The organism is Kitasatospora albolonga, from assembly GCA_002082585.1.
GTDB classification, from domain to species: Bacteria; Actinomycetota; Actinomycetes; order Streptomycetales; family Streptomycetaceae; genus Streptomyces; species Streptomyces stephensoniae.
In genome coordinates, this window is sequence record CP020563.1 from 2,238,394 (window position 1) to 2,353,736 (window position 115,343).

89 protein-coding genes and 3 tRNA genes (2 of these 92 only partly in view) are annotated in these 115,343 nt (G+C 72.3%); 48 read left to right on the forward strand and 44 right to left on the reverse strand.

Going from position 1 to position 115,343, the window contains the following annotated elements; translation table 11 throughout:
* From B7C62_09735 to B7C62_09755, 5 genes are all read right to left on the reverse strand, one after another.
* Nucleotides 1-692: the 5' portion of an ATP-dependent Clp protease ATP-binding subunit ClpX gene (locus B7C62_09735; protein ID ARF72521.1), read on the reverse strand. It extends 607 nt beyond the left edge of the window; the window shows 692 of its 1,299 coding nt (coding positions 1-692); its start codon is at nucleotides 690-692; its stop codon lies off the left edge, out of view.
* A 157-nt stretch (nucleotides 693-849) separates the two neighbouring features.
* Nucleotides 850-1,533 (reverse strand): ATP-dependent Clp protease proteolytic subunit, encoded by a 684-nt coding sequence (clpP, locus tag B7C62_09740; protein ID ARF72522.1) that lies wholly within the window; start codon nucleotides 1,531-1,533, stop codon nucleotides 850-852.
* A gap of 82 nt (nucleotides 1,534-1,615) precedes the next feature.
* On the reverse strand, nucleotides 1,616-2,233 hold the full coding sequence (locus B7C62_09745) for an ATP-dependent Clp protease proteolytic subunit (GenBank protein ARF72523.1): 618 nt from the start codon (nucleotides 2,231-2,233) through the stop codon (nucleotides 1,616-1,618).
* A 293-nt stretch (nucleotides 2,234-2,526) separates the two neighbouring features.
* A complete protein-coding gene (locus B7C62_09750; protein ARF72524.1) occupies nucleotides 2,527-3,921 on the reverse strand; it encodes a trigger factor in 1,395 nt (464 codons plus the stop codon).
* Nucleotides 3,922-4,071: 150 nt separating this feature from the next.
* Nucleotides 4,072-4,148: transfer RNA gene (locus tag B7C62_09755), tRNA-Pro, on the reverse strand.
* A 163-nt stretch (nucleotides 4,149-4,311) separates the two neighbouring features.
* Between B7C62_09755 and B7C62_09760 the strand changes: the two genes are divergently transcribed.
* A tRNA-Gly gene (locus B7C62_09760) sits at nucleotides 4,312-4,385 on the forward strand.
* Between the two features lie 107 nt (nucleotides 4,386-4,492).
* Here the strand turns inward: B7C62_09760 and B7C62_09765 are convergent.
* Nucleotides 4,493-4,687: a hypothetical protein gene (locus B7C62_09765; GenBank protein ID ARF72525.1), complete on the reverse strand. Its 195-nt coding sequence runs from the start codon at nucleotides 4,685-4,687 to the stop codon at nucleotides 4,493-4,495.
* A gap of 466 nt (nucleotides 4,688-5,153) precedes the next feature.
* Here B7C62_09765 and B7C62_09770 point away from each other — a divergent pair, with 466 nt between their 5' ends.
* Entirely contained in the window at nucleotides 5,154-6,302 is a 1,149-nt protein-coding gene (locus tag B7C62_09770; protein ID ARF72526.1) for a hypothetical protein, read from the forward strand.
* Between the two features lie 110 nt (nucleotides 6,303-6,412).
* On the opposite strand, the gene B7C62_09775 is transcribed toward B7C62_09770, so the two are convergent.
* A complete protein-coding gene (locus tag B7C62_09775; protein ARF72527.1) occupies nucleotides 6,413-6,877 on the reverse strand; it encodes a phosphohydrolase in 465 nt (154 codons plus the stop codon).
* 245 nt (nucleotides 6,878-7,122) lie between these two features.
* Between B7C62_09775 and B7C62_09780 the strand changes: the two genes are divergently transcribed.
* Nucleotides 7,123-8,325 (forward strand): cation/H(+) antiporter, encoded by a 1,203-nt coding sequence (locus B7C62_09780; GenBank protein ARF72528.1) that lies wholly within the window; start codon nucleotides 7,123-7,125, stop codon nucleotides 8,323-8,325.
* Between the two features lie 138 nt (nucleotides 8,326-8,463).
* Here B7C62_09780 and B7C62_09785 read toward each other — a convergent pair whose 3' ends face one another.
* Complete coding sequence (locus B7C62_09785; protein ID ARF72529.1) at nucleotides 8,464-9,609, reverse strand: hypothetical protein; 1,146 nt, start codon at nucleotides 9,607-9,609, stop codon at nucleotides 8,464-8,466.
* Between the two features lie 105 nt (nucleotides 9,610-9,714).
* Here B7C62_09785 and B7C62_09790 point away from each other — a divergent pair, with 105 nt between their 5' ends.
* Nucleotides 9,715-10,950, forward strand: a complete 1,236-nt coding sequence (locus tag B7C62_09790; GenBank protein ID ARF72530.1) for a GNAT family N-acetyltransferase — start codon at nucleotides 9,715-9,717, stop codon at nucleotides 10,948-10,950.
* A 27-nt stretch (nucleotides 10,951-10,977) separates the two neighbouring features.
* On the opposite strand, the gene B7C62_09795 is transcribed toward B7C62_09790, so the two are convergent.
* Together B7C62_09795 and B7C62_09800 are read right to left on the reverse strand one after the other, a co-directional pair.
* On the reverse strand, nucleotides 10,978-11,802 hold the full coding sequence (locus B7C62_09795) for a DNA glycosylase (protein ID ARF72531.1): 825 nt from the start codon (nucleotides 11,800-11,802) through the stop codon (nucleotides 10,978-10,980).
* A gap of 125 nt (nucleotides 11,803-11,927) precedes the next feature.
* Entirely contained in the window at nucleotides 11,928-12,416 is a 489-nt protein-coding gene (locus tag B7C62_09800) for a ribose-5-phosphate isomerase (protein ARF72532.1), read from the reverse strand.
* Nucleotides 12,417-12,660: 244 nt separating this feature from the next.
* On the opposite strand from B7C62_09800, the gene B7C62_09805 reads away from it, so the two are divergent.
* Complete coding sequence (locus B7C62_09805; GenBank protein ARF72533.1) at nucleotides 12,661-14,094, forward strand: amino acid transporter; 1,434 nt, start codon at nucleotides 12,661-12,663, stop codon at nucleotides 14,092-14,094.
* Nucleotides 14,095-14,312: 218 nt separating this feature from the next.
* Here B7C62_09805 and B7C62_09810 read toward each other — a convergent pair whose 3' ends face one another.
* Nucleotides 14,313-14,906 (reverse strand): biotin transporter BioY, encoded by a 594-nt coding sequence (locus tag B7C62_09810; GenBank protein ID ARF72534.1) that lies wholly within the window; start codon nucleotides 14,904-14,906, stop codon nucleotides 14,313-14,315.
* A 277-nt stretch (nucleotides 14,907-15,183) separates the two neighbouring features.
* On the opposite strand from B7C62_09810, the gene B7C62_09815 reads away from it, so the two are divergent.
* Together B7C62_09815 and B7C62_09820 are read left to right on the forward strand one after the other, a co-directional pair.
* Nucleotides 15,184-16,611: an amino acid transporter gene (locus tag B7C62_09815; protein ID ARF72535.1), complete on the forward strand. Its 1,428-nt coding sequence runs from the start codon at nucleotides 15,184-15,186 to the stop codon at nucleotides 16,609-16,611.
* 120 nt (nucleotides 16,612-16,731) lie between these two features.
* Nucleotides 16,732-18,180 carry an amino acid transporter gene (locus B7C62_09820; GenBank protein ARF72536.1) on the forward strand — a complete coding sequence of 483 codons (1,449 nt, stop codon included), beginning with the start codon at nucleotides 16,732-16,734 and terminating at the stop codon, nucleotides 18,178-18,180.
* An 85-nt stretch (nucleotides 18,181-18,265) separates the two neighbouring features.
* Here the strand turns inward: B7C62_09820 and B7C62_09825 are convergent, their stop codons facing one another.
* A complete protein-coding gene (locus tag B7C62_09825; GenBank protein ARF72537.1) occupies nucleotides 18,266-20,170 on the reverse strand; it encodes a hypothetical protein in 1,905 nt (634 codons plus the stop codon).
* A gap of 260 nt (nucleotides 20,171-20,430) precedes the next feature.
* Between B7C62_09825 and B7C62_09830 the strand changes: the two genes are divergently transcribed.
* Nucleotides 20,431-21,510 (forward strand): glycerophosphodiester phosphodiesterase, encoded by a 1,080-nt coding sequence (locus B7C62_09830; GenBank protein ID ARF72538.1) that lies wholly within the window; start codon nucleotides 20,431-20,433, stop codon nucleotides 21,508-21,510.
* A 7-nt stretch (nucleotides 21,511-21,517) separates the two neighbouring features.
* On the opposite strand, the gene B7C62_09835 is transcribed toward B7C62_09830, so the two are convergent.
* Both B7C62_09835 and B7C62_09840 read right to left on the reverse strand, forming a co-directional pair.
* Entirely contained in the window at nucleotides 21,518-22,189 is a 672-nt protein-coding gene (locus B7C62_09835) for a DNA starvation/stationary phase protection protein (GenBank protein ARF72539.1), read from the reverse strand.
* A gap of 50 nt (nucleotides 22,190-22,239) precedes the next feature.
* Complete coding sequence (locus tag B7C62_09840; protein ARF77074.1) at nucleotides 22,240-24,468, reverse strand: transketolase; 2,229 nt, start codon at nucleotides 24,466-24,468, stop codon at nucleotides 22,240-22,242.
* Between the two features lie 316 nt (nucleotides 24,469-24,784).
* Here B7C62_09840 and B7C62_09845 point away from each other — a divergent pair, with 316 nt between their 5' ends.
* From B7C62_09845 to B7C62_09855, 3 genes are all read left to right on the forward strand, one after another.
* Nucleotides 24,785-25,426, forward strand: coding sequence for a superoxide dismutase (locus tag B7C62_09845; protein ID ARF72540.1), 642 nt, complete (start codon nucleotides 24,785-24,787; stop codon nucleotides 25,424-25,426).
* A 169-nt stretch (nucleotides 25,427-25,595) separates the two neighbouring features.
* Complete coding sequence (locus B7C62_09850) at nucleotides 25,596-25,937, forward strand: transcriptional regulator (protein ARF72541.1); 342 nt, start codon at nucleotides 25,596-25,598, stop codon at nucleotides 25,935-25,937.
* Nucleotides 25,934-26,677, forward strand: a complete 744-nt coding sequence (locus tag B7C62_09855) for a hypothetical protein (GenBank protein ID ARF72542.1) — start codon at nucleotides 25,934-25,936, stop codon at nucleotides 26,675-26,677. The genes B7C62_09850 and B7C62_09855 overlap by 4 nt, the downstream gene beginning before the upstream one ends.
* 4 nt (nucleotides 26,678-26,681) lie before the next feature.
* On the opposite strand, the gene B7C62_09860 is transcribed toward B7C62_09855, so the two are convergent.
* Nucleotides 26,682-27,401: a hypothetical protein gene (locus tag B7C62_09860; GenBank protein ARF77075.1), complete on the reverse strand. Its 720-nt coding sequence runs from the start codon at nucleotides 27,399-27,401 to the stop codon at nucleotides 26,682-26,684.
* 233 nt (nucleotides 27,402-27,634) lie between these two features.
* Here B7C62_09860 and B7C62_09865 point away from each other — a divergent pair, with 233 nt between their 5' ends.
* The gene (locus B7C62_09865) at nucleotides 27,635-28,300 is read left to right on the forward strand and encodes an acetyltransferase (protein ID ARF72543.1); all 666 of its coding nucleotides are present in this window, start codon (nucleotides 27,635-27,637) and stop codon (nucleotides 28,298-28,300) included.
* A gap of 15 nt (nucleotides 28,301-28,315) precedes the next feature.
* Here the strand turns inward: B7C62_09865 and B7C62_09870 are convergent, their stop codons facing one another.
* Nucleotides 28,316-28,789 (reverse strand): hypothetical protein, encoded by a 474-nt coding sequence (locus B7C62_09870; protein ID ARF72544.1) that lies wholly within the window; start codon nucleotides 28,787-28,789, stop codon nucleotides 28,316-28,318.
* Between the two features lie 136 nt (nucleotides 28,790-28,925).
* Here B7C62_09870 and B7C62_09875 point away from each other — a divergent pair, with 136 nt between their 5' ends.
* Nucleotides 28,926-29,462: a mini-circle protein gene (locus tag B7C62_09875; protein ARF72545.1), complete on the forward strand. Its 537-nt coding sequence runs from the start codon at nucleotides 28,926-28,928 to the stop codon at nucleotides 29,460-29,462.
* Between the two features lie 55 nt (nucleotides 29,463-29,517).
* On the opposite strand, the gene B7C62_09880 is transcribed toward B7C62_09875, so the two are convergent.
* Both B7C62_09880 and B7C62_09885 read right to left on the reverse strand, forming a co-directional pair.
* On the reverse strand, nucleotides 29,518-29,724 hold the full coding sequence (locus B7C62_09880) for a DUF397 domain-containing protein (GenBank protein ID ARF72546.1): 207 nt from the start codon (nucleotides 29,722-29,724) through the stop codon (nucleotides 29,518-29,520).
* The gene (locus B7C62_09885) at nucleotides 29,721-30,599 is read right to left on the reverse strand and encodes a transcriptional regulator (GenBank protein ARF72547.1); all 879 of its coding nucleotides are present in this window, start codon (nucleotides 30,597-30,599) and stop codon (nucleotides 29,721-29,723) included. The genes B7C62_09880 and B7C62_09885 overlap by 4 nt, the downstream gene beginning before the upstream one ends.
* A 209-nt stretch (nucleotides 30,600-30,808) precedes the next feature.
* On the opposite strand from B7C62_09885, the gene B7C62_09890 reads away from it, so the two are divergent.
* From B7C62_09890 to B7C62_09900, 3 genes are all read left to right on the forward strand, one after another.
* Entirely contained in the window at nucleotides 30,809-31,210 is a 402-nt protein-coding gene (locus tag B7C62_09890; GenBank protein ID ARF72548.1) for a hypothetical protein, read from the forward strand.
* A gap of 223 nt (nucleotides 31,211-31,433) precedes the next feature.
* Entirely contained in the window at nucleotides 31,434-31,844 is a 411-nt protein-coding gene (locus tag B7C62_09895; protein ID ARF72549.1) for a hypothetical protein, read from the forward strand.
* 108 nt (nucleotides 31,845-31,952) lie between these two features.
* Nucleotides 31,953-32,480, forward strand: a complete 528-nt coding sequence (locus B7C62_09900; protein ARF72550.1) for an alanine acetyltransferase — start codon at nucleotides 31,953-31,955, stop codon at nucleotides 32,478-32,480.
* Between the two features lie 57 nt (nucleotides 32,481-32,537).
* On the opposite strand, the gene B7C62_09905 is transcribed toward B7C62_09900, so the two are convergent.
* Nucleotides 32,538-33,260, reverse strand: coding sequence for a hypothetical protein (locus B7C62_09905; GenBank protein ARF72551.1), 723 nt, complete (start codon nucleotides 33,258-33,260; stop codon nucleotides 32,538-32,540).
* Here B7C62_09905 and B7C62_09910 point away from each other — a divergent pair.
* From B7C62_09910 to B7C62_09920, 3 genes are all read left to right on the forward strand, one after another.
* On the forward strand, nucleotides 33,253-34,689 hold the full coding sequence (locus B7C62_09910) for an aldehyde dehydrogenase family protein (protein ID ARF72552.1): 1,437 nt from the start codon (nucleotides 33,253-33,255) through the stop codon (nucleotides 34,687-34,689). The two genes, B7C62_09905 and B7C62_09910, sit on opposite strands and share 8 nt — an antisense overlap.
* Nucleotides 34,690-34,771: 82 nt before the next feature.
* On the forward strand, nucleotides 34,772-36,160 hold the full coding sequence (locus B7C62_09915) for an amine oxidase (protein ARF77076.1): 1,389 nt from the start codon (nucleotides 34,772-34,774) through the stop codon (nucleotides 36,158-36,160).
* A 213-nt stretch (nucleotides 36,161-36,373) separates the two neighbouring features.
* Nucleotides 36,374-36,886 carry a GNAT family N-acetyltransferase gene (locus tag B7C62_09920; GenBank protein ID ARF77077.1) on the forward strand — a complete coding sequence of 171 codons (513 nt, stop codon included), beginning with the start codon at nucleotides 36,374-36,376 and terminating at the stop codon, nucleotides 36,884-36,886.
* Nucleotides 36,887-36,910: 24 nt separating this feature from the next.
* Here B7C62_09920 and B7C62_09925 read toward each other — a convergent pair whose 3' ends face one another.
* A complete protein-coding gene (locus B7C62_09925; GenBank protein ID ARF72553.1) occupies nucleotides 36,911-37,258 on the reverse strand; it encodes a glyoxalase in 348 nt (115 codons plus the stop codon).
* A gap of 82 nt (nucleotides 37,259-37,340) precedes the next feature.
* On the reverse strand, nucleotides 37,341-37,991 hold the full coding sequence (locus B7C62_09930) for a disulfide bond formation protein DsbA (protein ARF72554.1): 651 nt from the start codon (nucleotides 37,989-37,991) through the stop codon (nucleotides 37,341-37,343).
* A 203-nt stretch (nucleotides 37,992-38,194) separates the two neighbouring features.
* Between B7C62_09930 and B7C62_09935 the strand changes: the two genes are divergently transcribed.
* The 3 genes from B7C62_09935 (at nucleotide 38,195) to B7C62_09945 (ending at nucleotide 45,742) form a co-directional block, all read left to right on the forward strand.
* On the forward strand, nucleotides 38,195-40,828 hold the full coding sequence (locus B7C62_09935) for an aminopeptidase N (GenBank protein ARF72555.1): 2,634 nt from the start codon (nucleotides 38,195-38,197) through the stop codon (nucleotides 40,826-40,828).
* A gap of 278 nt (nucleotides 40,829-41,106) precedes the next feature.
* Nucleotides 41,107-42,192 carry a hypothetical protein gene (locus B7C62_09940; GenBank protein ARF72556.1) on the forward strand — a complete coding sequence of 362 codons (1,086 nt, stop codon included), beginning with the start codon at nucleotides 41,107-41,109 and terminating at the stop codon, nucleotides 42,190-42,192.
* A gap of 247 nt (nucleotides 42,193-42,439) precedes the next feature.
* Nucleotides 42,440-45,742, forward strand: coding sequence for a serine protease (locus B7C62_09945; GenBank protein ARF77078.1), 3,303 nt, complete (start codon nucleotides 42,440-42,442; stop codon nucleotides 45,740-45,742).
* A gap of 107 nt (nucleotides 45,743-45,849) precedes the next feature.
* On the opposite strand, the gene B7C62_09950 is transcribed toward B7C62_09945, so the two are convergent.
* The gene (locus B7C62_09950) at nucleotides 45,850-46,638 is read right to left on the reverse strand and encodes a hypothetical protein (GenBank protein ID ARF72557.1); all 789 of its coding nucleotides are present in this window, start codon (nucleotides 46,636-46,638) and stop codon (nucleotides 45,850-45,852) included.
* A gap of 2 nt (nucleotides 46,639-46,640) precedes the next feature.
* Nucleotides 46,641-47,168 (reverse strand): RNA polymerase subunit sigma-70, encoded by a 528-nt coding sequence (locus tag B7C62_09955; protein ID ARF72558.1) that lies wholly within the window; start codon nucleotides 47,166-47,168, stop codon nucleotides 46,641-46,643.
* 166 nt (nucleotides 47,169-47,334) lie between these two features.
* Here B7C62_09955 and B7C62_09960 point away from each other — a divergent pair, with 166 nt between their 5' ends.
* Nucleotides 47,335-48,363, forward strand: a complete 1,029-nt coding sequence (locus B7C62_09960; GenBank protein ID ARF72559.1) for an aspartate-semialdehyde dehydrogenase — start codon at nucleotides 47,335-47,337, stop codon at nucleotides 48,361-48,363.
* Between the two features lie 141 nt (nucleotides 48,364-48,504).
* On the opposite strand, the gene B7C62_09965 is transcribed toward B7C62_09960, so the two are convergent.
* Nucleotides 48,505-49,005 carry a hypothetical protein gene (locus B7C62_09965; GenBank protein ID ARF72560.1) on the reverse strand — a complete coding sequence of 167 codons (501 nt, stop codon included), beginning with the start codon at nucleotides 49,003-49,005 and terminating at the stop codon, nucleotides 48,505-48,507.
* 162 nt (nucleotides 49,006-49,167) lie between these two features.
* Here B7C62_09965 and B7C62_09970 point away from each other — a divergent pair, with 162 nt between their 5' ends.
* Together B7C62_09970 and B7C62_09975 are read left to right on the forward strand one after the other, a co-directional pair.
* Entirely contained in the window at nucleotides 49,168-51,744 is a 2,577-nt protein-coding gene (locus tag B7C62_09970; GenBank protein ARF72561.1) for an aminopeptidase N, read from the forward strand.
* Nucleotides 51,745-52,179: 435 nt separating this feature from the next.
* Nucleotides 52,180-52,713, forward strand: a complete 534-nt coding sequence (locus tag B7C62_09975) for a hypothetical protein (protein ID ARF72562.1) — start codon at nucleotides 52,180-52,182, stop codon at nucleotides 52,711-52,713.
* An 88-nt stretch (nucleotides 52,714-52,801) separates the two neighbouring features.
* Here the strand turns inward: B7C62_09975 and B7C62_09980 are convergent, their stop codons facing one another.
* The 4 genes from B7C62_09980 to B7C62_09995 form a co-directional block, all read right to left on the reverse strand.
* Nucleotides 52,802-53,980, reverse strand: coding sequence for an allantoicase (locus B7C62_09980; GenBank protein ARF72563.1), 1,179 nt, complete (start codon nucleotides 53,978-53,980; stop codon nucleotides 52,802-52,804).
* Nucleotides 53,981-54,044: 64 nt separating this feature from the next.
* Complete coding sequence (locus B7C62_09985) at nucleotides 54,045-54,956, reverse strand: LysR family transcriptional regulator (GenBank protein ARF72564.1); 912 nt, start codon at nucleotides 54,954-54,956, stop codon at nucleotides 54,045-54,047.
* A 357-nt stretch (nucleotides 54,957-55,313) separates the two neighbouring features.
* The gene (locus B7C62_09990; protein ARF77079.1) at nucleotides 55,314-57,449 is read right to left on the reverse strand and encodes a 4-alpha-glucanotransferase; all 2,136 of its coding nucleotides are present in this window, start codon (nucleotides 57,447-57,449) and stop codon (nucleotides 55,314-55,316) included.
* Nucleotides 57,450-57,644: 195 nt separating this feature from the next.
* The gene (locus B7C62_09995; GenBank protein ARF72565.1) at nucleotides 57,645-57,956 is read right to left on the reverse strand and encodes a hypothetical protein; all 312 of its coding nucleotides are present in this window, start codon (nucleotides 57,954-57,956) and stop codon (nucleotides 57,645-57,647) included.
* A gap of 348 nt (nucleotides 57,957-58,304) precedes the next feature.
* Here B7C62_09995 and B7C62_10000 point away from each other — a divergent pair, with 348 nt between their 5' ends.
* Nucleotides 58,305-61,304, forward strand: a complete 3,000-nt coding sequence (locus tag B7C62_10000) for a hyaluronidase (GenBank protein ID ARF72566.1) — start codon at nucleotides 58,305-58,307, stop codon at nucleotides 61,302-61,304.
* Nucleotides 61,305-61,443: 139 nt separating this feature from the next.
* Here the strand turns inward: B7C62_10000 and B7C62_10005 are convergent, their stop codons facing one another.
* Entirely contained in the window at nucleotides 61,444-61,980 is a 537-nt protein-coding gene (locus tag B7C62_10005) for an endonuclease (GenBank protein ID ARF72567.1), read from the reverse strand.
* A 314-nt stretch (nucleotides 61,981-62,294) separates the two neighbouring features.
* On the opposite strand from B7C62_10005, the gene B7C62_10010 reads away from it, so the two are divergent.
* From B7C62_10010 to B7C62_10075, 14 genes are all read left to right on the forward strand, one after another.
* On the forward strand, nucleotides 62,295-63,362 hold the full coding sequence (locus B7C62_10010) for a mechanosensitive ion channel protein MscS (protein ID ARF72568.1): 1,068 nt from the start codon (nucleotides 62,295-62,297) through the stop codon (nucleotides 63,360-63,362).
* 227 nt (nucleotides 63,363-63,589) lie between these two features.
* Nucleotides 63,590-64,795 carry a sugar kinase gene (locus B7C62_10015; GenBank protein ID ARF72569.1) on the forward strand — a complete coding sequence of 402 codons (1,206 nt, stop codon included), beginning with the start codon at nucleotides 63,590-63,592 and terminating at the stop codon, nucleotides 64,793-64,795.
* Nucleotides 64,796-64,855: 60 nt separating this feature from the next.
* Nucleotides 64,856-66,187 carry an ABC transporter substrate-binding protein gene (locus B7C62_10020; protein ARF72570.1) on the forward strand — a complete coding sequence of 444 codons (1,332 nt, stop codon included), beginning with the start codon at nucleotides 64,856-64,858 and terminating at the stop codon, nucleotides 66,185-66,187.
* Nucleotides 66,188-66,194: 7 nt separating this feature from the next.
* Nucleotides 66,195-67,136 (forward strand): sugar ABC transporter permease, encoded by a 942-nt coding sequence (locus B7C62_10025; GenBank protein ARF72571.1) that lies wholly within the window; start codon nucleotides 66,195-66,197, stop codon nucleotides 67,134-67,136.
* A 3-nt stretch (nucleotides 67,137-67,139) separates the two neighbouring features.
* Entirely contained in the window at nucleotides 67,140-68,042 is a 903-nt protein-coding gene (locus tag B7C62_10030; GenBank protein ID ARF72572.1) for a sugar ABC transporter permease, read from the forward strand.
* Nucleotides 68,043-68,044: 2 nt separating this feature from the next.
* Nucleotides 68,045-69,310, forward strand: coding sequence for a 6-phospho-beta-glucosidase (locus B7C62_10035; protein ID ARF72573.1), 1,266 nt, complete (start codon nucleotides 68,045-68,047; stop codon nucleotides 69,308-69,310).
* The gene (locus B7C62_10040; protein ID ARF72574.1) at nucleotides 69,301-70,305 is read left to right on the forward strand and encodes an ATPase; all 1,005 of its coding nucleotides are present in this window, start codon (nucleotides 69,301-69,303) and stop codon (nucleotides 70,303-70,305) included. The genes B7C62_10035 and B7C62_10040 overlap by 10 nt, the downstream gene beginning before the upstream one ends.
* 507 nt (nucleotides 70,306-70,812) lie before the next feature.
* Nucleotides 70,813-72,231 carry a hypothetical protein gene (locus B7C62_10045; GenBank protein ARF72575.1) on the forward strand — a complete coding sequence of 473 codons (1,419 nt, stop codon included), beginning with the start codon at nucleotides 70,813-70,815 and terminating at the stop codon, nucleotides 72,229-72,231.
* Between the two features lie 104 nt (nucleotides 72,232-72,335).
* Nucleotides 72,336-73,355, forward strand: a complete 1,020-nt coding sequence (locus B7C62_10050; GenBank protein ARF77080.1) for a sugar-binding protein — start codon at nucleotides 72,336-72,338, stop codon at nucleotides 73,353-73,355.
* A 343-nt stretch (nucleotides 73,356-73,698) separates the two neighbouring features.
* The gene (locus B7C62_10055; protein ID ARF72576.1) at nucleotides 73,699-75,087 is read left to right on the forward strand and encodes a hypothetical protein; all 1,389 of its coding nucleotides are present in this window, start codon (nucleotides 73,699-73,701) and stop codon (nucleotides 75,085-75,087) included.
* Complete coding sequence (locus tag B7C62_10060) at nucleotides 75,084-77,987, forward strand: serine/threonine protein kinase (protein ID ARF72577.1); 2,904 nt, start codon at nucleotides 75,084-75,086, stop codon at nucleotides 77,985-77,987. The genes B7C62_10055 and B7C62_10060 overlap by 4 nt, the downstream gene beginning before the upstream one ends.
* Before the next feature lie 2 nt (nucleotides 77,988-77,989).
* A complete protein-coding gene (locus tag B7C62_10065) occupies nucleotides 77,990-79,594 on the forward strand; it encodes a serine/threonine protein phosphatase (GenBank protein ID ARF77081.1) in 1,605 nt (534 codons plus the stop codon).
* 19 nt (nucleotides 79,595-79,613) lie between these two features.
* Entirely contained in the window at nucleotides 79,614-80,975 is a 1,362-nt protein-coding gene (locus B7C62_10070; protein ARF72578.1) for a hypothetical protein, read from the forward strand.
* A gap of 82 nt (nucleotides 80,976-81,057) precedes the next feature.
* Entirely contained in the window at nucleotides 81,058-82,545 is a 1,488-nt protein-coding gene (locus B7C62_10075; protein ID ARF72579.1) for a phosphopeptide-binding protein, read from the forward strand.
* Nucleotides 82,546-82,554: 9 nt separating this feature from the next.
* Here B7C62_10075 and B7C62_10080 read toward each other — a convergent pair whose 3' ends face one another.
* Nucleotides 82,555-83,541 carry a methyltransferase gene (locus B7C62_10080; GenBank protein ID ARF72580.1) on the reverse strand — a complete coding sequence of 329 codons (987 nt, stop codon included), beginning with the start codon at nucleotides 83,539-83,541 and terminating at the stop codon, nucleotides 82,555-82,557.
* A gap of 128 nt (nucleotides 83,542-83,669) precedes the next feature.
* Between B7C62_10080 and B7C62_10085 the strand changes: the two genes are divergently transcribed.
* From B7C62_10085 to B7C62_10100, 4 genes are all read left to right on the forward strand, one after another.
* Nucleotides 83,670-84,074 (forward strand): globin, encoded by a 405-nt coding sequence (locus B7C62_10085; protein ID ARF72581.1) that lies wholly within the window; start codon nucleotides 83,670-83,672, stop codon nucleotides 84,072-84,074.
* Nucleotides 84,075-84,323: 249 nt separating this feature from the next.
* Nucleotides 84,324-87,626: a peptide ABC transporter permease gene (locus B7C62_10090; protein ARF72582.1), complete on the forward strand. Its 3,303-nt coding sequence runs from the start codon at nucleotides 84,324-84,326 to the stop codon at nucleotides 87,624-87,626.
* 1 nt (nucleotide 87,627) lies between these two features.
* Complete coding sequence (locus B7C62_10095) at nucleotides 87,628-90,444, forward strand: hypothetical protein (protein ARF72583.1); 2,817 nt, start codon at nucleotides 87,628-87,630, stop codon at nucleotides 90,442-90,444.
* A complete protein-coding gene (locus B7C62_10100) occupies nucleotides 90,441-91,433 on the forward strand; it encodes an ABC transporter (protein ARF72584.1) in 993 nt (330 codons plus the stop codon). Before B7C62_10095 ends, B7C62_10100 begins: the two co-directional genes overlap by 4 nt.
* 92 nt (nucleotides 91,434-91,525) lie before the next feature.
* Here the strand turns inward: B7C62_10100 and B7C62_10105 are convergent, their stop codons facing one another.
* The 7 genes from B7C62_10105 to B7C62_10135 all read right to left on the reverse strand — a co-directional run bounded on the left by B7C62_10105 (nucleotide 91,526) and on the right by B7C62_10135 (nucleotide 100,801).
* Nucleotides 91,526-92,236, reverse strand: a complete 711-nt coding sequence (locus B7C62_10105; GenBank protein ARF72585.1) for a hypothetical protein — start codon at nucleotides 92,234-92,236, stop codon at nucleotides 91,526-91,528.
* Nucleotides 92,233-92,655: a thioesterase gene (locus tag B7C62_10110; protein ID ARF72586.1), complete on the reverse strand. Its 423-nt coding sequence runs from the start codon at nucleotides 92,653-92,655 to the stop codon at nucleotides 92,233-92,235. Before B7C62_10110 ends, B7C62_10105 begins: the two co-directional genes overlap by 4 nt.
* Nucleotides 92,656-92,660: 5 nt before the next feature.
* Entirely contained in the window at nucleotides 92,661-94,325 is a 1,665-nt protein-coding gene (locus B7C62_10115; GenBank protein ARF72587.1) for an energy-dependent translational throttle protein EttA, read from the reverse strand.
* A gap of 247 nt (nucleotides 94,326-94,572) precedes the next feature.
* Nucleotides 94,573-96,066 carry a peptidase gene (locus tag B7C62_10120; protein ID ARF72588.1) on the reverse strand — a complete coding sequence of 498 codons (1,494 nt, stop codon included), beginning with the start codon at nucleotides 96,064-96,066 and terminating at the stop codon, nucleotides 94,573-94,575.
* 368 nt (nucleotides 96,067-96,434) lie between these two features.
* Nucleotides 96,435-96,956 carry a single-stranded DNA-binding protein gene (locus B7C62_10125; GenBank protein ARF72589.1) on the reverse strand — a complete coding sequence of 174 codons (522 nt, stop codon included), beginning with the start codon at nucleotides 96,954-96,956 and terminating at the stop codon, nucleotides 96,435-96,437.
* 141 nt (nucleotides 96,957-97,097) lie between these two features.
* Entirely contained in the window at nucleotides 97,098-99,161 is a 2,064-nt protein-coding gene (locus B7C62_10130) for an ATP-binding protein (GenBank protein ID ARF72590.1), read from the reverse strand.
* Nucleotides 99,158-100,801, reverse strand: coding sequence for an ATP-binding protein (locus tag B7C62_10135; GenBank protein ARF72591.1), 1,644 nt, complete (start codon nucleotides 100,799-100,801; stop codon nucleotides 99,158-99,160). The genes B7C62_10130 and B7C62_10135 overlap by 4 nt, the downstream gene beginning before the upstream one ends.
* A 330-nt stretch (nucleotides 100,802-101,131) precedes the next feature.
* Between B7C62_10135 and B7C62_10140 the strand changes: the two genes are divergently transcribed.
* The 3 genes from B7C62_10140 to B7C62_10150 all read left to right on the forward strand — a co-directional run bounded on the left by B7C62_10140 (nucleotide 101,132) and on the right by B7C62_10150 (nucleotide 104,543).
* Nucleotides 101,132-101,204: transfer RNA gene (locus B7C62_10140), tRNA-Arg, on the forward strand.
* Nucleotides 101,205-101,410: 206 nt separating this feature from the next.
* Nucleotides 101,411-103,363 (forward strand): DNA polymerase III, encoded by a 1,953-nt coding sequence (locus B7C62_10145; protein ARF72592.1) that lies wholly within the window; start codon nucleotides 101,411-101,413, stop codon nucleotides 103,361-103,363.
* 304 nt (nucleotides 103,364-103,667) lie between these two features.
* On the forward strand, nucleotides 103,668-104,543 hold the full coding sequence (locus B7C62_10150) for an N-acetylmuramoyl-L-alanine amidase (GenBank protein ID ARF72593.1): 876 nt from the start codon (nucleotides 103,668-103,670) through the stop codon (nucleotides 104,541-104,543).
* A 22-nt stretch (nucleotides 104,544-104,565) separates the two neighbouring features.
* Here B7C62_10150 and B7C62_10155 read toward each other — a convergent pair whose 3' ends face one another.
* From B7C62_10155 to B7C62_10170, 4 genes are all read right to left on the reverse strand, one after another.
* Nucleotides 104,566-105,063, reverse strand: a complete 498-nt coding sequence (locus tag B7C62_10155; protein ARF72594.1) for a hypothetical protein — start codon at nucleotides 105,061-105,063, stop codon at nucleotides 104,566-104,568.
* An 81-nt stretch (nucleotides 105,064-105,144) separates the two neighbouring features.
* Nucleotides 105,145-106,803 (reverse strand): hypothetical protein, encoded by a 1,659-nt coding sequence (locus B7C62_10160; GenBank protein ID ARF72595.1) that lies wholly within the window; start codon nucleotides 106,801-106,803, stop codon nucleotides 105,145-105,147.
* Nucleotides 106,804-106,981: 178 nt separating this feature from the next.
* A complete protein-coding gene (locus B7C62_10165; GenBank protein ID ARF72596.1) occupies nucleotides 106,982-107,890 on the reverse strand; it encodes an ABC transporter permease in 909 nt (302 codons plus the stop codon).
* A complete protein-coding gene (locus B7C62_10170; GenBank protein ARF72597.1) occupies nucleotides 107,887-110,553 on the reverse strand; it encodes an ABC transporter ATP-binding protein in 2,667 nt (888 codons plus the stop codon). Before B7C62_10170 ends, B7C62_10165 begins: the two co-directional genes overlap by 4 nt.
* A 214-nt stretch (nucleotides 110,554-110,767) precedes the next feature.
* Between B7C62_10170 and B7C62_10175 the strand changes: the two genes are divergently transcribed.
* Nucleotides 110,768-111,196 carry a GNAT family N-acetyltransferase gene (locus tag B7C62_10175; protein ARF72598.1) on the forward strand — a complete coding sequence of 143 codons (429 nt, stop codon included), beginning with the start codon at nucleotides 110,768-110,770 and terminating at the stop codon, nucleotides 111,194-111,196.
* Nucleotides 111,197-111,206: 10 nt separating this feature from the next.
* Here the strand turns inward: B7C62_10175 and B7C62_10180 are convergent, their stop codons facing one another.
* From B7C62_10180 to B7C62_10190, 3 genes are all read right to left on the reverse strand, one after another.
* A complete protein-coding gene (locus B7C62_10180) occupies nucleotides 111,207-111,821 on the reverse strand; it encodes a hypothetical protein (protein ARF72599.1) in 615 nt (204 codons plus the stop codon).
* A 107-nt stretch (nucleotides 111,822-111,928) separates the two neighbouring features.
* On the reverse strand, nucleotides 111,929-113,431 hold the full coding sequence (locus B7C62_10185) for a methylmalonate-semialdehyde dehydrogenase (CoA acylating) (GenBank protein ARF72600.1): 1,503 nt from the start codon (nucleotides 113,429-113,431) through the stop codon (nucleotides 111,929-111,931).
* A gap of 34 nt (nucleotides 113,432-113,465) precedes the next feature.
* A protein-coding gene (locus B7C62_10190) for a 3D-(3,5/4)-trihydroxycyclohexane-1,2-dione acylhydrolase (decyclizing) (protein ARF77082.1) crosses the window boundary here: on the reverse strand, nucleotides 113,466-115,343 show its 3' portion. 99 nt of this gene lie beyond the right edge of the window; only the last 1,878 of its 1,977 coding nucleotides appear in the window; its start codon lies off the right edge, out of view; it ends in the stop codon at nucleotides 113,466-113,468.

Sequence of the window (115,343 nt, forward strand, 5' to 3'; positions counted from 1 at the left end):
CGTCCGCCCTGCGGCGGCACGGAGGCGGTGGTGCCCTCCAGGATCTTCAGCAGGGCCTGCTGGACGCCCTCGCCGGAGACATCGCGGGTGATCGACGGGTTCTCGCTCTTGCGGGCGACCTTGTCGATCTCGTCGATGTAGATGATCCCGGTCTCGGCCTTCTTGACGTCGTAGTCGGCCGCCTGGATCAGCTTGAGCAGGATGTTCTCGACGTCCTCGCCGACATAGCCGGCCTCCGTCAGCGCGGTGGCGTCCGCGATGGCGAACGGGACGTTGAGCATGCGGGCCAGCGTCTGCGCGAGCAGCGTCTTGCCGGAGCCCGTGGGGCCCAGCAGCAGGATGTTCGACTTGGCGAGCTCGATCGCGTCCTCACGACCGGCACCACCGCCGTTCTCCCCGGCCTGGACCCGCTTGTAGTGGTTGTACACCGCGACCGAGAGGGCCTTCTTCGCGGGCTCCTGCCCGACGACGTACCCCTCGAGGAACTCGTAGATCTCACGGGGCTTGGGAAGCTCTTCCCAACGGACCTCGCTCGTCTCCGCGAGCTCCTCCTCGATGATCTCGTTGCAGAGATCGATGCACTCGTCGCAGATGTACACACCGGGTCCCGCGATGAGCTTCTTCACCTGCTTCTGGCTCTTGCCGCAGAACGAGCACTTGAGCAGGTCGCCGCCATCACCGATGCGTGCCACGAGGTGCTTCCCCTTCGCCTGGGAGACCGCCTGGTTCAGCGGCTCCTGGTGCCTCTATCCGACGGTACCTTGCCTGGGCCCCCGTTCGGGCCCCCCTTGGCACGGTTCACACGGCCGGGACCGTGCGGACGGAATGTGCCAAGGGGAAAGACCGACGTCAGAGCGATGCGCCCGCGGTGGTCTTGCGGGTGGACACGATCTGGTCGACGAGCCCGTACGCCAGGGCGTCCTCGGCCGTGAGGATCTTGTCGCGCTCGATGTCCTCGCGGATCTTCTCCAGCGGGGTGGTCGAGTGCCGGGCCAGCATCTCCTCCAGCTGCGTGCGCATACGGAGGATCTCGTTGGCCGCGATCTCCAGGTCGGAGAGCTGCTCGCGGCCCGTCTGCGAGGACGGCTGGTGGATGAGGACGCGGGCGTGCGGGAGCGCCATGCGCTTGCCCGGGGTGCCTGCGGCCAGCAGGATGGCGGCGGCGGAGGCGGCCTGGCCCATGCAGACCGTCTGGATGTCCGGCTTCACGAACTGCATCGTGTCGTAGATCGCGGTGAGCGCGGTGAACGAGCCGCCGGGGCTGTTGATGTAGATCGAGATGTCGCGGTCCGGGTCCATCGACTCCAGGCAGAGCAGCTGCGCCATGACGTCGTTGGCCGAGGCGTCGTCGATCTGGACGCCGAGGAAGATCACGCGCTCCTCGAAGAGCTTCGCGTACGGGTCGTACTCGCGCACACCCTGCGAGGTGCGCTCCACGAAGCGCGGGACGACGTAGCGGTTGTCCACCTGCGGGCCGGTGTAGAGGCCGCTCGCGGAGGCGCCGGAGAAGTTGTTCATGTGGGTGTTCACCATCCTGGTGGCGTTCTGGGGCTGGAGGTCTCGGCGTACGAGAAGGGGGTGCGGGAGGAATGCCGACGGTCCGGTGGGGACCGGATCAGGCACCGGTGCCGCCGCCGCCCGGAATGCCCGACGCGACCGTGATGATCTCGTCGATGAGGCCGTAGTCCTTGGCCTCCTCCGCCGTGTACCAGCGGTCGCGGTCGCCGTCGCGGATGATCGTCTCGACGGTCTGGCCGGAGTGGTGGGCGGTGATCTCGGCCATGCGCGTCTTCGTACGGAGCAGGTACTGGGCCTGGATCTTGATGTCCGAGGCCGTTCCGCCGATACCGGCCGAACCCTGGTGCATGAGGATGTCGGTGTTGGGAAGCGCGAAGCGCTTGCCCGCGGCGCCGCCGGTCAGCAGGAACTGGCCCATCGAGGCCGCCATGCCCATGCCGATGGTGACCACGTCGTTCGGGATGTACTGCATGGTGTCGTAGACCGCCATGCCGGCCGTCACCGAACCGCCGGGGCTGTTGATGTAGAGGTAGATGTCCTTGTCCGGGTCGGCGGCAAGGAGCAGGAGCTGTGCGGTGATCTTGTTGGCGATGTCATCGTCGACCTGCTGGCCGAGGAAGATGATGCGCTCGCCGAGCAGCCGGCTGTAGACCTGGTCACCGAGTCCGCCACCGAGGGACGGCTCACCGGCGGCGTAGGGCATCAGATTCGTCACGTATCCACCTGCTCGTCTCTGACGGCTCCGGCCGTCTCAGCTTCTTCGTACCGGGCGGGAGAGTCACTCCCCCACCCTTCCTCTTCATGGACCCTAACGCGCAGGTGGGACAACGCCATCCCGGTTCCGCAACTGTTCGCTGGGAGCGCAAGGTCCGCCGGGGGCACAGGGGTTCCGGGGCCGTACGGCGATACGGCGGCACGCGGGGATACGGCGACGGGCCCCGGACGCGTGGTGCGTCCGGGGCCCGTCGCTGCCGGCCGGGGTGCGACCGGCGGGGATCGGCGCGGGGCTCAGCCCTCGTTCTTCTCCACGGCCTTGGCGTCGTCCGCCGTGGCCTCGGTGGCGGCCTCGGCCGTCTCGGCGGCCTCGTCCTCGTCGTCCTCCAGGTTGACGATCTCACCGTTGGTGTCGACGACCTTGGCGGCCTCGACGACGACGGCGAGCGCCTTGCCGCGGGCGACCTCGCCGACGAGCATCGGCACCTGGCCGCCCTCGACGACGGCCTGGGCGAACTGGTCGGGGCTCATGCCGGAGGAGGCGGCGCGGCGCATGAGGTGCTCGGTGAGCTCCTCCTGGTTGACGTTCAGCTTCTCCTTGTTGACGAGCTCGTCAAGGATGAACTGGGTCTTGATGCCCTTGATGGCCTGCTCGGAGGTCTCGTTCTCGAACTCCTCCAGGGTCTTGCCCTGGATCTGGAGGTACTTCTCCAGGTCGAGGCCCATCTGACCGAGCTGGTGGTGCTCCAGGTTGTGCTTGCGGGTCTGGACCTCGTCCGCGAGCAGCTTCTCCGGGATCGGGACCTCGGCGAGCTTCAGCAGCTCCTCGAGGACGCGCTCCTGGGCCTGGGTGGCCTGGTCGTACTGCTTGGTGGTCTCCAGGCGCTTGCGGCTGTCCGCCTTCAGCTCCTCCAGCGTGTCGAACTCGCTGGCCATCTGGGCGAAGTCGTCGTCCAGCTCGGGGAGCTCGCGGGCGGCGACGGCGGTGACCTTGACGGTGACCTCGGCGTCCTTGCCCTCGGCGGAGCCGCCCTTCAGCTGCGAGGTGAAGGTGGCCTCGCCACCGGCCTCCAGGCCGGTCACGGCCTCGTCGATGCCGTCGAGGAGCTCGCCGGAACCGATGGTGTACGAGACACCCGCGGCCACGCCGTCCTCCAGGACCTCGCCGTCGACCTTGGCCTCCAGGTCGATCGTGACGACGTCGCCGTCGGCGGCGGCGCGCTCGACCGGGTTGGTGGAGGCGAAGCGCTCGCGCAGCTGCTCCACGGCCTTCTCGACCTCTTCGTCGGTGACCTCGAGGGCGTCGACGGTGACCTCGATGCCGGAGTAGTCCGGGATCTCGATCTCGGGGCGTACGTCGACCTCGGCGGTGAAGGCCAGCAGCTCGCCGTCCTTCAGCTCGGTGATGTCGACCTCGGGCTGGCCGAGGACGTTCAGCTCACCCTCGTTGACCGCCTCGGTGTAGAACTTCGGAAGGGCGTCGTTGACGGCCTCCTCCAGCACAGCACCGCGGCCGAACCGCTGGTCGATGACCCGGGCGGGGATCTTGCCCTTGCGGAAGCCCTTCACCGTGACCTGCTGGTTGATCTTCTTGTACGCCGCGTCGAGGCTGTCCTTGAGCTCCTCGAAGGGCACCTCGATGCTGAGCCGAACCCGGGTCGGGTTCAGGGTCTCCACGGCGCTCTTCACGGTTCGGTCTCCTTGGTGGCTGACTTCTTGGGGTTCTGCTCGACCGCCGATCGGCGGCTTCGCGGACCGAGCCCGGTACATCAGACACACGGGCACGCAATTTGCATAGTAACGGCAAGGGGGAGGACTCCCACAATGCGATCTTGCCGGTGGTCGGGGTGGCCGGATTCGAACCGACGACCTTCCGCTCCCAAAGCGGACGCGCTACCAAGCTGCGCCACACCCCGTCGGTGCGACACGTAGGGTACATGGGCCGGAGCCGTGCGTCGGCCGCTTTGCGGGGGAGCCGGGCCGCGCCGGTCCGGGGCCGACGTCAACGGGTGTGCGGGCACCGCCGCCGACCCGCTACGATGCTGTTCGTGCCGCGGTCCTTCCGGACGTGCGGTGCTTGCGGGCGTAGCTCAATGGTAGAGCCCTAGTCTTCCAAACTAGCTACGCGGGTTCGATTCCCGTCGCCCGCTCCATGCCTGGGCCCGGTCCGACTCCTCCGTCGGACCGGGCCTCTTGCGTACGCGGACGGTGCGGACGGCCGCGGGGCCGGCGAAGGCCCCGGCGGCGGCCCGGCAGTCCGTCAGAAGCTGATCTTGTTGATCGTGTCCGCTATCGAGTTCATGAACCTGTTGATCGACGGCGCCATGCCGGTCGAGGCCAGGAAGAAGCCGAAGAGCACGGCGACGAGCGCCGGGCCGGGCTTGATGGAGCCCCCGCGGATCAGCACCACCAGGATGACCGCGAACAGCAGCACCATAGACAGTGAAATAGCCACGTCTGATCACACCCTCGGTCGGTCCGCCTTGCCGGCCCGGAAGCGTGCACCACCGCGCGCCCCGTCGCGTCCATCGTGCCACCAACTGCCCGGTGCCTGCTGCCGGGTGACGGATCGCACTGCCGGATTCCGCCATCATGCCCAGCCCGGCGGGGCTCCACGCCGACCGGACCGCGGCTCGGCCGCGAAATCAGCGCGTCGGCATATTCGCGTAACCCCGGCGCGGTGATCGTTTCCATATCCCCACAGGTCGTTCACAGGTAATTGGGGCGTTCGACTGCGACGTAATTCACTCTCTCCGCATCCCGTCGGCATCTCTCAACACCCAACCGATATGCCCCATTTAAGGGGGATCAAGGGTGTCATAGCGGGCGGTGTTCGACGGTTTCACATTCGAATAGAGGGGAACACGCGATATCTCGACGCGGTTTTACGCAAAGCAATCGACGGGTCTAAGGTGCCTTAGATGTTCCAAGCTCCGAGCGTATTCACCAGGGCCCCACTCCCCCCGGCGACCCGGGAGCCGGAGCCCAGACGCGAGCAGCCGCCCACCGCCCCGGCCGTCGCCCCGGCGGCCACCCCTGGCCCGCCCCCGGCCGCGGCGAAGAAGCGCGACCCCTACTTCGACAATGTGAAATATCTGGCCATCGTCCTGGTCGCGGTGGCGCACGCCTGGGAACCGGTGATGGACGGCAGCCGGGCCACCCGGGCGCTCTACATGGTCGTGTACGCGTTCCACATGCCGGCCTTCATCCTCATCTCCGGTTATTTCTCCCGCTCGTTCGACATGTCGGCACCGAAGGTGAAGCGGCTGATCACCGGAGTCGCCGTGCCCTACGTGCTGTTCGAGACGGCTTATTCGCTCTTCAAGCGGTACGTGGGCGATTCGCCCGGTGAGCCGATCAGCCTGGTCGACCCGCTGTTTCTGACCTGGTTCCTGATCGCCCTCTTCGTCTGGCGGGTCACCACACCGATCTGGCGGACGCTGCGCCATCCGCTGCCGGTGGCGCTCGCGATCGCCATGCTGGCCTCGGTCTCGCCCGACATCGGCGACGACCTCGATCTCCAGCGGGTCTTCCAGTTCCTGCCGTTCTTCGTCCTCGGCCTGCTGATGAGGCCCGAGCACTTCCAGCTGATCCGGCGCCGCGAGGTGCGGCTGCTCGCCCTGCCGCTGGCCGCGGGCGCCCTGCTGTTCGCGTACTGGATCGCCCCGCGCATGCAGCTCGGCTGGCTCTACCGCGCCAACAGCGCCCAGGAGATGGGCGCCCCGTGGTGGTCCGGCGCGGTGATGTCGCTCGCCCTGTTCGGCTGCGGACTGGCGCTGACCATCGCCTTCCTGGCCTGGGTGCCCCGCAGGACGACCTGGTTCACGGCGCTGGGCGCCGGGACGATCTGCGGCTATCTGCTCCACGGCTTCCTGATCAAGGGCGCCGTGTACACGGGCCTGTTCGACCGGTACACCTGGCTCTCCGACCCGGCCGGTCTGATCGTCGTCTCGGTCGTGGCCGCGCTCGCGGTGACGCTCATGTGCTCCCCGCCGGTGGGCCGGGCGCTGAAGTTCGCCACCGAGCCGGACATGAAGTGGGCGTTCCGGAAGGACCCCGCGAAGCGCTGAGACCCCTTCCTCCGCCGCCTCCCGGCCCGCTTCTCGCCCTCCCCTGATCCACCCGTGGGAACGACCACGGGTGGATCAGCGCGTCTCAGGGTTGGCCGAAACCTTTCGGTTCAGGGGGCCTCGCCGCCGGTCAGCCCCAACAGCCCCCGCACCTGGGCATACTTCGCCGTCAGCCGGGTACGGGTCGGCTCGTCCAGGGCCGCGAGGCGGGCCGGATTCGCGTTGTGGGCGAGATCCGCCTCCTTGATCAGCAGGGCGCCCGGAGTGGCCAGAATCCGCGCGGTGTACGCGGACAGCTCCTCCCCCGGCCGCTTGGTGACGGCCAGGACGAGGTCCTTGACCTCCTGGGGCAGGGCGGCCTCGGCCAGCCACCGCGCGGAGAGCGCGTCGTCCTCGATCGCGTCGTGCAGCCAGGCCGCCGCGATCTGCCGTTCGCTGCCGCCGCGCACCCGTACACCTTCGGCCACCGCCGCCAGATGTTCCGCGTACGGCCGTCCCGCCTTGTCGGTCTGGGTGGCGTGGGCCGCGCGGGCGATCGCCTCGACGTCGGCCAGGTTCAGGGGGTCGCCGGACATGGGCCGACTCTACGGCGGGCCCGCCCCGCACGGTCGGCGGGAACCGCCCCCGTGACCCGCAGGCACCCCCGCACCCTCCCCACTTCCGTACCAAGCGGACAAAAGCTCACAATTTCACGGTTTCATAGTTGCAGAGTCAATCGTTCGATAAACTAATTACTGATGGTTTGTTGACATCCTCTTGACGCCCTCTTGACCTATCCCGAAGGAACAGGCTCATCGGACACGCAGACACCCTCCTCGCCATGGGCGGCGCCTTCCTGGCCGCTGCCGTCCTCGCCCGCCTCGGCGGCCGTATCGGGCTGCCGACGATCCCCCTGTTCATCCTGGCCGGTATCCTGCTCGGCCCCCACACCCCCGGTTACACCCTTCTCTCCAACCCGCACGATCTGGAGATGCTCTCCGCGCTGGGACTCGTCCTCCTGCTCTTCTACCTGGGGCTCGAGTTCCACATGGACGATCTCAGGACGGGCGGCCGGAAGATGGCCATCGCGGGCGGGACCTATCTGGTCCTGAACGTGGGCGCCGGACTGGGCTTCGGTTTCGCGCTCGGCTGGGGTACGTCGGAGGCGCTGGTCCTCGCCGGTGTGCTCGGCATATCCTCGTCCGCCATCGTCACCAAGATCCTGGTGGACCTGGGGCGCATCGGTAACCCGGAGACGCGGCCGATCCTCGGCATCATCGTCGTCGAGGACGTCTTCCTCGCCCTCTACCTGGCCGCTCTCCAGCCGATCCTGTCCGGCGCGGACAGCCTCTCGGCGATGCTCGTCGACGGCGGCAAGGCGTTCGCCTTCCTGCTGCTGCTCGCCCTGGCCGCCCGGTTCGGGACGAAGATCGTCGGCAAGCTGATGAACACCAAGGACGACGAGCTCCTCGTCATCTCCTTCCTCGGCGCCGCGGTCTTCGTCGCCGGGGTCTCCGAGATGTTCGGCGTGGCCGACGCGATCGGTGCCTTCATGGTCGGTCTGATGCTCGGCTCGACCACGTCCGGCGAGCGCATCCTCAAGCTGGTCCACCCGCTGCGGGACGCGTTCGGCGCGATCTTCTTCTTCGCCTTCGGTCTCTCCATCGACCCGGGCGACCTGCCGAGCGTCTTCTGGCCGGTGCTGGCGGCCGTCGTCCTGACGCTCGCGATGAACGTGGCGGCGGGGCTCGCGGCGTCCAGGGTGTACGACTTCGGCTCGCAGGCCACGGCCAACATCGCCACCACCCTGGTGGCGCGGGGCGAGTTCGCGCTCATCCTGGCCACGATGGCGGCGGCGGCCGGGCTGGACAAGCGGCTCTCGCCGTTCATCGCCGGATATGTGCTGCTGCTCGCCGTCCTCGCCCCCCTGGCCGCCGGGCGCTCGCACTGGCTGGCCCGCGTCCTCCCCGGAGGGAAGGGCAAGGACAGCGGCGGCGACAAGGACGGCGACAAGGACCAGGAACAGATCCCCGTGTCGGTCTGAACGGAGATCCGAACGGAGAGCGGAGAGGCGCCCCCGTGCGGCACCCGGGAGTGATGATCACCACAGGGTGGCGGGCGCCTCTCCGTCGGCGTACGGGGTGCCGATCGCGTACGGCCCCGCCCCCGTCGGCCGGAGCTCTCAGGGCCTGCGCGAGAGCAGCAGCAGGGCCCGGTCGTCGTTGACGTCCTTGGCGCATGCCTCGATCAGGTGCCAGGCCGCGCCCTCGAAGCCGGTGGAGACATAGTGGTCGGCCTCGCCCGTCAGCCGGTCGATGCCCTCGCTGATGTCCCGGTCGGACGCCTCCACCAGGCCGTCCGTGAACAGCATCAGGACGTCCCCCGGCGCCAGTGAGCCCTTCACCGCGTCGAACTCGGCCCCGTCGTAGACGCCGAGCAGCGGGCCCTCGCCCGACTTCTCCTCCCACTGCCCGCTGCCCGAGTGCAGTTGCAGGGCGGGCGGATGACCGGCCGAGAAGATCTCGTAGTCGCCGGAGTCCAGGTCCAGCACCAGATGGATCGAGGTGGCGAACCCCTCGTCCCAGTCCTGCCGCAGCAGATACCCGTTGGCCGCGGGGAGGAAGCCGTGCGGCGGCAGCGAGCCGAGCAGCCCGCCGAAGGCGCCGGAGAGCAGCAGGGCCCGGGAGCCCGCGTCCATGCCCTTGCCGGAGACGTCGGTGAGGACGGCCTCCAGGGTCCGGCCGCCGTGGGTGCGGGCCGCGACGACGAAGTCCCCGGAGAAGGACTGGCCGCCGGCCGGGCGCAGGGCCATCTCGCGGTGCCAGCCCTGGGGCAGCCGGGGCAGGGAGCTCTGGACCCGGATGCGTTCGCGCAGGTCGAAGAGCATGGTGCCGCCGCGCCGCCAGGGCACGCCGACCCGGGCCCGGAACTGGGCGAGAAGCAGTCCGAAGAACCCGCAGGCGGCGACCACGAGGACGGTGCCCGGGGTGACCCGGGCCGGGCCGTCCGCGTACGGGCCCAGGGTGAGCGCCTCCACGATCAGGGCGGCGGCGGCCGCGGCGTACAGACCGAGCAGGCTGGCGGGGCGCAGCACGAGGCCGCCCGCGACGATGGGCAGGGCGAGCGCCGCCGGGTCGAACCAGACCGGGCTGACGACGGTGGCGAACGTGATGGCCGGAATCGTCAGCAGCAGTCCGGCCAGGGCGATCCAGTCGGAGCCGTCGCCCCGGAAGTAGTCCACCCCGGATTTGCGCAGCCCTGTGCGGGCCCGGTGCATCGATCTGCGCCACCGGGCCCCGTAGTCGTCCACTCCTCCGCGACGGGCCATTGCCGGGACCCTATCCACCCGGACGCCTCCGGTGCAGGGGGACCCCGGTGACGATCTGTGCGAAATGAAGTCGTCCGCTTCCGCGCGCCCTGGTAGGGATGGCCTATGACTTCAGAACTCCGTGTGCTGCGACCTGCTGATTGGGACCCCTGGTTCGCCTGTCTGGAGCGTGCGTTCGGGGGCGTGCGGAGTGCTCCGGAGTCGCGCGAGCTCTGGCGGGAGCTGACGGCGTACGAGCGGTCCGTCGGGCTCTGGGACGGGGAGGTGTGCGTCGGTACGGCGGGGGCGTATCCCTTCCGGCTGACCGTGCCCGGCGGGGCGGCGGTGCCCACGGCGGGGGTGACGGCGGTGAGCGTGGCCGGTACGCACCGGCGGCGCGGGCTGCTGCGGACAATGATGCGGCGCCAGCTGGACGACGTACGGTCCTGGGGTGAGCCGCTCGCCGTGCTGACGGCGTCGGAACCGGCCATCTACGGGCGCTTCGGCTACGGGACCGCGACCCGCGCCCTGAGCGTGAACGTCGACACCTCGCGCGTACGGCTCGATCTGCCGCCGGGCACGGAGGACGTACGGGTGCGGTACACGGACCCGGTGGCGGCCCTGCCTGCCTGCGAGGAGGTGTACGGGCGGCTCGCCGCGGAGCGTCCGGGTACGCCGGTGCGGCAGCCGGGGTGGGAGCGGGCGGCGGTGATCGACACGGAGAAGGACCGGGCGGGCGCCTCGCCGTTGCAGTGCGTGCTGGCCGAGCGGGACGGGGAGGTGCTGGGGTACGCCACGTTCCGGACGCGGCCCGACTGGGACCGGGTGGGGCCGAAGGGGACGGTGGTGCTGCGGGATCTGGGGGCGCTGGACGCGGCGTCGTACGCGGCGTTGTGGCGGTTCCTGTTCGGGATCGACCTGATGTCGGTGGTGGAGGCCGGGGCGCGGCCGGTGGACGAGCCGCTGGTGCATCTGGTCTCGGACGTGCGGCGGTGCGAACTGCGGGTGCAGGACGCGCTCCACCTGCGGCTGGTGGAGGTGGGGGCGGCTCTGGAGGCGCGTGCGTACCGGGCGCCGGTGGATGTGGTGCTGGAGGTGGCGGACGCCTTCTGCCCGTGGAACGCGGGGCGGTGGCATCTGGTGGCGGATGCGAAGGGGGGCGCCTCGTGCCGGCGTGCGCCGGATCGCGCGCCGGATCTGGAGCTGTCGGTGGCGGAGCTGGGCGCCGCGTATCTGGGCGGGGTCTCTTTCACCTCGCTCGCGGCGGCGGGGCGGGTGCGGGAGGTGCGGCCGGGTGCGGTGACGGAGGTCTCGTCGGCGTTCTCGTGGCACGTGGAGCCGTGGCTGCCGCACGGGTTCTGAGGAGACGGCGCGGGGGGCCGTCAGGGGTCAGCCGTCGGAGAGGCCCGGGGCCTGGCAGCGGGGGCACCAGAAGAGGTTGCGGGCGGCGAGGTCGGCCGTCCGGATCTCGGTGGAGCAGATGTGGCAGGGCAGGTTGGCCCGGCGGTAGACGTAGACCTCGCCGCCGTGGTCGTCCTTGCGGGGCGGGCGGCCCATCGCCTCGGGGAGGTGCTCGGGGCGGACGGTGTCGATCCGGTTGTTCCGTACGCCCTCGCGCATCAGCTCCACCAGGTCCGCCCAGATCGCGTCCCACTCGGCGCGGGTGAGGTCCTTGCCGGTGCGGTACGGGTCGATGCCGTGGCGGAAGAGGACCTCGGCCCGGTAGACGTTGCCGACGCCCGCGATGACCTTCTGGTCCATCAGGAGGGCGGCGACGGTGGTCCGGCTGCGGGAGATCCGCTGCCAGGCGCGCTCCCCGTCCTCGTCGCCGCGGAGCGGGTCGGGGCCGAGCCCCTCGTGTATCGCGCGCTTCTCGGGCCCGGTGATCAGGGCGCAGGTGGTGGGGCCGCGCAGATCGGCGTAGTGGTCCGCGTTGACCAGGCGGAGGCGGACCGTGTCGGTGGGCGGGGGCACCGGGGCCGTGCCGAAGCCGAGCTTGCCGAAGAGGCCGAGGTGGATGTGGACCCAGCCGGTTTCGCCGAAGCCGAGGAAGAGGTGCTTGCCGTGGGCGTCGGTGGTGGTGAGGGTGCGCCCGTCGAGCAGGGCCGCGCTGTCGGAGAACTTCCCCTGCGGGCTGCTCACCCGGACCGGGGCGCCCGCGAACCGCTCGGCGTGGTCCTGGGCGAGGCGGTGGATCGTGTGTCCCTCGGGCACGGCGGGCTGCTCCCTGTGGTTCCGGTGTGTTCCGGTGCTGCTGCTGTCCTGCGGAAGGGCGGGCGGTACGGGGTGACATGACCGTGCCGCCGGGTGCGGGCCCGGCGGCACAGGTGGTGCGGGGGTCAGCCCTGCTGGGGGTGGTGGGCCGGGATCGGGGGGAGCTCGCCGGTGGTCTCGTACGCCGAGAGCATCTCGATGCGGCGCGTGTGGCGCTCCTCGTTCGAGTACGGCGTGGCGAGGAAGATCTCGACGAACTTGGTCGACTCCTCCAGCGTGTGCATCCGCCCGCCGATCGCGACGACGTTGGCGTTGTTGTGCTCGCGGCCGAGGGCGGCGGTCTGCTCGCTCCAGGCCAGTGCGGCGCGGACGCCCTTGACCTTGTTGGCGGCGATCTGCTCGCCGTTGCCGGAGCCGCCGATCACGATGCCGAGGCTGTCCGGGTCGGCGGCCGTCTTCTCCGCGGCACGCAGGCAGAACGGCGGGTAGTCGTCCTGGGCGTCGTAGATGTGAGGACCGCAGTCGACGGCCTCGTGGCCGTGGGCCCCGAGCCACTCGACGAGGTGGTTCTTGAGTTCGTAACCGGCATGGTCAGATCCGAGGTACACGCGCATGGTGCGAAGTGTGGCACGAACTTCGCGGGGCAGCGGTCAGCGGGGTCGGAGCCCGTCGGCCACCGACCGTGTGGCGAACGCCACGTGGGTAATGATCAGGCAAATGATCCGGAGGAGAGGGTTCCGTTTCTGCCTTCTTCCGGGCTTGAATGCGTGGCCTTGCCCCCCGCGGCTTCCGCACCACCCCACGTGGAGCGCGGAGCGGGGCACACCCTCATGCACGGAAACGTTAGGACTTCCCCCCATGACGTCGCAGACGACGCTGGCGAGGCCGGGCCACGAGCCCGGTGAGCCGGACCGGCCGGACTCGTCGGGCGGGCTTCAGGCAGGACTGAAGAACCGCCACCTCTCGATGATCGCGATCGGCGGTGTGATCGGTGCCGGGCTCTTCGTGGGCTCCAGTGCGGGCATCGCGGCGGCCGGTCCGGCGATCCTCATCTCGTACGCGATGGTCGGCCTGCTGGTCGTCCTCGTGATGCGGATGCTCGGCGAGATGGCCGCCGCCCGCCCGAGTTCGGGCTCCTTCTCCGCCTACGCCGACCAGGCGCTGGGCCGTTGGGCCGGGTTCTCCATCGGCTGGCTCTACTGGTTCTTCTGGGTCGTGGTGCTCGCCGTGGAGGCCACGGCAGGCGCCAAAATCCTGGAGAGCTGGATTCCGGGCGTCCCGCAGTGGGCCTGGGCGCTGATCGTGATGGTCGTGCTGACCGCCACCAACCTGGTCTCGGTGGGCAGTTACGGTGAGTTCGAGTTCTGGTTCGCCGGGATCAAGGTCGTGGCGATCGCCGCGTTCGTGGTCGTCGGCCTGCTCGCCGTCTTCGGGCTGCTGCCCGGTTCGGACAACCCCGGTTCGGGTCTCGCGCATCTGACGGACTCCGGCGGGTTCTTCCCCGAGGGGCCGGGGGCCATCCTGACCGGGGTGCTGATGGTGGTCTTCTCGTTCATGGGCAGCGAGATCGTGACCCTGGCGGCCGGTGAGTCGGCGGACCCTCAGCGGGCCGTGTCGAAGGCGACCAACAGCGTGATCTGGCGGATCGCCGTCTTCTACCTCGGCTCGATCTTCGTCGTGCTGACGCTGCTGCCGTGGAACGACCCGTCGATCCTGGAGAAGGGCAGCTATGTGGCCGCCCTGGACTCGATCGGCATCCCGCACGCCGGTCAGGTGATGGACTTCATCGTGCTGACGGCCGTGCTGTCCTGTCTCAACTCCGGCCTGTACACGGCCTCCCGGATGGCGTTCTCCCTCGGTGAGCGGGGCGACGCGCCGAAGTCCTTCGCCAGGGTCAACCAGCGGGGCGTGCCGCAGGCGGCGATCCTGTCCTCGGTCGTCTTCGGCTTCGTGGCGGTGTTCTTCAACTACCAGTGGCCCGACACGGTGTTCCAGTTCCTGCTGAACTCCTCGGGCGCGGTGGCCCTGTTCGTCTGGCTGGTCATCTGCTTCACCCAGCTGCGGATGCGCGGGATCATCCTGCGCGAGACCCCCGGCAAGCTGGTCGTACGGATGTGGCTCTTCCCGTATCTGACCTGGGCGACGATCGCGATGATCTCCTTCGTCCTGGTCTACATGCTGACCGACGACACCGCCCGCGAACAGGTCGTGCTGTCGCTGCTGGTCGCGGCGCTGGTGGTGGGCGTCTCGCTGTTCCGCGAGGTGCGCGGGCGCAGGGCCGCCGCCGGGTGATCCGTACGTGGTGGGCGAGTGGTCCGTACGTGTTCCCCGTCCGGTGATCCACAAGCGCCACCGCCTGACGACTGCCCGATCGACGGAGCCCCGTCGCCGCCATGAGCGTCATGGCGGGGACGGGGCTCCGTCGTGGTCCCCGGCGGGTGCGGGAGGGATGAGCCTGCCGGACAGGGCGGGCGGGCCTTCCCAGCGGCCCGTACGGGGCCGGGGGATCGTCAGTCGCGGCGGCCGAGGAGCTTCCAGGCGGCGGGCAGGGCGCCCATCGCCAGGGCCGCCTTGAGCGCGTCGCCGATCAGGAACGGGACGAGCCCGGCCGCCACGGCGGCGCTGAGGGACATGCCGGTGGCGAGCGCCAGGTAGGGGACGCCGACGGCGTAGATGATCGCGGAGCCGATCACCATCGTGCCCGCCGTGCGCAGCACCGAGCGGTCGCCGCCGCGCCGGGCGAGGGCGCCGACGACGGTGGCGGCGAGCAGCATCCCGAGGATGTAGCCGAGGGACGGCATCGCGTAGCCCGAGGTGCCCTCCGCGAACCACGGCATCCCGGCCATGCCGACGACCGCGTACACCGCGAGGGAGAGGAAGCCGCGGCGGGCGCCGAGCGAGGTGCCGATGAGCAGGGCGGCGAAGGTCTGGCCGGTGACGGGGACCGGGGAGCCGGGGACCGGGACGGCGATCTGGGCCGCGATGCCGGTGAGGGCGGCGCCGCCCAGCACGAGGGCCGCGTCGACGGCGTAGCGGTGCCGGACTGCGGGCAGCAGGTCGGCGAGGACCGCTCCGGGGCGGACGGGGGCGGCAGCAGTGCTCATCGGGGACTCCGCGGGTGAGGGCAGGCAGTGGGGTGGGACAGGTGAGGTGGGACTGCTGCCGACGTTAGCTCAGAGGTCAACGCTCGTTCACCATCAGCCGCCCACAAAGCGGTGGTTGACGGGTTGGTGGGGTTCACACAAAGGCCGCCGCGCAATCGCCGTCAGGCGTGATGCTCGTCACGGAGGTGAGGCGGTGGGTGACCCGTTTTGCCGGGAAGGGTGTCACGGCCCCAGACTGTAGGTTCCCCATAAATGATCCGAGAGTGACCCGCACCCCATGCACGACGCTCCCCTCTCCCCCGCCGGGGCCCCCACGCCCCCCGCGGAGCCCCTCGAACACGGCCTGAAACAGCGCCACCTCACGATGCTCGGGCTCGGCGGGGTGATCGGGGCCGGGCTGTTCGTGGGGTCGGGTGCCGGGATCGCGGTGGCCGGGCCCGCCATCGTCGTCTCGTATCTGATCGCGGGCGCGCTCGCGATGCTGGTGATGCGGATGCTCGGCGAGATGTCCGCCGCGATGCCCGCCTCCGGCTCCTTCTCGGTGCACGCGGAACGGGCGCTGGGGCGGTGGGCCGGGTTCAGTGTCGGCTGGCTGTACTGGTTCCTGCTGGTGGTGGTCCTCGCCGTGGAGGCGACGGCCGCCGCGCAGATCGCCCACGGGTGGGTGCCGGCGGTCGAACCGTGGGCGTGGGTGCTGCTGTTCATGGTGGTGTTCACCGCGGCGAACCTGACGGCGGTGAAGAACTTCGGCGAGTTCGAGTTCTGGTTCGCCTCCCTGAAGGTCGTCGCGATCGTGGTCTTCCTGGGGCTGGGTGTGCTGGCCGTCCTGGGGTGGCTCCCGGACACCGATCCGGTGGGGATGGCCAACCTGACCGGGCAGGGAGGCTTCCTGCCGAACGGCTGGGGCGGGGTGGTCGCCGGGGTGCTGACCGTGGTCTTCGCCTTCGGCGGCCTGGAGGTCGTCACCATCGCCGCCGCCGAGACGGCCGACCCGGCCCGCGCGGTGGGGCGCGCGGTGCGCAGTGCGGTGGTGCGCATCCTCTTCTTCTACGTCGGTTCGATGCTGGTCATCGTGACCGTGCTGCCGTGGACCGCCCAGCAGGCCGGGCTGAGCCCGTATGTGAAGGTGCTGGACACGATCGGGGTGCCGTCGGCCGGGCAGATCATGAACATCGTGGTGTTCGTGGCGCTGCTCTCCGCGCTCAACGCCAATCTGTACGGCTCCTCGCGGATGGTGTTCTCGCTGGCCGAGCGCGGGGAGGCGCCGCGCGGGCTGCTGAAGGTGTCCCGTAAGCCCGGAACGGAGGGCGGGGTGCCCCGGCGGGCGGTGCTGGCGTCGGTGGCCTTCGGCTTCGTCTCCGTACTGCTCAATCTGCTCTGGCCGGACACCGTGTTCCTCTACATGCTCAACTCGGTCGGCGCGGTGCTCCTGTTCGTCTGGGCGCTGATCGCCGCCTCCCAGCTGCGGCTGCGCGCCCGGCTGGAGCAGGAGGCCCCGGGGGCGCTGGTACTGCGGATGTGGTGCTTCCCGTATCTGACCTGGCTGACGCTGGCCGGGCTGCTGGGGGTGCTGGTACTCATGCTGACCGACGCCGACGCGCGGCCGCAGGTGCTGTGGTCGGCGGGGGCGACGGCGCTGGTGCTGCTGGTGGCGGTGGGGCGTCAGTGGCGGGAGGGCAAAAGGTCGGCGCTCACCGACCGGTAGGCGCGTGTGCACCTTGTGTGAGGCTCGTGCCCGTATAGCGGACACCCGTTCCGTGTGAGCGGTACGGATGCTCAGACTGTGGGTTCTTCCCCTGTCTCAGCTACCGAACAGAGCTCGTCCATGTCTCGGACCTCCGTGTCTCCCCCCACCGCTGACTCCGCAGCCGCCGCCGGAGCCTCGACGGACTCCGCGCTCACCCACGGTCTCAAACAGCGGCACCTGTCGATGATCGCCCTCGGCGGGGTGATCGGCGCCGGACTCTTCGTCGGCTCCGGGGCCGGGATCGCCGCCGCCGGGCCCTCGATCGTCGTGGCGTACGCCCTCTCCGGGCTGCTCGTCATGATGGTGATGCGCATGCTCGGCGAGATGTCGGCCGCCAACCCGGCCTCCGGCTCCTTCTCCGTGCACGCCGAACGGGCGATCGGCCCCTGGGCCGGGTTCACCGCGGGCTGGTCCTTCTGGTTCCTGCTCTGCGTCGCCGTCGGCCTGGAGGGCATCGGCGCCGCCCAGATCGTCAGCGGCTGGCTGCCCGGGACGCCGGAGTGGGCGTGGGTCGCCCTGTTCATGGTGATCTTCCTGGGGACGAACCTGGCCGCCGTGAAGAACTTCGGCGAGTTCGAGTTCTGGTTCGCCGCGCTGAAGGTCATCGCGATCACCCTGTTCCTGGTGCTCGGCCTGCTGGCGATCCTCGGCGTGCTCCCGGACACGGACGCGCCCGGCCTGGCCAACCTCACCGGCGACGGCGGCTTCCTGCCCAAGGGCATGGACGGCTTCATCATCGGACTCCTCGCCTCCGTCTTCGCGTACGGCGGTCTGGAGACGGTCACCATCGCCGCCGCCGAGTCCGAGAACCCGGTGCAGGGCGTCGCGAAGGCGGTCCGTACGGCGATGTGGCGCATCGCGGTCTTCTACATCGGCTCGATGGCGGTCATCGTCACCCTGGTCCCCTGGGACAACCCGAAGGTCGCCGAGGTCGGCCCCTTCTACGCGATGCTCGACCACCTCGGCGTCGGCAGCGCCGCGCAGATCATGAACGTGGTCATCCTCATCGCCCTGCTCTCCGCGATGAACGCCAACATCTACGGCGCTTCGCGCATGGCCCGCTCCCTCGTCGCCCGGGGCCAGGGACCGGCCGTGCTCGGCCGGATCTCCTCCGGGGTACCGCGCAACGCGGTGCTGTTCTCCTCGGTGTTCGGCTTCCTGTGCGTGCTGCTCAGCTACTGGCGGCCGGACGACGTCTTCCCCTGGCTGCTGAACATGATCGGCGCCGTGATCCTGGTGGTGTGGATCTTCATCGCCGTCTCGCAGCTGATCCTGCGCCGCCGCACCGAGCGCGAGGCGCCGGAGAAGCTGGTCGTACGGATGTGGCTCTTCCCGGTCCTGACGATCGTGGCGCTCGCGGGCATGGCGGGCATCTTCCTGCTGATGCTGCGCCAGCCGGACACCCGTGACCAGCTGCTGGCCACGGGTGCGCTGACGGCGGTGCTGATCGGGATCGGTGCCGTACGCCAGCGGCGTCGCGGGAACGCCGGGCCCACGGAGGCGGAGATCCCCGCGCAGCGGAAGTAGGCGGTCCGAGCGGGCCCGGGGCGCGGCCGGTCACAGCAGAAGCCCGGGGCCCGGTGGTCACAGCAGGGACCCCGGGCCCGGGCGGTCACAGCAGGAGCAGCACCGCCGCGCCCCAGAGCACCGACAGGGCCACCAGCGGCGGCCCGACCGGCATGCCCTGCCGTGCCGTCGGAGCCTCCTCCAGCGGCCGCAGCTCCGGGCGGAGCAGGAGCGCCCCCAACTCCTCGGCGGCGCGCACGGCATGCGGTTCGCGGCCCAGGCGGCGCTCCAGCCACACCCAGCCGGTGGGCGAGACCTCGACGGTGGAGTCCTTGCCGAGGCGGAGGTGGATGCCGTTGTCGGAGTGGCGTACGGCCGTGATCTCGTCCCACCGGACCTGCCGCACCCGCCACGCCCCGGTCACCCACAGCCCGTCCCGGTCGGCGGTGATCCGCCAGGTGAGCGCCGTCGACACGGCCGTCACCAGCCACGGCACACCCACGATCAGCCACAGCCAGGTCCACGACAGCCCGTCGTCGAGCGCGGCCCAGATGCCGCCGCCCTGCACCACCAGCAGGCCGAGGCCGATCGCGCGCGAGAAGCCGTGCGCCTTCCACACCCGGGGGGCCGCCGTGGGCGTCAGCCCGGCGGCGATCTCGTCGACGGACCTCCGCGCGTTCTTCGCGCTCTTCGTGCCCCTCGCGCTCTCCAGCCGACGGGACCACGCACCGAGCTTCGGGCCCCCCTCCACGGCCGACTTCACGGCGGTGGTGCTGCACTGCACCGACACCTCGTCCGGGGCGTCCGGGTCGTCCGGGTCGTCGCGCGCGACGAAGGCGAGTTCGGCGCCGGTGCAGGGAGCGCCGTACAGGACGGCCTCCCGCAGCGGCGGGGGCGGGTCCTCGCCCCGGAAAATGTCCGCAACCCTGCTGAGGTCGACTTCGGAGGCGTCATCGATGTCTTCCTCCTCATCCTCCTCTTCGAAGGCGTACATCGAGTGGAAGTGCAGGATCGGCCGGAGGCCCTCTCTGTCGTCGGCCGCGAACACCCAGGTGCGGCTGTCGTCATGGTCCTCGCGCACCAGCACGCGCAGCACCGGCAGCGGCTCGCGCCGCAGCCGCCGGGCACGGGTCCGCCCGTCCACTCCGTTCGCGAAGAACGCCAGCCCCGCGACGGAGGCGAGCATCACCAGCATTTCCCAGCCGAAGGCGTCGAACGGCTCCGCGACCAGGGCCGCCCAGTCGCCGTCCACCACGACATCGACCCGGCTGTCCTCGGGGAAGTCCTCGGGAAAGTCCGTCTCGAAGCGATGGGTGCGCCCGTCGGCCTCCACCGTGAGGACGGCGATGTCGTCGCCGTCCTGCTGCACGGCCGTGACCACCCCGGACACCTGGGTGGCGCGTGCGGCCCGCTCCTCGTACGCGTCGGCGACCCGCTGGGTCTGCCATACGCCGAACACCGTGGCGGCCAGCATCAGCGCGGCCAGGAGGAAGGAGAACCGCCCCCGGCGGAACGTCCGCGCGGCGGCGGGCAACGGGTGGGTGACCGCCCCGGCCGCCTCCAGGGCCAGCTCCCGCTGCCGCCCCGCGAGGGCCAGCCGGTGGACGAGACCGACGGCGGTGAAGGCGGCGGCCAGGAGGAACACGAGCGCGGAGACCTCTTCGAACACCGCCGTGGAGCGGCCTTCCGTGAAGAACACCGCCAGCACGGCCCCGAGCGCCACGAGCGCGAGCCGGGGCTGCCGCACCACCCAGTACAGGGTCAGCAGCAGAAGGGCCATCAGCCCGATCCCCGGCCAGTCGGTGCCGCACGGGGCGGCGGTCGTACAGGCGTCGACGGGGGACGCCGCGATGTCCCAGACCAGCGAAGCGGCCAGCACCGGCACCGCCACCACGGGGCGCGCCCACCGGGCGGGCGCGGCGTCGAGCCAGCGCCGGGCGTCGGGGGTCCGCCAGGCGGCGGTGCCGGGCGGTATGTGGTCGGCGGGGAGGGGGACGGGGGGTCTCTTCACCAGCGCATTATGGCCGGGTGCGGTGTCCGGTCTGTCCGGGGCCCCCGGCGTTCGCCGCTGGGTCCGGTCTGTCCGGGCCCTCGGCGTTCGCCGCCCGGGTGCGCGTTCCCGGCCCGGCGGGAGAAGCCGGGAGGGGGCGGGTGGACCGGCCGGGGAACACGGCTACCCGTGGACTGCCGGTCATGGCAGGGACGTACGCCGTACGCCCGGCCGTCATCCGCCCTCGCTTCCGTGGAGGCTCCGCCACCCGAGGAGCTGTCATGTCCCCTGCACGCCCTGCCGACCGGGCACCGAGACGCCGTTCGGTCCTCCTGGCCACCGCCGCCGCCACGGTCGCGGCCACCACCCCCGCCGTCGCCTCCGCCCCCGCGGGCCGCCGTCCCCCGGGCCCGCTGGTCATCGGCCATCGCGGGGCGGCGGGGTGGCGCCCCGAGCACACCGCCGACGCGTACACCTACGCCGTACGGGCCGGGGCCGACTGGATCGAGCCGGACCTCGTGCCGACGAAGGACCACGTCCTGGTCGTCCGGCACGAGAACGAGATCGGCGGGACCACCGATGTCGCGGACCGGCCGGAGTTCGCGGACCGCCGCACCACGAAGACGGTGGACGGCAGGGCGGTGACCGGCTGGTTCACCGAGGACTTCACGCTGCGCGAGCTGAGGACGCTGCGTACGGTCGAGCGGCTGCCGCTGGTCCGCAACCGGAACACGGTCTTCGACGGGCGGGGGCGGGTGATGACCTTCCAGGAGGTGATCGACCTGGCCCGGCGGCTGTCGAGGGAGTCGGGCCGCCGGATCGCGGTCTTCCCGGAGACCAAGCACCCGACGTACTTCCGGTCGGTCGGACTGCCGCTGGAGGAGGAGCTGATCCGGGTGATCCGCCGCAACCGGCTGACCGCCCGGGAGTGTGTCGTCCAGTCCTTCGAACCGTCGAGCCTGCGCCGCATCGCCGCCGCCCGCCTCGGCCTCCCCCTCTGGCAGGCGCTGGGCACGAGCGGTGGCCCCTATGGTCACGCGGTCACCTACAAGGACATGATGACCCCGGCCGGGCTGCGGGAGATCGCCTCGTACGCGCAGTGGATCGGCCCGGACAAGTCCTCCCTCGTCCCGCCGCACACGCTCCTCGCGGACGCGCACGCGGCGGGGCTGAAGGTGGGGGCGTACACCTTCCGCGCGGAGAACCAGTACCTCCCGGCCGCCCACCGCCGGGGCACCGCGCCGAACGACTTCGGCGACGCGTTCGCCGAGTACGCCTTCCACTACGGGCAGGGCGTGGACGCGGTGGTGACGGACTTCCCGGACCTGGCGGTGCGGGCGCGGGAGGAGCTGCGCGGTTAGGGCCTTCTCAGCGGGTGGTGCGCTTGTTCGCCGTCGCCTTCTTGGCGGTCTTCCTGGCCGCCGTCTTCTTGGCGGGCGTCCTGGCGGGGGCGGGCAGGGCCGTCTTCTTGGCCGGGGTGCGCCGGGGGGACGCGGCGGCGGCCGCCTCCTTCTCGGTGTCGGCACCGGCGGTGGACAAGGTGCCGGAGCTGCTCTCCAGGTGGGCGCGGACGAACCACTGGAACTGCTCCAGTCCGCGCAGGTGCTCGATGAGCAGGTCCTCGGTGACGGGGTCGATCCCGCCGGCCTTCTCGACCGCCGCGCGGTGGTCCTCGATGATCCCCGTGTAGACCAGGTCCAGGGCGCCGAGGTGGGCGATGGCGTCGGCGCGGCCGACGCTGTAGTCGTCCCAGGTGCGCTCCTTGACCAGGACGCCCGGGGTGCCCTGCGGTTCGCCGCCGAGGGCGGAGATCCGCTCGGCCGCCGCGTCGGCCATGTCCCGTACGGCGGCGGTCTGCGGGTCGAGCATCTCGTGGACGGCGATGAAGTGCGGCCCGACCACGTTCCAGTGGATGTGCTTGAGGGTGAGCGCGAGGTCGTTCAGCGCGTGCAGACGCAGCGTCAGGAGGTCGATGACCTTCCGGCCCTCGTCGACGCCGAGGCCGGGGACGGTGTAGCGGGGGGTGCGTGCGGGGGACATGGGGCTCCTGTTCGTAGAGGGGTCGAGGGTGGTGGGGTGTGTGAGGGGGACTAACCGGCGTCGCCGGTGCCGCCCTCGGTCGGGGTGGCGCCGGGGCGTTCGCCGCCGGGCCGGACGGGTCCGGCGGCGGCGCGGATGCTCGCCAGGGCGGCGTCGGCCACCGCGCGGGGCGTGATGCCGAACTCCTCGTACAGCCGCTCGTAGTCGGCCGAGGCGCCGAAGTGCTCCAGGCTGACCATGCGGCCCGCGTCGCCCACGATGTCCCGCCAGCCCTGGGCCACGGCGGCCTCGACGCTGACCCTGGCCCGTACGGCGGGCGGCAGTACCTCGTCCTGGTACGCGTACGGCTGGTCGGCGAACCACTCGCGGCAGGGCAGGGAGACCACCCGGGCGTCGTGCCCCTCGGCGGCCAGCAACTCCCGTGCTTCCAGGGCGATATGGACCTCCGATCCGGTACCGACGAGGATGACGTCGGGGGTGGCGCCACGGCTGTCGGCGAGTACGTATCCGCCGCGCGCGGCTCCTTCGGCGGAGGCGTACCCGCTCTCCCCCCGCTCCAGGACGGGCAGCGGCTGCCGGGTCAGGGCGAGACCGGCGGGCCGGTCGTGGTGCTCCAAGACCGTGCGCCAGCAGACGGAGGTCTCGTTGGCGTCGGCGGGCCGTACGACGTCGAGGCCGGGGATCGCGCGGAGTGCGGCCAGTTGCTCGACGGGCTGGTGGGTGGGGCCGTCCTCGCCGAGGCCGATGGAGTCGTGGGTCCAGACGTAGGTGACCGGGAGCTTCATCAGGGCGGCGAGGCGGACGGCCGGGCGCATGTAGTCGCTGAAGATCAGGAACGTACCGCCGTAGGGCCGGGTGAGGCTCTGGAGCGCGATGCCGTTGAGGACCGCGCCCATGGCGTGCTCGCGGATGCCGAAGTGGAGCGTACGGCCGTAGGGGTCGCCGGGGAACTCACCGGTCTGCTTCCCCTCGGGCACGAAGGACGGCTCGCCCTCCATGGTGGTGTTGTTGCTGCCCGCGAGGTCGGCCGAGCCGCCCCACAGTTCGGGCAGCACGGGGGCCAGCGCGGTCAGTACATCGCCGGACGCCTTGCGGGTGGCGATGCCCTTGGGGTCGGCGTCGAAGACGGGGAGGCCGGCGGCCCAGCCGTCGGGGAGGCGCCGCTCGCGCAACCGGTCGAGGAGCGCGGCGCGTTGGGGGTGGGCAGCGCGCCACTCCTCGTAACGGGGCTGCCAGGAGCGGTGGGCCTCGGCGCCCCGCTCCCGTACCGCACGGGCGTGCTTCAGTACGTCGTCCTCGACGGTGAAGTCCGCGTCCGGGTCGAAGCCGAGCAGCTTCTTGGTGGCGGCCACTTCGTCGTCGCCGAGCGCGGAGCCGTGGGCCTTGCCGGTGTTCTGCTTGGTGGGCGCGGGCCAGCCGATGATCGTGCGGAGCAGGATCAGGGAGGGCCGGCCGCTCTCGTTCTTCGCGGCCTCGACGGCGGCGAGGAGGGCGTCGACGTCCTCCACGTAGTCGCCGGTGCGGGTGAAGTCGACCGTCTGGACGTGCCAGCCGTACGAGGAGTAGCGGGCGGTCACGTCCTCGCTGAACGCGATGTCGGTGTCGTCCTCGATGGAGATGTGGTTGGAGTCGTAGAAGACGACGAGGTTGCCGAGCTCCTGGTGTCCGGCGAGCGAACTGGCCTCGGACGTGACGCCTTCCATCAGGTCGCCGTCGGAGGCGACGACGTACACATGGTGGTCGAAGGGGCTGGTGCCGGGCGCCGCGTCGGGGTCGAGCAGGCCGCGCTCCCGGCGGGCCGCCATGGCCATGCCGACGGCGGAGGCGAGCCCCTGGCCGAGCGGTCCGGTGGTGATCTCGACGCCCCGGGTGTGGCGGTACTCCGGGTGGCCGGGGGTGCTGGAACCCCAGGTGCGCAGCGCCTTCAGGTCGTCCAGCTCCATCCCGTACCCGCTCAGGTACAGCTGGATGTAGAGGGTGAGGCTGGAGTGGCCGCAGGAGAGGACGAAGCGGTCGCGCCCGAGCCACTGGTCGTCGGCCGGATCATGGCGCATGACCTGCTGGAAGAGCAGGTACGCCAGCGGGGCCAGGCTCATCGCGGTGCCGGGGTGGCCGTGGCCCGCCTTCTGCACGGCGTCGGCGGCCAGCAGCCGGACGGTGTCGACGGCCCGGACGTCGAGCGGACCCCAGCCCGCCGCGTCCGCGACCGGCGGGGCGAGCTTCGGATCACGGCCGGGGCCGGGGCCGTCCGGCGCTTCGGGGGCGTCGGTGGGTGCCATCAAGTCCTCCTGGTCGGTGGGGCGGGCGGCGGCGAGCGGCACACCTGCGGTCCCCCGAACCCGAGCCGCCCGGCTGTCTGGCCGGGTCCCCCGGAACGGCGGGTCCAAACGTGCGGTGGCGTACACGGAACGACAGAAGGAGCAAATCACCTTTGCAGGACAAAAGGGAGGAGGGGCGGCGCCGCGGGAAGAACAGCACCGCAGGTCCTAGGCCGAAGGGCTGATCACTTCGGAACACTCCTGCTGTTAGCCTGCTCCTGCATATAGGTTGCAATAACAACTGGACGGCATTCCCAGCAGTCGGAGGGCTCGCATCATGGCCACGTACACGCTCCCGGAACTCCCGTACGACTACGCGGCGCTCGAACCGGTCATCAACCCGCAGATCATCGAGCTGCACCACGACAAGCACCACGCCGCGTACGTCAAGGGTGCGAACGACACCCTGGAGCAGCTGGAAGAGGCCCGCGACAAGGAAGCCTGGGGAGCGATCAACGGCCTCCAGAAGAACCTCGCGTTCCACCTCTCCGGCCACATCCTGCACTCGATCTACTGGCACAACATGACCGGTGACGGCGGCGGCGAGCCCCTCGCGGCGGACGGCGTGGGCGACCTCGCGGACGCGATCACCGAGTCCTTCGGCTCCTTCGCGGGCTTCAAGGCCCAGCTGACGAAGGCTTCGGCCACCACCCAGGGCTCCGGCTGGGGCGTGCTCGCGTACGAGCCCCTCAGCGGCAAGCTGATCGTCGAGCAGGTCTACGACCACCAGGGCAACGTGGGCCAGGGCTCGGTCCCGATCCTGGTGTTCGACGCCTGGGAGCACGCCTTCTACCTTCAGTACAAGAACCAGAAGGTGGACTTCATCGAGGCGATGTGGCAGGTCGTCAACTGGCAGGACGTGGCGAAGCGTTACGCCGCCGCCAAGGAGCGCGCGGACGTGCTGCTGCTCGCCCCCTGACTCCGCTCCGGCGGTTGATGCGTCCTGCCTCGTGATCGTCTTCTCAACCTTCACTTCGGCAGGCGGATGGACGGAGAGCCCCCGCGAGGACGTGACTCGCGGGGGCTTTCCCCTGCCCGGCACTCTTTTTGGCTGTTAGCTATTTAGCTCATGTGCTAAACATGCAGCTATGGAATCCCCCTCAGCTCCCGACGACGAGGCGAGCGCCTTCCGCGCCCTGGCCGACCCCACCAGGCGTCAGATCCTGGAGGATCTGCGCGGGGGCGAGCTGGCCGCCGGGGAGATCGCCAGCCGGTTCTCGATCAGCGCCCCGTCCATCTCGCGCCACCTCGGCGTCCTCAAGGGGGCCGGGCTCGTCACCGAGCGCCGCGACGCCAACCGCATCCTCTACTCGCTCGCCGAGGAGCGCCTCGCCATGTGCGTGGGGCGCTTCCTGAGCGCCGTATGCCCCGAACAGATCGTGCTCCGCCACACCAAGTGGCGCCCCGCCCCGGAAGGCGATGCCCAGTGATCCGGTCCCGGCTCTCCAGCGTCATAGAGCGGCGCCTCCTGGTGAACTACCGGGTGGACCCGTACATCGCGGCGGCCCTGCTGCCCGCGCCGCTCCGCCCCCAACTGGTGCGCGGCCAGGCGGTGGCGGGCATCTGCCTGCTCCGGATCGGCGGCGTCCGTCCCGGCTGGGCCCCGGCCGCAACCGGCCTGAGCAGCGAGAACGCGGCGCACCGGATCTCCGTCGAGTGGGACGGCCCGGACGGTGTGGAGTGCGGCGTCTACATCCCGCGCCGCGACACCGCCTCCCGCCTCAACGCCTTCGCGGGCGGCCGGATCTACCCGGGCGAGCACGGCCGCGCGGACTTCACGGTGCGGGAGGAGGCCGACGCGGTGCGGGTGGCCTTCACGACCCGGGACGGGCAGGTGGAGGTCGACGCGACGGTGGAGCAGGCCGAGGAGCTGCGCGGGAGCGAGCTGTTCACGGACCTGGCGGAGGCGTCGGAGTTCTTCCGCCTGGGCCACCGGGGCCTCTCCCCCAACGCCGGGGGCACCCACCTGGACGTCCTGGAGCTGTCCACGGACGCCTGGAAGGTGACGGCGGGCCGACCCCGCACCGTACGCTCCTCGTTCTTCGAGGACCTGGACCGCTTCCCGCCCGGCAGCGCGGTGCTGGACAGTGCGCTGGTGATGCGGGGCGTACCGGCGGACTGGTCGCAGGGGGAGCCGTTCCGGGTGGGGTGCGGGGCGGCTGCGGGCTAGGCGTCTATTCCCGGACGCATCGGACGGGGAACAGGACGGCGGGCGCGGCGAGTTCGTCCGGGTGCGCGCCGGGGATGCGCAGGCAGGCGTCGGGGCTGCCGTCCTCGGGCGGGTAGTGGAGCACGACCTGTTCGAGCGCGGTGATGCGGCCGCCCCGGTGGAGCTCTGCCACCCGCGTACCGTCACCGTCCGGGAAGCGGCCCGAGAGACTCCCGAGGGCCACGGCCCCGCCCCCCTCGGCCGCGACCTCCCGGACGTCGAACCGCCAGTGCGCGGCGGCCTCGGCGAGGAGCCGCTTCCCCTCGTGCCCCGCTGCGGCGAGCAGGTCGGCGCCGCGCCTGAGGTGGTCCGCAAGCGCGCAGCAGATCGGGACGGCTTCGGCGTACGGGGTCGCCACCCGGGTGCGCCGCCCGTCGTGGGTGGCGAAGGCGAGGGCGTCGTCGAGCAGCCCGAGGGCGGTGGCCCCGGCCTGCGGGCGCCCGTGCCGGGCGATGGCGAGGAGGATGGGGGCGGCGACCACGGCGGCGGGGAAGACCGCCCCGCTGTGGTCGTGCAGGAGCCCGCCGCCCGCGAGGAGCGCGCCCGCGTCGGCGGCCTGGACGAGGCCCGTGGCCGTGGCGAGGGCACGCAGGCCGGTGGCGGCGTGGTCGGGCCGGTACAGATCGGCGGGCGCGGGCAGTCCGCTCCAGTCCACGGCTTCGATGTCCGCGGCTTCGATGTCCACGGTTTCGATGTCCGTGGCCTCGATGTCCGTGGCCTCGATCGCGTTCAGCACCACCGCATCGTCGCACCCCGGCCGCCGCACGGAAAATGCCCGCCGCTCGTCGGGCGGGGCTGCCACGATGGCTTTCGCGCCTTTCGCTGTCCGCTCCTTCGCCGTCTGCCGCCCGCCCTTCGCCGTCCGCGCGCTGCCCTTCATTCTCCGCCCCTTCTCCCGCAAGCCCCGGAAGCTGATCCATGAACCTCGGCCCCACTCCCACCCCCACCCCGGCCGACCCCACCGTCCTGCACCCGATGCCCGGCCAGCCACGGGTGGTGCAGCTGAAGCCGCTGGTCACCTCGGAGCTGATCGAGGCCGGGGAGTACTCGTACTACGACGACCCCGAGCACGCCACGGAGTTCGAGACCCGGAACGTGCTCTACCACTACGGCCCGGAGCGCCTGGTGATCGGCAAGTTCTGCGCGCTGGGGACGGGGGTGCGGTTCATCATGAACGGCGCCAATCACCGTATGGACGGCCCGTCCACGTTCCCGTTCCCGACGCTCGGCGGCTCCTGGTCCGACCACTTCGACCTGCTGACGGGCCTGCCCAACCGGGGCGACACGGTGATCGGCAACGACGTCTGGATCGGCTACGAGGCGGTGATCATGCCGGGCGTCCGCATCGGCCACGGCGCGATCGTCAGCTCGCGGTCCGTGGTCGTCTCGGACGTCCCGGACTACGGCATCGTGGGCGGCAACCCCGCCCGCCTGATCCGCACCCGGTACGAGGAGGCGGACATCGCGCGGCTGCTGGCGGTGGCCTGGTGGGACTGGCCTGCGGACCACCTGACTCGCCATATCCGTACGGTGATGTCGGGCACGGTCGCGGAGCTGGAGGCGGCGGCTCCGGGGGCGGAGTGATGCCGGGAGGGAGGGTCAGACGAAGTATGTCTCCGCGTCGTCCATGTCGCTGCTCATGAGGCTGAGCAACGCCTCGTACTTCTCGCGTCCAAGGTAGTAGGCCCCGGTGTGGTGCGAGAGGAAGAACCGACCGGATGCGTCGATGAGGAGAGTGGCCCCGTCGTAGGTGTCGTATCCGATCGGGAAGAGCTTCACGCCGAGGTCTCCGGCCAGTTCGGCGATCTCCTCGGCGTCGCCCCTGAACACGAGGTGCGGTGTGAAGACCGCGAAGTTCTCCGGGGCGGTATCGATGACCGCGCGGAGGGAGACGTGCTCACGGATGAAGGCCAGCGCCGCCGAAGAGGGCGTGATGTCGACCTCGTAGGCGCGATACCGCTCGGTCACGGCCACGACCGCTCGCGCCGCTTCCGCCTCGGCATCGCGCCCCGGGTGCCATCCGGCTTCTGCCAGCCACGCATCCACTTCTTCGGCTGTGCGAAGTGTTGGCATCGTTGCCCTCCTTCTCGGTGTGCGCCGTGACGCCGATCAGCGGAATCTGTCACAGCCGCAAAACGCCCCCACGTCCACCGCCGACAGCAATGAAACACCTGGTCGGAAACTGGCTCCCTGGGTAGGATCACCGCCTATGACCACAGTTGATCAAGAGCGCCCGGAGCCTCCGCTCGCCGGTGACGAGACCGCTGCCCTGCTGGGTTCCCTGGAGCGCCAACGCGCGACTTTCGCATGGAAGTGCGGCGGCCTGGACGCTGCCGGTATGAAGGCGACGGTCGGCGTCTCCACGATGACCCTGGGCGGCCTGCTCAAGCACATGGCCCATGTCGAGGACGCCCATTTCTCCCGCCTCCTGCTCGCCCAGGGCCCGGGCGCCCCCTGGGACACGGTGGACTGGGACGCCGAACCCGACTGGGACTGGAGGTCGGCCGCCGACGACACCCCGGACCAGCTGATGGAGCTGTGGCAGGCCGCCGTGGCACGCTCCCTCGCCGTGGTCGACGAGGCACTCACGCACGGCGGCCCGGAACAGCTGGGCCGGTTCACCACCGCCGACGGCACGTCGCCCAATCTGCGGCGCATCCTGATCGACATGATCGAGGAGTACGCGCGCCACATCGGGCACGCCGACCTGATCCGGGAATCGGTGGACGGGCTCGTCGGGGAATAGCACACCGCCGGGCGGCCACCGGAATCCCTGAACCGCCCGACTCACCCCGACCCGGTCAGCCCTCGAAGACGCCGGCCTTCACGCCGTCGATGAACGCGGCCCAGTGACCGGGGCCGTAGAACTGGAGCCCGGCACCCGGGTCCTTGCTGTCGCGCACGGCCCGGCCGCCGTCGGCGGTGTGGGCAACCTCGACGCACTCCTGCTGGCCGCCCTGCGAGGCGCTGGACTTCTTGAACTCCGTGACGATCTTCTTGCTGTTCATGTTGGCTCTTTCTCGGACTCGGGAAGGCTGGCGAGGCACTCACGCAGGAACGTGAGAGTCTGTGTGGGCGTCAGGGCAGACGATCGTAGAGCTTCGAAAATCTGGGCGTGCGTGGCCATTTCCTCCAGATCCTCGATGATGACCGTGCTCGTCGTACCGTCGAAGGCGACCGCGCCGGGCGCCGGTTCGGGCGCAAAGTGATACATCACGAAGTGAGAGGTCATGTGGGCCGCCTGCCACTCCGAAGCCGGCAGAACCTGCACGCTGACGTTCTGGCGCTGCGCCACGTTGAGGATGTGCAGTAGCTGATCGCGGTGCGCCTTCGGGGAGGGCATCGGGGCCGTGAGTGCCGGTTCCCATATGACAGCGGCGAACCGGGCTCCGTCCTCCTCGATCTTCTTCCGACGCACTCGGCGAATCGCCACCATCTCGTCGACGGCGTCAGGCGTGTGCACTGTCAGGCTCGCAGCGAGCAGGGACCTCAGATAGTCGTCGGTCTGCAACAGCCCCGGCAGGAACAGCGGCTGCCAGGTACGGATGTACGTGGCGTCGGATTCGAGCGTGATGACGTCCGCGTACTCCGGCTTTGCAGCCCACTTGTAATCGAGCCACCAGCCACGCCGGTTGGAATCCCGCGCAAGCTGCTCCAGGCGCTCGTAGACGGTCTTGTCTTCCACCCCGTAGAGCTCCAACAGAAGCCGCACGTCCCCGGGGCGCGCAGACACCTGCCCGGCCTCGACCCTGCTGATCTTGGCCTTGGAGCCCGCAATGTGGTCGGCGGCATGTATCTGATCGAGCTTGGCTGCCTCGCGGTAACGCCTGAGTTCGGCTCCTAAACGCCTACTGCGCACAGTAGGTCGTCCACCTGCGGGCATGTCCCCTCCTCTTACTTTCCGTGATCAGTCTGCACGTCAGTTGCTACCCCTAGCAAGGCGGTCGCGACGCCCAGCATCATGCAACTTCTCGATTGCGTTCGATTGCATGACTTGGACTTCCCGCTCTACTGTCGATTGCGTCACACCGAGTGCCGATCCCGGCACGTCTGGTGATCATGGTTCCGCCTGCCCACGACCTTGGGGGACGTATGTCCGGGCGCACAGACAGCAAGAGGTTCCGGGTCCGCAGGGACTCCATCCCCGCCGCTCGGCGGCACGTCAGAACGGTCCTGGTCGGGTGGAAACTCGGCGGCCTGGCCGACGACGCTTCGCTGATCGCCAGCGAGTTGGCCACCAACGTCGTCACCCACGCCCACGGCACCGGCGACTACTTCGAGTTGGGGTTACGGCGCCGGAACGGCGTGCTCATCCTGGAGGTGGCCGACTCCTACCAGTGGCTGATGCCTGAACTCCGCAAGCCCACCGACGACGAGACGTGCGGCCGGGGGCTGCTCATCGTGGACGCGCTCGCCGAGCGGTGGGGCGTACGCCCGCGCAACCCCGGAAAGACCGTCTGGGTTCAACTCGCCACCGGAGCACGGTCCCTGTGAGGCCCTTCCCCCACCGCCCGCACGCGCCCTTCGCCGAGCTGGTGCGTATCGAGAGCGACCCCGCGTACCGGGACCGGCACTTCCCCGGGCTGAGCGCGGCGATCACTCAGCGGGGCCACTGGCGCTCGGCCGAGGTGGATGCGCTGGTCCGGCGGTTGAGGTCGCCGCCGTAAAGGGCGGATCTCAGCAACGCAACCATCCAACGGAAGAGACCCCACCCCCCGTGCTGCAATGCACCGCCGTGACCGTCGTCCCCTACTTCGAGGCGCTCCTCGCGCTCGCCACCATGGAAGGCGGCCCCGACCACCCGCCCGATGTCATCGCGACCGGCGACTTCCTCCTCTGCGAACTGGGCGAACACGACGAGTCGGTCGAGCACGCCGCCCACCTCTGGACCGCCGACACCCCCGACGACCGCGACCTCTGGCTCCTGTGGACCGGCACCGGCACCCACCGCCTCTACCGGCTCGACGTCCTCCCCACCTGCCCCGCCATCCTCCGCAACTTCCTCACCCGCACGGTCACTTCCTGCGCGTACGCCGACCACCACCACGGCCCGCACTCCTTCTCCGTGACCGACCCGCTCGGCGAACTCATCAGCGGACACAGCGGGACAGGCACCGATGAGCCCTGACAACGGCTCCACCCGGGAGGGCGGGGGCGGGCGGCCGTGAGCTCAACGGGTGAGTGTCCTCGCATAGGTTGGCCGTCCTATCCCACGCCCCCCAACGAGGATCAGCCCATGAGCAGCCGCACCGCGATCCGCCTGATCGAGCCCGCCGACGCCGCCCCGATCGCCGCACACCGGGTACGGGACTTCGAGGCTTTCCGGCCGTGGGAACCGGCCCAGCCGGCCGACTTCTTCACCCCGGAGGGCCAGGCCGAGCGGATCGACGGCCTGCTGGCCGGATACCGGTCCGGCACGGTCTGGCCGGGCGTGGTGCTCGCCGAGGATCAGGTGATCGGACAGGTCACCGTCGGAGGCATCCTGCCGCAGCCGCACCTGCGTCGTGGCTCCGTCGGGTACTGGATCGCCAGCACCGCCCAGAACCAGGGGCACGCCGGGAACGCCGTCGGGCTCGTGCTCCGGGTGATGGCGGACGAACTCGGTCTGCACCGCGCCGAGGCGTCCACCAACCTGGAGAACCTGCCGTCCCAACGAGTGCTGCGCCGCAACGGATTCAGCCCGTACGGTGTCGCGCACTCCGCGATCTTCCTCGACGGGAGCTGGCGGGACGGGCTGCTGTGGGAGCGGATTCTCGGCGACTGAGACCGGCCGGAACCGGCCGGGCCCGGAGCGGTGCGCGCCGAGGGGAAGGCGGGGCGGTCAGCCGCCGGACACACCCCCGCGCGGAAGCGCCGCCAGGAGCAGGTGCAGTTCCGTCTCCACCGTGTCGGCGTCGACCTCCCCCGGGCGGGTGAGGAAGACCGAGCGGGCCACCGTGGCGCCCACCAGGACCAGGGTCAGGACGTCGAGGCGGGACGCGTCGAGCGGGTTTTGCAGTTCGCCGCGGGTGACCGCCTGGGTGATGAGTGTCTCCAGCTGGTCGCGGACCACCGCGTACACGTCGTCGTGGAGGATGCGGCGCAGTTCCTCGTCGTGCGGGGCCTGGCCCATCAGGGAGAGGAGGGCGGGGCCGGTGGTGTTCTCCAGGATGCGGCGTTTGCTGGAGAGCAGCTCGCGGAGGTCGCCCTCCAGGGAGCCGGTGTCGATGCCGCCCAGTTCGTCCAGGGCGATGTGCCGGGCGACGGCGCCCGCGAGGGCCTGCTTGGAGGGCCAGCGGCGGTAGAGGGACGCGGTGGAGGCTCCGGCGCGGCGGGCTACGGCCGTGGTGGTGAACGCGGCCCAGCCCGATTCGTTCAGGACCTCGATCGCCGCGTCGAGCAGCGCCGCGTCCACGCGCGGGTCCTTCGGCCGGCCCTTCGGCGGTTCGGTGCCGCCCTGTGCTGTCATACCCGGATTCTCTCGCGCTGGTGTGTCACTCCCGTCTCCGCTACCGTAAACGAAAAGCATCCGTTTCGGATTTAGGTACGGTGGTTCCATGTCCACGACGACCTCGCCCGAGCTCTCCCCCGCCCGTACGGCCGTGTCCGGGGCGCGCCGGCTCTTCGACTCCGGTGCGACCCGCCCTCTGGCCGCCCGCGTCGGCCGGCTGCGGGCGCTGCGCGCGATGCTCACCGAGAACGAGCCCGCCTTCGAGGCCGCCCTCTGGAGCGACCTGCACAAGAGCGGCGGCGAAGCGCAGCTGACCGAGATCGGCGTGACCCTCGCGGAGATCAACCACACCCTGCGCCACCTGCGGCGCTGGGCGCGGCCCCGGCGCGGTCCGGTGCCCGCGTCGCTGCGGCCGGCCCGGGCGCGGCTGGTGTCCGAGCCGCTCGGGGTGGTGCTGGTCATCGCCCCGTGGAACTATCCGGTGCAGCTCCTGCTCGACCCGCTGGCCGGGGTGCTGGCGGCGGGCAACACGGCCGTCCTCAAGCCGAGCGAGCTCGCGCCCGCCACCTCGGCGCTGGTCGCCCGGCTCGTGCCCCGGTACTTCCCCGACGGTGCCGTACGGGTCGTGGAGGGCGGGGTTCCGGAGACGACGGAGCTGCTGGCCCAGCGGTTCGACCACATCGTCTTCACCGGCAGCGGAACGGTCGGCCGGGTCGTGATGCGGGCGGCGGCCGAGCATCTGACGCCGGTCACGCTGGAGCTGGGCGGCAAGTCGCCCGTCTGGTTCGACGACGACGCCCGGCTGCGGCAGGCGGCGCGGCGCATCGCATGGGCCAAGTTCACCAACGCCGGTCAGACGTGCGTGGCCCCGGACTATGTGATGACCACCCCCGACCGGGTCCCTGCGCTGGTGGACGCCTTGAAGGACGCCGTCGCTGATCTGTGGGGCGCCGATCCCCGTACCGGGCGCGACTACGGCCGGATCGTCAACGAGCGGCAGTTCGACCGGCTCGTCGGGCTGCTGGAGGGGACGGATGTTGTCGTCGGCGGTGATCACGACCGGGCCGAGCGGTACATCGCCCCCACGGTGGTGCTCGTCCCGTCCGGTGGCGAGCGTCCGGCCGTGGGGCCCGACGCGGCCCACCCCGTGCTGCGGGAGGAGATCTTCGGGCCCGTCCTGCCCGTCGTCGCGGTCGAGTCGGCCGAGGAGGCCGTACGGGTGGTCAACGGCTGGGACAAGCCTCTCGCCCTGTACGTGTTCTCCTCCTCCGCCCGCACCCGCCGCCTGTTCGAGCAGCACACCTCCTCCGGTGCGGTGGCCCACGGCGCGGGCCTGGTCCATGTCGCCGCGACCGGGCTGCCGTTCGGCGGGGTCGGTGCCAGCGGTATGGGCGCGTACCACGGCGTCCACTCCTGGCGCGCCTTCTCCCACCTCAAGCCCGTCCTGCGCAAGCCGCTCGCGCCGGACACGCTGCGCCTGGTGCAGCCGCCGTTCACCGGTCTCGGGCTGCGGCTGGTCAAGCGCCTGATGCGGTACGGGTGAGGCGCCTGCCCGTCCTTCTGTCCACGCCCCTCCACGTGACCGAGCCCCCCGAAGGGTGAGATGCATGCTGAACGACAACCCCATGGATGACGCGGCAGCCTATAAGGAGTCCCCTGCGGCGGTGATCGTCGTGGGGGCCGGGCTGTCGGGGCTGACGGCCGCCCGCGACCTGCACCGCCGCGGCATCGAGGTGATCGTCCTGGAGGCCGCCGACCGGATCGGCGGACGTGCCCTGGCCGAGACGACGGCGCTGGGGTCCCGGCTCGACCTCGGCGGGCAGTGGATCGGGCACGGCCACCACCGAATCACCGCCCTGGCGGGCGAGCTGGGGGCCACCAGGTATCCGATGCACACCGGGACGCTGCCCCAGGTGATCGACCGGGGCCGCAGGCTGCCGGTCGCCTCGCCGTCCGTGCTGCCCGCCGGGGCCGCCCTCGCCGGTCTCGGGGTGCTGTCGCTCACCGGGACCCCGGACCGGTGGAACGACTCCACGCTCGACGCATGGCTGCGCAGGCTGCCCGGCCGCACCTCGCGCAGGCTCCTGGAAGTCATCGCGTCGATCTCCTGGACCGCTGACCTCGACCGGTTCTCCGTCCACGCGGCGGCCCGCATGGTCCGGCGGCAGGGCGGGCTGCGGACCATGCTGTCCACCAGGGGCGGGGCGCAGGACTCCCTGCTCGTCGAGGGGGCGGGGACGCTCACCGACCGGCTCGCCGCCGAGCTCGGTCCGCGCGTGCGCACGGGGCAGCCGGTCACCTCCATCGCCCGCGACGAGCACGGAGTCACCGTGCGCACCGGGTCCGGCACCTTGTCCGGCACCTTCCGGGCGGCGAAGACCATCGTCACCGTACCGCCGCCGGTCGCGGCCCGGATCGAGCACCACCCGCCGCTGCCCGCGGGCCGGGCCGCGCTGGAGCGGAACACGTACATGGGGTCCGTGTACAAGGCCATCGCGGTCTACGAGCGGCCGTTCTGGCGGGAGCGGGAACGGGAGCAGGGGCGGGCCGAGTTCCTCGTCCTGGACTCCCCCGGCCGGGCCGTGTTCGACACCACCGCGCCCGACGGCCCGGGGCACCTGTGCACGCTCGTGGCCGGTCCCGAGGCGCGTGCCCTGGACCGCCTGGACCCCGAGGGCCGTCGGCACGCCCTGCTCGCCCCCCTGGTCCCGCACCTCGGGCCCGGTGTCCTGGAGCCGGCGGGCTGGCACGAGAAGGCGTGGCACCTCGACGAGCACGTGGGCGGCGGCTATGTCGTCCTGCCGGAGCCGGGAACCACCGAGGGGATCACGCCCCTGCCCCATGCCCCTCTCGGCAACGTCCACTGGGCGGGGTCGGAGACGGCCGACGAGCACCCGGGCTATCTGGAGGGGGCCATCGCGTCGGGCCTGCGCGCGGCCCGCGAGGTCGCCGATGCGCTGCCCCGCTCCGGCCCCGGCTCCCGCTCCCGACCCCGTACGCCTTCGGCTTCCTGACAGCTGCGGCTCCCTGACAACGGACGCGCGTACGTCTCCGGGGCGGCCGACGCTCGTACGTATCCGGGACAGCACACTCGTGTACGCGCGGGGAAGGGGCTCCCCCGCCCTTTCCTCCCGGCCCTCTCCCGGTAACCCACGCGCCGTCCGGTCGCTCCGCGTGGTACTTGTCGCCCCATGGCAGATTTCGCGGGAGATTTCGTGGGAGACCTGGTGGGAGACCTGGTGACAGCACGGCTCGTGCTGCATCCGATGACCGTCGGCGAAGCCGAGCGGATGGTGGCGGGTGAGTCTCCCGGCGAAGGCCGGTGGGCCCCCGGCTACCCCACCGACGGGGACGTGTCCGCCGCCGAGCGCTTCCTCGGCAACTGCGCGGCGGCCGGTGATCCCCGGCCGTGGGGTCTCTACGAGATCCGCCGCCGCGAGAACGGCCGGGCGATAGGCGGCGTGGGCTTCCACGGGCCCCCGGACGAGCGCGGCGCCCTGACGATCGGCTACGGCATCGTCCCGTCGGCCCAGGGCCGGGGGTACGCGTCCGAAGCCCTGCGCGGTCTGCTCCTGTTCGCGCGGGAGCACGGCGTCGCCCGGGTGAAAGGGGACGCCGACCACGACAACATCGCGTCCCAGCACGTCATGGCGGCGGCCGGTATGCGGCCGGCCGGAGAGGACGACCGTGTCAGGTACTTCGAGACCGACTGGAACGGCACGGCACCCGTCAGCACCTGACACGCGCTCCTTGCTGACGCCCCCTCAGTGCGCGCCCTCGTCGGCAAGGCAGAACTCGTTGCCCTGGGGGTCCTGGAGGACCGTCCAGAACAGGCCGTGCATGGAGTGCTCGCCGATCACCGTCGCCCCCAGCCCCACCAGTCGCTCCACGTCCGCCGGGCGGTCGGGGGACGCGAAGTCGACATGGACCCGGTTCTTGACGGTCTTGGGCTCGGGCACCCGCTGGAAGCCGAGGACCAGCGGGGTGGCGGGAACGACGACGAACTCGCCGTAGTCCTGCGTTCCTTCCACGCCCAGCGCCTTCGCCCACCAGGCCGCCAGCGTCTGGGGGTCGGGACAGTCGATCGTGATCATCTCCGGTGAGATTCGCATGCTCCTCACCGTACGGCCCGCCACTGACAACGGGCCGGGAGCACGCGCTCGCTCCCGGCCCGCGGCCCTCCGAAGGCGGAGGTCAGTCGAAGACCGGGCCCTGCGTGCGGGTCCGCTTGATCTCGTAGAAGCCGGGGATGGAGGCGACCAGCAGCGTGCCGTCCCAGAGCTTCGCCGCCTCCTCGCCCTTGGGGGCGGGGGTGACGACGGGGCCGAAGAAGGCGACCTGCTCGCCGTCCGGGCCGGGCACCGCGACGACCGGGGTGCCGACCTCCTGGCCGACCTTGTCGATGCCCTCCTGGTGGGAGGCGCGCAGTTCGGTGTCGTACGTGTCCTTGTCGGCGTACTCCACCAGCTCGGCCGGGAGGCCGACGTCCTTGAGGGCGCCCGCGACGGCCTCGCGGGTGGGGCCCTCGCCGTTGTTGTGGAAGCGGGTGCCGAGGGCCGTGTAGAGCGGGCCGACGACCTCGTCGCCGTGGAGCTGCTGGGCGGCGATGACGACCCGGACCGGGCCCCACGCCTGGTTCTCCAGCATGTCCCGGTACTCCTCGGGCACCTCGTCCAGCTTGTCCTCGTTCAGGACGGCGAGGCTCATGACGTGCCAGCGGACCTCGATGTCGCGGACCTTCTCGACCTCCAGAATCCAGCGGGAGGTCATCCACGCCCACGGGCAGAGCGGGTCGAACCAGAAGTCGGCCGGGGTCTTGCCGTTCGCCGCGGTGTTCCGGGACATGTCTCTCCTCAGGAAAGGGCCTGTTGCTGCTGCGGTCGTGAACGCCTCCGAGGGGGTCTCCCATTCCCGGACCGAGGGGGTCTCCCGTTCCCGGACGGGGCTCTCCGGCCCCGGCCGCATAACCGGATACCGGCTCCCCGGGACGCGTGCAAGGATCAATAGGTTCGAACACGACACATGACGCGCGTCACGAAGGAGTGCCCGTGCCCGGTGAAAACCTGTCCCGCGACGAGGCCCAGAAGAGGGCCGAGCTGCTGACCGTCGACGGTTACGAGGTCGAGCTCGACCTGCGCTCCGCCGTCGGCGGGCCCGAGGGGGCCGACGGGGACGAGAACGGGGGCGGCGGGGACACCGGTCCGCGGACGTTCCGGTCGCTGACCACGATCCGGTTCCGCTCCGCCCGCGCGGGCGCCTCGACCTTCGCCGACCTGGTGGCGCCCGCCGTGGACGCCGTGACGCTGAACGGGAAGGCCCTCGACCCCGCCACCGTGTTCGACGGGGCGCGGGTGGCCCTGGACGGGCTCCTGGAGGGCGAGAACGTCCTCGTGGTCGACGCCCGGTGCGCGTACAGCAGGACCGGCGAGGGCATGCACCGCTTCGTCGACCCGGAGGACGGCGAGGTCTACCTCTACACGCAGTACGAGCCGGCCGACGCCCGCCGGGTCTTCGCCAACTTCGAACAGCCGGACCTGAAGGCGCCCTACCGCTTCCAGGTGACCGCTCCGGACGGCTGGCGGGTCTGGTCCAACGGGGCCGAGGAGTCGCACGAGGGCGGGGTGTGGCGGTTCGCGGAGACGAAGCCGATCTCCACGTACATCACGGCCGTCGTCGCCGGTCCGTACCACTACGTGACCGACCACTACAGCCGTACGTTCGACGACGGCACCACCCTGGAGATCCCGCTCGGCGCGATGTGCCGCAAGGGGCTCGCCAAGCACTTCGACGCGGACGACGTCTTCCTGGTCACCAAGCAGGGCCTGGACTTCTTCCACGACCACTTCGACTACCCGTACCCCTTCGGGAAGTACGACCAGGCGTTCGTGCCGGAGTACAACCTCGGGGCGATGGAGAACCCGGGCATGGTCACCTTCCGCGAGGAGTACATCTTCCGCGGCAAGGTCACCTCGGCGGCCTACGAGCGGCGCGCCAACGTCATCCTGCACGAGATGGCCCACATGTGGTTCGGCGACCTCGTCACCATGGAGTGGTGGGACGACCTGTGGCTGAAGGAGTCCTTCGCGGACTTCATGGGCTCCTTCTCGATGGTCGAGGCGACCCGCTTCACCAACGGCTGGATCACCTTCGCCAACAACCGCAAGGCATGGGCCTACCGCGCCGACCAGCTGCCCTCCACCCACCCCATCACGGCCGACATCCACGACCTGGAGGACGCCAAGCTGAACTTCGACGGGATCACGTACGCCAAGGGCGCCTCCGTACTGAAGCAGCTCGTGGCGTACGTGGGACGCGACGCCTTCCTTGAGGGCGCGCGGCGCTACTTCAAGCAGCACGCGTACGGCAACACGCGTCTGGGCGACCTTCTTTCGGTGCTCGCCGAGACCTCCGGCCGTGACATGACGGCCTGGTCCCGGTCCTGGCTCCAGACGGCCGGGGTGAACGTGCTCACGCCCGTCGCGGCCTACGACGCGACCGGGACGCTGACCGAGCTGGTGGTGGTCCAGGAGGCCGCCGCCTCCCACCCGGAGCTGCGCCCGCACCGGGTCGCGGTCGGCCTCTACCGGCGTACGCCGGAGGGCGAGCTGACCCGGTACGCCCGCGCCGAGGTGGACGTGGCCGGGGAGCGCACGGTGGTGAAGGAGCTGGCCGGGGCGGAGCGGCCCGATCTGATCCTGGTCAACGACGACGACCTCACGTACTGCAAGATCCGCTTCGACGAGGGGTCGCTCGCCACCCTCCGCGACCACCTGGGCTCCGTCACCGACCCGCTGGCCCGCGCCCTGTGCTGGTCGGCCCTGTGGAACCTGACCCGGGACGCGCTGCTGCCCGCCCGCGACTTCGTCGCGCTGGTGCTGGCGCACGCCGGGCGCGAGAGCGACATCGGCGTCCTCCAGATGCTGCACGCCTGGGCGCAGTCGGCGCTGGTGAACTACGCCGCCCCCGCCTGGCGCGAGGAGGGCGGCCGGGCGCTGGCCGAGGGCGCGCTGCGCGAGCTGCGGGAGGCCGAGCCGGGCAGCCAGCACCAGCTGACCTGGGCCCGCTTCTTCGCGGCCGTCGCGGGCTCCGGGGCGGACTTCCAGCTGCTGGGTTCGCTGCTGGACGGCACGGCCCGGATCGACGGCCTGGAGGTCGACCAGGAGCTGCGCTGGGCCTTCCTGTCGCCACTCGCCTCGCACGGGGTGGCGGACGAGGCGGCCATCGACGCCGAACTGGCCCGCGACGACACGGCGTCCGGCAAGCGCCACCACGTACGGTGTCTGGCCTCGCGCCCCTCGGAGGCGGTCAAGGCGCAGGCGTGGGCGGCCGTCGTGGAGTCGGACAAGCTGTCCAACGCGCTGGTCGAGGCGACGATCGCGGGCTTCGAGCAGCCCTCGCAGCGGGAGCTGCTGGCCCCGTACGCGGACCGCTACTTCGAGGTGATCGAGCGGATCTGGGCGGAGCGGTCCATCCAGATCGGCATGCACGTGGTGAGGGGGCTGTTCCCCGGCCTCCAGGACAGCCCGGAGACCCTCGCGGCGACCGACGCCTGGCTGACCGGCCACGCGGACGCCGCTCCGGCGCTGCGTCGGCTCGTGCTCGAGTCCCGGGACGACCTGGCACGGGCACTGCGCGGCCAGGAGTGCGACGCCTCGGGCGTGACCACGGTCCGGGGAGTCTGAGCAGGTTCCGGGGAGCGTGAGCAGGTTCCGGGGAGCGTGACGACGGCCCCGGAAGTCCGGGGAGCGTGAGCAGGCTTCCGAGGGGGCGCGCGGGTTCGGTGTGTGCGCGGCGCGAAAGCGGCGTTCGTACATCCGCCCGACGCGCCCCCTTCCCATTTCCCGCACGACGGCCCATTTCGGTCCTCGAACGCCCGTACTTTAGGGCGGTGTTGTCCGGAATTGTCGACGGACGTGTAACAGGGGTTAGGGCAGCCTGGGTTGGCGGGAAATCATCGGGCATGACCCAGAACACCCCGCTCTCCCCCCTGTTCCCCCGCCCCCTGCACCACCTCCAGGACGTGACGCACCGCGTCCTGTCCGCCGCCCAGCTCCGGGCGCGGGGCGTCTCCGCCGCGCAGACGTCCGCGCAGTGCCTGCCCGGCGGGCCCTGGCAGCACCTGCTGCCGGGGGTCTACCTGCTGCACGCGGGCGCGCCCAGCGGCCAGGAGCGGCTGTACGGCGCGCTGTTGTACGCGGGGCGCCCGCCCGCCTCCTCCCGGCGGGCGGTCCCGGAGCAGGCGGACGCGGGGTTCGGCGAGGCGATGGTGACCGGTCTGGCGGCGCTCGCGCTGTACGGCTTCGCCTCGGCGCCGGACCTGGCCGCGCTGCACCGCGTCGATGTCCTGGTGCCGCGCACCCGGCGGCTGCGGTCCACCCGGTTCGTGGAGGTGGTGCGGGCGGCCGCGCTGCCCGTTCCGGTGCGGCTGGCCGGGGTGCCCGTCGCCCCGGTGGAGCGGGCGCTGGCCGACGCGGTGGCGGGGCTGGGCGAGGCGGAGGACGTGACGCGGCTGCTGACCGAGGCCGTACGGGCCGGGCACAGCGAACCGGCCGCCGTGGTGCGGGAGCTGAGCGTGGCGAAGCTGCTGGGGCGGCCCGCGGTGGTGGGTGCGGTGGACGCGCTGCTGGCGGAGGGGCGGGCGGATGCGGAGGCGCGGCTGTACACGATGGTGCGCGAGCACGGGCTGCCCGAGCCGCTGTGGAACGTCGGCCTGCGGCTGCCGGGCGGACCGGAGCTGGGCGGGGTCGACGCGTACTGGCCGGATCTCGCCGTCGCCGTCGAGCTGGACACCCGGGCACCCCGGTTCGGTGTGCCGGAAGAGGGGCGGCGGGGCGGGAACCAAAGCCCGGGGCGCACGGAGGACCCGCAGTGGTCCGCGTACGCCGCCAAGCGGGAGCGGCTGGAACGGCTCGGGGTCACGGTCGTCCACCTCACCCCGCGCAAGCTCCGCGAGGCGATGGACCAGCAGGCCACAGTGGTGCGTACGGCCCTGATGGCGGCGGACGACCGGGAGCCCCCGGCGTACCTCGTGGTGCTGCCGCGCTGACCGGGACGCGCACCGGCGGGCGGGCGCCACTGGTCCGGACCACTCGGCCCGCGATGCCGGAATCTCTGGTTCCAGCAGTCGCTTTGGCCTCATTCATCCCGCGTGACGCATCGTCCCCAGTGGCGGATCTGTGCCATGTACCTGACTCGTCTCCGTCAACTCTCCACAAACCTCTGTCATTTACGACAGGCTGAGCGGTCATCCGGTACCGAATTCCGGACTCTCTCTTTCGATTACAGGGATGCTGATGACCAAGGAATCCCCCAGCTCCATATCCGGGACGAGACGCGCCGTGCGCATCGCGGCCGCCGCCGGCCTGGCTGCCGCCCTCGCGGCCTCCAGCGCCGCGCCGGTGTTCGCCGTCGAAGACCCGGCACCGGCACCCGTCAAACCGGCCGCCACAAGCGACCGGGGCGACAAGCTCGGCAAGGCCGACGCCGAGGTTCTGGCCAAGGCCGAGGCCAAGGGCGAGAAGAACATCACGATGATGATCGCCACCACCCCGGGGGCGACCGAGCAGGTCACCGAGCAGCTGGACGCCGTCAAGGGCTCCGTGCTCGGCCAGACCTACGACAAGCTCGGCTACGTCCGGGCGACGGTGCCGACCGGCACCGCCGAGGCCACCATCGAGGCCGCCTCCAAGCTCAAGTCCGTCCTCGGCATCGATCTCAAGCAGGAGATCAAGCTGGACGACCCGACGCCCTCGGGCGACCGGGCCGCGGGGGCGAAGCAGCTGAAGGCCACGGGCAGTTACCCCGCCCCCGGCAAGAAGACCCCGGCCGCCAACCCGTACAACCCGTCCTTCGAGACGGGCGCGGTCGACTTCGTCAAGAAGAACCCGAAGGCCGACGGCCGCGGGATCACCATCGGTGTCCTGGACTCCGGTGTCGACCTCGGCCACCCCGCGCTGAAGAAGACCACCACCGGCGAGCGCAAGATCGTCGACTGGGTCACCGCGACCGACCCGGTCAACGACGGCGACGGCACCTGGCTGCGGATGTCGCAGACGGTCACCGGCCCGACCTTCACGGTCGGCGGCAAGACGTACTCGGCCCCGGCGGGCAGCTACAGGTTCGTCACCTTCGCCGAGGCGGCCACCACCGGCGGCGACATGGCGGGCGACCTCAACCGCGACGGTGACACCACCGACGTCTGGGGCGTGCTGTACGACCCGGTCAAGGGCACCGTCCGGGTCGACCTGAACGAGAACGCCGACTTCTCCGACGACAAGGCCCTCAAGCCGTACAAGGACAAGTTCCAGGTCGCGTACTTCGGTGAGGACGACCCGCGCACCAAGGTCGTCGAGCGCATCCCGTTCGTCGTCGAGACCCGTAAGAACGTGGTCTACAACGCGGCGGGCGCCAAGGCCGACTACGTCAACATCGGCGTGATCGAGGGCTCGCACGGCACGCACGTGGCGGGCATCACCGCGGCCAACGGCCTGTTCGGCGGCGAGATGAATGGTGCCGCCCCCGGCGCCAAGGTCGTCTCCTCGCGCGCCTGCACCTGGTCCGGCGGCTGCACCAACATCGCGCTGACCGAGGGCATGATCGACCTCGTCGTCAACCGCGGGGTCGACATCGTCAACATGTCGATCGGCGGCCTGCCGCCGCTGAACGACGGCAACAACGCCCGCGCCGAGCTGTACAAGCGCCTGATCGACATCTACGGCGTCCAGCTCGTCATCTCCGCGGGCAACAGCGGTCCGGGCCTCAACACCATCGGTGACCCGGCCCTGGCCGACCACGTCATCTCGGTGGGCGCGTCGATCTCCAAGGAGACCTGGGCCGCGAACTACGGCTCCAACGTCACCAAGAAGTACGACATGCTCCCCTTCTCCTCGCGCGGTCCGCGTGAGGACGGCGGCTTCACGCCGACCATCGCGGCCCCGGGCGCGGCGATCAACACCACCCAGACCTGGGCCGAGGGCGGTCCGGTCAGGGAGGCGGGCTACGCCCTGCCGCCCGGCTACTCGATGCTCCAGGGCACCTCGATGGCCTCGCCGCAGGCCGCCGGCGCCGCGGCCCTGCTGCTCTCCGCCGCGAAGCAGAAGGGCCTGGAGCTGCCCCCGGCCGACCTCCGTGTCGCACTGACCAGCTCCGCGTCGCACATCAAGGACGTGCCCGCGCACGTCCAGGGTTCCGGTCTGATCGACATCGTCGGTGCCTGGAAGCTCATCACCAAGAAGGGCAACCCGGCGCACGAGTACAAGGTGAAGGCCCCGGTCGACACCGCGATCGACTTCGCGCTCAAGGACCCGGGCTTCGGCACCGGCCTCTACGACCGTGAGGGCGGCCTCAAGGTCGGCGAGACAAAGGTCTACGAGATCACCGTCACCCGCACCACGGGCCCGGACCGCAACGTCCAGCACAAGCTGTCGTGGAAGAACAACAACGGCACCTTCAAGCTGAGCAGCCCCGAGTACGTCTCGCTGCCGCTCGACGTCCCGGTGAAGCTGAAGGTCACGGCGAAGGCCAAGAAGGCCGGCGTGCACAGCGCCATCCTGGAGCTGGACGACAGCAAGACCATCGGGATCGACCACCAGGTCCTCTCCACGGTCGTCGTCGCGCACGAGCTGAACCACCCCACCTACGCGTTCAAGAACTCGAGCTCGGTGCAGCGCAACGGCACCACCTCGTACTTCTTCAACGTGCCGGAGGGCGCCAAGACCCTTGAGGTCGCCCTCAGCGCGCTGCGCTCGGGCAGCCAGACCCGGTTCATCGCCCTGCACCCGTACGGGACGCCGGTCGACCCGACCTCCACGGTCAACTGCTACCCGAACTACGAGAACCCGGCGAACGTCTGCCGTCCGGACGTGCGGTCCTACAAGGACCCGTACCCCGGCGTGTGGGAGATCGAGGTCGAGTCGCGCCGTACGTCGCCGCTGCTGGACAACCCGTTCAAGCTGGACGTCTCGATCCTCGGTGCCGCCTTCGACCCGGCGGTGCAGACCATCGCCGAGGCGAAGATCGGCGCTCCGGCCGCGGTGAACTGGAAGGTCACCAACGGCGCGGCGGCTCTTGAGGGCAAGCTCAAGGGCGGCTCGCTCGGCTCGGCCAAGGTCGACAAGCCGTCGATCTCCACGGGCCAGACCCGGCAGACCACGGTCACCATCGGTGCGGGCGTCGAGAAGCTCGACTTCGCCATCGGCGGTACGTCGGACGCCAACGCCGACCTCGACCTGTACGTCTTCCGGGGCGCCACCCAGGTCGGCAGCGGCACCACCGCCGGTTCCGAGGAGCGGGTCAGCCTGACCAACCCGGCCGCCGGTACGTACACGGTCATCGTCGAGGGCTACTCGGTCCCGTCGGGGTCGACCACGTACGACTACCGGGACGTGTACTACACGGCCTCGCTCGGCACCCTGAAGGTCGACACGTCGAAGACCTACAACCTCGCGAACGGCGCCTCGGCGCAGGTCGGCGCCGAGGTCGTGGTCGCCGGTGCGGCTCCCGAGGGACGGCAGTTCTTCGGTGAGGTCCAGCTGGTCAACGCGCGCGGCACGGCCGCGGGCACCGGCAGCGTCGTGATCGAGAAGGTCACGCCGTAACGGACCGGATCACCTCCCGGCGGACCACCTCCGACGGGGTCTGATCCATCGTGATCAACAGCGGGGCGGGTGCTCATGACGAGCACCCGCCCCGCCGTACGTCCCGGTCAGCCCCGCCCCGGGCACTCCAGCCCCCGCGCGGCCGGGAGCGCGGCCGAGAGCCGGGCCCAGGCGTCCGCGCGGTCGCCGTCCTCCGTGTACGCCATGACCGGCTCGTCCGGGAAGCGGGAGACCACGACGGTCACCGGGGCCCCCGGCCGGTAGAGGTCCGCTTCCTCGCCCGGCACCAGGAAGGCGGCCCGCGCGGGGGCCCGCTCCGGTTTCAGGGAGCGCTCGACGTCCAGCACCACCCGCACCCCGGGCGCGACGCGCTCCGTACGGACGACCGTGCCGTCCACCACGAGGCGCGCGCACGCCACGATGCCCTCCTCGGTGAGCTTGGCCGCATAGCCCTCCTCCTCGGCGGCGGAGGTCGCGATCGCCCGGAGGAGACCGGCCCCGGCGAGCCCGACGGCCAGCACGGCGCAGGCGGCGAGCGCGAGGGTCCGCCCCCGGGGCCTCCCCCGGCGCGGGCGGGGGGCCGTGGAGGCTGTGGGGGCCATAGGGGCCGTGGGGGCGATCCCGTACGTTCCCGGCTCCGACGCTCCCAGCCGGTCCCCGATCAGCCGGAGCTGCGCGCCGAGCACCTCCATGTCCCGCCGGGCCGCCTCGTGACGGCGTACGGCCGGACCGTCGCCCTCCGGGGCGGGCTCCCCGAGCAGTACGGCCATGAGCGCGTCGGTCTCGTGGCCGTCGTCCGCGTTCCCGGCCGCTCGCTTGTCGCTGCCGCCCGTGGTCCCGGCCGCGTACGTGCCGCCGTCGCCCGCGTTCCCGTCCGTGTTCCCGTCCGTGTTCATCGTCACACCACCCCGTCCGCGTGCAGCGGCGCCAGCCGCTCCCGCATCGTGCGCGCCGCCGCGTAGAGCCTGCTCTTGACCGTGCCCTGCGGAATCCCCAGCTCGGAGGCGATCTGCGGGACCGAGAGGTCCGCGTAGAACCGCAGCACCAGGGCCTGGCGCTGCGGTTCGGGCAGCGCGTCGAGCCCGGCCGCGACCGTGAGGGCCAGCAGCCGTGCCTCCTGGCCGCCCGCCGTGGCCCCGCCGGGCGGGTCCAGGGCGGCGAGACGGGCCGCCACCCGCTCCTGGCGGCCCCGCCCCCGGTGCCAGTCGGCCGCCAGGTTCGAGGCGACCACGGCCGCCCAGGCCCCGAGGTCCCCCGGCGGCTCCTGGCCCCGCGCGGTGCGCTCCAGGAGGCGCAGCCGGATCTGCTGCACCCCGTCCTGGAGGTCCGCGTACGGCACCCCGCCCAGCGACAGGACGGCCCGCACGCGGTCCACCTGCGCGGGGCCGAGCGGATCGCCCGGACCCCGTTCTCTCCTCACCGGCACCCCGTACCTCCCCCGAAGATGTTTCCCCTACGACGCGGCAGGACGACGAAACGTTCGGCCCGGTCCATGGAAGTCCGCAGGTCGGACAATGGATTGGACAAGGCGGGCCCGGACATACGCATCATGGAGCGGCAAACGGGCCGCGCACACGAACAGAGGAGTCCCAGTGAAGGTCGGAATCGTCGGCGCCACCGGTCAGGTCGGCACAGTCATGCTCAAGATCCTGGCCGAGCGGGACTTCCCGGTCGACGAGCTGCGGCTGTTCGCCTCCGCCCGGTCCGCGGGCTCCACGATCGCCTTCAAGGACGCGCCCGTCACCGTCGAGGACGCCTCCACGGCCGACTACACCGGGCTGGACATCGTGCTGTTCTCCGCCGGTGGCGCGACCTCGAAGGCGCTGGCCGAGAAGGTCGCCTCCCAGGGCGCCGTGGTGATCGACAACTCCTCCGCCTGGCGCAAGGACCCCGAGGTCCCCCTCGTCGTCTCCGAGGTCAACCCGCACGCGGCCCGGGTCCGGCCCAAGGGGATCATCGCCAACCCGAACTGCACCACGATGGCCGCCATGCCCGTGCTGCGCCCGCTGCACGACGAGGCCGGTCTCGAAGCGCTGACCGTCGCGACCTACCAGGCCGTCTCCGGCTCCGGTCTCGCCGGGGTCTCCGAGCTGCACGGCCAGGCGTCCAAGGTCGTCGCCGACGCCGAGAAGCTGGTCCACGACGGCGAGGCCGTGGACTTCCCCGAGCCGGGCGTCTACAAGCGTCCGATCGCCTTCAACGTGCTGCCGCTGGCGGGCTCGATCGTGGACGACGGCTCCTTCGAGACGGACGAGGAGCAGAAGCTCCGCAACGAGTCCCGCAAGATCCTGGAGATCCCGGAGCTGAAGGTCTCCGGCACCTGCGTCCGGGTCCCGGTCTTCTCCGGCCACTCGCTCCAGATCAACGCCCGCTTCGCCCGCCCGATCGGTGTCGAGCGCGCTTACGAGCTGCTGAAGGACGCGGACGGTGTCGAGCTCTCGGAGATCCCGACCCCGCTCCAGGCGGCGGGCAAGGACGCCTCCTACGTGGGCCGCATCCGGGTCGACGAGACCGTGGACAACGGCCTCGCGCTCTTCGTCTCCAACGACAACCTCCGCAAGGGCGCGGCGCTGAACGCCGTACAGATCGCGGAGCTGGTGGCGGCCGAGCTGAAGGGCTGACGCACGGCCTTCCCGGCCGACGCGCGACCTTCTTATGCGAACGCGCTCGCGCTCGCGCTCGCGTCTACACGTATCCGTACGCCTGCGGAGAAAGGGGCGGCCACCGGGCAACACCGGTGGCCGCCCCTTCGTGCGCGCGCCTCACACCCGCCGCACCTCGAAGTGGAGGCACCCGTACTCCACCGCCCGCACATGCACCAGCTCCACCTCCGGGTCCGCGAACGCCTCGTCGAACGCCGCGTCGAACCCCTTCTCCTCCTCGGCCGGGATCTCCAGCAGCCGGCCGCCCACGATGTGCCCGCGCGCGTCGTAGCGGCGCAGCGTGCGCAGGGCGCCGGGGCGCGTGAACGGGTAGCCCGGGCGCTCCGGGTCCGGGCCCGCGCACTCCTCGGCGTGGATGAAGACGGGGCCCTGTTCGTCGTACGCCCCCGGGCTCGCCCCGGTCCCGGCCGCCCAGCGGCGCAGCGGGGCGTAGGAGACCAGCGCGATGCGCTCCCCCGGTTCGCTGCCGCGCAGGCAGCAGCGGAGCGGGGCGCCGCCTTCCGTATCGGTGTACGGGGCGCAGGGGCGGCCCGCGTCGTCGGTGGCGCGGAGTTCGGCGAGGGCGGCGGGGGCGATGGGGCGGGCTTCGTAGGTGGTCATGGTGGACAGCCTGCTCCGGTCCGGGGCCCGGGTCCGGCGGAAATCGGACATCGCGCTGGGGTGCGCGGCCGGGATGGTCCACAGGGAGCCCTCTATGCGCGTCACCCATGGAAGGATGGGCAAAACCGCCGCATACAAGTAGCACACCAAGGAGATGACCGCGTGCCTGGCACGAATCTGACCCGCGAAGAGGCACAGGAGCGGGCGCGCCTGCTGACCGTGGACGCGTACGAGATCGATCTCGACCTCTCCGGAGCGCAGGAGGGCGGCACCTACCGGTCCGTGACCACCGTGCGCTTCGACTCCGCGGAGGCCGGTGCGGAGACCTTCATCGACCTGGTCGCCCCGGCCGTCCACGAGGTCGTGCTCAACGGCGAGGCGCTGGACGTCGCCGCCGTGTTCCGCGACTCGCGGATCGCGCTGCCGCAGCTGAACGAGGGCGCCAACGAGCTGAAGGTCGTCGCCGACTGCGCGTACACCAACACCGGTGAGGGCCTGCACCGGTTCGTCGACCCGGTCGACGAACAGGCTTACCTGTACACCCAGTTCGAGGTGCCGGACGCGCGCCGCGTCTTCGCCTCCTTCGAGCAGCCGGACCTGAAGGCGACCTTCCGGTTCACCGTGAAGGCCCCCGCCGGCTGGACGGTCATCTCGAACTCGCCGACGCCCGAGCCGAAGGACGACGTCTGGACGTTCGAGCCGACGCCGCGCATCTCCACGTACATCACGGCGCTCATCGTCGGCCCGTACCACTCGGTGCACAGCAGCTACGAGAAGGACGGCCAGTCCGTCCCGCTCGGCATCTACTGCCGCCCCTCGCTCGCGGAGTACCTGGACGCGGAGGACATCTTCGCCGTCACCCGGCAGGGCTTCGAGTGGTTCCAGGAGAAGTTCGACTACGCCTACCCGTTCGCCAAGTACGACCAGCTCTTCGTCCCGGAGTTCAACGCGGGCGCCATGGAGAACGCGGGCGCGGTCACCATCCGCGACCAGTACGTCTTCCGCTCCAAGGTGACGGACGCGGCGTACGAGGTGCGGGCCGAGACGATCCTGCACGAGCTGGCCCACATGTGGTTCGGCGACCTCGTGACGATGGAGTGGTGGAACGACCTCTGGCTCAACGAGTCGTTCGCCACCTACACCTCGATCGCCTGCCAGGCCGACGCGGCGGGCTCGAAGTGGCCGCACTCCTGGACCACGTTCGCCAACTCCATGAAGACCTGGGCGTACCGGCAGGACCAGCTGCCCTCCACGCACCCGATCATGGCGGACATCAGCGACCTGGACGACGTCCTCGTCAACTTCGACGGGATCACGTACGCCAAGGGCGCCTCGGTGCTCAAGCAGCTCGTGGCGTACGTCGGCAAGGACGCGTTCTTCCAGGGCGTGCAGGCGTACTTCAAGGCGCACGCCTTCGGCAACACCCGCCTCTCCGACCTGCTGGGCGCGCTGGAGAAGACCTCCGGCCGCGATCTGAAGACCTGGTCGAAGGCGTGGCTGGAGACAGCCGGGATCAACATCCTGCGCCCGGAGATCGAGACCGGCGCGGACGGCCGGATCACCTCCTTCACCGTGCTCCAGGAGGCCCCCGCGCTGCCCGCCGGGGCCAAGGGCGAGCCGACGCTGCGCCCGCACCGGATCGCGATCGGCGCGTACGATCTGGACGGGAGCGGCAAGCTCGTCCGTACGGACCGGATCGAGCTGGACGTCGACGGCGAGCGCACCGACGTGCCCGCCCTGGTGGGCAAGGCCCGTCCGGCGGTCGTCCTGCTCAACGACGACGACCTCTCGTACGCCAAGGTCCGCCTGGACGCCGAGTCGCTGCGGGTCGTCACCGAGCACCTGGGCGACTTCACCGAGTCGCTGCCGCGCGCCCTGTGCTGGGCCTCGGCCTGGGACATGACCCGCGACGGCGAGCTGGCCACCCGGGACTACCTGGCGCTGGTGCTCTCCGGCATCGGCAAGGAGACCGACATCGGCGTCGTCCAGTCGCTGCACCGCCAGGTGAAGCTGGCCCTGGACCTGTACGCGGCGCCGGAGACCCGTGAGGGCGCGCTCAACCAGTGGACCGACGCGACGCTGGCGCACCTGCGCGCCTCGGAGCCGGGCAGCGACCACCAGCTGGCGTGGGCCCGTGCCTTCGCGGCGACGGCCCGCAACCCGCAGCAGCTGGACCTGCTCCAGTCGTTGCTGGACGGTACGGAGTCCATCGAGGGCCTCACCGTCGACACCGAGCTGCGCTGGTCGTTCGTGCAGCGGCTGGCGGCCGTCGGCCTGCTCGACGAGGAGGAGATCGCCGCCGAGTACGAGCGCGACAAGACGGCGGCGGGCGAGCGCCACGCGGCCACCGCGCGGGCCTCGCAGCCCACGGAGGAGGCCAAGGCCCAGGCGTGGGCCTCGGTCGTGGAGTCGGGCGAGCTGCCCAACTCGCTCCAGGAAGCGGTCATCAGCGGCTTCGTCCAGTCGGACCAGCGCGAGCTGCTGGCCCCGTACACGGAGAAGTACTTCGCCTCGGTGAAGGAGGTCTCGGACTCGCGCAGCCACGAGATGGCCCAGCAGATCATCGTGGGCCTCTACCCGGCGCTCCAGGTCTCCCAGGAGACGCTGGACGCCACGGACGCCTGGCTGTCCTCGGCCGAGCCGAGCGCGGCCCTGCGCCGGATGATGTCGGAGTCCCGGTCGGGCGTGGAGCGCGCGCTGAAGGCCCAGGCGGCGGACGCGGCGGCGGCCACGGCGTAGCGGCCCGTCTGTGTGGGGGCGCTCTCACCGCTGCGGCGGAGGGGGCGCCCCTTCGGCGTACGCCCGCGCGTCCGGCGTGCGCGCCCGCCTCTTTGCCGTACGCCAGCGCGCTCGGCGTACGTCCGCCCCTTTGCCGTACGCCCGCGCGTTTGCCATACGTCCTCACGTCGCCGTACGCCGCGCGTTTGCCGTACGTCCGCGCGCGGGGTGGTCTCCCGTGGCCTAGGGTCTTTCGTATGGATCAGGCCGGATCAGGGAGCGGGGTCCGGTGCGTGCAGCTGCAAGGCGGAGGATTGAGGCAACGCGGAGCGTTGGTGATTGACGACAACGCCGCAGATGCGCGTGCCGGACCCCGCGAGCCCGGCATGATCCATACGAGAGGCCCTAGCGTCCGAAGGGTCGTCGCAGCTCCGGACGCAGGCCACGGGAGGGTCGATGCCGGGCTTCTCCGCCGTCCCGGTCGCGCTGGCCCTGTGCGCGGGCCTGCTGGCGGGCCCGTCCGCCGCTCCGGAGCCCCCCGCCGACTGCCGGGCGGGTCCGGCGGACTGCTACGGCCTCTACACGTACGGGTACAGCCTCGGCCTGCACCCGTTCACCGGGGCGCACGCGGTCCGGGCGCAGCTGACCGACCACTTCTGGCTCTTCCCGGTGAGCGGCGGCTGTGCGGGCCGGGTCCGGGCCGGTGACCGCTGTGAGCTGCTGGGCGGCAATCCCGTGGAGGTCGAGCACATCGGGGACGACGTCCTCCAGATCGCCTCGCTGCCGGGGCACCAGCTGGGCAGCGGCATGCACATCCGCTTCTCGTTCTCGCGGACCCTGGGCTTCCACACCCTGACCGTCCGCGCCTGGCAGGACCGGCCCACCGACTGCACGGGCGCGGCGTTCTGCAACACCGCCAACAGCGCGTTCGCCTGGGGCACCTGGTGGGTGCTGGCCCGGACGCTGCGGCTCTCCGCGTACGCCGCCTGAGCCGCGCGCCCCGCTGGAGACCGCCCGGCGGGCGGGCGCGGGAGCGCAGCCGTCCGCCGGGCGGGAACTGAGGGCGCCGAACGAGGAGTTACGGGGTCACGGCGCCCGACTCCTCGTAGCGGCGGGTGAGCGCGGCCGTGCCGGACTCCGTGAAGCTGCCGTGCAGCCGCATCCGGGCCACCCCGCCGTCGGGGAAGGCGTCGAGGCGGACGTGGGTGACGACGGCCTGGGCGCGGAGCACGAAGCGGTGGAGGGTGTCGGGCTGGAGGCGGGTGCGCGGGATGATCTCGAACCACTCGCCGGTGTCGCCGTTGCGGCCCTGGAGGGCGATCCAGCCGGCGGAGTTGCCCTTGAGGTAGGCGGTGTCGATCTCGACCGCGCGGACCGCGCCCTGGGCGGGGAGGCGGAAGCGGACCCAGTCGTTGGTGTCGCGGACCCGGCGGCGGCGGTTCTCCCAGCCGTCGTCCATCTTGCGGGAGGTGCCCGGCAGGATGATCTGGGTGGGCGAGGAGTAGAAGCGGTCGGAGGCGTCCTCGTACGTACCGCCGTTGAGCACCGAGATCAGGTCGACGGTGCCGAGCGCGGCGATCCAGGCCGGGTCGGGGACGACCTCGCCGTGGACCCGGAGGCGGGCTATGCCGCCGTCGGGGTGCTGGCACAGGCGCAGGTGGGTGTAGCGGCGGCCGTCGGTGATCTCGAAGGCGTTGGCCGCGTGGCCGCGTACGGGGGTGGGCGGAAGGATCTCCTCCCACTTCACGTCGTCGGCGAGCAGCTCCTCGGGGCCCGGGGCGCCCTCGACGGCGGTGGCCTGCACCGATACGCGCTGGGGGTAGTTGCCGCGGAAGTGCGCGGTGTCCACGACCAGGCCGCGCACGATGCCGGGGGCGCCGAGGCGGACGATCGCCCAGTCGTGGTCCTCGGGGGCCGGGAAGGGGTGACCGGCGTCGGCGCCACGGCGGCGGCGGGTCTCCCAGCCGTCCATGATCTTGCCCTTGTGGCCGAAGTGCTCGGGGTCGAAGACGGCACGCTCGCGGATCAGGAGGTTCTCGCGCTCGGCGAAGAACTCGTCGTTGGCGGCGATCACGCCCGCGCCGAGGCGGCGGTCGGCGAGGTCGACCAGCTCGGTGAAGGGGAGGTCGCCCGCCTCTCGGTAGTCGGCGTACGGGTCGCCGCCGCCGTAGGGCGCGGCGTCATTGGCGTGGGGGTCGGTGTCGGGGTTCTGGGTGGCGGAGTTCTGCCATGCGGTCTCGTTCGCGTCGAAGGTCATGTCCCTACCTTCGCCCCGACCGACCCATCAGGTCCATCGAAAGTTTTCGTACATACCGTTCAGCTCAGCTGAACGATTCCGCGACCCGGGTGAGTGCTCCGAGCACCCGCGCCACCGCCGGGCCGCTCTCCGCCCCGTGCCGGACCGCCGCCACCACATGGCGGCGCGGCTGGTCGGCGGCCAGGACCCGCATCACCACGCCCTCGCGGTGCTGCTCCCGGGAGGCCATCCGGGGCACGAGCGCAATGCCCATGCCCGCCTCCACCAGGGCGAGGATCGCGGTCCAGCCCGCGGCGCTGTGGGCCTGCTCGGGGACGAAGCCCGCCGCCTCGCAGGCGGCCGTGGTGATCTCGGACCAGGGGCCCGAGCCGCCGAAGATCCAGCGGTCGGCGGCCAGGTCCGCCAGGCGCAGCGCGGGCGCCCCGGCCAGCGGGTGACCGGCCGGGAGCGCCACGTCCAGCGGGTCGGCGAGCAGCGGGAAGAGGGAGAAGCGCGGGTCGCGGGCGGTCGGGGCGTGGGCGGCCAGCGAGAGGGCCAGGTCCACCTCGCCCGCGGTGAGCAGCTCGTACGCCTGGGCCGCCTCGGCCTCCCGTACGCGTACGTCGGGTCCCGGGCGGTCCTCGGCGCGCAGAAGCCGCACGGCGGGGACGACGAGGGCGGGCACGGCGGTGGAGAAGGCGCCCACCCTGACCTCGCCCGCCTCGCCGCGCAGATAGCCGGTGAGTTCGGCGTCGGCCCGCTCCAGCTGGGCGAAGACCGCCTCGGCGTGGCGCAGGACGAGGTGGGCGGCGTCGGTGAGGCGGACCCGGCGGCCCTGGGGCTCCAGGAGCTGGACGCCGAGCTGTCCGGCCAGGTTGGTGAGCTGCTGGGAGACGGCGGAGGGGGTCATCAGGAGCGCCTCGGCGGTCGCCGTCACCGTGCCGTGGTCCCGCAGGGTGCGCAGGATGCGGAGCTTCTTGACGTCCCACTCGGTCATGGCCGCAACCTACCCGGAGGGCACGCCCCGCCCCGTGCGGCGCCGGACGTGCGGATGCGCCGCGCGGTAGCTGCTACCGGCGGCGCACCCTTCGTACGTGTGCGGGTCAGACCTGCTTCTTGGACTTGTCCAGGACCATGACCAGGGCCGTGATCGCCAGGAAGATGGCGATGGGCGCGACGACGTAGAGGCCGATGGTCTCCATCGCGCTCAGGCCCGGACCCGGGTCGTCACCGTCGTCCCGGACGAGCGCGAGTGCGGGGGCCGACATGAGCATCATCATCAGCGTCGTCCCGGCCGCAACGACGCCGGCGCGCTTAGCGTTCTTCTTGTCCACGGTGCCAACGTAGCGAACGCCTAGGTGCGGCGCGCGCCCGGGGGTGCCGTACGGGCTCTTCCGGGGCGCAGGACCTCCATCAGCGCGTGCAGCCGGGGCGAGGCGGCGATCTCCTCCAGGGTGACGGGGTGGCCCTCGGGGTCGGCGATGGGGAGGCGCCAGTTGGGGTACTGGTCCCAGGTGCCGGGGAGGTTCTGCGGGCGGCGGTCGCCCACCGTGTCGGGGAGCCAGACGCCGACCATCCGGGCGGGGGTGGCGAGCAGGAAGCGGTGGACCGCGCGGACGGCCGCCTCCTCGTTGCCGTCGCCCTCGGGGAGCATCCGCAGCCGGGCCAGGAGGGCGAGCCACTCGGCGGTGGCGGTGACGTCCTCGGTGAGCTCCGCCTCCAGGGGGCGGGTGAGCAGGCCGAGGCGGTGGCGGAGCGTCACATGGTCGCCCGTCAGCCGGGCGGCGGTGGAGGGCAGGTCATGGGTGGTGGCGGTGGCCAGGCAGTCCTGGCGCCATGCGCCGGGGGCGAGCGGGCGGCCGTCGCCGTCCCAGTCGCGTTCGAACCAGAGCACGGAGGTGCCGAGCACCCCGCGCCGGGCGAGCGCCTCGCGGACGCCGGGCTCGACGGTGCCGAGGTCCTCGCCGACGACGACCGCGCCCGCGCGGTGGGCCTCCAGGACGAGGACGGCGAGCATCGCCTCGGCGTCGTACGCGACGTACGTGCCATCGGTGGGCGGTCTGCCCTCGGGCACCCACCAGAGCCGGAAGAGGCCCATGACGTGGTCGATGCGGAGGGCGCCCGCATGGCCCAGCAGTCCGCGCAGCAGCCCCCGGAAGGCGGCGTAACCGGTGGCGGCGAGGGTGTCGGGGCGCCAGGGCGGCAGCCCCCAGTCCTGGCCGCGCGCGTTGAAGGCGTCCGGGGGCGCGCCGACCGAGATGCCGTGGGCGAAGGCGTCCTGCTGGGCCCAGGTGTCGGCGCCCGCCGGGTGCACGCCGACGGCCAGGTCGTGGACGATCCCGATCTCCATCCCGGCGTCCTCGGCGGCCCGCTGGGCGGCGGCGAGCTGGGTGGCGGTCAGCCAGGCGAGGCGGCAGTGGAGGTCGACCCGGTCCAGCAGTCCGGAGCGGGCGCGGGCGGTGGCCGGGGAGCGGGGGTCGCGCAGGGGCTCGGGCCAGGAGTGCCAGTCGGGCCCGTGCACCTCGGCGAGCGCGCACCACAGGGCGTGGTCCTCCAGGGCCTGGCCCTGTTCGGCGAGGAAGTCGCAGTAGGCGGCGCGGCGGCCCGGGGTGAGCGGCACCTCCGCGATCAGCTCCAGGGCCTGCCGCTTCAGCTCCCAGACGGCGTCCCGGTCGATCAGGGCGCCCTTGTTGAGCACGGCCTCGCTGAGCGCGGCGGCGTCCTGGCGGAGGTCGTCCAGGATGGCCCGGTCGTGGAGCTGCCCGTACTCCGGGATGGACTCGACGTGGAGGTGGACGGGGTCGGGGAAGCGGCGCGAGGAGGGGCGGTACGGGGAGGGGTCGGTGGGGCGGCCCGGGACGGCCGCGTGCAGGGGGTTGACCTGGACGAACCCGGAGCCGAGCGTGCGCCCGGCCCAGGAGGCGAGGTCGGCCAGGTCCCCGAGGTCGCCCATGCCCCAGGAGCGGGCGGAGAGCAGGGAGTAGAGCTGGACCAGGAAGCCGTGGGTGCGCTCGGGCGGCTGCGGGACCCGGGCCGGGGCGACGACCAGGGTGGCGGTGGCTTCGTGACGGTCGGGCGTACGGACGTGGAGGCGGTGGACCCCGTACGGGGGTTCGGTCCACCCGGCGGGGACGGCGGCGGGCGGGGGCCCGGGCGGATCTGCGGCGTTCCCCGAGGAGGCCGCTTCCGGGCTCCCGGACGCGGTGACTCCCAGGCTCCCGGACGGGGCGGCTTCCGGGCTCCCGGACGCGGTGACTCCCAGGCTCCCGGGCGAGGCGGCTTCCGGGCTCCCCGGCGCGGCGGCTTCCGGGGCCTTGCCCGAAGAGGCCGCTTCCGGGGCCTTCCAGGACGAGGCGCCCTCCGGCACCCGCCAGGAGGTGGCGGGTGCCGGGGGCCCGTCGGGCGTCGGCTCCGGCTCGACCGTGACGGTCGAGCCGGGCGGCAGCCCGGTCAGCACGGGCGGCAGTGGCTCACCGGCCCAGACCACCACGGTCGGCGGCAGCAGGCGCGAGCGGGACTCCGCGGCGACGAGTGACCTCCGTACGTCCTCCGGCGTGCCGGCGTCCACGCCCAGCGCGGCGAGCACGGCGATGACCGTGTCGTCGGGGACGGACACCGTGACATCCGGGGACGGGGAGTAGGAGGTGGCGACACCGTGCAGTGCGGCGAGCCGGGACAAGCCCATTCAGACTCCTGGGAACTCCATGCCCCCTGCGGTGCCGGGTGCGGTCGGCTCGCTGGTCAGAGGGGCGACGGCGGCGAGCGGTGGCTCGCTCGTGAGCGGGGTGGCATCGGCGAGCGGGGGCTCGCTGGTCAGCGGTGCGGCGTCGGCGAAGGAGGATTCACCGAGCAGGAGGGAGATATCGGCGAGCGGCGGCCCGCTGATCAGGTGGGCGACATCGGCAAGGGGAAGTCCGCTGGTCAGAGGTGCGGGATCGGCTTGGGCGGGTACCTGTTTGGAGAGGGCGGAGAGCAGGAGCTGCGCGGCTGCGGGCATGGTGGCCTCCTGGCCGTGGAGAACAGGACCCTGAGGACCTACCCAGACCTGGCATGCGCAGACCTGGACGTGACCCACCCGTCACACATGGCGTCATGACGGGCGTACGCCTTCGGAATGACGGCGTACACCTTCGGACAACGAGCCCAACGTGCTGTGGGTCACATTCCGTTCCCCCGTGCGGCGGGTATGGACCGTTTTCGGCCACTCCCACCGGCCACACCAGCCCCACCGAGCGCGAAGGCGTCACGATTCCCGGCAAATCCGACAGAACAGCCACGCGCATTGACACCCTCGCGCCCGGGTGGTGGGCTCGGACCCCACCAGGTCCTTTCGAGGGAGCGCGACGTGCGGTTCGGGCGCAGAAAGCAGGCCACGGCCGTGGCCGTAGCCGTGATCGGCGGGCTGCTGGGCCCCCTCGCCCCGGCCGCGACCGCCGCCCCGGCCGACCCCGGGAAACCCCCCGCCACCTCGCCCGACCGGGCCGTCGGCGCCCAGGTGCCGTCCGTGTGGCCCCGGCCCCAGAGCATCAAGAGCACCGGGCCCGCGCTGCCCCTCGGTACCGAAGCCACCGTCGTCGCATCGGCCGACGCCGATCCGTACGCCGTGGAACAGCTCCGCTCCCTGCTGCGCGCGGCCGGTGTCACGACCGTGCACGAGAGCCTGCCGGGGCGCGGCCCCCTGATCCGCGTCGGCGGCCCGGGCGCCGGGGAGGCGCTGCGGGCGCTGCGCGCGCCCGACCGCGCCGACCTGCCGTCGGGCGGCTACCGGATCGCGTCGGGCGAGGTCGCCGGGCGCGCCACCGTCGCCCTGGACGGGCTCGGCGAAGACGGCCTGTTCCATGCGGTCCAGACCCTGCGTCAGCTGGTGAGCGGCGGGGCCGTGGCCGGGGTCGTGGTGCGGGACTGGCCGGGTACGGCCGTACGCGGCATGGCCGAGGGCTTCTACGGACAGCCCTGGACCCAGGAGGAGCGGCTCGCGCAGATCGCCTTCATGGGCCGCACCAAGCAGAACCGGTACCTCTACGCGGCGGGCGACGACCCCTACCGGCTGGCCCGCTGGCGCGAGCCGTATCCGGCCGAACGGCGTGCCGACTTCCGGGCGCTGGCGGAGAGGGCACGCGCCGAGCATGTGACGCTCGGCTGGGCCGTCTCCCCGGGCCAGGCCATGTGCATGGCCTCCGACCGGGACGTCCGGGCGCTGACGAAGAAGATCGACGGGATGTGGGCGCTGGGGGTGCGGGTCTTCCAGCTCCAGTTCCAGGACGTCAGCTACAGCGAGTGGCACTGCGACCTGGACGCCGAGACGTTCGGCAACGGCCCCGGGGCGGCGGCCCGCGCGCAGGCCCGGGTGGCCGGTGCGGTCGCCCGGCACCTGGAGGAGCGCCATCCGGGCGCGGCGCCGCTGTCGGTGCTGCCGACGGAGTTCTACCAGGACGGGGCGACCGACTACCGCACGGCGCTCGCCGCCGAGCTGGACGACCGGGTGCAGGTGGCCTGGACCGGCGTCGGGGTCGTACCGAAGACCATCACCGGGGGCGAGCTGGCCGGGGCGCGGGCCGCGTTCGGCCATCCGCTGGTGACGATGGACAACTACCCGGTCAACGACTACGCCCAGGACCGGATCTTCCTGGGTCCGTACACCGGCCGGGACCCGGCGGTGGCGAGCGGTTCGGCGGCGCTGCTGGCCAATGCGATGGAGCAGGCGTCCGCCTCGCGCATCCCGCTGTTCACCGCCGCCGACTTCGCCTGGAACCCGAAGGGGTACCGCCCCCAGGAGTCCTGGCAGGCGGCGATCGACGACCTCGCGGGCGGCGACGCGCAGGCCCGGGACGCGCTGCGGGCGCTCGCGGGCAACAGCGCGGACTCGGTGCTCGGCGCGGAGGAGTCCGCCTATCTCCAGCCCCTGTTCGCCGCCTTCTGGCAGTCCCGGGCGGCCGCCGCCCCGGTCCGCGACCGGGCGGCGCGCGAGCTGCGGGCGGCCTTCACCGTGATGCGGCAGGCGCCCGAACGGCTCGCCACCCCCGCCGAGGGGCGGCTCGCCGACGAGGTGCGCCCGTGGACCGAGCAGCTGGCCCGCTACGGCCGCGCCGGTGAGCTGGCCGTGGACCTGCTCCAGGCGCAGGCGGGCGGCGACGGGGCGGGTGCCTGGCGGGCGCAGCTGGCGCTGGAGCCGCTGCGCCGGGAGATCGCGGCCGGGCGGGCGACGGTCGGCAAGGGTGTGCTCGATCCCTTCCTGGACCGGGCCCAGAAGGCGGCCGACGGCTGGAACGGCGTCGACCGCGCCGCGGGCCGGGTCACCAAGGACAGCACCAGCTATACGGTCCGTCTCGACCGGGCCCGCCCGGTGGACGCCGTGACGGCGCTCGCCGAGCCCGGTCCCGCCCTCGCGGGCGCGGTCGTCGAGGCCCATGTGCCGGGCGAGGGCTGGCGGCCGCTGGGGCAGCTGTCGCCGACCGGCTGGACCCAGACCGCCGCGAAGGGGCTGCGCGCGGACGCCGTGCGGGTCACCGTCCCCGAAGGCGCCCGCACCACCCGCCCGTCCTACCTGAGCCCCAGCCTGCCGCCGCCCCCCTCGGTGCTGACGGCCGCCCCCCGGCTGCGCGCCCTGGTGCCGTGGTTCGGCGACGAGCCCGCCGCGACGCTGGACCTGGCACGCGGCGAGACGGACGCGGAGATCGGCGGGGAGCCGCAGCGGGCCGTGGCGCGGCTGGCCGGACGGCGGCCGGCCGAGGTGAAGGGCTCGCTGACCGCGAAGGCCCCCAAGGGCATCGAGGTGCGGGTCCCGAAGCGGACGACCGTGCCGCGCGGATCGCTGACGTCGGTGCCGGTGGACATCACCGTTCCGGCGGACACCCCGGCGGGTGAGTACGAGGTCCCGCTGGCCTTCGGCGGCCAGGAGTCCACCCTGACCGTGCGGGCCTTCCCGCGTACAGGGGGCCCGGATCTGGCCCGTACGGCCACGGTCTCCTCGTCCGCCGACGAGACCCCGGACTTCCCCGCGTCGGCGGCCTCCGACGGCGATCCGGCCACCCGGTGGTCCTCACCGGCCGAGGACGGCGCGTGGTGGCAGGCCGAGCTCGCGGAGCCGGTGCGGCTGGGGCAGGTGGTGCTGTCCTGGCAGGACGCGTACGCCGCCCGCTACCGCATACAGGTCTCCGCCGACGGCCGCACCTGGCGCACCGCCGCGACCGTCCCGGAGGGCCGGGGCGGGCGGGAGTCGGTGCGGATGGACGCGAAGGACACCCGGTTCATCCGGGTGCAGGGCGAGCGCCGGGCCACCCAGTACGGCTACTCGCTCTGGTCGGTGGAGGCGTACGCGGTGGCCGAGGCCCCGCCCGAGGACTGAGCCGCACGGGGGACCGTACGCGCCGGGGACCGAACGCGCCGGGGACCGGTCCGTACGACGGCGGGCCTCGTACGACGGACCCACGACGGGCCCCGCCGCCCCGGCGGACGGCGTCCCGGCGGACGACGAAGGCCCGGTCTCAGGCGGAAACGCCGTCGATCCGGGCCATCACGTCGTCCGCGCCGAACGGTTGCAAATACGGCAGCCAGCGCGGGTCACGGTGTCCGGTCCCGATGATCCGCCAGGCCAGACCGGTCGGCGGGGCGGGCTGGTGGCGCAGCCGCCACCCGAGCTCGGGCAGATGGCGGTCGGCCTTGACGTGGTTGCAGCGGCGGCAGGCGGCCACCACGTTGTCCCACACGTGCTGTCCGCCCCGGCTGCGGGGGATGACGTGGTCGACGCTGGTCGCGGCGGCCCCGCAGTACATGCAGCGGCCCCCGTCCCGGGCGAACAGGGCCCGGCGCGTCAGGGGGACGGGCCCCCGGTAGGGGACCCGTACGAACCGCTTGAGCCGGACCACACTGGGTGCGGGCACGGCACGGGTGGCACTGTGCAGGAAGGCGCCGGTCTCCTCCAGGCAGATCGCCTTGTTCTCGAGAACGAGAACGAGTGCGCGGCGGAGCGGTACGACGCCGAGCGGCTCGTACGACGCGTTGAGAACCAGGACGTGCGGCACGCGGATGCCTCCTTGTACGCCGGCGGCGCGTGGCTCGCGCCGGGACGATCCGATCTCAGTCTCTCCTCATGCCTGGTCGAAGCGCCACCACGTACGGGTAACGGGCCGGGAGGATTTTTCTCACCCTCCGGCCCGGCGGACGCCCGCGCGGCCCCGGAGAGGTGCCCCACCTGGGCGGCCGCGCGCACTGTGTGATCGGCCACAGCACACCTGTCCCCGGTGAGACCCGTCTCTCTCCCGATGACGGCAACGATCCACTCCCCCGGCTTCGTTACTCTTGTCGGTCAGCCGTCGTCCCTCTGGAGGTCCTCGCCGTGTCCCTGTCCGTCCTGTTGGCCGCAACCCCGTCATCCGAGCCGGTCGGCTCGCTGGAGGAAGCCGCCGAACAGGCCGGGAACGCCGCGGGGTGGATCGAGGAGAACTGGTCCACCTGGCTGAGCACCGGTCTGCGGATCATGCTGATCGTGGCCGTCGCGATCACCCTGCGCTATCTGATCCGGCGCGCCCTGACCAACCTCATCGACCGGATGAACCGCAGCGCCCAGGCGGTGGAGGGCACGGCGCTGGGCGGCCTGCTGGTGAACGCGGAGCGCAGACGGCAGCGCTCGGAGGCGATCGGCTCGGTGCTGCGGTCGGTGGCCTCGTTCATGATCATGGGCACGGCCGCGCTGATGGTGCTGGGCGCCTTCAAGATCAACCTGGCGCCGCTGCTCGCCTCGGCCGGTGTCGCGGGTGTGGCGCTCGGTTTCGGCGCCCGGAACCTGGTCACGGACTTCCTCTCCGGCGTCTTCATGATCCTGGAGGACCAGTACGGGGTCGGGGACACGATCGACGCGGGCGTGGCCTCCGGTGAGGTCATCGAGGTGGGCCTGCGGGTCACCAAGCTGCGCGGGGACAACGGCGAGATCTGGTACGTCCGCAACGGCGAGGTGAAGCGGATAGGCAACCTCAGCCAGGGCTGGTCCACCGCCGGGGTCGATGTCACCGTGCGCCCGACGGAGAACCTGGAACACGTCCGCACGGCGATCACCACCTGCGCCGAGGCGATGGCGAAGGAGGAGCCCTGGTCGGAGCGGCTCTGGGGCCCGGTGGAGGTGCTCGGCCTGGACGCGGTGCTGCTGGACTCCATGACGGTCCGGGTCTCCGCGAAGACGATGCCGGGCAAGTCGACGGGCGTGGAGCGCGAGCTGCGCTGGCGCATCAAGCAGGCGCTGGACGACGCGGGCATCCGGATGATCGGCACGGAGCAGCCCGCGGAGGACGGGGCCGCGGCGGACCCGACGGCCGGGATGGCCGCCCCCTCGGCGTACGCCTCGGCGACCTCCCCGCAGTCCCTGGCGGCGACCCCGATACCGCCGCCGGCCACCCGGCTGAACAAGTAGGGCCCTGCCACGGACGCCCCCGCCGCCCCCGGACCTCCGGGAGGCGGCGGGGGCGTCCGTGTGCGAGGTAACGCTTCGGCCGCCGGACGGGCGGTGCCCATTGACGGTCCGGTGGCCCACGCCCTACCGTCCTCCTACGGGATAGGAAACTTTCCTAACAGAGTCCTGGCGGAGTTGTTCTGTCAGAGTTCCTGGCAGAGTTCTGACAGAGGGCGGGTGCATCCACGATGACGGGAACCACTCCGGGCACACCCCGGGTGCTGCGGGCCATGAACGACCGGGCCGCCCTCGATCTGCTGCTGGAGCACGGGCCGCTCTCCCGGACCCGGATCGGGAAGCTCACCGGGCTCTCCAAGCCCACCGCGTCCCAGCTCCTGGCCCGGCTGGAGGCGGCCGGGCTGGTCGTCGCGACCGGGACCAGCGAGGGGCGGCCCGGGCCCAACGCGCAGCTCTACACGGTCAACGCGCGCGCCGCGTATGTGGCGGGGCTCGATGTGAACAGCCGGCGGATCGTGGCCGCCGTCGCGGACGTGACCGGGGCGAGCGTCGGGCAGTTCGAGCTCGCGACACCGGGGCGGCGCGCGGACGGTGTGGTGCGCCAGGTCGCCGAGGCGCTGGACGGGGCGGTGAAGGAGGCCGGGCTCACCCGCGCCGACATCCACCGGGTCGTCATCGGCACCCCGGGCGCCTTCGACCCGGGCACCGGGCGGCTGCGGTACGCCTCGCACCTGCCCGGCTGGCACTCCCCCACCCTCCTGGAGGAGCTGGCCGCGTTCCTGCCGATGCCGGTGGAGTACGAGAACGACGTCAACCTGGTCGCCGTGGCGGAGCAGCGCCTCGGTGCGGCCCGGGGCCACGAGGACTTCGTACTCCTCTGGAACGAGGAGGGCCTCGGCGCGGCCCTCGTCATCAACGGGCGCCTGCACCGCGGCTTCACCGGCGGCGCGGGCGAGGTCGGCTTCCTGCCCGTACCCGGCACCCCCCTCGTACGCCAGGTCGTCAAGGCCAACAGCGGCGGCTTCCAGGAGCTGGCGGGCGCCCAGGCGGTGCCCCGGCTCGCGAAGACGCTCGGCATCGACGCCCCGCAGCAGCCCCACGCCAGGGCCGCCGCCGCCCTGCTGGAGCGGGCGGCGGAGGCGTACGGGCGGGACGAGGCGCTGACCGAGCTGCTGCGTCAGTACGCCCAGCGGCTCGCCACCGGCCTCGCCTCCGTCACCGCCGTCCTGGACCCCGGGCTGATCGTGCTCTCCGGCGGGGCGGTCGTGGCGGGCGGCGAGGCCCTGCGCTCCCTCATCCAGTCCGAGCTGGCCGAACTCGCCGCCTCCCGGCCCCGGCTGGTCCTCGGCGAGATCGACCGCACCCCCGTCCTGCGCGGCGCCCTGGAACGGGCGCTGGCCGACACCCGCGACGAAGTGTTCGACACCTCACGCTGAGCCCACCGCTTTCCCTCTCCTGCCGTCTGCCTCTTGTCCCCCGCCCCTGGGAGCTTTGTCATGCGCACAAACCGTCTCACCACCACCGCTGTCGCCGTCGCCGCGCTCTCGGTGCTCACCACCGCGTGTACCGGCCAGAGCGGGACCGGGGCCACCGACGACCCGAAGGCGGAGACCACGATCAACTTCTGGCACGGCTGGAGTTCGCCCGCCGAGGTGAAGGCGGTCAAGGACAACATCGCCCGGTTCGAGAAGGCCCACCCGAACATCAAGGTCAACATCTCCGGCAACATCAACGACGACAAGCTCAACCAGGCGCTGCGCGCGGGCGGTTCGAACGGGCCCGACGTGGTCTCCTCCTTCACCACCGCCAACGTCGGCAAGTTCTGCTCGTCGGGCGCCTTCGCCGATCTGAAGCCGTTCGTCGAGAAGTCGCGGCTGGACCTGGAGAAGACGTTCCCGAAGATCCTGCTCGACTACACCCAGTTCGAGGGCAAGCGGTGCGCCCTGCCGCTGCTCACGGACGCCTACGGCCTCTACTACAACAAGGACGCCTTCAAGAAGGCCGGGATCACCGCGCCGCCGAAGACGATGTCCGAACTGGCGAGCGTGGCGAAGAAACTGACGGTCGAGAAGGGCGACAGCTACGAGCAGCTCGGCTTCATGCCGAACTTCCACGGTTACGAGACCGTCGTCAGCCACTACATGTCCTCGTGGGACCACGCGTACTTCGACAAGGACGGCAAGTCCAACATCGCCAAGGACCCGGCGTTCGCGGAGATGTTCACGTACCAGAAGAAGCTGGTGGACAGCCTCGGCGGCTACACCAGGCTGGAGAAGTACCGCGGCACCTTCGGTGACGAGTGGAGCGCCGAGCACCCCTTCCACACCGGGCAGGTCGCCATGCAGCTGGACGGCGAGTGGCGGCTCGGGATGGCCGAGGACGCCGGGGCGGACTTCGAGATCGGGGTCGCGCCGATGCCCGTCGCCGACGACGAGGCGGACAGCTACGGCAAGGGCTACCTCTCCGGCACCGTCGTGGGCATCGCCCCGGCCAGCAAGAAGCAGAACGCCGCCTGGGAGCTGGTGAAGTACATGACCACCGACACGGAGGCGGTCGTCAACTTCTCCAACGGCATCCGCAACGTGCCCTCCACCCTGGCGGCGCTGAAGTCGCCCGACCTGAAGTTCGACCCGCGCTTCCAGACCTTCCTGGACATCGCCCAGCACCCCAAGTCCAGCACCTCCGACGGGGCCGTCAACGGAGCCGCGTACCAGCTGACCCTCCAGGACTTCGGCTACCAGTACGAGAAGGGCGCGGTGAAGGACCTCCAGGCGGGTCTGGAGAAGACCGCCAGGCAGATCGACACCGACATCGCCAAGGCCAAGTAGCCCGCCGATGACGACGCACACACTCCGCTCCAAGCGCCGCAGGTCGGCGTTGCGGAACGCGGCCTTCATGTCGCCGTGGCTGATCGGGTTCTCGGTCTTCTTCGCCTACCCGATGGTCTCGACGGTCTACTTCTCGTTCACGTCGTACGACGGTTTCGGCGCGCCGGTCTTCAACGGGCTGACGAACTGGACGTACGTCTTCCGGGACTACCCGATGTTCTGGCCGTCCCTGGGGAACACGCTCTGGCTGGTGGTCGTCATGGTCACCTGCCGGGTCGTCTTCGGGCTCGGCATCGGGCTGCTGATCACGAAGATCAAGACGGGGACGGGTGTCTTCCGGACGCTGTTCTACCTCCCCTACCTGGCGCCGCCGGTCGCCGCGACGCTCGCCTTCGTCTTCCTGCTCAACCCTGGCACCGGCCCGGTCAACGCGATCCTCGGGGACTTCGGGCTGCCGACGCCCGGCTGGTTCAACGACGCCGCCTGGTCCAAGCCGGCGCTCACCATGCTCGCGGTCTGGGGCATCGGGGACCTGATGGTCATCTTCATGGCCTCGTTGCTGGACGTGCCGACCGAGCAGTACGAGGCGGCCGAGCTCGACGGCGCCTCCGCCTGGCAGAAGTTCCGCTTCGTGACGCTGCCGAACATCTCGCCGATCGTGCTGTTCGCGGTGGTGACGGGCGTCATCCAGGCGATGCAGTACTACACCCAGCCGCTCGTCGCCGGAAAGGTCGCCTCCGGGGTCATCGGCGGCTCCGGCCAGTCCTTCGAACCCGGCTATCCCGACAAGTCGACACTGACGCTCCCCCAGCTCGTCTACAACCTCGGTTTCCAGCGCTTCGACTACGGCGCCGCCTGTGTCGTCGCCCTCATCCTGTTCGCCCTGGCCATGGCCTTCACCGCGCTGCTCATGCGGGGCCGCAACAACCTCCTCCAGGCCGGTGACTGAGCCATGCCCCAGCTCCTCGACAAGCCCGCCCCCGCCTCCCCGGCGAAGGCCCCGTACACGCCCGCCGCGCGCACCGCGCGCCGCAAGGCGCTGCTGCACTGGATCGCCGTCCACTCGCTCGGGGTCGCCGCCGCGCTCTTCTTCGTGCTGCCGTTCGTCTTCGTGGTCCTCACCTCGCTGATGAACGACCAGCAGGCGCTGACCCGCGACCTCACGCCCAACACCTGGGAATGGGGCAACTACCGACAGGTCTTCGAGACACCGGGCTTCCTCATATGGTGGCGCAACACCCTCCTTTACGCCGGGCTCGGCACCGTCCTCACCGTGGTGTCGTCCATCCCCGTGGCGTACGCCCTGGCGAAGTTCCGCTTCCGGGGCCGCAAACTGTCGCTGATGCTCGTCATCTCCATGATGATGCTGCCGCCGCAGGTCGTGATCATCCCCATGTACCTGTTCTGGGCGAAGCAGATGGACCTCTCCGGCTCCCTGTGGCCGCTGATCATCCCGATGGCGTTCGGCGACGCGTTCTCCATCTTCCTGCTGCGGCAGTTTCTTCTGACCATCCCGAACGAGTACCTGGACGCGGCCAAGGTGGACGGCTGCGGTGAGTTCCGTACGCTGATCAGGGTCGTCCTGCCGATGGCGAAGCCCGGCATCGCGGCCATCGCCCTCTTCCAGTTCTTCGCCGCCTGGAACGACTACTTCGGACCGCAGATCTACGCCTCCGAGAACCCGGCCGCCTGGACGCTCAGTTACGGACTGGAGTCCTTCAAAGGCGCGCACCACACCAACTGGAACCTGACCATGGCCGCGACCGTTCTGGTCATGGCCCCCGTGATCGCCGTCTTCTTCTTCGCTCAGAAGGCATTCGTCGAGGGCGTCACACTGACTGGAGTAAAGGGCTGACCATGAAGCTCGCAGTAGTGGGTGGCGGGTCCACCTACACCCCTGAACTGATCGACGGCTTCGCCCGGCTGCGGGACACGCTGCCGGTCGAGGAGCTCGTCCTCGTCGACCCGGCGGCCGACCGGCTGGAGCTGGTCGGGGGCCTCGCCCGGCGGATCTTCGCCAAGCAGGACCACGCCGGGAAGATCACCACGACCACCAACCTGGACGCGGGCGTGGCCGGCGCCGACGCGGTCCTCCTCCAGCTGCGCGTCGGCGGACAGGCCGCGCGCGACCAGGACGAGACCTGGCCGCTGGAGTGCGGCTGCGTCGGCCAGGAGACCACCGGCGCGGGCGGCCTCGCCAAGGCGCTGCGGACCGTTCCGGTCGTCCTGGACATCGCCGAGCGGGTGCGCCGCACCAACCCGGACGCCTGGATCATCGACTTCACCAACCCGGTCGGCATCGTCACCCGCGCCCTGCTCCGGGCCGGGCACAAGGCGGTCGGCCTGTGCAACGTGGCGATCGGCTTCCAGCGCAAGTTCGCCCGGCTGCTGGAGGTGAACCCCTCCGAGGTCCATCTCGACCACGTGGGGCTCAACCACCTCACCTGGGAGCTGGGCGTGCGCCTGGGCGGCCCGGACGGCGAGAACGTGCTGCCGAAGCTGCTGGCCGAGCACGGCGACGCCATCGCGGACGACCTCCACATGCCGAGGAGGCTCATGGACCGGCTCGGTGTCGTCCCCTCGTACTACCTGCGCTACTTCTACGCCCACGACGAGGTCGTACGGGAGCTCGGCACCAAGCCGTCCCGGGCCGCCGAGGTCGCGGCGATGGAGAAGGAACTGCTGGAGATGTACGGCGACCCCGCGCTCGACGAGAAGCCCGGGCTGCTCGCCAAGCGGGGCGGCGCGTTCTACTCGGAGGCGGCGGTGGACCTCGCGGCCTCCCTGCTGGGCGGCGGCGGTTCTCCGGTCCAGGTGGTGAACACGTACAACAACGGGACGCTGCCGTTCCTCCCGGACGACGCGGTCATCGAGGTGCAGGCCCGGGTCGGCCACGAGGGTGCGGCTCCGCTGGCCGTGCCCGCGCTGGACCCGCTGTACGCCGGTCTGATCGCCAACGTGACGGCGTACGAGGACCTCGCCCTGGAAGCCGCGCTGCGCGGGGGCCGGGAGCGGGTCTTCAGGGCGCTGCTCGCCCATCCGCTGATCGGCCAGTACGACTACGCCGAGCAGCTCACCGACCGGCTGATCGCGCACAACCGGGAGCACCTCGCGTGGGCGTGAACGTCTCGGTCGTCGCCGTCGACGCGGGCAACAGCAAGACCGATGTGGCGCTGATCGGCACGGACGGCACGGTCCTGGCCACCGCCCGGGGCGGGGGGTTCCAGCCGCCCGCTGTGGGGATGGAGGCGGCGGTCGACGTGGTGGCCGCCGCACTGGAGCGGGCGGTCGCGGAGCTGCCTGCCCCGGAACGGGCGGTCGCGGAGCTGCCTGTCCCGCCCGGCTCGCTCGGCCATGTCTCCGCCTGCCTCGCCAACGCCGATCTGCCGGTCGAGGAGGCCGAGTTGGCGGAGGCCCTGGCGGCCCGGGGCTGGGGGACCTCGGTCGAGGTGCGCAACGACACCTTCGCGATTCTGCGCGCCGGGGTGGACGAGCCCCGGGGCGTCGCGGTGGTGTGCGGGGCCGGGATCAACTGCGTGGGCATGGTGCCGGACGGACGGACCGCCCGCTTCCCCGCGATCGGGCGGATCTCCGGTGACTGGGGCGGCGGCGGGGGGCTGGCGGAGGAGGCGCTGTGGTTCGCCGCCCGCGCCGAGGACGGACGCGGCGAGCCGACCGAGCTGGCCCGTACGCTGCCGGGCCACTTCGGGCTCGACTCGATGTACGCGCTGATCGAGGCGCTGCACCGGGGCGCGATCCCGCCGGTCCGGCGCCATGAGCTGACGCCGGTGCTGTTCGCCACGGGCGCGGCCGGGGACGCGGTGGCGGCGGCGCTGGTGGAGCGGCAGGCGGAGGAGGTGGTCGCGATGGCGTCGGTGGCGCTGACCCGGCTGGGGCTGCTGGAGGAGGAGGTTCCGGTGCTGCTGGGCGGCAGCGTGCTGGCCGCGCGCCATCCCCGGCTGAACGACCGGATCGCCGAACTGCTGGCGGCCCGCGCCCCGAAGGCCGTGGTGCGGGTGGTGTCCGAGCCGCCGGTGCTGGGGGCCGCGCTGCTGGGCCTGGACCGTACGGGGGCGGCGCCGGAGGTCCACCGGCGGCTGCGGGAGCAGTACGCCTGAGCACCTCCGGGCCAGGGGTGCCCCGTCGCGTGCGCGCGGCGGGGCACCCCTCGTTCTTCTGGGGTGAGGGCGTCGTCCGGCTTTGGGGAGTGGGATCGTCGTTCGGCTTTGGGGAGTGGGGGGCGTCGTTCGGCCGGAGGCCCTCGTTCGGGGGAACGCGCGGGGGGCGGGGAACCGATCGGAGGCCCCGCTCGTGTACCTGGTGGGGAGTCCGCGACGCGTGGGGACGGCTGGAGTACGGGGGAGGCCCGGAGCGGACCCGGAGCGGCGCGAAGAGCCCGGCAAGGGTGCCGGTTCGCTTATGGGGATGTTTCGGGGCACGTTGCGCCGATCGCCTTGATCGCCCGCGTCGGCCCTGATCGAATGCGTTGATCGAATACGTTGACCGACTGCACGATCCAGGCGTTCTTGATGTGAACGTCCGTGCCTGCGGCCATACTTCTGGCCGGGCACCGGCCCCCGTTCGGCCGGGGTCCGGACACCGTCAGTGACCGAGGGGGAGGTCGAGTGACACAGCTGCCGCAGGGCGGCCCGCAGACGCAGCGCGCGCCGGAGCGGGCGCCCGCTCCCACCGGCCCGCCCGCGCCGTCCCTGCCCGAACAGCGCCTGCCCGCACAGCACCGGTCCGCCTGGGCCGAGCAGAGCCGACGGCTGCGCGCCGCGGCGACGACCGAGCCCGGCCGCCTCCAGATCATCGGGGCCGTCCTGGCGCTGCTGGTCGTGGCGTTCGGGGCGGTGACCGCGCTGGAGATCTCGCACCGGGCCTCGGCGGCCGACGACGTGGTGGGGCGCAGCCAGCCGCTCAGCGCGGACGCGGCGAACATCTACCGCTCGCTCGCCGACGCGGACACGATGGCGGCCAGCGGCTTCCTCGCGGGGGCACAGGAGCCGAAGGCCGTGCAGGAGCAGTATCGGAAGGACATACAGGAGGCGGCCCGGCTGCTGGTGAAGGCGTCGGCGAACACCGACTCCTCGACCAGCTCCGGTCAGGAGATCACCACGCTCAACGAGCTGCTGCCCGTCTACACCGGTCTGATCGAGCGGGCCCGCGCCAACAACCGGCAGGGGCTGCCGCTGGGCGGCGCCTATCTCCGGTACGCCAACCAGAAGATGAGCAACGAGCTGCTGCCCGCCGCCGAGCGGCTGTACGCGGCGGAGACGGGCCGGCTCGACCGGGACGCCGCCGACGCCCGGCGGTGGCCCTACCTCTCGCTCGGCGCCGGGCTCGTGGTGCTGGGCGCGCTGGTGTGGATGCAGCGCCGCAACTACCGCCGTACCAACCGGGTGTTCAACCACGGGCTGCTGGTGGCGACGGCCGCCGCCTCGGTGGTGCTGCTCTGGCTGGCGGTGGGGCACACGGTGGCCCGCGCCGAGCTGCGGTCGGCGATGGTGCACGGGCAGGAGTCGCTCGACGTGCTCAACAACGCGCGGATCAACTCCCTGAAGGCGCGCGCCAACGAGAACCTCACCCTGGTGGCGCGCGGTGCCGTGCTGACCGCCGACGGCTCGGCCGATCAGTACGAGACGGACTACACCACGGGCATGAAGGCCCTCGGGGCGCAGCTGAAGAAGGCCGAGCGGCTCGCGGACAACGACAGCGGGCGCGCTCCGGTGGCGGAGGCGGCCAGGAGCGTCACCGAGTGGCAGGACCGCCACCGCAAGGCCCGCGCCACGGATGACCAGGGCGACTACGACGGTGCGTTGAAGCAGATCATCGGGGCCGAGGACTCCACGGGGCAGTCCTTCCAGCAGGTGGACACCGCGCTGCGGAAGGCGCTCGCCCATGAGCAGGGCGAGTTCACCGCGGCGGCCGAGGACGGGCGCGGGGCCCTGCGCGGCCTGCCTGCGGGGGCCGCCGCGCTGGCGGTGCTGGGAGCGGTCGCCGCGATCCTCGGGGTCAACCGCAGGCTCTCGGAGTACCGGTGAGGGGGGCGGGGATGGCCGATACGAAGGCACAGACACGGGCACGGACACACGCATGGGCGCGGGCATGGACATGGGCGCGGCGCCGCTCCGCGCCGGAGGGCGGGCTGCCCGTCCGGAACGGCCGGCTGCGCGGCTGGGGCGGGGTGGCGGGGATGGCGGTGGCATGCCTGATCACCGCCTCGCTCACCCTTCTGCCGCTCTCCCGGCACGACGGCACGCCCGCCGGGACGGACCCGGCGGGCGGCACGACGGCGGCCGTCCCGGTGCGGGCCGAGGAGTGCACCGATCCGGAGGCGAGCCTGCCGCCCTCGACGGCGGACGGGCCGGGCATCGCGAAGATCAAGGAGCGCGGCAAGCTGATCGCGGGCGTCGACCAGAACAGCTACCGCTGGGGCTACCGCAACCCGTACAGCGGTGAGCTCGAAGGGTTCGACATCGACCTGGTGCGGGCGCTGGCCGAGGACATCCTCGGCGACCCGAACGCCGTGATCTTCCGGGCGATCCCCACCAACCAGCGCATCGCCGCCCTGGAGCGGGAACGGGTCGACGTCGTCGTGCGGACCATGACCATCAACTGCAAGCGGCTGGAGCAGGTCTCCTTCTCCACCGCCTACTTCGAGACCGGGCAGCAGATCCTGGCCCCCAAGGACTCCCCCATCACGGGGTACGACGACTCCCTGAAGGGCAAGCGGGTCTGCTCCGGCGAGGGCACCACCGCGTACGAGGCGCTGGAGCGGAAGTCGTACGGGGCGATATTCAAGGACGAGTTCGACGGGACCGAGCGGGACGCGGACCGGCTGACCGTGCCCAACCAGCTGGACTGCCTGGTCCGGCTCCAGCTCGGCGAGGTGGACGCCGTCCTCACGGACAACGCCCTGGGCGCGGGCCAGGCGGCACAGGACCCGGCGGTGGCCCTCAAGGGCGCGGGGCCGTTCACCACCGAGTACTACGGCGTCGCGGCGAAGAAGGGCGCCGACGATCTGGTGGCCCGGGTCAACAAGGTCCTGGTCGACTACCGCGCGGGCGGGAAGGACAGCGCCTGGATGGTGTCGTACCGCAAGTGGCTGGCGGCCGGACTCCCCGGCATCACGGCGCCACCGACCCCCAAGTACCGCGGCGGCTGAGCCCGGAGGAGCCGGGCGGGACGGCCGGGCCCGGAACGGACGGGCACGGCGGCCGGGCCCGGACCGAGGAGCACGGTGGATGAACCCCGGAAAGGCCGGGCACGGCGGATGACCCCGGAAACACCGGGCTCGGCGGCCGAGCCAGAAGGAACCGGGTACGGCAGCTGGACCCGGGCCCGACGGGCTCGGCGGCCGGGCCCGGCACACCGGACCGGCGAGCGGACCGGAGCGCCGGGCCGCGAACGGACCGGAGCAACCAGGTCACGACAGGTCGTGAACGGACCGGAGCAACTGACCCCGTCCGGGCCCACCGGCCCGTACGGCGAGAGCGGAGAGGTGATCGATGGGCGTCGCGGGTTCCTTCCCGAGCTTCGCGGGGAAACCTCCCGGCCCGGTCATGGACCGGGACGAGGCGGACCGTGCGCTGGCCCGGCTCGGCGCGGAGCACGAGGCGATCGAGACCTCGCTCCTCGCCCTCCAGGACCACGCGGGCCGCCGCCTCCTGGAGGGGGCCGAGCTGACCGGGGTCACCCGGGAGCGCTGGGCCACGACCGAGCAGTCGATCACGCTGCTGTGGGGGTATTTCGACGCCTACGCAGGCGCGCTGGAGGAGGCCCGGGAGATACGGGCCCGCCGCCGCCACCCGAACCGGGAGGATCTGGCGGCCCTCACCGAACTGCTGCGCGGCGAGGCGGTCACAGTCGCCAACCCCGGTGCGGTGCCGCCTCCTTCGGCCACCGGACCGGCTCTGCTCTCGGAGCGATTCTCGCTCCAGGAGCTGGTGGCCCGGATGAACCAGCTGTACGCCAGGTCGCTGGACATGGTCGTCGCCTCCGACTCCGTCTGGTCGGCGCTGCCCGCCCGGATCGACCTGCTCGCCGCCGAGCTGCACCGGACCCGTTCGCTGGCCCATTCGGTCGGGGTGCGGCCCGGTGAGCACCCGGCCGGGGACGATCTGGCGGAGATCACCGAGGAGCTGACCACGCTGCGGGTGCAGGTGATCTCCGACCCGCTGGCGTTCTGGCTGCCGGGCCCCGGCAGTGCCGCGCCCGGCGGCGGACGCCCGGACACCTCGCGCTACGACCGGGCGGCCCGCGCCCTGGAGGACGTACGGCGGGAGATCGAGGCGGTGCTCGCGGTGCGGCAGGACGCCGAGGCGCGGCTGATGCGGCTGCGGGACGTGCTCTCGCGTGCCGACCGCACGCTGACCGAGGCGCGGGCGGCGCGCGGCGAGGTGCTGGCCAAGATCGCCGCTTCCGAGGTGCCCGTCGTCAGCGGACCGCCGACGGCCCTCCAGGAGCGGCTGGCCACCGCGTCGGAGTACCGCAGGCGCGCCCAGTGGCACCGGCTCTCCCCGCTCCTGGAGTCGCTGGAGCAGGAGGCCGAGGACGAGCTGCTGCGCGCCCGCGAGTCACTGACCTCGGTGACGGCCCCGCTGGCGGTCCGCGCCGAGCTGCGCGGCCGCTTGGACGCGTACAAGGCGAAGGTGGCCCGGCACGGGCTGGCGGAGGACCCGCTGCTGATCGAGCGGTACGACGCGGCGCGCCGGATGCTGTGGAGCGCGCCGTGCGATCTGCGGGTGGCCGAGCAGACCGTCCTGCGCTACCAGCAGGCGGTGGCCGAGCTGCTGACCCCGCCCCGGCCCGACGGGCCCGAGGACCGGCGGGGCGACGGCGGTCCGGGCAGTCCGGGCGATCAGGGCGGTCCGGGTGATCAGGGAGGGACACGATGAGTACGCAGTGCCAGCGCCCGGCGTGCGAGGGCGCCTACGAGGACATGGGCGGCGGTGAGCTGTACTGCGACACCTGCGGTCTGGCCCCGGTCGTCTCGCCCACGGGCATGGTCTCCTCGCCCCCCACCGGGATCGCGGGCGGCGGCCGGGCGGGGGGCCGCGACAGCTCGTCGCAGCGCTCGTCCTCCCGGGCCTCCGCGCGCTCCTCGTCGCGTTCGTCGACCTCGCGGCGCTCGGTGTCGGGGCGGCTGTCGCGCTCGCTCTCCGGCTCCGCCACCTCCCGTTCGGTCTCGGTGCGCTCCTCGGGCTCGTCGGCCGCCTCCTCCACCCGGGGCCGGCTCGGTGTGGGCCTGGTGCAGGTCCCGGACGTGCCCCGGCCCGATCCGCGTACGGCGGTGATGGAGAACCCGGAGGTGCCCGAGCGCAAGCGGTTCTGCTCCCGCTCGGACTGCGGGGCCCCGGTGGGGCGTTCGCGCGGGGAGCGGCCGGGGCGCACCGAGGGGTTCTGCACCAAGTGCGGCCACCCGTACTCCTTCGTGCCGAAGCTGACCGGCGGCGACATCGTGCACGGCCAGTACGAGGTGGTGGGCTGCCTGGCGCACGGCGGGCTCGGCTGGGTCTACCTCGCGGTGGACCGGGCCGTCTCGGACCGCTGGGTGGTCCTCAAGGGGCTGCTGGACACCGGCGACCAGGACGCGATGGCGGCGGCGATCTCCGAGCGCCGCTTCCTCGCCGAGATCGAGCACGCCAACATCGTGCGGATCTACAACTTCGTGGAGCACCTGGACCAGCGGACCGGTTCGCTCGACGGGTACATCGTGATGGAGTACGTCGGCGGCAAGGCGCTCAAGGAGATCGCCAACCAGCGCCGCACCCCGGCCGGACGGCGCGATCCGCTCCCGGTCGAGCAGGCGTGCGCGTACGGGATCGAGGCGCTGGAGGCGCTCGGCCATCTGCACAGCCGCAACCTGCTCTACTGCGACTTCAAGGTCGACAACGCGATCCAGACCGAGGACCAGCTCAAGCTGATCGACATGGGCGCGGTGCGCCGGATGGACGACGACGAGTCCGCCATCTACGGCACCGTGGGCTACCAGGCCCCCGAGGTCGCCGAGGCCGGCCCGTCGGTCGCCTCCGACCTGTACACGGTGGCGCGGACGCTGGCGGTCCTCACCTTCGACTTCCAGGGGTACACGAACGTCTTCGTGGACTCGCTGCCGGACCCGGACACCATCGAGGTGTTCCGCACCTACGAGTCGTTCTACCGGCTGCTGGTCCGGGCCACCGACCCGGACCCGGCCCAGCGGTTCGCCTCCGCATCGGAGATGGCCGAGCAGCTGACGGGGGTGCTGCGCGAGGTCGTGGCGCTCCAGACGGAGCGGCCGAGACCGGCGCTGTCGACACTGTTCGGTGCGGAACTGCGGGTGACGGACACGGAGTTGTTCGCCGAGCAGGTGGACGACGTGTCCCGGCTGGGCGCCCGCGCGGCGGCCTCGGGGCGCGGCGGCCGGTCCGGACGGCGCAGGGGCGGTGCGGGTGCGGGGCCGCTGCCGGGGATTCCGGCCCAGAGCGGTGGCGGGCCCGGCGGTGCGGCGCCGGTGGCTCCCGGAGCCGTCACGTCGGCGGTGGCGGGTGCGCTGCCGGTGGGGTCGCAGCCGGTCGGCCCGGCGGCCGGGGCGGCTCCGCTGACGGCGGCGGCGACCCATGTGCGGGGCGGTCCGCAGGAGGGCGCGAGCCCGGGCCCGTACGCCGGTCCCGCGCAGCCCGGTCCGTACACCGGCCCGCAGACCGGCGACCCGGCGGCGGCGTACGTACCACCCCCCGCGCATGCCCCCGCGCCCCCGCACGCCCATGTCCCCGGCCCCCGGGAGGCCGCGCCCGCACCCGCCCCGGAGGCCGACTTGTACGGGGCGTACGGGGCGTACGGGGCGGCCTCCGGGGCCGTACGGCTGGCCCTGTTCGACGCGCGGGCCACCGCCCTGGCGCTGCCGGTCCCCCGGGTCGACGCGAGCGACCCGAACGCCGGTTTCCTCGCCGGGCTGATGGCCGCCGCGCCCGGCGAGCTGATCACGGCTCTGCAAGCGGTGCCCGTGGCCTCCCTGGAGACCCGGCTGCGGGAGCTGCGGGCCCGGCTGGAGATGCGGGAGCTCGACTCCGCCGCCCGGGCGCTGGCCGCCCTGGAGGACCGGCACCCGGACGACTGGCGGGTCGTCTGGTACCGGGGCGTCACCTCGCTGGTGACCGGTGACCACGAGGTCGCGGCGCTCTCCTTCGACGCGGTGTACGACGCGTTCCCCGGGGAGCCCGCGCCCAAGCTGGCGCTGGGAATCTGCGCGGAGGTGCTGGGCCAGCTGGACAACGCCGCCGAGTACTACCGCCTGGTGTGGGCGACCGATCCGAGCTTCGTGAGCGCCGCGTTCGGGCTGGCCCGGGTGCAGATCGCCGCCGGGGACCGGGCGGGGTCGGCGCGGACCCTGGAGTCGGTGCCGGAGGCGTCGATCCACTACACCGCCGCCCGGGTCGCCGCCGTCCGCGCCCGGCTGCGCGAGCGTGATCCGGGCGAGCCCCTGTTGACCGATCTGACGGCCGCCGCGGCGCAGGTGGCGGCGCTGGCCGGGTTCGGTCTGGACCCGGTGCGGCGCGAGCAGTTGACGACCGAGGTACTGGGCAAGGCCCTGGACTGGGTACTCTCCGGTAGTCCCGGTGCCCCGCCGCCGGGCGGATCGGCCGAAGGCTCTCCGGGCCCCCGGAGACTGCTCGACGCCGAACTGGACGAGCGGGGACTGCGGTTGGGCCTGGAGCGCTCGTACCGCATGCTCGCCCGGCTCGCGCAGCGGGGCGAGGAGAGGATCGAACTGGTGGAGCGGGCCAACCGTTTCCGCCCCCGGACGTGGGTGTGAAGATGTCAGAGAGCCACCAGCAGCCCGCCCTGGCGAGGTGCCCCGGCTGCGAGGAGCCGCCCGCGTCGGGCGATCGGTTCTGCGGGGCGTGCGGCTACGACCTCTCGGCCGTGCCGACCCGTCCCGACGACCGGCCGACGATGGCCATCACGGTGCCCCCGGCGGCCCCGGCCACGCCCGGCCACGTACCTGACGGGCCCTCGGCGGCTCCGGCGGCCCCCGCCCCGGCCGCACCACCGGCACCCCCGTCGGCGGCCCCGCCCGCGCACGCCGTACCACCGACACCACCCGCACCACCGACGCCCGTCCCCGCCGGGCCCGGCGCGCCCGTGTCGCCCCCGGCCGCCGTGGAGTGGCCCGCCGCCTCCGAGGTGGACAGCTCCGATGTGCCCGCGCCCGTGCACCGGGCGTCGGACCTGCCCGGCACGGACTCGGGCGGCACGCCGCTGCCGACGACGCCCCCGGCGGGCCAGGACCAGCAGGCGGCGACACCCCCGGCGCACCCCGCCGGGCAGGCGGCGTCCTCCCCGGTGCGCCACGACGACCGGGCGGCGACGGCGGCCCCCGCGGAGCCCTCCCCCGCGAGTGCCGAAGCCCCTGGCGGATCGGGTGACTTCACGCTGGCCGCCCCCGATCCCCGTACGGCGGAGCCCACTCCGACGCCCGCCGCCGGGACGAAGGTCTGTGTGGCCTGCCGGTCGGGCCGGGTCGACCCCGACGGGTACTGCGAGAACTGCGGGCACGCACAGCCCCGCGAGCGCGACCACATGGAGCAGGAGCTCGGCTCGGTGGCCGCCGTCAGCGACCGGGGCCTGCGCCACCACCGTAACGAGGACTCCTTCGCGGTCTCCTCGACCGCGCTGCCGGACGGTTCGCCCGCCGTCGTCGCGATCGTCTGCGACGGCGTCTCCTCGGCGAGCCGTCCCGACGAGGCATCGGCCGCCGCCGCGAGCGCCGCCAACGAGGCGCTGCTGGAGTCCCTGCCGCGCGGCACGCACCCGCAGCAGGCGATGCACGAGGCGATCGTCGCCGCCTCCGAGGCCGTCAACGCGCTGGCCCAGGACCACCCGGGGGCGGACGGGCCCGAGGCGCACCGCCAGCAGAACGCCCCGGCCTGCACCCTGGTCGGCGCGATCATGGCGAGCGGCCTGCTGGTCGTCGGCTGGGTCGGCGACAGCCGGGTCTACTGGGTGCCGGACGACCGTTCGGGCCCGCCCGCCCGGCTCACCGAGGACGACTCCTGGGCCGCGCAGATGGTGGCGGCGGGCCTGATGAACGAGGCCGAGGCGTACGCGGACGAGCGCGCCCACGCCATCACCGGCTGGCTCGGCGCCGACTCCTACGAACTGGAGCCGCACACCGCCTCGTTCAAGCCGGACCGCCCCGGTCTGGTGGTGGTCTGCACGGACGGCCTGTGGAACTACGCGGAATCCGCCGAGGAGATGGCCGCCGCCGTGCCGCCGGAGGCCCACCGGCGCCCGCTGCACGGCGCCCAGGTGCTGGTCGGCCACGCGCTCGACGGCGGGGGCCACGACAACGTAACAGTGGCGCTGCTGCCGTTCGCCGTGGAGCCGCAAGGGGCAGGATCGGCCTGCACCACCGTGTGAACCTCAAGGAGCAGACCAGATGGCCAACTTCTCGAAGTCGAACGTGCCGCAGTTCTCCGTCGAGGTGTACCAGAACGCGTTCCTGCCCGAGGGCGGCCGCGAGGTCAACGCGATCGTGACCGTCACCTCGACCGGCGGCGGAACGACCGGCGGTGTCCCACTGGCCGGTACGGCGGCCGCCCCCGCGTACGGGCCGGGGCAGGCGCCGGGCGCGGCGGTGGTGCTGATGGTCGACTGTTCCGGTTCGATGGACTATCCGCCCACGAAGATGCGCAACGCGCGCGACGCGACGGCTGCGGCGATCGACACCCTGCGCGAGGGCACCCGGTTCGCGGTGGTCGCGGGGACCCATGTGGCGAAGGACGTCTACCCGGGCGACGGACGGCTCGCGGTCGCCGACGCCCGGACGAAGGCCCAGGCCAAGGAGGCGCTGCGGAGGCTGAGCGCGGGCGGCGGGACCGCGATCGGCACCTGGCTGCGGCTGGCCGACCGGCTGCTGGCCGCCGCCGACGCCGACATCCGCCACGGCATCCTGCTGACCGACGGCCGCAACGAGCACGAGGCCCCCGAGGATCTGCGGGCCGCGCTGGACTCCTGTGCGGGGCGGTTCACGTGTGACGCCCGGGGTGTCGGCACCGACTGGGAGGTGAAGGAGGTCACCTCGATAGCCTCCGCCCTGCTCGGCACCGCCGACATCGTCGCCGACCCCTCGCACCTGGCCGCCGACTTCACGCGGATGATGGAGAACGCGATGGGCAAGGAGGTCGCGGACGTGGCGCTGCGGCTCTGGACGCCCGTCGGGGTGGAGATCCGGTTCGTGAAGCAGGTGGCGCCCACGGTCGAGGACCTGACCGGCCGCCGCACCGAGGCGGGCCCGCGCGCCGGGGACTATCCGACCGGCTCCTGGGGCGACGAGTCCCGCGACTACCACGTGTGCGTCCGGGTCCCCGAGGCCGGGATCGGCCAGGAGATGCTGGCGGCCCGGGTCTCGCTGCTCCTGCCCGACCCCTCGGGCGCCGCGGCCCCGCAGGTGCTCTCCCAGGGGCTCGTACGGGCGGTGTGGACGGACGACATGGCGGCGTCGACCTCGATCAACCCGCAGGTCGCGCACTACACGGGCCAGGCGGAGCTGGCACAGGTCATCCAGCAGGGGCTGGACGCCCGCAAGTCGGGCGACTTCGACGGGGCCACGGCGAAACTGGGCCGCGCGGTGCAGTTGGCCTCGGCGTCCGGGAACCAGGAGACTGCGAAACTCCTTTCGAAGGTGGTCGACGTCGTCGACGCGGCGACAGGTACTGTGCGACTGAAAGCGAAGGTCGCGGAAGCGGACGAGATGACCCTCGAAACGCGCTCCACCAAGACCGTTCGCGTCAAGAAGTAGCACCACTGGGTGGCCGAACGGTCACAATCGATCAGCAGCATGACGGCCCCCGGGCCGGACGAGGAGAGGGGGAAGCGCCGACATGCCGACCTGCCCGAACGGACACCAGTCGGGTTCCGAGGACTGGTGCGAGGTCTGCGGACACCGCATGACCGGAACGGGCGCCCCCACGGGCGCCGTGCCCCCGCCGCCTCCTCCGCCCCCCGCGCCCGGCTACGGCTACCCGCCGCCCGCCGGGGGCGACGGCGGGCCGCCGACGATGCAGGCGGAGCTCTGCCCGCAGTGCCGCACGCCCCGCGAGGCGATGGCGCCGTACTGCGAGGAGTGCCGCTGGAACTTCCTCACCAGCACGGCGACCTCGTACACCCCGCTGGCCCCGCAGCACAGCACGCCGAGCGGACCCGGCGGTTCCGGTGGCCCCGGGGGTCCCGGCGGCCCCCCGCCCGGTCTCAACCTGCCGCCCGGCTTCCTGTCGCAGCAGGGCCCAGGAGGGCAGGGCGGTCAGAGCGGTCCCGGTGGTCCCGGCGGTGCGCCCCAGCAGCACGACCCGTTCGAGTTCCAGGGCTCGCGCCCCTCGCAGGTGAACCGTTCCGCCGAGCCGCTCGCCCCCGAGCAGAGCGAGCGCGGCGGCCAGAGCGGTCCTGGGGGCCCCGGCGGCCCGCCGCCCGCGTTCCAGCAGGGTCGGCAAGCTCAGCAGAGCCATCAGGGACAGCAGGGCCATCAGGGACAGCAGCCGCAGCAGGGCCAGCACGGTCGGCAGGACGGCCCGCCGCCCCCGCCCGCCTTCCAGCAGCAGGGGCCTCCCCCGCACCAGCAGCACCAGCAGTCGGCGCCCTCGCCGTTCGAGCCGCAGCAGTCCTCGCCCTTCGCGCCGTCCCAGCAGCAGTCGGCACCGCCGCAGCAGTCCCCGCACGGCGGTGGCGGTGGCAGTGACGACTGGATGCTGTCGCCGCCCTCCCAGGCGCAGGCACCGCAGCCGCCGCAGGGGTTCCAGCAGCAGGACCCGTACCAGGGCGGGCAGCAGGGCGGGCACCCCGACCAGAACCGTCAGACCCCCCAGAACCACCAGCAGAACCAACACCAGAACCAACACCAGAACCCGCAGCACCAGGGATACGGCCAGGACCAGGGCTTCGGCCAGGGCCAGTCGCAGCCCCAGCAGGCGGTGTCCTGGACCGCCGTCATCGCGCCGGACCGTGAGTACTTCCTCGCGATGATGCAGCGCAGCGGCCCCGAGGCGACCGGGCTGAACCTGCCCGCGTACTCCCCCGAGCAGCGCATGCCGCTCACCGGGAGCCAGGTCACCATCGGCCGCCGTCGGCACAGCACGGGCGAGTCCCCCGACATCGACCTGTCGGTGCCGCCGGAGGACCCGGGCGTCTCCCACCAGCACGCGGTGCTGGTCCAGCAGCCCGACGGCGGCTGGGCGGTGGTCGACCAGAAGTCCACCAACGGCACCACGCTCAACGGCGCCGAGGACCCGATCCAGCCATATGTCCCCGTCCCCCTCCAGGACGGCGACCAGGTGCACGTCGGGGCGTGGACGACGATCACGATCCGCCGGGACTGAGCAACGGGGCTAAACACCCAGGGGCCAGGTGTAGGGCCCCTCCGGGTCGTCCAGCCAGGCCCACTGGCGGCCGTCCGCGACCGTGACGCCGTACCTCTCCCGCTGCGGGCGCTCCTCGCGCTCCCAGAGGGAGAGGGCCTCGCGCGGGTCGAGGCTGCCCGCCGTCAGGGTCAGCAGGAACCGGAAGAGTTCGTCCCCTATCGCGCGCCTCGGCACTCCGCCGGGGCGCGCGACCGGTTCGGGCAGCGGTGGGGCGCCGCGCAGGGGCACGAAGTACGCCGGGGTGTGCAGAAAGTGCCCCTCGGCGCGCGGGCCGTGCGCCGTCGCGTGGACGTCCAGCGAGACGAGCCCGGTCGCGAGGGGGGCCAGGATGCGCGCCCCCGGAGAGCACTGTTCCGGCCAGGCGGGCGGTACGGAGGGCAGCGTGCAGGTCGCGATGATCCGGTCGTACGGGGCTCGCCGCGGGCAGCCCCGGGCCCCGTCCCCGGTGACGACCGTCGGGCGGTACCCGGCGGCGGCGAGGTGGGCGCGGGCCGACTCCGTGATCTCCGGGTCCAGATCGACGCTGGTCACCGCCGTGTCGCCGAGCCGGTGGGAGAGCAGCGCCGCGTTGTAGCCGGGGCCGGTGCCGATCTCCAGGACGGTGTGCCCCTCCCGTACCTCCAGCGCCTCCAGCATCAGGGCCATCAGCGAGGGCTGGCTGGAGGACGAGATGAGCTCGCCGTCCCGCATCCGGGTGGCCAGCGCCTCGTCCCCGTATACTCCGCGCAGCCAGCGCCGGTGCCGTACGGGATCGGGGTCCTCGCCCCAGAGGCGCTCGTAGCCCCGGACACCGTGCACGTAGTAGTACGGCACGAACAGATGGCGCCCCACCTCTTCGAACGCCTCACGCCAGGCGGGGTCGGTGAGCCCGCCCCGCGCGACGATGTTCCGTACGAGGATGTGGCGTGCCTCGTCGGCCTCGGGGTCGTCGGGGAGTTCCGGGTGCGCACCCATGTCTCCACTGTCCTGCGGCGGGACGGCGGGGGCGACCGCACGCCGGGCGGGAGGCCCACCGGGAAGCGGTCCCGGTCCTTGGTCCTAGGACCCCTGACCTCAGGCGGCGCGTCTGCGACCATGGACGGGTGACAGAGATTCCGCGCGACACGCTTCAGGAGCAGACCTTTTACGAGCAGGTCGGCGGCGAGGAGACCTTCCGGCGCCTGGTCCACCGCTTCTACGAGGGGGTGGCGGGTGACGAACTGCTGCGGCCGATGTATCCGGAGGAGGACCTGGGCCCGGCCGAGGAGCGCTTCGCCCTGTTCCTGATGCAGTACTGGGGCGGCCCGCGCACCTACAGCGACCACCGGGGCCACCCGAGACTGCGGATGCGGCACGCCCCGTTCCGGGTGGACCGGGCGGCCCATGACGCCTGGCTGGCCCATATGCGGGTGGCGCTGGACGAGCTGGAGCTGGCGCCCGAGCACGAACGGCAGCTGTGGGACTACCTGACGTACGCAGCCGCCTCGATGGTCAACACCGCCGGCTGATCGCTTCGGCCGCCCCTTCCCCCCTCTCCCCTGGATTGCTTCCGATCAATTTTCCGATCGAAATTGATCGATAGCGACCGATCAAGGTCCTTAATTCTCCGGAATTCGACGTTCCCCATCCGGATAACGGTCACAATCGGATCAAGGTGTACCGGGAAACGGTTACCAGGACCCTGTCGCCTCTGAAAGCATCGCCGTTACGTCAGGGGAGGGCGTGCACATGGAGTGTCCACGGGGCTAGGGGATCAGGTGACGGGTTTCGTCCTTCTACGGGTGAGGGCGCATCGCCTTCTGCTCTCCGCGGCCGTCCTGGCCGTCCTGCTGACCACGTCCGTCCTGGCCGCGCTCACCGCGTTCTCCGGTTCCGTGGGCGACGCGGCCCTGCGCCACTCGCTCACCCACGGGTCGGCCGCGTCGGCGGCCCTCACCGTCTCCGCCTCGGTGGACCGGGAGCAGCGCGCGCAGGCCGACGAAGCCGTCCGCGAGGCCGCCCGCGACGCCTTCGACGGACTGCCCGTGACGGTGGGGAAGCTGGAGAGCTCCGGGGCGTACGCGCTGCCGCGCCGCCTCCAGGACCCGGCCGCCCGGCGCGGCGAGCCGGACCTCACCCACTTCGCCTCCCTGGACCCCCGCCGGGTCCGGATCACCGAGGGCGAGGCGCCCGCCGCCGGGGGCACCGGGCCGGTCCAGGTGGCCCTGCCCGTCGTGGCCGCCGAGGCGCTGAAGCTGAAGCCCGGCGCACGGCTCACCGTCACCGACCGGCTGCGCGACAAGAAGCAGCGCGTCCTGGTCACGGGCGTCTACGAGGCAGCCGACCGGTCCGACCCGTACTGGCAGCTCGACCCGCTCGGCGGGCGCGGGGTGCGCAAGCTCGCCTTCACGACGTACGGCCCCCTGCTCACCGACCCCGCCGTCCTGACCTCCGGCACCCTCGGCAAGGGCGAGACGTCCTGGCTGGCCACCGCCGACTTCTCCACGCTGACCACCGATTCCATGGCGGACCTGCGCCGGACCTCGTCCGCGGCGCCGAAGGCCCTGGTGGACGCCCCGGTGTTCGCGTCCGGGGTCACCGCGCGGATGTCGCTGCCCACCGTGCTCGACCAGCTCGACCGGGCGCTGCTGGTCTCCCGCTCCACGCTGATGATCGTCGCGGTGCAGCTGGTGCTGCTCGCCGCCTACGCCCTGCTCCTGGTCTCCCGGCTGCTGAACAGCGAGCGCGAGGGGGAACGCGAACTGCTGCGGGCCCGGGGCGGATCGCGGGGCCGGATCACCGCGCTGGCGGCGATCGAGGCGTTGCTGCTCGCCGGGCCCGCCGCCGTGATCGCCCCCCTGCTCGCGGGACCGCTGACCGGGCTGCTGGCCGGGTACAGCGCCCTGTCCCGGATCGGGCTGAAGGTCGACGGGGCCGTGACCGGCACCGTGTGGCTGGTCTCCGCCGCCGTGGCGCTGGCCTGTGCCCTGGCCGTGGTGGCGCCGTCGCTGGCGGCTGGTGCGGGCGGGCGCAGGACCCGGGCGGCGTCCCTGCCGGGGCCGGTGCGGGCGGGCGCCGACCTCGGGCTGCTGCTGATCGCGGCGGTGGCGTACTGGCAGCTCGACCGGCAGACCACGAAGTCCGGCAGCGGGGCGCTCAGCGGCGACCAGGACGGCAACCTCGGGATCGACCCGCTGCTGGTCGCCGCCCCGGCGCTGGCCCTGCTCGCCGGAACCGTCCTGACGCTCCGTCTGCTGCCGCCCGCCGCGAAGCTCGCCGAACGGTGGGCGGCCAGGGGCCGCGGGCTGCCCGTCGCGCTGGCGGGCTGGCAGTTCAGCAGGCGCCCGCTGCGCGGCGCGGGACCGGTGCTGCTGCTGGTCCTGTCGGTCGCGATGGGCATGCTGGCGGTCGGGCAGAGCGCCTCCTGGAACCGCTCGCAGTCCGACCAGGCCGACTTCGGCTCCGGTGCCTCGGTCCGCCTCACGAACGCCCACGGGGGCACCCCGGCCACCGCCGATGCCTACAGCACGGTGGAGGGGGTGCGCGAAGCGGCCCCGGCCCACCGGGCGGAGATAGAGGTCTCCGGCGGGCGCAGGGCCGAGATCCTCGTCCTGGACACCGCGCGCGCGGACGAACGGATGCTGATCCGCCCCGACCTGACCGACGGGACCGGCCGCGAGATGTTCGCGGCGATAGCCGCGGAGCGCGGCCGCACCGGTCTCCTCCTGCCCGAGGACAGCACCCTGCTGAAGCTGGACGTGCGGATCACCACCGGGCCCCGGCCCGAACGCCCCGACATCTATGACGACCCCTGGATGATGGACCAGCCACCGGTCTTCACCCTGCTGCTGGAGGACCGCTTCGGTCTGCCCCACCGGGTCCCGGTCGGCGCCGTGCCCGTGGACGGCCGTACGGTCCCGGTGTCGGTCCCGGTGTCGGCGGCGGCGGGGATGTCCGTGACCGGTTTCGACCTGGACGGGAGACCGCCGGAGTTCGCCGCCGAGCAGCGCCGGGTCGCGGTGGGCGATGTCCGGGTGGTCACCTCGGCGGGCGACGAACGTCCGGTGGAGGCCCCCGACGGCCTGCGCTGGAAAGGCGTGGTGAAGAACGGCGGGGTCGGCGTGGAACAGACGGGGAAGGCGCCGGTGGCCGACGGAACGCCGGGCGCCCCGGTCTTCACGTACGACAGCGATGTGATCCGTGAGGGTGTCCCCGAGAACCCCGTCACCACGCTGCGGGTCAGGGCGGAGAGGCCGTCGGCCACCGCGGTGAAGGCGGTGGCGACGGACGCGTACCTGAAGAACACCGGCGCGAAGCTGGGTGACGAGGTCGACCTCACACTGGCCGGGAACAAGCTCCGGGTGACGCTGGTGAAGGCGGTGCGGCAACTGCCGACCACCGGCACCGGAGAGCTCACCGGCCCCTCCGACGCGGTGCCGGGCGGCGGCGGGCTGCTGCTCGACCTCAAGGCCGTGACCGACGTCTTCGCCCACCGGTCCGGCGCCTCCCTCGAGGCGACCGAATGGTGGCTGAGCACCGCCCCGGGCGACGCCGCGAAGACGGCCTCGGCCCTGCGCGCCCTGCCGGACATCGACCCGGCCCAGGTCCTGGTCCGCGAGGAGGCCGCCCAGCGGCTGGTCGACGACCCGCTGGGGGCGGGACCGCAGTCCGCGCTCCCGGCCGTCGCCGTGGTCGCCGCCGCGCTGGCCGCCGTCGGCTTCGCGGTCAGCGCCTCCGGGTCCCAGCGCGAACGGTCGGCGGAGCTCGGCCTCCTGCGGGCGCTCGGCGCACCGCGCCGCCGGCTGGCCCGGATGATCGCCGCCGAACAGGGCGTCCTGATCGCCCTCGGCCTGTTCATCGGGGTCGGCCTCGGCACTGTACTGACCCGGGCCGTCGTCCCGTTCCTCGTACTGACCGGACAGGCGGAGCGGCCCGTGCCCCCGGTGCTGGTGGAGCTGCCGGTGGGGCAGGTCGCGGTCCTGCTGGCCGGGGTCGCCGCGCTGCCGCTCGTGATCGTCGCGATGATCGCGCTCCGCCGCGGGGACCCGGCCGTGACACTGCGCCACCAGGGGGAGCACTGACATGAGCAACGGCAATCGGGCGGCCGACGCCCCGTGGATACGTACCCGGCTGCGCACCGCGCCCGGTACGGCGGTGTCCCTCGCGGTGCTGGTGCTGGTGACGGCGTTCCTCGCCGCCGCGTTCCCGCGCGCGGTGGACGCGTACGAGACGAAGGGGCTGCGCCACGACATCCGGACGGTGGACGCGAGCCGCAGCGTCGTGGAGGTCGCCCGCCCGCAGCCCGGCCTCAACCTGCCGCAGGAGCAGCGGGAGGCCGAGATGCGCACCCCCGCGCTGGAGCGCGTCGGCGACAGGCTGCTGAAGGCGCTGCCCGCGCCGCTGCGCGCGGACGCGCCGTCCGTCGCGTACGGGGTGCGGGCCACGAAGGCGATCGTGGCGACCGAACCCTGGCTGCCGCGGCCCGAGGCGATTCCGCCGCAGCTCACCTACGCGGCGCAGACGGGGCTGAAGAAGCACGCCACGCTGAGCTCGGGGGCCTGGCCGACGACGTCGGGCCCGGTGACGGCGGACTCCCGCGAGGTGGAGGGCGTGGTCACCGAGGAGACGGCGCACGAGCTGAAGGTGAAGGCCGGGGCGACCATCGCGGTACCCACCACGGACAACGAGCGCATCACCGTACGGATCACCGGCATCGTCGCCCCGCGCGACCCGCTGGGCAGCTACTGGTCCGCCGATCCGCTGCTGCGCACCCCCTCCCTGGTCCCGGACCCCACGAAACCCGTCCCCCAGCACTACTGGGTCGGCTCGGTGCTGCTGGCCGAGGACGCCGGTCCGGTGCTCCTGAGCACGGCCGCCGAGCCCGCCCTCTACTGGCGTATCCCGCCCGACCCGGCATCGCTGACCGGACCGGACAGCGCCCGGCTCCAGTCCGTCGTCGCCGCCCTGGTGAGCGGCCCCCGGCTCCTTGAGGTGCGGGAGATCGCCGGAGACACCGCCGTGGTCGCCACCGGACTCGGCGACGTCGTGGAGAGCAACATCCGGATGCGCGAGGCGATCAGCCCCGTGATCGCGGTCGCCGCCCTCGGGATCGGTTCCGTGGCCGCCGTCGTCCTGCTGATGACGGGTGCCCTGATCGGCGCCCGCCGCCGGAGCGAGCTGGCCCTGCTGCGCGCGCGGGGCGGCTCCCTGCGCGGCATCGGCGGGCGGCTGCTCGCGGAGACCTCGGTGACCGTGCTGCCGGCCGCCGCCCTCGGGTTCCTGCTCGCGGTGGCGGCCGTGGGTGAGGCCCGGTGGTGGCCGGGGGCGCTGGCCGCGGCGGGCGTCGCCGCCCTGGTGTGCGTCGCCCTGCCCCTGCGGACGACGCTCCAGCACATCCGGCCCACGCTGCGCGGGGCGCGCGAGGACATGGTGAGCGTCCGCCCGTCCCGTCGGCGTACCGTCGTCGAACTGACCCTGGTCGTGCTGGCGGTCGGCGCGGTGACGGCGCTGCTGCGGCGCGGCACAGCGGCCGGGGGCGGCACCGACCTGCTGGTCAGCGGCGCGCCCGTGCTGGTCGCGCTGATCGTGGCGCTCGTCCTGGTACGTCTCTACCCGCTGCCCCTGCGGCTCGCCGCGCGCCCCATGGCGCGGCTGCGCGGGGCGATCGGCTTCCTCTCGCTGGCCCGCGCCGGACGCGCCTCGGGCAGCGGGGCGCTGCCGCTGCTCGCCCTGCTGCTGGCGCTGGCCACGGCGGCGTTCGGCGGCTCGGTGGTCGCGGGAATCGGGGACGCCCGGGACGACGCGGCGCTCGCGGCCGTCGGGGCGGACGCCCGGATCAGGGGCCTGAGCGAGCGGGCGACGCTGCCCGACGAGCTGGTCCGCAGGGTGGGCGGCCTGGACGGGGTGGAGAACGCGGCGCCGGTACGGGTCGAGTTCAGCGTGAACATGCCGGAGGCGGCGTCCGGCGGGGGGAGCGGTCCGGGGGGCGGCGGCCCCGACGTCGCGGCCCTGGTGGGCGTCGACCCCGCCGCGTACGCCCGGCTGGCCCGGACGACCGGGCTGCCGGACTTCCCGGCCGACCGGCTGGCGGCCACCGGCCCCTCGGCCCCGCTGCCGAAGGGCACGGAGGGCGCCACCGGACGGGTGCTGCCCGTCATCGCCTCCCCGTCGGTCGCCGCCCGGCTGGGCACGGAGCCGCGCGCGGTCAAGACGCTGTCCGGGCACTTCAAGGTCCAGGTCGTGGGGACCGTGCCGCGCGTCGCCTCGGTGGTCACCACGAACTTCCTGATGGTCAACTCCGCCTCCCTCGAACACCAGGAACCCACCACGCTGCTCCTCACCGGCTCACCGGACCCCGGGAAACTGCGGGCGGCGGTCGGCGAGAGCGGCAAGGAGTACGTCGTACAGCTGCGTTCCGAGGAGCGCGAGCGGTACGTGAACACCCCGATGCAGGCGGGGGCCGAGCGGATCTACCTCTCGGCCGTCGCGGCGGGCGCCGGATACGCGCTGCTGGCCATGGCGCTGTCGCTGTTCCAGACCGCACCGGAGCGCAAGACGCTGCTGGCCCGGCTGCGCACGATGGGGCTCACCACCGGGCAGGGCAGGCGGCTGCTGGCCTTCGAGGCCACTCCGCAGGCGCTGCTGGCGGCGGTGGGCGGCCTGTTCACCGGCTGGGCGACCATCGCCCTGCTCTCCCCCGGCGTCGACCTGGTCCCGCTGGCGCTCGCGGGCGTCGCCGGATCGGACACCAGCCCCGTCCCGCTGCGCACCGACCCCTGGTCACTGGGGCTTCCGGCGGTGGGGGTCGTCGTTCTCGCCGCCACGGTCGCGGGCGTCCAGGCGTGGTGGGCGAGCCGCCGCGGATCGATCACCGAACTCAGGGCAGGAGACTCCCGATGACCTCGTCCACCGAGACGGCAGACACGGCCCGCGGGCCCGAAACGACACTGGCGGAGCTGGAGCGCCGGGCCGCGGCCCGGCGGGACCGCCCCTCCTACGGGCACGACGCCCTGATCGCCTGTGACCGGGTGGTACGGATCTTCACCACGGACGGGGTGGAGGTGCAGGCCCTCCAGGGCCTCGATCTGCTGGTCACCCAGGGCGAGTTGATGGCCCTGGTGGGGGCGTCGGGCAGCGGCAAGTCGACGCTGATGAACATCCTGGCGGGCCTGGACGTGCCGACGGCCGGATCGGCGAAGGTCGCGGGCTGCGACCTGCTGTCGATGGGGGCGAAGGAGCGGCTGCGCTACCGCCGGGACGTGGTCGGGTTCGTCTGGCAGCAGACCGCCCGCAACCTGCTCCCGTACCTCACCGCGATGCAGAACGTCACCCTGCCCATGCAGCTGCGCGGCGGCGGCAGCAAGCGTGAACGGGCCGCCCGCGCCGAGTCGTTGCTCGCCATGCTCGACATCGCGGACCTGCGCGACCGGCGGCCCCAGCAGCTGTCCGGCGGTCAGCAGCAGCGGGTGGCCATCGCGGTGGCGCTCGCCAACTCCCCGTCCGTCCTGCTCGCCGACGAGCCGACCGGTGAGCTGGACTCGGCCACCGGGGAGCAGGTCTTCGCCGCGTTCCGGCGCGCCAACGAGGAGCTGGGCACCTCGATCGTGATCGTCACCCATGACCAGGCGGTGGCGAACGAGGTCCGCCGTACGGTCGCGATCCGCGACGGCCGTACGTCCTCCGAGGTGCTGCGCCGCACGGAGGTGGACGCGGCGACGGGCCAGGAGTCGCAGGTGGCCCGGGAGTACGCGATGCTCGACCGGGCGGGCCGGCTCCAGCTCCCGGCGGACTACACGCAGGCGCTGGGCATGGAGCACCGGGTGCTGCTGGAGCTGGAGCAGGACCACATCGGGGTCTGGCCGGACGCGCACGGGGCGGCGGAGAAGTAACGGCGGGGAGGGGTAAGGGGCTTCAGCCCCGCCCGACCGCGGGCCCGGCGCTTCAGTCATACCCGGCCCGCAGGCCCGGCGCCTCCGGCGCTTCAGCCCCGCCCGACCGACAGATTCAGCCCGCCGGGACCGCCCAGCCCCCCGGCCGGGTCGCGGCGCAGGGCGACCGAGCCGAACGGGGTCCGCAGCCGCAGCCAGGCGCCCGAGGCGAACAGCGATACGGGGAGACCGGGGTCGGCGCGCAGGAAGCCGAGGGACTGGGCCGCGTGGACCGCGCGCAGGGGCAGTTCGGTGGCGCCGACCGGGCGGGACCAGATCTCCCGGCCGATCCGGTCGCGTTCGGCACGGGTACGGAGCTCCTCGGGCAGCGCCTCGTCCCGCGTACGGAACTCGGCGACGGCCGCGTCGAGGGCGGCGCGCAGGGCGTCCGGCCGGGGCAGCCCGGCCTGCTCCCGCCAGGGCCCCCGGGGCGGCAGGACACCGGTCCAGGGCGGCCCGGTGACGGGGGCGGGCAGCACACCGCCGCGCTCCCCGGGGCCCTCCTCGGAGATGTCGAGGGACTCCAGCAGCTCCCCGGCCGACACCGTGACGTCGAGCGTCTCGGGGCGGGCCAGGCGGGCCGTACGGATCGCGAGGACCTCGAAGGAGGGCGGGCGGCCGAACACGGCCAGTGCGTCGCCGCCGCCCGCCTGCAACCGGACCGCGGCGGCCCGGTCGTAGTGGAGCAGCCGGCCGAGGAAGGCGGCGAGATCCGCCGCCTCCCTCGGGTCGGCGAACAGCAGCGACTGCACAGGCACGGTCATGCCGCGGCGGGCTCCTCTGCCAGGTACTTCTGGAGGAAGAGCTTCTCCTCGGCGGAGATCCGCCGGGGCCGCTCGGCCTTCAGGTCGTACGGGACGACGACGGTCGCGGCCCGTACGTACACCTGCTCGGGGTCCTTGATCTCATAGGCGATCGTCAGCGACGCGGCACCTATCTTCGTGACCCACGACTCGACCGTGACCGGCTCGTGCCGGTGCACGAGCGGCCGTACGTAGTCGATCTCGTGCCGGGCCACGACGGACCCGCCCGAGAACGACGGCGAGCCGTCCCCCGGCGCCAGCCGGAACATGAAGTCGATGCGCGCCTCCTCCAGGTAGCGGAGGAAGACCACGTTGTTGACGTGGCCGAAGGCGTCCATGTCCGACCAGCGCAGGGGGCAGCTGTAGATATGACGAGCCAAGACGATCAGCCTCGCGTGAGCTTCTTGTACGTGGCGCGGTGCGGGCGGGCCGCGTCCGCGCCGAGACGCTCGACCTTGTTCTTCTCGTACGACTCGAAGTTGCCCTCGAACCAGTACCACTTGGACTCACCCTCGTAGGCGAGGATGTGCGTGGCGACACGGTCCAGGAACCAGCGGTCGTGGGAGATGACCACCGCGGCGCCCGGGAACTCCAGCAGCGCGTTCTCGAGCGAGGACAGGGTCTCGACGTCGAGGTCGTTGGTGGGCTCGTCGAGGAGCAGCAGGTTGCCGCCCTCCTTGAGCGTCAGCGCCAGGTTGAGACGGTTGCGCTCACCACCGGAGAGGACACCGGCCGGCTTCTGCTGGTCCGGCCCCTTGAAGCCGAACGCGGAGACGTAGGCGCGCGAGGGCATCTCGACCTGGCCGACGTTGATGTAGTCCAGCTCGTCCGAGACGACGGCCCAGAGGGTCTTCTTCGGGTCGATGTTGGCGCGGGACTGGTCGACGTAGGAGATCTTGACCGTGTCACCGATCTTGATCGAGCCGCTGTCCGGCGTCTCCAGGCCCTGGATCATCTTGAACAGCGTGGTCTTGCCCGCGCCGTTCGGGCCGATGACGCCGACGATGCCGTTACGGGGCAGGGTGAAGGACAGGTCGTCGATGAGGACCTTGTCGCCGAAGGACTTCGAGAGGTTCTCGACCTCGACGACGATGGACCCGAGGCGCGGGCCCGGCGGGATCTGGATCTCCTCGAAGTCCAGCTTCCGCATCTTGTCGGCCTCGGCCGCCATCTCCTCGTACCGGGCGAGACGGGCCTTGGACTTGGTCTGGCGCCCCTTGGCGTTCGACCGCACCCACTCCAGCTCTTCCTTGAGGCGCTTCTGCCGCTTCTCGTCCTTGCGGCCCTCGACCTTGAGGCGGGTGGCCTTCTTGTCGAGGTACGTGGAGTAGTTGCCCTCGTAGGGGATCGCGCGGCCCCGGTCGAGCTCGAGAATCCACTCGGCGACGTTGTTGAGGAAGTACCGGTCGTGGGTGACGGCGACGACGGCACCCGTGTACTTCGAGAGGTGCTGCTCCAGCCAGTTCACCGACTCGGCGTCGAGGTGGTTGGTGGGCTCGTCGAGGAGGAGCAGGTCCGGGGCCTCGATGAGGAGCTTGCAGAGCGCCACACGGCGCTTCTCGCCACCGGAGAGGTTGGTGACCGGCCAGTCGCCGGGCGGGCAGCCCAGGGCGTCCATGGCCTGCTCCAGCTGGGCGTCCAGGTCCCACGCGTTGGCGTGGTCCAGGTCCTCCTGGAGCTTGCCCATCTCCTCCATCAGCGCGTCGGAGTAGTCGGTGGCCATCAGCTCGGCGACCTCGTTGAAGCGCTTGAGCTTGCCCATGATCTCGGCGGCCCCGTCCTGGACGTTCTCCAGGACCGTCTTCTCCTCGTCCAGCTTCGGCTCCTGCATGAGGATGCCGACGCTGAACCCGGGCGACAGGAACGCGTCACCGTTGGACGGCTGCTCCAGGCCCGCCATGATCTTCAGCACCGTGGACTTACCGGCGCCGTTGGGCCCCACGACACCGATCTTGGCACCGGGCAGGAAGTTCAAGGTGACGTCGTCAAGGATCACCTTGTCGCCGTGCGCCTTGCGCGTCTTGCGCATGGTGTAGATGTACTCAGCCAAGAGAAACCGTCCGGCAGCAATAGAGGTGTGGGCAGATACACCCCATCTTGCCTGACGTCCATCCCCGGAAGGAAACCCGTCCGGGGATCGGTCCGGGGACCGGTCATGGGGCCAGTTCCCGGGACCGGTCCGGAATCGGCCCGGGATCGGTTCGGGATCGGCCGTGGGGCCGGTTGCCGGGACCTGTCGGGGACCGGTCCCGGGAGTGGCCGGTGCGCTGCCGTGGCGGTCGCGCACCGGCCGGCCGTCATTCGGCGTTCTGCTGGGCCGCTTCCTTCCGGCGCAGGACGAACAGGGCGCCGCCGCCGATGACGAGGAAGCCGACGGCGAGGGCGGCGATCATCGGGGTGGTGCTGGAGCCGCCGGTCGCGGCGAGGTCGCCCTCCAGGCCCGAGGTGGTGGTGCCGGTCGAGGCGGGGACGGACTGGCGGGCGCTCTGCGGGCCGATCCCGGCGTCGTCGGCCCGCGGGTCCTCCTTCTCGGCGGCGACGGTGCTGCCGCTGGTGGCGCAGTCCAGCACGCCGGTGAAGTTCTTCCGGAAGCCGCCGGGGCCGGTGATGGTGAAGTCGTACGCCTGGTCCTCGGCGACCGGGATCGTCACCGTCCGGGTGGCTCCGGCGGCGACGGTGTGCTCGTAGCCGCCCAGCTCGAAGGTGAAGGGCTCGTCGCCCTGGTTGGCCGCGGTGATGTCCACACCGCCCGCCGCGCAGTTCTTCCTGGCGGTGAGCGCCGGGGCGGGACCGGTCTCGGCCCAGGTGGCGGTGGCCCGGGCGGAGACGGTGGACTCGCTGGAACCGGCCAGGATCTGGGTCTGGGTGCGGGTGGTCCCGGCGAAGGCCCGGCCGACCGGTACGGAGGTGGTCGTCTGGACGGTCAGCGAGGCGGAGCCGTCGGCGCTGCCCTCGGGCACGTCGAAGTAGAGCCGGGCGCCGTCGGCGGCGGAGGTGACGGGCTTCCCCTTCTCGTCCGTCACCGTGATGCCGCTGGCCGCCGCGTCCACCGGGGGCGACACGGAGACCTGGTCCGCGTCCGTACGGACGGTCACCGGGCCCAGCCGGTCCCCCGCCCGGCCGGAGACCGCCGCGGGCTCCAGGGTCAGGGAGGCGCGGGGCTCGGCGATGGTGCGGGCGCGCTTCTGGAGCCAGTCGGCGAGCTTCTCCGCCTGCTTGTCCGACGCGGTGACATCGGCGCCGTCCGAGTAGCGCCAGATGGCGACCTGGGTGCCCGCGGCGGCCGTCCGCTCGGTGAGCGGCCCGGTGCCCGCCGCCTTCGCGAGCGCGGCGAGATCGTCGACCTGGGGGTAGGAGTGCTGGAGAATCCACCCGATCTTCCCGGCGTTCCGGTTGGCGCCGAGCGAGGTCTCGGCCCAGGGGGTCTCCAGGTACTTCGCCTGGTCCTGGGTGGGGTTGTGGAGGTCGATGCAGTACGTCTTGAGCTTGCCGCCGCCGTCGACGGTCATCTCGAAGAGCCCGGCGGGCAGCTCCTGCGTGCGGTCGGGGGCGCCGTTCTCGCCGGGCGTGCGGAGGACGGCGGTGTCGAAGGTCTTCAGCCCGTCGAGCACGGCGGAGGCACCGCCCTGGTGCCGGCCCGGCTCGTCGGCGACCGCCGTGCCCGTCCCGGCGAGGGTGGCCGCCGCCGTGACGAGCCCGGTGAGGAGCAGCGCGGTCACCTGCCGGAGAGCGACCGGCCCGCGCCCCTTCCACCGCCCGGCCGCCCTGCCCGTCTCCCCGCCCTGTGCCACTCCGCCTGTCCCCCCGCCCCGTGCTGCTCCGCCCGTCCCTCCGGCACGCGCCGTCCTGGCCGTCTCCCCGGCTCGTGCCGCTCCGCCGGTCGTCCCCGCGTGTGCGGCGGATCTGCCGCCCGCAGCGGGCGCCGTCCTGGCGTCGGACGGCGAAGCGGACACTGAAGACGCAGAAAACACAGAATTCCCCTCCGGGCGAGGCCCTCGCGCGTGGTGCGCGTGTGGGGAATGCCCCGCCAGCAGACTCAAGTGACCCATGAGCTCTGGGAATCCTAAGGAACGGGCGAACCACAGTCCCCCGTACTGCCCTCGGCCAACCATTCCGAATCGGAATCGTTATCGCCGGGCCGCCCTTCCCACCAGCCCTTTCAGGCCACCCCCGCCTTTTCCCGTACGGCCGACGACAAGTCCGTACGGCCTCCCGGGCCAGGGTCCGCACCACCGCCCGGCACCCGGCCCGACCCCCTGTCCGGCCTTCCGCCCGATACCTCGTCAGGCCCGCCGCGCGCAGGCGCCGTCAGTGCCGGTTCGACCCTGGCCACCCGGCGGAACGCGGCGGTCCCCCGGCTCAGGTCGTGGCCGACCGCGACCGCCTCGACATCCACGAACGTCCTTCGTCCGCCGTCCCGTTCCTCCTCACGCACCTTCAACCGGCCGTGCACGACGAGGGGTTCCCCGATGGCCACCGAACCGGCCAGATTCGCGGCCAGCGCCCGCCAGGCCCAGACCGTGTAGAAACTGGTGGGCCCGTCCGTCCAGAGCTGGGTCTCGCGGTCCCGGCGGCGCGGGGTCACGGCGAAGCGGAAGCGCGCCATTCCCCCCGTCGCCGTCTCCCGGAACTCCACCGCCGTAGCGGCGTTTCCCACCAGCGTCACCATGGTCTCGTTCATTTTCCCGCCCCCGCTTTCCGTTTCCGTCCGTCCGCGTCGTCCGCACCGTTCACGGCGTTCGCGTCGTCCGTGCCGTTCACGGTGTGTCCGGCACTGACTTCATGGTGGACGGTCGAAGCGGATCGCGTCGGAGCCTGTGGACTACCGGCCGGTTGTGGAAAACTCCGTCACCGCCACGTACCGCTCACGCACCTCCCGGTAACGCGCCAGTTCCGCCGAGACCGGGTCCAGCACCCTGGCCCGGCCGCACCCGGCCGCCGCCTCGCGCAGTCGGCGTTCGGCGTCCTGCCCGTAGCGCCGGGCGGGTCCACGGATCGCCGCCGCGCAGGACCACTCCACCAGCGGCCCGCCGACGACCCCGGCCAGCATGTTCAGGGCGGGGGTGACAAGCCCCGGCTCCAGGACGCCCACGATCTGGCCGAGCAGCCACAGGCCGCCGAAGATCTGGAGCAGCGTCATCGACACCTGGGCCAGCACCGCGGCGGGCCACCACTTCGGCCGGGGCGGCTTGGCCGGCCGCCCGCCGGGCGCCACCCCGGTGCCCAGGCCCCGGCTCCCGGAGAGCCCCGAAACGCCCGCCTCCTTCGACGTACGCGAAACGGCGCCCGAAGCCGTACCCGAGGCCGCTCCCGTACCCGTACTCGTATCCGTACCCGTGCCCGTATCCGTACGCGAAGCCTTGGCTGAATCCTTGCGCGAACCCTTGCCCGAAGCCTTGGCGGGGCCCGCCGCCGCCTTCGCCGCCAGCTCGTCCAGCGCCTCCGGCAGCCCCTTCGCACCGTTGAACGCCGCCTCGCGCACCGCCTGGGCCCAGGGGGCGGGGAGCCCGTCGGCGGCGTCGTCCGCGACAATCCGGACCGCCTGCTCCACCCGCTGCCGGGCCGTCAGCTCCTCCTCCGGCGGGGCGAGCGCCTGGCCCATCCGGTCCAGGCTGCCCGGCAGCCCCCGGGACTCGTACCAGCGCCACAGCCGCAGCCACGGCGTCCCGCACGCCCGGCCCGCGTTCCGGCGCCACTCCCGCTCGGCGGCCTGCCCGGCGGCGGCCGCCCCCACCGCCTCGGCCAGCCGGTCGGTGAACTCCTCCCGGGCCCGCTCCCCCAGCCCCGGCCGCCCCTCCGCCACGTACACCGGACGCAGCCGCGCCGCCGCCGCGTCCACATCGGCGGAGAGGCGGCGGGTGGCGGCCGTGCGGTCCTGGACGAACCGGCCGAGCATCTCGCGCAGTTCGGGCACCCCGTCGCCGGTCAGCGCGGAGAGGGACATGACGGTGGCGCCGGGTTCGCCGTGCTCGCCGAGCGCCATGCCGTCCTCGTCCAGGAGCCGGCGCAGGTCGTCGAGCACGAGGTCGGCGGCCTCGCCGGGGAGCCGGTCGATCTGGTTGAGGACGACGAAGGTGACCTCGGCGTGCCCGGCCAGGGGGCGCAGGTAGCGCTCGTGCAGGGCGGCGTCGGCGTACTTCTCCGGGTCGACCACCCAGATCACCGCGTCGACCAGCGCCAGCACCCGGTCCACCTGGTCCCGGTGGGCCGTCGCGGCGGAGTCGTGGTCGGGCAGGTCGACCAGGACGAGCCCCTGGAACGCCTCGTCGAAGGCGGCGGGCCCGGGGTGCGGCCTGCGGCGGAGCCGGCCGGGGATCGCGAGGCGGTCGAGGAGCCCGGCGGCCCCGTCGGTCCAGCTGCACGCGATGGGCTGGGAGGTGGTGGGGCGGCGCAGCCCGGTGTCGGAGATCGGGGCCCCGGCCAGGGCGTTGAACAGGGTGGACTTGCCGCTTCCCGTGGCGCCCGCGATGGCGACGACCGTGTGCCGGGAGGAGAGCCGCTGCCGGGCCGCCGCCTCGTCCAGCACGCGCCCCGCCTCGGCGAGGGTGTCCCGGTCGAGCCGGGCGCGGGAGAGGCCGACGAGTTCGCGCAGGGCGTCGAGCCGGGTCGGCAGGGGGCCGCCGGAGGCCCCGTAGGCGTCGACCTGGGGCCGCAGGTCGTCCTCGTCCCCGTCCGCGCCCACCAGGTCCGCACCCGGAGAACCCGGACCCGCGTCCGTACGGGAGTCACCACCGCGCGCACCGGCCGCCGTACGGGAATCCACCGCGGCCGCCCGCCGCGCGATGAGGCCGTCGTCCCAGCGCCCGCCGTCCGTCCCCTCCTTCTCCCGCCCCCCGGCGGGCTCCGCCGTGCCGTTGCCCGGGTCCTCGTCCGTGACGGCAGTCATCGCTGCCACCTCTCCTTCTGCAGTACGGAAAGCGCGGCGATCAGTTCGGCCTGCGGTTCGGGGGCGACGTCGAGCGCGTCGAGCGGGGCGAGCCGACGGTCGCGTTCGCCGCCGAGCACCTGGTCCAGATAGGTCGTCAGCAGTTCGCCGCCCTTGTCGCGGAGGCGGAGCGCGCCCTGGGCGCCGATGCGTTCGGCGAGCTGCTCCCCCGCCGTACGGGCCCGGCGCCCGCCGAGCAGGGCCGCCGCGAGCAGGGCGGCGACGGTCTCGGGGTCGGGCGCCACGCTGCGTTCGAGCTGCCGCACCTCTTCCTCGGCGAGCTCCTCCAGGACCCGCCGCCACCGCCGTACGGCCACGGCGATCCGGCCCTCCACGTCCTCGGCGGGCCCCCACCCCCCGGCCTCCCGGACGGCGCCGTCGAACCGGAACACCCCGGCGGCGGGCTCGCGGCTCCACTGCGTACGGATCTGCTCGTCGGCGGCGGACACGGAGCACTGGAGGAGGGCGATCAGGCTCTCCACCAGCGCGTCGAGGAGCTCACCGGGCGCGCTGTAGAGGGGGAAGCCGCGCCACCGGGTGCGCGCGTCCCCGGAGAGGACCGCCCCGCTCCGGAGCCTGCGCCGAATCCGGTCGGCCTCCTTGCCGTACGCGTCCTCGACCACTCCGGTGAGCCGGACGGACGCCGCGTACTGCGCCGCGACGGCCGACGCCAGCCCGGGCATCCGTACGTTGAGCGACTCGATGAGCCCCGAGGCGGTACGCCCCACCGCCTGCTGCCGGGCGGCGGGGTCCTGGGCCCGGTGGGTGAGCCAGGCGCGCAGCGGGGCGACGGCGGTGGTGGGGAGCAGCCCGCTGCCGCCGCCCGCCGACTCGGGCAGCTCGGGGATGGTGAACCGGGGTACGTCCCCGAGTCCGGCGCGGGTCAGGAGCGCCGCGTACTGCCGGGAGACCTCGGCGATCACCTGGTGGGGCACCCGGTCGAGGACGGTGACGAGGGCGGCGTCGTACTCCTTCGCGGTACGCAGCAGATGCCAGGGCACCGCGTCGGCGTACCGGGAGGCGGTGGTGACCATGACCCAGACGTCGGCGGCGCAGATGAGTTCGGCGGCCAGGACCCGGTTGCGTACGACGAGGGAGTCGATGTCGGGGGCGTCGAGGATCGCGAGCCCCCGGGGGAGGCTGACGGCGGTCTCCACCCGCAGCACGTTCGCCTCGTCGTCCGCGCCCGCGCCGAGCTCGTCGAGCCCGTCGGGGTCCCGGGCCTGACCCGGCGGCAGCCAGATCCGGGTGAGCTGCGGCAGCACCCGTACGCCCGCGAACCAGTGGTGGTCGTCGGGGTGGCACACCAGCACGGGCGTACGCGTGGTGGGCCGCAGCACCCCGGCCTCGCTGACCCGGCACCCCACGAGCGAGTTGACCAGCGTGGACTTCCCGGCTCCGGTGGAACCGCCGATCACGGCGAGCAGCGGGGCCTCGGGGTCCTTGAGGCGGGGCAGGAGGTAGTCGTCGAGCTGCGCGAGGAGTTCGACCCTCGTCTGCCGGGCGCGTTCGGCCCCCGGCAGGGGGAGTGGGAGACGCACGGCGGCGACACGGTCGCGCAGGGCGGAAAGTGCGTCGATGAGCTGAGGCCGTACGTCCATGGTCACCACATGCGAAGAATGCCCAATTTTAGAGCCTTTTTGAAGCGTATAGGCCCTTCTGCGCGGCGGTTCCACCCTCCGGACAGACTCCGGCACGAGCTCCGGACGAAAACGGAACAGAAAGGACGAGTGGGGCGCAGGCATAACGAGTGCACAACGCCCGGGCCGCAGGGCGCGAAAAGCGGTGCACGAATCGCACCTACCTGCGATTATCGGTTCGCTTCACCGAACCTCCACATCGTGCCACGCAGGTGAAGCAACCGGGTCCAGGCGATCGGAGCCCTATCCTTGTCCCGGCACGGCCACGGAACCACCCGATCAGGGCTCCCGGCCCCCGTAGCTCAGTGGATAGAGCAGGCGCCTTCTAAGCGCTTGGCCGCAGGTTCGAGTCCTGCCGGGGGCGCACCGACCGCACCACCGTGAGGCCCTCCGCACCGGAGGGCCTTTTCGCTGGTCGGGGCAGGTTAGCGGGGAGCGGCGTAGTGACGGCGTAAAAGAAGATCCCGTCCCCGGTCCGGTGCGCCGGACCGCACCGCCTCTTCTGTACATATCCAGGCAAAAGGCCATTCCGGTTGAGGAGTGGGCACATGCCGGATCATTCTTGCGGGCATGACACCGCACTCCCCCGCCCTCCCCGCGCCCGGCCTGCGCGATTACGCCTTCGACTGGGCGCTGGTGGACGTGGAGACGTCCGGGCTCGTCGCGCGGCGGGACCGGGTGCTGTCGGTCGCGGTGGTGACCATGGGGCCGGACGGGGAGCGGACCGGGGAGTTCTCGACCCTGCTGAACCCGGGGTGCGACCCGGGGCCGGTGGACGTGCACGGCCTGACGGCCGAACGGCTGCTGGGGGCGCCGACCTTCGACCAGGTCGCGGGGCGGATCGGGGCGCTGTTGCAGGACCGGGTCCTGGTGGCCCACAACGCCCAGTTCGACTACGACTTCCTGGCGCACGAGTTCGCGCGGGCCCGCCTGTATCTGCCGGTCTCCCAGCGGCTGTGCACCCTCGCGCTCAACCGGCAGGTGGACCCGCCCGCCGAGGACATGAAGCTGGGAACGCTGGCGGCGCACTACGGCGTTCCGCAGCTGCGGGCGCACGACGCCCTGGACGACACCCGCGTGCTGGCCGGCATCCTCCGCGCGACGCTCCGGGAGGCCGCGCGGCTCGACCTGCCCCTGCCCCTGGTGGCCTGCCCGCCGCGCCAGGACACGCGGTTCGCGCCCCAGCCGCCGAAGACGCCCTGCGCGTACCGCAATCCGGGACGGGCGGAGGCGGGCGGTCCGCTCGTCCAGGGCATGAAGATCGCCATCACCGGGGAGACGGCGACCTCGCGCGCCGAGCTCGTGGCGCGGTCGGTCGCGGCGGGGCTGAACGTCATGACCTCGGTCAGCCGCCACACCAGCGCGCTGGTCACCAACGCGGCCGGATCGGGGTCCGCGAAGGCCCGGCGGGCAGCCGCCGAGGGCGTACCGGTGATCGACGAGCACACGTTCCTGCGGCTGCTCGATGACGTACGGCCCGGTACGCGGCACCTGGCGGCGGGGGCGGAGGCTGGGGTGGCGCCTGTGGCGGCAGGGGCGGGGGTGGCGCCTGTGGCAGTTGTTACGGCCGGGGAGGCCGGGGCCACCGCTGCGACCGGGGCGGCCGTGGCTGTCCCTGTTGCTCCTGCGGCCCCTTCCTCACCGGAAGCGGCCGTACCCGCTCCACGCCGACCGGCCCCGGCGGCCGTACCGGCGGCCCGCCCCCTGGCCGGGCGGCGGGTCCTCGTCCTCGGTGGCACGCACCCCGCCGCGGCCGCCGCGCGCAGCCGGGTCGTCGAACTGGGCGGTTCCGCCGCCATCAACCTCTCGCGGAGCGTCACCGACGCCGTGCTCCTGCCGGGAGGGGAGACCGACCGCCGGATACGACGAATGCCAAAGCTGGGACTTCCCGTGCACGACGAACACTGGCTGACCGCACCGGAGGGCGCTCCCGCCGGAACCGGTGCCGCCTCCGGGGCGGCCCGGCCGACGCCGGAGGCGGACCGGCCGTCGGCCCCCCTCGTCCTGCCGCGCGGCGGTGTCGCGGACCTGCCCACAGCGCAGGCCCCGCTGTGGCACATCACCGCGGCCTGGGCGCCGCGGGACAGGTGCGAGATCGATGTCGTCGCCTTCGTGCTCGACGAGGACGAACAGGTCACCTTCGACGAGGACTTCGTCTTCTACGGTGCCCCCGAGAACCCCGCGGGCACCGTGCGCCTCCTCACCGACGGCCCGGCCGAACAGACGATCGCCGTCGACCTCGCCTCGCTCCCGCCCTCCTCACGCAAGGTGGCCGTCGCGGCTGCCATCGACGGGGAGGGGACCTTCGGGGACGTCGGCGCGGTCCAGGTCACCGCGGTCCCCGGTACCGGTGCCGCACCGCTGGCCGGGGCCACCCTCGACGCCGCCACCACGGAACGCACGCTGCTCCTCGCCGAGTTCTACCGCCGGGGGCCGGTCTGGCGCTTCCGTGCCGTCGGACAGGGGTACGACCACGGGCTCGCCGACCTGGCGCGCGGCTACGGCGTCGACATCGCCGACTGAGCGTGCGGGCGTGATGCCGTAACACCCGCCCCACCCACCCCCCGCGCCTCCCTAAGCGGAATCCGCCGCGCAAGAGTGGCGGGCCGACGAAACGTTCGGTACGGCGTGACGTTCAGGGCGGCGCAAGAACGGGCAAATCGATCCTGTACGGCCCTGGGCGGAATCCCGCCGCAGGGCGCTCCCCACTTCTCCGCAAACCCGTTCGGGCGAGCGCAACTTCGTTGTGCCGTCCGGCCGTCGACCCTGCCCTTCCCCCACCGAACACCCCTGCGAAACGACGCACCACCTGGAAAGGAGCACCACGATGGCGACGCCGCTGTCCGCCGACAAGCTGCTCAAAGCCCTCCGCGACGAAGGACTCCACGTCGTCGAGCACCGGAGCTGGCGTACGAACAACCGGAATCACAAGGGGGCCTGGGGTCCGACGCACGGCGTCATGATCCATCACACCGTCACCTCGGGCACCGCGTCCTCCGTCGAGCTCTGCTACAACGGCCACTCCGCCCTCCCCGGTCCCCTCTGCCACGGCGTGATCGCCAAGGACGGGACCGTCCACCTCGTGGGGAACGGGCGCGCCAACCACGCCGGGCTCGGCGACGACGACGTTCTGCGTGCCGTGATCGCGGAGAAGGCGCTGCCCCCGGACAACGAGGCCAACACCGACGGCAACCGGTACTTCTACGGCTTCGAGTGCGTCAACCTCGGCGACGGGAAGGACCCCTGGCCGGCGGCCCAGCTGCTGGCGATCGAGCGGGCCGCCGCAGCCGTCTGCCGGGCGCACCGCTGGTCGGAGCGGTCGGTGATCGGGCACCTCGAATGGCAGCCGGGCAAGGTCGATCCGCGCGGCTTCACCATGAACTCGATGCGCACCAGGATCGGCAAGCGGCTGGGCGGCGCCCCGGACGGGCCCGCCAAACCGCCCCCGAAACCGGCGTACGAGCCGTTCCCCGGGGCGTCCTTCTTCAAGGCGGGCCGCAACAGCCCCGTCATCACGGCCATGGGCAGGCGCCTGGTGGCCGAGGGCTGCGGCCGGTACACGGTGGGCCCCGGCCCGGCCTGGTCCACCGCGGACCGGAACTCGTACGCGGCCTGGCAGCGCAAGCTGGGTTATACGGGCACCGACGCCGACGGCATTCCGGGGAAGACCAGCTGGGACCGGCTCAAGGTGCCCAACGTGTGAGGCATCTGAACCGTCCGGAGCCTCAGATGGCCAGGGCGGCGGCGCCGCCGTCCCACAGCGCGATGGCCAGCAGCAGGCACGCCCCCAGGGTGAACGCGGTGCGGACCTGGTGGAGAGTGTTCCAGCGGGACTCGAAGGCCGTACGGGCGGCGCTGTCGTCGCCGCCCTCCGCCTTCGCGAGCGCGTTGTTGAGCGGGATGTTCCCGGCGATCGTGACCAGGTGCCCGGCGACCGCGCAGACGAGCGCCCCCACGATCGCGGGCGCCTCCACGGAGTCGTACTCGCCGAGCCCGGTGAAGAGCGCGGCGGCGGGCAGGGCGACCACGCCGAGGAAGAGGACGAGGAAGGCGGGGCCGGGCACCTTCTCGTTGAAGCGGCGCATCATCGCCGTGAACTGTTCGTCCGGCAGCCCGGCGAGGCCGGGCATGATCGCGATCAGGAACGTCAGCATGATGCCCGCGTACAGGCAGTTGGCGATCAGGGAGAGCACCAGGAACAGGGAGACCATGGCGCACATCATGACCCGGGAGGGCCGCTCGCACAGCCGTATTTAGCGTGTCTGTGCGAACGGTGACCTGCGGAGGCCAGGACCGCCGTCCGTTCAGCCGATCTCCCCCTCCGCCGCGTCTCCCCCGCCGTCCGGCACCTCCACGCCCCGGAGCTCGCTCGCCTGCCCGATCGCCGTCGCCAGCTTCCGTACCGAACGGTCCTCGGTCTCCTCAGCCAGCCGGGAAGCCCGGGAGGCGAGCTCCCCGAGTGCGGGCGTGCCGGGCAGGTCGCCGCCGCGCAGGGTGTCCGCGAAGTAGGCGGCCACGGCGGCCACCTGGAGGTGGCGCGAATCGCCGCCCCACAGCTTGCCCCCGATCGCCCCGGTCCGGACCGAGCCGCTCTTCTCGTGCGGCTCACGGGTCTTGGGGTCGAGCCAGCGCACGGTCGCCCTGGCCACCTCCCCCGACGCGCCCTCGCGCAGCCGTACGGCATAGAGCGCGGTCACCGTGTGGCCGGGGCCGACCTCGCCGCCGTCGACGCTGTCGTCGCGGAAGTCCTCGTCGGCGACCTTGCGGTTCTCGTAGCCGATCAGGCGGAACTGCTTCACGGTCTTCCGGTCGAACGCCACCTGGGCCTTCGCGTCGCGCGCCCGGAGTTCGAGGTGGGCGGGGAGCTGGTCGACGAAGACCTTGCGGGCCTGCTCCTCGTCGCCGACGTACGTGGTGTGGCCGTCGCCCCGGTTGGTGAGGCGCTCCATGAACGCGTCGCCGTACTCGCTGCCGACGCCGACCCCGAAGAGCGTGATGCCGTACTCGCGGCGGGCGGAGTCGATCCGTTCCAGGATGTTGTCGGCGCTGGTGTCGCCCGTGTTGGCGAGGGCGTCGGAGAGCAGCACCACCCGGTTGGTGACGCCCTTGCGGTGGCCCTTGACGGACTCCTCGTAGCCGCGGGTGATCCCCGCCTCGACGTTGGTGGACCGGGCGGTCCGCATCTCCTCGACCGCCTCCCGGATCTTGTTCCGGTTGCCCTGGACGCGGGTCATCGGGAGCCGGGTCTCGGCCTCGTCGCTGAAGGTGACCAGGGAGACGGAGTCGTCGTCGCGCAGTTCGTCGGTGAGGAGGGCCAGGGACTTCTTGGCCAGCTCCAGACGGCCGGGCGCGGACATGGAGCCGGAGATGTCGACGACGAACGTGAGGGCGGCGGGCGGGCGTTCGCTGCTGGGCGGGGCGACCTTGGTGGCGAGGCCGACCCGGAGCAGCGACCAGCCGGAGGCCCCGGAACCCGCGCCTCCGCCGCTCCCGGAGCCGATCCGCGCCCCGTCGACCGTGACGGAGAACCCGTTGCCCGAGGGCCGTTCGTACCCCTGGCGGAAGCTGTTGACGAACTCCTCGGGGCGGATGTCCGCCGCGTTCGGCAGTCTGCCGTCGCCGAGCGTGCGGCGCGCGTAGCCGTAGCTGGCGGTGTCCACGTCCAGGGCGAAGGTGGAGAGGTAGTCCGGGGCGGCGATGCCGGGCTCGGGCGCGTCCCCGTTCTCTCCGTTCTCGCGGTTCTTCCCCTCCTCGCCGGACGGCCTTCCCTGCTCCGGCGCCACCGCGTCGGGCGCGGGCTGCCCACCGCGCGCGCCGGAGCGCTTGTCGGCGGCGGTGCCGTCCGGCGACCCGCCTCCGCCGCACGCGGTGAGCAGCATCCCGCCCGTGAGCAGCAGCGCCACCGCCGCCGCCCGGGCCCCTCCCCGTACCCCCGCTGTCCGCCTGCCGCTTCGCTGATGCATCCGTAACCCCCACGTCATCACGGTGTCGTGTCCTTTCTCCGACACCTGTGAATGTGACGTACGGGCCCGCCGAACGGAGTCGGCAAAAGCGTTGCGGAACCATCTCGATGCGGCAACAGGGGCCGGGCGGGACGCCTTCGCACCCGTTCCCGCCCGGCGAAACCCCGGAACATCAGGTTCAGGACACGATGTCCTTACGACTGAACCCGCGGAAGGCCAGAGCGAACAGGATCAGGGCGTACGTCACCGAGATCGCCGTCCCCTTGATCATGCCGCCCCACTCCAGCTGCGGCTGGAGCGCGTCGGCCCAGGCGAACTGCCAGTGCGCGGGCAGGAACTCGCGCCAGGAGCCGAGCGCCGTCACCGCGTCGAGCACATTGCCGACGATGGTCAGGCCCACCGCTCCGCCGACCGCGCCGAGCGGGGCGTCCGTCTTTGTCGAGAGCCAGAACGCCAGCCCCGCCGTGACGAGTTGGGAGACGAAGATGAACGCGACGACGAGCGCGAGGCGGGGCACGGTGTCCCCGGCCGCCAGCGCTCCCCCGGTCGGCAGTTTCAGCGGCCCCCACCCGTAGGCCGCCGTTCCCGCGGCCAGCGCGACGACCGGCAGCAGCACCATCGCGGCGAGGCTGAAGCCGAGCGCGACGACGAGCTTGGACCACAGCAGCCGCACCCGCGGCACGGGCGCGGCGAGCAGATAGCGCAGCGAGGACCAGCTCGCCTCGGAGGCCACGGTGTCCCCGCAGAACAGGGCCACCGGGATCACCAGCAGGAAGCCGGCCGAGACGAACAGCGAGGTGGCGGCGAAGTTCGCGGCGGACTCGGTCGCCACGTCCATCAGGTTGATCCGGTTGCCGCCCCGGCCCCCGCCGCCGTCTTCGCCGTCCGGCGAGCCGCCGATCGCGAAGGCGATGATCAGGATGAAGGGGAGGGCCGCGAGGATGCCGCCCATGAGCAGAGTGCGGCGCCTGCGCAGCTGCCGCATGGCCTCGACGCGGAGGGGGAGCGTGCGCCCGGCGCGGTAGCCCGCGGCCTCCGGGTGCTCGGTCGTCACCCGGTCCTCGGGGGGCTGGACGGGGGCGCTCATGCTGCTCCTCCGGAGATCAGGGTGAGGAAGGCGTCCTCCAGGCGGCGGTGCGGGCCGACGCCGGTGACCGGGACGTCGAGCCGGACGAGGTCGGCGACGAGGCGTGCGGTGGTGGCGCCGTCGAGGCGGACCAGGAGGCCGCGCCCGTCGTCGGTGCGGACGGCGGAGCCGATGCCGGGCAGGGCGGCGACCTTCTCCGCGAGCGGCTCGGACACCTCCTCCGCCGTGGTCACCAGGATCATGTCGCCGGAACCGGTGATCTCGGCGACCGGACCGGCCTGGACGAGCCTGCCCCGGTCCATGACGACCAGGTGGGTGCAGGACTGCTCGACCTCCGAGAGGAGGTGGCTGGAGACGATGACGGTCCGGCCCCCGGCCGCGTAACGGATCATCACGTCACGCATCTCGCGGATCTGCGGCGGGTCCAGCCCGTTGGTCGGCTCGTCCAGGATGAGCAGGTCCGGCATGCCGAGCATGGCCTGCGCGATGGCGAGCCGCTGCCGCATGCCCTGGGAGTACGTCCGCACCGCACGGGCGAGCGCGTCCCCGAGGCCCGCGATCTCCAGGGCCTCGTCGATGCGGGCGTCCTCGGCGGGGCGGCCGGTGGCCTGCCAGTACAGGTCCAGGTTGGCGCGCCCGGAGAGGTGCGGCAGGAAGCCCGCGCCCTCCACGAAGGCGCCCACCCGGGAGAGGACCGGGGCGCCGGGGCGGATGGCCTGCCCGAAGACGCGGATCTCGCCCTCGTCGGGGGTGATGAGCCCCATGAGCATGCGCAGGGTGGTCGTCTTGCCCGCGCCGTTGGGGCCGAGCAGCCCGAGGACCTGCCCCTTCTCGACGTGGAAGGAGAGCTCGCGCACGGCGTACCGGTCGACGGACTTCGCGTACTTCTTCGAGAGCCCGGTGATCCGGAGCGGTACGTCGGCGAGTTCGGGGTCCGGTGCGGGTGTGGCGGTCCGCCGCCGGGCGGTGATCAGGAGCGCGGCCGCGATGACGAGGGCGGCGGCCGGGAGGCCCCAGGTCCACCAGGGGAGGGTGGCCGCCGCGGTGGTGACGGCGGGTGCGGTGGGGACGGTCAGCGGTCCGTCGGCGGTCACGGTGTACGTGGCGGGCTCGGCCGGGGACGCGTAGCCGAGGTCGGTCGCGGAGAACACGAGCCGCATCCGGTGCCCGGCGTCGAACTCGTGGTCCACGGCGGGCAGCGCCAGTTCGATGGGCTTGCCCTGCTGGTCGGGGGTGATCCGGTAGGGGGCGACGAGCTGGGACGGCAGCCGCTGCTGGCGGCCGTCCGGCGAGACGTCGTACACCTTGCCGAAGAGCACCGCGTCACGGCCCTCGGTCGCCTTGACGTTGACGCGGACGGTGGGGGTGCCGGTGACGTGTACGGAGGTGGCCAGCGGGGCCGACTCGAAGCGGGCGTACTGCCCGGGGAAGTCGAGCGAGAGCCCGACGCCGAGGGAGGAGAGCTGGGAGATCCCGCCGCCGATGCCGGGGACGGCGGAGATGGCGGGCGGGGCGGCCCCGGCGGGGTTGCGGAAGGTCTCCGTGGAATCGGACGCGCCGGGGGCGGTGTTCTTGCCGGGGGCGGTGGCCTCGCCGGGGGCCGTGCCGGGCACGGTGGCGTCGCCGGGGGCGGCGCCGGTGGCGCGCAGGGGGATCTCCCGGCCGCCGCTGCGCAGCCCCGGGTAGGTGTCGCTGGTCGCGCCGCGCTTCATGGCGGCGCCGTCGGTGGAGTCGAAGCCTCCGGTACGGGTGACGCGGAAGGCGGGGCCGGTGTCGGTACCGGTCTCCTCCTTCAGGTAACGGTCGAACCAGGAGCCGACGCGCCCTTCGACGCGCGCGGTCTCGCTGTCGCCGCCGTCGTGCCCGCCCGCGATCCAGTCGACGGAGACGGGTGCGCCGTTGGCGCTGATCGCCTTCTGCATGGCGTCGGCGTGGCCGAGCGGGAAGAGGGAGTCGGACTGGCCCTGGAGGATGAGCGAGGGCACCTCGATGCGGTCGGCGACGGCGGAGGGCGAGCGCTCGGTGAGCAGGTCGATCGCGGCCGGGTCGGGCTTGCCGCTGACGGCGACGCGCTCGTACATCGCGCAGAGCCGCTGCTCGAACTTCTCGCAGCCGCCGCCGGAGGTGATGAAGATCCCGGCCCAGAGCTTCTTGAAGACCCCGTCGGGGAAGAGGGCGTCGGCGAGGTTCCAGTACGTGATCACGGGCGCGATGGCGTCGACCCGGCGGTCGTGCCCGGCGGCGAGGAGGGAGACCGCGCCGCCGTAGGAGGCGCCGGTGAGGCCGACCCGGGGGTCGCCCTTGCCGTCCAGCTCGACCTCGGGGCGCTCCGCCAGCCAGTCGATGAGCCCGGAGACGTCCTTGACCTCGCCCTGCGGGTCGTTGAGGGAGATCTTCCCGCCGGACCTGCCGAAGCCGCGCGCGGACCAGGTCAGCACCGCGTACCCGTCGGCCGCGAGCTTCTCGGCCTGGGCGCGTACGTCGTTCTTGCTGCCGCCGAAGCCGTGCCCGATGAGCACGGCGGGGCGCTTTCCGGAACCGCCGGAGGTGAAGAACGAGGTGTCGATCGGCACCCCGTCCATCCGCAGCATCCGGTCCTCGCGCTGCACGGCGGGCGAGCCGTCATCGGCGACGGCGGTCCAGGTGCCCCCGCCCACGAGCACGGCGAGCGCGGCGAGCGCCGCGGCCCACCGGCCGGGGGTACGGGGCAGCAGGCGCCGCCATCGAGCAGTAGGGGTCTCCATCCCTCGACCCTAAACGGAGGAGGGAGCCGCCCGAAGTGCCGCCAGGGGGAGGCGGACGGCCTCCCTGAGAGGTACGGTGCGCCCTCCCCGTACTCCGGACGCGGTACGGGCCCTGTTCCTCCCGGAGGCCATAGTGGACATTCGCCGCGCAACGACCGTCACGGAGCTCCTCGCCGCCGGCCGTCTCTTCGACGCCCCGCCCCGCGAGGAGTGGGCGGCCCGCTTCCTGGCGGCGGACGGCCATGTGCTGCTGATCGCGTATGTGGACGGGGCCCCGGCGGGCTTCGTCTCGGGCATCGAGATGCGGCACCCGGACAAGGGCACGGAGATGTGCCTGTACGAACTCGGCGTCGACGAACCGTTCCGCCGCCGGGGCATCGGCCGGGCCCTGACCCGGGCGCTGGTGGACCTCGCCCGGGAGCGCGGCTGCTACGGCCTGTGGGTGGGGGTGGAACCCGGCAACGAGGCGGCACTGGCGACGTACCGGGCGGCGGGGGCGGCGGCGGACGGGGAGTTCGCGATGCTGACGTGGGAGTTCACCGCGGACGGTGGGGCCGGGTAGGCGACCCGGGCTACCGCCCGGTCAGCGGTGCCCGCACCGGCCGGGGAGCGGCGAGGTCGAGCGGCGTCTCCACCGGCAGCAGGGCGGCGGCCCTCTCCCGCTCCCCCGCCCGGACGGCCGCGTGCACCTCGCGGGCGAGCGGGGTGACGTCGCGTACGGACACGGTCCACTCGTCGGCGTACCGCCGCGCGGCCTCCCCGCTCAGCCCGAGCTGGAGGGAGCGGTACGGGAGCGGGTTCAGGTCCAGGTCGCGTTCGGGGTCCCACTGGACCCGGGCGGGGGCGGCGCGCAGGCTCTGCTTCCAGGACGCCTCGTCGGGGTGCACATCGCGTACGTAGTGGGAGAGTTCGGCGTGCGCGAGGGCCCACTCCAGGCCGCTGCGGTCGATCTCGACGGCGAGGACGGTCTCCTGGCCCTCCTTCGTCCCCCATCCGCAGCGGTACATCATCCACAGGAAGCTGGGCTTGATCCATGTCATCCGGTCCCGCTTCCAGGCGGCCGGAAACCGCCCGTCGCGCGCGGCGGGGAGGCCGATGGCGGGGCGGTACGCCTGGTAGACGGTGACCGTGGTGGCGGTGTGGTGGGCGCGGATCTCGTAACGGGGCGGGAGGGGCGGGGTGTTCATGGGGCCAGGGTGCGGGACGCGGTCGCCGGTCGGCACCCGGTTTTCGTGGTGCGGCGGGCCCCGCCGCACCACGGGGGTACGACGGGGCCCGCCGGACAAAGTCGCGGTCAGTGGTTGCGCGGGAAGCCCAGGTCGACGCCGGCCGGGGCGTCCGCGGGGTCCGGCCAGCGGGTGGTGGTGACCTTGCCGCGGGTGTAGAAGTGCACGCCGTCGTTGCCGTAGATGTGGTGGTCGCCGAAGAGCGAGTCCTTCCAGCCGCCGAAGGAGTGGTAGCCCACCGGGACCGGGATCGGCACGTTGACGCCGACCATGCCCGCCTGGATCTCCAGCTGGAAGCGGCGGGCCGCGCCGCCGTCGCGGGTGAAGATCGCGGTGCCGTTGCCGAAGGGCGAGGCGTTCATGAGGGCGACGCCGTCCTCGTACGTCTCCACGCGGAGCACGCACAGGACCGGGCCGAAGATCTCGTCCTTGTACGCGTCGGAGTCGGTGGAGACCTTGTCCAGGAGGGAGAGGCCGATCCAGTGGCCGTCCTCGAAGCCCTCCACCGTGTGGCCCGTGCCGTCGAGGACGACTTCGGCGCCCTGGGCGGCGGCGCCCGTGACGTACGAGGCGACCTTGTCGCGGTGGGCGGCGGTGATCAGGGGGCCCATCTCGGAGGTGGGGTCGTTGCCGGGGCCGATCTTGATCTTCTCGGCGCGCTCGCGGATCTTGGCGACCAGCTCGTCCCCGATCGCGCCGACCGCCACGACCGCCGAGATCGCCATGCAGCGCTCACCGGCGGAGCCGTACGCCGCCGAGACCGCCGCGTCGGCGGCCGCGTCCAGGTCGGCGTCCGGGAGGACCAGCATGTGGTTCTTGGCGCCGCCGAGGGCCTGGACGCGCTTGCCGTTGGCGGAGGCGGTCGCGTGGATGTAGCGGGCGATGGGGGTGGAGCCGACGAAGGAGACGGCCGCCACGTCGCGGTGGTTCAGGAGCGCGTCCACCGCGACCTTGTCGCCGTGGACGACGTTGAGCACGCCGTCCGGAAGACCGGCCTCCGCCGCCAGCTCGGCCAGCAGGTTGGCCGCCGACGGGTCCTTCTCGCTCGGCTTCAGCACGAACGTGTTGCCGCACGCGATGGCGAGCGGGAACATCCACATCGGCACCATGGCCGGGAAGTTGAACGGGGTGATGCCCGCGACCACGCCGAGGGACTGGCGGATCGAGGAGACGTCCACCCGGTTGGAGACCTGCGTGGAGAGCTCGCCCTTGAGCTGGGTGGTGATCCCGCACGCCAGCTCGACGATCTCCAGGCCCCGGGCGACCTCGCCCAGCGCGTCCGAGTGCACCTTGCCGTGCTCGGCGGTGATCAGCGCGGCGATGTCGTCGCGGTGGGCGTCCAGCAGCGCGCGGTAGCGGAAGAGGACGGCGGTGCGCTGGGCGAGGGAGGACGTGCCCCAGGTCGCGTACGCGGCCTTCGCCGCCGCCACCGCCGCGCCGACCTCCTCCACCGAGGCCAGCGCCACCCGCGTGGTGACCGCGCCGGTGGCCGGGTCCGTGACGGGACCGTACTGGCCCGACGTGCCCTCCACTGTCCTGCCGCCGATCCAGTGGTTGACGGTCTTCGTCATGACGTACTCCTTCAGGCTTCGGGCAGGCGGGGTTTCACAGATGGTGGCGTCGGGCGGCGGCCCGCCGGTCGTACTCTTCCCGGGCCTCGACCGCCGCCGGTCGCGTCGCGGTCTCGGCCACGGGAACATCCCACCACGCCTGTGCCGGAGGGAGGCCCGACACTGTGTCGGGCGTTTCGGTCTCGACGTAGACACAAGTGGGGCCCTCCGCGCCGCGGGCCTCCGCCAGGGCTTTGCGCAGGTCGTCGATGGTGGTGGCGCGCAGGACCCGCATGCCGAGGGAGGCCGCGTTGGCGGCGAGATCGACGGGGAGCGGCGGGCCGGTGAAGCCGCCGTCGGCGTCCCGGTGGCGGTAGGCCGTGCCGAGGCGCTCACCGCCGACCGCCTCGGAGAGGCCGCCGATGGAGGCGTAGCCGTGGTTCTGGAGGATCAGCAGTTTGAGGGGGAGATTCTCCTGGACCGCGGTGACGATCTCGGTGGGGTTCATCAGGTACGTGCCGTCGCCGACGAGCGCCCAGACGGGGCGGGGCCGCTGGTGGGGTGCGGTGGCCAGCAGGACGCCGATCGCGGCCGGGATCTCGTAGCCCATGCAGGAGTAGCCGTACTCCACGTGGTACTGGTCGCGGGAGCGGGCGCGCCAGAGCTTGTGCAGGTCGCCGGGGAGCGAACCCGCGGCGTTGATGAGGATGTCGTCCTCGGTGACCAGGGCGTCGAGGAGGCCGAGGATCTGGACCTGGGTGGGGCGCGCGGTGGGGTCGGGGGTGGTGAAGGCCGCCTCGACCCGTTCCTCCCACACCTCCTTCGCGCCGGTGTACTCCGTCTCGTACGCCGGATCGACCCGGTACCCCCGTCCGGCGAGCGCGCTGGTGAGCGCCTCCAGGCCGGTGCGGGCGTCGGCGACGAGGGGGAGGGCGGCGAGCTTGTGGGCGTCGAAGCCGGTGATGTTGAGGTTGAGGAAGCGGACGGCCGGGTTCTCGAAGAGCGTGCCGGACGCGGTGGTGAAGTCCGTGTACCGGGTGCCGATGCCGATCACCAGGTCGGCGGCGCGGGCCAGTTCGTCGGCGGTGGCGGTACCGGTGTGGCCGATGCCGCCCACGTCCGCCGGGTGGTCGTGGCGCAGGGACCCCTTGCCCGCCTGGGTGGAGGCGACCGGGATGCGGGTGGCGGCGGTGAAGGCGGCGAGCGTCTCCTCGGCCCCGCTGTGGCGGACCCCGCCGCCCGCGACGATCAGGGGGCGGCGGGCGGAACGCACCGCCCGTACGGCCTGCTCCAGCTCGGCCGGGTCGGGCGCGGGCCTGCGGACCCGCCAGACCCGCTCGGCGAAGAACTCCTCCGGCCAGTCGTACGCCTCCGCCTGCACATCCTGCGGCAGCGCCAGCGTGACCGCACCGGTCTCAGCGGGGTCGGCCAGCACCCGCATCGCCTGGAGGGCCGCCGGAATCAGCGCCTCCGGCCGGGTGATCCGGTCGAAGTAGCGCGAGACGGGGCGCAGGCAGTCGTTGACCGACACATCACCGGCGTACGGGACTTCGAGCTGTTGCAGTACGGGGTCGGCGGGCCGGGTCGCGAACGTGTCACCGGGGAGGAGGAGTACGGGCAGGTGGTTGACGGTGGCGAGGGCGGCGCCGGTCACGAGGTTGGTGGCGCCCGGGCCGATGGAGGTGGTCACCGCGTGCGCGGAGAGCCGGCCGGACTGACGCGCGTACCCCACGGCCGCGTGCACCATGGCCTGTTCGTTGCGGCCCTGGAGGTACGGCATGCGGGGGGCGGGGTGGGGTGTGTCGGTGTTGGTGTTGTTGTTGGTGGTGTTGCGGATGCCGTTGCCGTTGTGGATTCCGTTGCCGTCGCCGTTGCGTGTCCCGTTGCCCACTTCGACGAGCGCCTGGCCGATGCCTGCGACGTTTCCGTGGCC

Bases quoted from the DNA above. Each gene is read 5' to 3' on its own strand.
- clpP (ARF72522.1), bottom strand. From the start codon at position 1,533: ATGGTGAACACCCACATGAACAACTTCTCCGGCGCCTCCGCGAGCGGC.
- B7C62_09770 (ARF72526.1), top strand. From the start codon at position 5,154: ATGTTCCAAGCTCCGAGCGTATTCACCAGGGCCCCACTCCCCCCGGCG.
- B7C62_09775 (ARF72527.1), bottom strand. From the start codon at position 6,877: ATGTCCGGCGACCCCCTGAACCTGGCCGACGTCGAGGCGATCGCCCGC.
- B7C62_09780 (ARF72528.1), top strand. From the start codon at position 7,123: ATGGGCGGCGCCTTCCTGGCCGCTGCCGTCCTCGCCCGCCTCGGCGGC.
- B7C62_09785 (ARF72529.1), bottom strand. From the start codon at position 9,609: ATGGCCCGTCGCGGAGGAGTGGACGACTACGGGGCCCGGTGGCGCAGA.
- B7C62_09790 (ARF72530.1), top strand. From the start codon at position 9,715: ATGACTTCAGAACTCCGTGTGCTGCGACCTGCTGATTGGGACCCCTGG.
- B7C62_09800 (ARF72532.1), bottom strand. From the start codon at position 12,416: ATGCGCGTGTACCTCGGATCTGACCATGCCGGTTACGAACTCAAGAAC.
- B7C62_09805 (ARF72533.1), top strand. From the start codon at position 12,661: ATGACGTCGCAGACGACGCTGGCGAGGCCGGGCCACGAGCCCGGTGAG.
- B7C62_09810 (ARF72534.1), bottom strand. From the start codon at position 14,906: ATGAGCACTGCTGCCGCCCCCGTCCGCCCCGGAGCGGTCCTCGCCGAC.
- B7C62_09815 (ARF72535.1), top strand. From the start codon at position 15,184: ATGCACGACGCTCCCCTCTCCCCCGCCGGGGCCCCCACGCCCCCCGCG.
- B7C62_09820 (ARF72536.1), top strand. From the start codon at position 16,732: ATGTCTCGGACCTCCGTGTCTCCCCCCACCGCTGACTCCGCAGCCGCC.
- B7C62_09830 (ARF72538.1), top strand. From the start codon at position 20,431: ATGTCCCCTGCACGCCCTGCCGACCGGGCACCGAGACGCCGTTCGGTC.
- B7C62_09835 (ARF72539.1), bottom strand. From the start codon at position 22,189: ATGTCCCCCGCACGCACCCCCCGCTACACCGTCCCCGGCCTCGGCGTC.
- B7C62_09840 (ARF77074.1), bottom strand. From the start codon at position 24,468: ATGGCACCCACCGACGCCCCCGAAGCGCCGGACGGCCCCGGCCCCGGC.
- B7C62_09845 (ARF72540.1), top strand. From the start codon at position 24,785: ATGGCCACGTACACGCTCCCGGAACTCCCGTACGACTACGCGGCGCTC.
- B7C62_09850 (ARF72541.1), top strand. From the start codon at position 25,596: ATGGAATCCCCCTCAGCTCCCGACGACGAGGCGAGCGCCTTCCGCGCC.
- B7C62_09865 (ARF72543.1), top strand. From the start codon at position 27,635: ATGAACCTCGGCCCCACTCCCACCCCCACCCCGGCCGACCCCACCGTC.
- B7C62_09870 (ARF72544.1), bottom strand. From the start codon at position 28,789: ATGCCAACACTTCGCACAGCCGAAGAAGTGGATGCGTGGCTGGCAGAA.
- B7C62_09875 (ARF72545.1), top strand. From the start codon at position 28,926: ATGACCACAGTTGATCAAGAGCGCCCGGAGCCTCCGCTCGCCGGTGAC.
- B7C62_09880 (ARF72546.1), bottom strand. From the start codon at position 29,724: ATGAACAGCAAGAAGATCGTCACGGAGTTCAAGAAGTCCAGCGCCTCG.
- B7C62_09885 (ARF72547.1), bottom strand. From the start codon at position 30,599: ATGCCCGCAGGTGGACGACCTACTGTGCGCAGTAGGCGTTTAGGAGCC.
- B7C62_09890 (ARF72548.1), top strand. From the start codon at position 30,809: ATGTCCGGGCGCACAGACAGCAAGAGGTTCCGGGTCCGCAGGGACTCC.
- B7C62_09900 (ARF72550.1), top strand. From the start codon at position 31,953: ATGAGCAGCCGCACCGCGATCCGCCTGATCGAGCCCGCCGACGCCGCC.
- B7C62_09910 (ARF72552.1), top strand. From the start codon at position 33,253: ATGTCCACGACGACCTCGCCCGAGCTCTCCCCCGCCCGTACGGCCGTG.
- B7C62_09915 (ARF77076.1), top strand. From the start codon at position 34,772: ATGGATGACGCGGCAGCCTATAAGGAGTCCCCTGCGGCGGTGATCGTC.
- B7C62_09925 (ARF72553.1), bottom strand. From the start codon at position 37,258: ATGCGAATCTCACCGGAGATGATCACGATCGACTGTCCCGACCCCCAG.
- B7C62_09930 (ARF72554.1), bottom strand. From the start codon at position 37,991: ATGTCCCGGAACACCGCGGCGAACGGCAAGACCCCGGCCGACTTCTGG.
- B7C62_09940 (ARF72556.1), top strand. From the start codon at position 41,107: ATGACCCAGAACACCCCGCTCTCCCCCCTGTTCCCCCGCCCCCTGCAC.
- B7C62_09945 (ARF77078.1), top strand. From the start codon at position 42,440: ATGACCAAGGAATCCCCCAGCTCCATATCCGGGACGAGACGCGCCGTG.
- B7C62_09950 (ARF72557.1), bottom strand. From the start codon at position 46,638: ATGAACACGGACGGGAACACGGACGGGAACGCGGGCGACGGCGGCACG.
- B7C62_09965 (ARF72560.1), bottom strand. From the start codon at position 49,005: ATGACCACCTACGAAGCCCGCCCCATCGCCCCCGCCGCCCTCGCCGAA.
- B7C62_09975 (ARF72562.1), top strand. From the start codon at position 52,180: ATGCCGGGCTTCTCCGCCGTCCCGGTCGCGCTGGCCCTGTGCGCGGGC.
- B7C62_09980 (ARF72563.1), bottom strand. From the start codon at position 53,980: ATGACCTTCGACGCGAACGAGACCGCATGGCAGAACTCCGCCACCCAG.
- B7C62_09985 (ARF72564.1), bottom strand. From the start codon at position 54,956: ATGACCGAGTGGGACGTCAAGAAGCTCCGCATCCTGCGCACCCTGCGG.
- B7C62_09995 (ARF72565.1), bottom strand. From the start codon at position 57,956: ATGCCCGCAGCCGCGCAGCTCCTGCTCTCCGCCCTCTCCAAACAGGTA.
- B7C62_10015 (ARF72569.1), top strand. From the start codon at position 63,590: ATGACGGGAACCACTCCGGGCACACCCCGGGTGCTGCGGGCCATGAAC.
- B7C62_10020 (ARF72570.1), top strand. From the start codon at position 64,856: ATGCGCACAAACCGTCTCACCACCACCGCTGTCGCCGTCGCCGCGCTC.
- B7C62_10025 (ARF72571.1), top strand. From the start codon at position 66,195: ATGACGACGCACACACTCCGCTCCAAGCGCCGCAGGTCGGCGTTGCGG.
- B7C62_10030 (ARF72572.1), top strand. From the start codon at position 67,140: ATGCCCCAGCTCCTCGACAAGCCCGCCCCCGCCTCCCCGGCGAAGGCC.
- B7C62_10035 (ARF72573.1), top strand. From the start codon at position 68,045: ATGAAGCTCGCAGTAGTGGGTGGCGGGTCCACCTACACCCCTGAACTG.
- B7C62_10055 (ARF72576.1), top strand. From the start codon at position 73,699: ATGGGCGTCGCGGGTTCCTTCCCGAGCTTCGCGGGGAAACCTCCCGGC.
- B7C62_10060 (ARF72577.1), top strand. From the start codon at position 75,084: ATGAGTACGCAGTGCCAGCGCCCGGCGTGCGAGGGCGCCTACGAGGAC.
- B7C62_10065 (ARF77081.1), top strand. From the start codon at position 77,990: ATGTCAGAGAGCCACCAGCAGCCCGCCCTGGCGAGGTGCCCCGGCTGC.
- B7C62_10070 (ARF72578.1), top strand. From the start codon at position 79,614: ATGGCCAACTTCTCGAAGTCGAACGTGCCGCAGTTCTCCGTCGAGGTG.
- B7C62_10075 (ARF72579.1), top strand. From the start codon at position 81,058: ATGCCGACCTGCCCGAACGGACACCAGTCGGGTTCCGAGGACTGGTGC.
- B7C62_10080 (ARF72580.1), bottom strand. From the start codon at position 83,541: ATGGGTGCGCACCCGGAACTCCCCGACGACCCCGAGGCCGACGAGGCA.
- B7C62_10095 (ARF72583.1), top strand. From the start codon at position 87,628: ATGAGCAACGGCAATCGGGCGGCCGACGCCCCGTGGATACGTACCCGG.
- B7C62_10100 (ARF72584.1), top strand. From the start codon at position 90,441: ATGACCTCGTCCACCGAGACGGCAGACACGGCCCGCGGGCCCGAAACG.
- B7C62_10105 (ARF72585.1), bottom strand. From the start codon at position 92,236: ATGACCGTGCCTGTGCAGTCGCTGCTGTTCGCCGACCCGAGGGAGGCG.
- B7C62_10125 (ARF72589.1), bottom strand. From the start codon at position 96,956: ATGAACGAGACCATGGTGACGCTGGTGGGAAACGCCGCTACGGCGGTG.
- B7C62_10130 (ARF72590.1), bottom strand. From the start codon at position 99,161: ATGACTGCCGTCACGGACGAGGACCCGGGCAACGGCACGGCGGAGCCC.
- B7C62_10135 (ARF72591.1), bottom strand. From the start codon at position 100,801: ATGGACGTACGGCCTCAGCTCATCGACGCACTTTCCGCCCTGCGCGAC.
- B7C62_10145 (ARF72592.1), top strand. From the start codon at position 101,411: ATGACACCGCACTCCCCCGCCCTCCCCGCGCCCGGCCTGCGCGATTAC.
- B7C62_10150 (ARF72593.1), top strand. From the start codon at position 103,668: ATGGCGACGCCGCTGTCCGCCGACAAGCTGCTCAAAGCCCTCCGCGAC.
- B7C62_10155 (ARF72594.1), bottom strand. From the start codon at position 105,063: ATGATGTGCGCCATGGTCTCCCTGTTCCTGGTGCTCTCCCTGATCGCC.
- B7C62_10160 (ARF72595.1), bottom strand. From the start codon at position 106,803: ATGCATCAGCGAAGCGGCAGGCGGACAGCGGGGGTACGGGGAGGGGCC.
- B7C62_10165 (ARF72596.1), bottom strand. From the start codon at position 107,890: ATGAGCGCCCCCGTCCAGCCCCCCGAGGACCGGGTGACGACCGAGCAC.
- B7C62_10180 (ARF72599.1), bottom strand. From the start codon at position 111,821: ATGAACACCCCGCCCCTCCCGCCCCGTTACGAGATCCGCGCCCACCAC.
- B7C62_10185 (ARF72600.1), bottom strand. From the start codon at position 113,431: ATGACGAAGACCGTCAACCACTGGATCGGCGGCAGGACAGTGGAGGGC.